The organism is Streptomyces sp. NBC_00258 (assembly GCF_036182465.1).
Classification (GTDB): Bacteria; Actinomycetota; Actinomycetes; order Streptomycetales; family Streptomycetaceae; genus Streptomyces.
In genome coordinates this window covers 10,902,809-11,018,151 of record NZ_CP108081.1, presented here as the reverse complement: position 1 = coordinate 11,018,151, position 115,343 = coordinate 10,902,809, and the positions used below count along the sequence as shown (strand labels likewise).

The following is a 115,343-nucleotide window of genomic DNA, read 5'->3' as shown; positions in this document are numbered from 1 at the left end:
ACTCCGCCACGAGGCACCGCAACCCCGGTGCCGGCGTGCCGAACAGGAGAACCTCAAGCCGTTCGGCGAGGTCGGGGACGGGCGGTGCGGACTTCTCGTACGAGGCATGCTCTGCCGCCAGTTCGGCGACACGCGGCAGGTCGGCGGGGCGCGCGTGCCTCACACGTGGAGCGCCCGTCATCGGACGTCTCCCGCCATGGTGTCCGCACCCCACGCGGCCAGCCGGTCCGGGACCGGGCCGCTGCCGTCGAGGAGGTGCCGTGCGAACGCGTCGCGCTCATGGGCCAGGACGGCGGCTTCCCAGACGCAGGGTGCGAGGCCCACCCGCCCCGGCCGCAGCAGTTCGGGCTGCCCGGCCGGACCGGAGAAGACAGCCAGGTCGGACATGTACCCCTCGATCCAGTTGCAGACGAGGACGTAGTCCCCGTCGCCTCCCGCGTGCACGAGCAGAACGGCGAGTCCCAGCGACCCCCGGGCGCGCCCGAGCGCCAGATGCGCTCCGGCGATCCGCAGCGCCGCCGACTCGTCCCGCTCCGTCACGACGCGACCCGGCGCCTCGATCGCGTACACCTTCACGAGATGCCCACTGGCCTCGCGGGTACCCAACGCCCGTGTCCCCCGCGCGTGGTACGCCTCGGCCAGCGCGAGCAGCGCTTCCGCGTCCACCGCTGCCGGCAGTTCCTCACGATCACTCATCCGGCCATGATGCAGGCGGTGGGCCTCGTCCGTCTCCATCACCCGGACACCAGGTCCGCCAACGCCGTCAGCGTCCGCTCCCCCGCCGGGTCGCCCGCGGTGGCAGGCACCACCGCGATCTCGTCGAGGCCGGCCTCGGCGTACACGTCGATGCGGGTGCGGACGGTCGAAGCGTCTCCCACCAGGGCAAGCGTGTTGGCCGCCTCGGGTGGGAGTGCGGCGAGGAGGGTTTCCGGGGTGGCGTCGGAGCGGGCGAGATCGACGGCCTCGCCGAAGCCGGCCGCGGCGAACACGTCGCTGTATCCCGGGACGGTCAGGTAGCCGACGATGCTCCGCAGGATCTGCCGCAGGGACTCGGGCTCGGGGTCGACGGCCGCGGGCAGCCAGGCGGCCAGTCGCGGCGGCGTCCGGCCGGCGAGCTCGGCGGCCGCGGTCAACTTGCCGCGCAGGGCGCGTACTTGCTCTGGGGAGACGACGTCGAGCAGCATGCGGTCGGCGTGCGCGGCGGCCACGGCGATCGCGCGGTCTCCGAACGCCGCCACGGTGAGCGGGCCGCCGGGCGGTCGCTGACGTCGGCGGAAGGTGCTGCCGGGCACGATCTCCTCGCCGGGTTCGCCGTGCATGAGACCGCGTACCGCCTCGGCGGACTGTGCCAGTGCGGCGGCGGGCCGGGTGCGGGGCCGGCCGTGGACGCCTTCGACCACCCGCTTGCTGGACGTCCCCAGCGCCACCCCGACCGGGCGGCCGATCACTGCGGCGGCCGACGCCGCGCCTCTGGCGATCGTCAACGGGTCTCGTACGGAGACGGGAACCGGCCCGGCGGTCAGTGTGACGCGCTCGGTGGCGAGCCCGATCGCCGTGGCGAGTACGAAGGCGTCCCAGGTGGGCCCCTCACCGGCCCACACCTCGCGGTACCCGAGCCGGTCGGCGAGCGCGGCCACCCGCAACGGCTCGTCGACCGGGCTGTCGTCCTCTCGTGCCGCGGCAACCACACTGATGTCCATACACATCACGGTAGTTGGTGGCCGTCCCGGCCGACGGCCCCACTTGGATCACCGGACGAGGGCGTTGTTACCGTGCACCGATGTCACACTCTTCACGCGACACCGCCGAGGGCGCCGGCTGGGGCACCGCGGAACGCGGCGACTACAAGCAACTGATGCCGCGCCGGGTCGAGAAGCTCTCCTGGCTCAACCCGAAGACGCTCTGGCCCGCCCGCAACGGCGTGCTGGCCTCCTGGTTCGGCGACCCCACCGGCCGGACCCGCGGCCGCTGGGTGGAGCAGCGGACAGTCGCCGGGGCACCCGCCGACAAGGTGGTCCGGCGCGACGATCCGGACCACTTCTCGTTCATGGTCATCGGGGACACGGGAGAGGGCGACGACCCGCAATACGCTGTTGTCCCCGGCTTTCTGAAGGTCAGTCAGGACACACGGTTCGCGGTTCTCGCCAGTGACGTGGTCTATCCGGTCGGCACCGCCGACGACTACGGCACGAAGTTCCATCGCCCGTACAAGGACTACCAGGCGCCCATCTACGCGATACCCGGCAACCACGACTGGTACGAGGACCTGCAGGGCTTCATGCGGGTCTTCTGCGAGGCCCCGCCTCTCGCGCCGGAGTCCGCGCCCCGCCCGCTGACGCCCGCCTGGCTGCGGTCGCTGCTGTGGCACAAGCCACGCACCACCGACGAGCAACGCCTCGCCGAGGCACGGCAGTTGCGCTCGGCGCCCGCCCAACAGGCCGTCCAGCCCGGCCCGTACTGGGCCGTCGACGCCGGGCCGGTGCGCATCATAGGCATCGACACCGGTCTGCTGGGGACCGTCGACGCCGAGCAGGGCCGCTGGCTTCGGGAGGTGTCCAAGGGAGACACCCCGAAGATCCTCATCACCGGCTCCCCGTTGTACGTGGACGCCGAGCGCCACCCCTGCCCGATCGACGGCGGCGGAACCGTCGATGACATCGTGCGCGATCCGGACCATCACTACGTGGCCGCGATAGGCGGTGACATCCACAACTACCAGCGCTATCCGGTGACGGTGGACGGCCGCACCATCCAGTACGTGGTCGCCGGTGGCGGCGGGGCCTTCATGCACGCCACCCACACCGTCCCGCGCGTCTCCGTCGCCGGTGTCACCGAGGACGACTTCCGCTGCTACCCGCTGCGCGGCGACTCGCTCGCCTTCTACAGCAGGCTCTACGGGCGTCGGCTGCGCATGCGGCGCTTCTTCACTCTCACCGAGGGTGAAGCCACCGCCGTCATCGCGAAGCGGCTCGGTATCCGCCCGACCCGCGCTCAGGCCTCGCCGGCTCGTGTCACCCTGCGTACCCGCCTGATCGCGAGCCTGCTGGGCGCCGGCGGCCGCCCGGACCGCACCTCCCGCTTCCGCCTCCCCGTACGCAAGGCGTACACGCAGCTGCTGTCCCCGGGCTCGGCGACGTACAGCCCGCCGTTCTTCAAGTGTTTCCTGCGGCTGGACGTCACTCCGGACTCGGTCCGGTTGCGCTGCTTCTCGGCGACGGGCAATCGAGAGCAGGAACTCGACCCGCCGGTCGAGGACGAGGTGACCATCTCCCTGTAGGGGGGGCCGTCCCCCGAATGGCGGAGCCGGGCGGACGGGCAGACGATGGAGGGGAGGGGTTCGGCCGGGGTCGTCGAGCGGCGACGACCGGACCCCCGGTCATGCTGGGCAAGGCCAGACGGAAGGAGCCGTCATGATCGAGGTCAAGGCCGTCGAAAAGCCGGACGAGCGGCGCGATTTCCCTCGCGGTCACCTCGAAGCGGTCCACCTCACCGGGCTCGACTTCGCCGTGGCGACGTTCGAACCGGGCTGGCGCTGGTCCGAGTCCGTGGCACCGATCGCGGGCACCGAGAGCTGCCAGGTCCATCACAACGGTTACGTCGTCCAGGGCCGTATGCGGATCCGTATGGACGACGGCGCGGAGTCCGAGGTCGGCGCCGGCGACGTCTTCGTCTGCCCTCCCGGTCACGACGCCTGGGTCGTGGGGGACGAACCCACCGTGGTGTACGACTTCGCCGGAGGCATGGCACAGGAGTACGCGAAGGCCAAGGAGGGCTGATCCAACGGGCCGGTCCGCGCCCGGCGACTCGTACGGACGGCCGGCCCGGGACAAAGCACGGAGTCCCCGACCCGAGACGGCGGGACGCGCCTCATCGGGATCCGAGACGGCAGGAAGCCTCATCGGGTCACTTCCGCACATCATCTTCGCCTCGGCCCGCAGCCATTCAGGTCCCCCGCGTCTATTCTGAGGACGCATGGACGGGGCTGCGGGCAGAGGTGCGCTTGGTGAACTGCCGGAATCCAGCGAGCCGTTCTTCATCGCGCCACAGCAACCGGTGATTCTGCGGGCCGCGCGTGTCGAATTGCCCGAGGAGAGTCCCGACCCCGTCCTGCTGCCGTCGATCACACTGCTGGAGCGCGCCGCTTCCCGCGGGAGCGACCCGGATGGACTTCCGCTGCCGCCGCCGCACATGCTCGCGGGGCAGTACCGGATGATCCGCCCCCTCGGCTACGGCGGTATGGGCGAGGTGTACCTCGCGCTCGACACCAAGGTCGACAACCGCGAGGTGGCGATCAAGGTCCTGCGCGGGGAGCAGGGGGCAGCCGCGGCGGAGGCCCTGGCCCAGGAACGGCGGGCGCTGGTCGACCTCAGCCACGACGACATCATCCGCGTCTTCAACTACGGGCACCATCCCGAGATCGGGGACTTCCTCGTCCTCCAGTACGTGGACGGGCTCACCCTGGAGGAGGTGCGGGCGCGGGCACAGGTGAACCCGGGGGAATTCGGCGACGGCCGCTTCCACGAGTTCGTACTCGCCTACGGGATACGGCTCCTGGCCGCGCTCGGCTACCTGCACGGCGACTGGCCCGGGAAGGTCTACGGCGACCTCAAACCGGACAACGTCATGCACGACGGCACCACCACGAAGATCATCGACGTGGGAAGCGTCCGCATGGCCGGCCTGCCCGGCCACACAACGGAGGGGTACCGCGCCCCGACCGTCGGCCGCAGCGGTGAGTCCACCGGCCAGGACGACCTGTTCAGCCTGGGCGAGACGCTCCGGCGGCTGAGCGGGCTCGGTGGTTCGCCGGACGATCTGGCGGGGCTCGGCCACCTGGACGTGATCGGCGGACTCGGCGCACCGGGCGGCGAACCCGAGACCGCGCAGACCCACCCCATGACGGCGCCCCCTCCCGTGGGGCTCGGTCTGGTGTCGCTCGCCCGGGTGCTGCACCGCGCGACCCGGAGCGAGCGGGCCGAGCGGTTCGCCACCGCACGGGAGATGGAGGAGCAACTACGCGGAGTCTTCCGGGAGTTACGGTCGCTGCGGACCGGCCTTGAGACCTTCGAGCCGTCGCCGCTCTTCCTCCAGTCGTCGTACGCGCTGGACGCGGCGCTCGGGTCGGCGCCGCCCCTCGCCCGGTGGGCCACTCCGAACGCTCCCGCCCCGTACGCGCCGCCGTCGCCCTCCGAGGCCGCGCAGCGGCTGCCCGTGCCGCGGCCCGACCGGCACGACTACCACCACGCGCAGCTGAGCAGGCTGGCCGACGCCGCGCCTGAGGCGCTGCTGCAGCACACCGGGGACTGGCGCGACTCGCCGGAGGTGCATCTGCTGCGCTGCCGGCTGCGGTTGCGCGGTGCCGGTGGCGGGACGGCGGCCGCCGAGAGTGAACTGCGGTCGGCCGAGACGCTGATCGGGGCCGAGCGTGTTCCTCACGACTGGCGGCTCGGCTGGCACCGCGGTCTGCTCGCGCTCGGCCGGGACCAAGTGGCCGTAGCACGGCGGCACTTCGACGAGGTGTTCGCGGCGATCCCGGGCGAGTACGCGCCGAAACTCGCACTCGGCTACTGCGCCGAGCGGCTCGGCCGGTGGCAGGAGGCGTCGACGTTCTACGAGGCGGTGCGACTGCGCAATCCGTCGCTGGGCAGTGCGGCGTTCGGCGCGGTACGGGCGCGCCTGGCCCTGGGCGGTGAGCGGGCGTGGGACGACGCCGTGCGGGCCCTGGACGCGGTGCCGCAGCATTCCCGGCACCGAACCGCCGCGCGTACGGCCGCCGTTCGCGTCGGTGTCGAGCACGTGCGCACCGCCGAGCGCCCCGACGAGGTGACCGAGGGGCTCCGCGAGGTGCTGGAGCGGCTGGCCCGGCTCTTCCACGCGCACGGGCTGACGGACGAGCAGGCCCGGGTCCGTATGACGGCGGAGGTGTGGGAGGCCGTGCAGGGCGCGCTCGCCCGGGGTGCCGTCGACGCGGAGGGCCTCGCCACACTGGCCGCGGGCGCCGACGAACGGCTCGGTCTCCCGTCCGACGGGCCCGGCCTGCGCAAGGCCCTCTCCCGCCTCTACCTCACCCTGGCCCACCAGGCCGCCCGTTCCGCCTCGCCCGAGGACGCGGCCGTCGCCGAAACCCTGCTTGACCGCGCCTACGAGGTTCGCCCGCTCGCCTTCCGACACCACAGGGACAGCCCATGGCTCGGAAAGAGAGTCACGACCTGGCTCCGGACGATCGCCCGTACGCCGACACCGCCACCACCATCACCCCCGGTGTCGGCACCGGGGAAGAACGCGCCGATGGCCCGCGAGTGAATGCGGCCGCGCGTCCACAGCCCGCGGAGACCGATGCCGCACCGCCCCCACGGGTCCTGCGTGCCGCGCGGGCGGCACGCCTCGTCGTGGCCGAACTCGCCCGCCGGGTCTGGCTCTACGTGTGGCCGTCGGCGGCCGGCCGTCGCAACCGCGCGTATCTGCGGGAGCGGCTCGTCGCCCTGCCGCTGCTCGCCGTGGTGGCCTTCGGGGCGCTCGGGTGGGCATACTCGGGTGTGCGGGACGACTCCGCGTATGTGCGGGACCGGCTGGCGCCCGCGCTGGTCGGTCTCGCCAACGCGAAGGCGTCACTGTTCATCGCGCAGGGCGAGGCCGAGGAGAACCTCGCCGAAGGGCGGGCCGCCGAGCTCAGCGGACTCAGCGAGCGGTACCGGACGCGCGTGGCGCGGGCCACTCAGAGCCTGAACCAGGTCACGCGCAGCGGGGCCCTGACCGTGGCCGAGGAACAGGAACTGCGCGTGGTGTCCGCGCTGGTGGTGGACTACACGGGCTGGATCGGCCGGGCGCAGAACCACGTGGCCGACCCCGTGCTGCGGGACGCGGAGCTGACGTACGCGCGCAGCATGCTCTGTTCGACGCCGGTCGCCGTCTCGGACCGTCAGGACCGTTATCCGCCGTGCAACCCCACGGTCGGCTCCGCCGCGACCTCCATCGTGGACCGGGTCGTCGGGCTCGAACGGCAGCTGCGCGAGCGGCTCGCGGACCGGGCCGCCTGGAGCGGGACCGTGATCGTCGCCACTGTGGTCTGCGGAGTCGCCCTCGTGCTGCTCGCCGCCGGGCTCTGGCGCACGGTGTCGTTCCTGCGGCGCCGTTTCCGGATCCGGCTCAGTGTTCCGCTGGCGGTCGCCGCGCTGCCGCTGCTCGCCGTACCGCTCCTGACGACCGACGCACTGCTCGCGCGGCACGCGCAGAAGGAGGCGGTCCCCGTGGCGGACGCGCTCGCGCAACGGACCTCGCCCCGGACGGAGACGATCGCGGAGGAGCGCCCGTTCGACGGCCCGGACCCACGGGCCATCGAGGTGCTGGAGGCGAGGATCGACGACGGGCTGTCCGACGGGCGGCTCGCCTTCCTGGACGGGGTCGCGCCCTTCGTGTTCCCCGCGGGCCTGGTCAGCGCCGCCCTCGCCGGCGGTGTCCTGCACTCGTACCGCCGCGAGTACCTCGTGGTCGCCCGCCCAGGAGCCGTGTCATGAGCCGTGGCAAGAGCCCTGTCATGTCTGCCGTCGGCGGCCGTGGCCTGCGCATCCTCCTCGCGGTCTGTCTGCTCGTCCTCGTCCCCGGCTGTACGTCGGACACGCCCGACCCGCTCGTCGTGCTGGGCCCGTGGACCGGCAAGGAGGGCAGGGCCTTCGAAGCGGCCCTGAACCGGCTCGACGACGGGACCGGCAGGACGTACACGTACGAGGGCACCCGCTCGCTGCGCGAGACGCTCGTCTCACAGTTGGAGGCGGACGCCCCACCGGACGTGGCGATCCTCAACAGCATCGGCGAACTCACCGAGTACGCCCGCCGCGACAAGCTCAAGCCTCTCGTCGCGGAAGCCGCCGAGCGCGCGTACGCGCCATGGGCCCCGATGCTCCTCGTGGACGGTAGGAACCGCGCGTACTGGGTGCCGCTGAAGGTCGATCTGAAGAGCCTGGTGTGGAGCAAGGAGGGTACGTCCAGCGACGATCCGACCTGGTGCGTCGGGCTCGCCTCGCAGGCCACCTCGGGCTGGCCCGGCACCGACTGGATCGAGGACATCCTGCTCCACCAGGCGGGCCCGGACATCTACGAGGAGTGGGCCACCAGCCGGCTCAGCTGGCTCGATCCGGCCGTGCGACGGGCCTGGACGACCTGGGCGGGGCTGCTCGGTGATCGCTCACCGGAGTCGATCGAGCGATCCCTGACCACGTCGTACGACGGCGCGCCCGGGCCCGACGAACCCCGTGGACTGCTGGCCTCCCCCGGCTTCGACTGCACGCACGAGCACCAGAGTGCCTTCATCCGGTACGTGTACGCGGGCGACGACGTCCGGGTGGAGCCGTCGGCCCGGTTCCTGGGCGGGTCGGCCAAGTACCGCGACGCGTACGAGGTCGCGGGCGACATGGCCGCCGTATTCAGTGACGACCCGGCGGCCCAGGAACTGGTGGAGCGGCTGTCCAGCCCGGCCGGCCGGAAACGCTGGCAGGAGGAGGCGGGCCCGGGGGTGCGCCCGCTGTTTCCGAACACCACCGGTCTGCCGCCCACGGAGCCCGCGAACGCCGTCGAGCAGGAGATCGACGGCCTGCTCAACTCGCGCGCCCGTACCCTCTGTTTCGACGCGTCGGACGTGATGCCGCCGGAGCTCCGGGACGCCTTCCACCGCGCGGTCCTGGAGTTCTTCCGGGACCCCGCGGAGAAGCATCTCGCCTCGCTGCTGCAGCAGTTGGAGACCGTGCGTGCCCAGGTGGAGGAGGAGTCGGCGGACGACCGCTCGTTCCAGCCGCCCGAGGACATCTGCGCGTGACGCGACGGCCTCGGGGGCACCGGCCCGTCGCGCCACGCGCTTCACAGCCCTGGGACCACGCTCCGGGTTTTCAGCCCCGGGCCCCTGCCGCGATGTCCCGTGCAGCGATGTAGCCGAAGGTCATCGCCGGTCCGATCGTCGAGCCCGCGCCGGCGTAGCTGTGGCCCATGACCGCCGCGCTGGCGTTTCCGGCTGCGTACAGGCCGGGGATGACGGATCCGTCCGGGCGCAGTACCCGGGCCCGGGCGTCGGTGCGCAGACCACCCTTGGTGCCCAGGTCACCCGGGACGATCTTGAAGGCGTAGTAGGGGGCCAGCCACAGAGGTGCCAGGCAGGAGTTCGGGAGGATCGCGGGGTCGGTGTAGTAGTGGTCGTAGGTGCTGTCGCCGCGGTGGAAGTCGGTGTCCGTGCCGTTGCGGGCCAGGCCGTTGAAGCGGTTGACCGTGGCCCTGAGGGCGGCCGCGGGCACTCCGATCCGTGCGGCGAGGGCGTCGAGGGTCCAGGCCTTGTGGGCGGCGCCGGACGTGTACCAGGTGTCGGGGAACGTGAACGTCGGTGCGATGTCCCTGAAGAGGTAGCGGTTTCGGTAGTTCTGGTCGACGATCAGCCAGGCCGGGATGTCCGGGTCGGTCTCGTTGCGTTCGTACATGGTGTGTACGACGTCGCTGTAGGGGGCCGCCTCGTTGACGAAGCGGGCTCCGGCGGCGTTGACGAGGAGCCCGCCGGGCAAAGTGCGTTCGGCTAGGCAGAAGTAGGGCTCGTCGGGCAGTGGGATCGCGGGGCCCCACCAGGCGTCGTCCATCAGGTCGAGCGCGGCACCGGCCCGGCGGCCGGCCCGGATTCCGTCGCCGGTGTTCTCCTTGGCTCCTACGGTCCACTCGGTGCCGATGGGCTGTTGCTGGTACTGGGCGCGCATGGCCGCGTTGTGCTCGAAGCCGCCGGAGCCGACGATCACACCGTGCCGGGCCCTGATCAGGCCCGGCGTGCCGTTCTTCGTGACGACCGCTCCCGCGGTGGTTCCGTTCTCCGTGTACAGGTCGGTGAGCGGGGTGTTCAGCCAGACCGGCACCTGGGCCGCGAGCAGTCCCGCGCGCAGGCCGGCCGCCAGTGACTGGCCCATGGTGAGGGGCTTCTGGCCGAGAAGGGCCGCTCTGGTGCCGCGGGCCAGGCATTCGGTGGCGACGGCGGCGCCCTTCACACTGACCGCGGAGAGCGCGAGCCACTTGTAGTCGGCGCTGAAGACGACCATGCCGCTGGGAACCGTGAGGTACGGCGGGTTCAGCCGGGCGAGTTCGGCGCCGAGGATGTTCCCGTCGAGCTGGGCGGGTTCGATGGAACGGCCGCCTGGCAGTCCGCCGGGCAGCTCCGGGTAGTAGTCGCTGTACCCCTCCATCCAGCGGAAGCGCAGCGGGCTGTTGGCCAGCACGAAGGAGATCATGGCGGGCCCCTGGCCGAGGAAGGCCTGCCGGCGTTCCGCGGAGACGTCCGGGCCGACCACCGCGGCCAGGTAGGCGGCGGCCTTCGCCGGGGTGTCGGGAACTCCGGCGGCGAGGATCACCGGGTTGTTGGGGATCCAGATCCCCGCGCCGGAGCGGGCGGCCGAACCGCCGAAGGTGGCCGCCTTCTCCACGACGACGCAGCTCAGTCCTTGTTTCGCGGCCGTCAGCGCGGCGGTCATCCCGGCGGCTCCGGATCCGATCACGACGACGTCGTACGTGCCGAGCAGGGGCAGTTCGGCCGCGTCGGCGGCGCTCGGGAGGCCGGCCGCGAGGGCGAGTCCGCCCGCCGTCGCGGCGCCGAGCACCCGACGCCGCGACGGGCCGGGCTGTGAGGGGGCTTCGGTACGTCTCGCAGGATCCGCGTTTGCCGACATGGCAGCACTCCAACAGGGCGAAGGAAGATGAGGACGTGCTGTGCCCCGGGAGGCAACTGGCCTGTGGGGACCCGGTTCTGATGCGGAGTCAGGAATCTGGCGCGAGGGTCTTGTGAAGTCAAGGGGTACGCCGGTCCCGCGACCGGCCCGACCGCTGACGGGCCACCGCGGCGAGAGCGGGCGGGTCGGCATCCTGACAGATGACAGGGACCGGCAGGCGAGTGGAATCCGTACGTTCGCGGGAGACCACCGAGACCAGGGGGAGTGCGTGCCGTGATCAACAGAGTCCGCAGAATCCGAGGAACCGGAAGAGCAGGGTCCAGAAGAGCGAGGCCCGGAAGAACGGGGTCCGGAAGACCAGGGTGGGGAGAGCGGTCATGGGGCCGCCGGGTGCGGCTCCTCGTGGCCGCGCTCGTGACGGTGGTGAGCCTCGGTCTGCCGACCGTCTCGGCCACTCCGGCCGCCGCCGCGGGGTGCGCGCCGCTCCAGTCCGGTGCGAGCGCGGCGGCAGAGGCGGCCGTCGAGGTCGCGTGCCGGTACGTCGGTAAGCAGTACGCCTGGGGTGGCGGCCACGCACAGGGCCTGCCCGGTCCGAGTCAGGGCCAGATCGACCGGACGGACCCCGCGTCGTACGCGGACCCGGAGCTGTGGAGCTTCGACTGCATCGGTCTGGTGCGCTGGGCCTGGTACAAGGCGACCGGCCGGGACCTCATCACCGAGCGCACGACGCAGGCGACCTTCGCGGCGCCCGGGTACGCGCACACGAAGTTCCTGAAGTCGCAGGGGTCGGGCGTCCTGCTGCCGGGCGACATCATGTACTTCGGCCCTGCGGGCCTCGGTCCGACGCACGTCGCGATCTATCTCGGCAACGGCAGGATGGTCGAGGCGCCGCAGTCGGGCGCGCAGATCCAGGTCAACAACATCAGCGCCCGCTGGGAGCGCTACCAGGGCGCGTTCCGCCCGCATGCCGATGTCACGCCGATGGTCTGGTCCTGGGACGGCCGCGGCTCGTACCAGAAGACCTGGGGTCAGCCCAACCTGCGGCAGGACTCGAACATGAACAGCCGCATCAACTTCACCAACGGCAACGGCATCTCCGTACAGACGCGGGTGCTGTGCCAGCGGGTGGGCGAGCGGGCCACGGTCGACGGCATGGTGAACAACGTCTGGTCGTTCCTGCCGGATTACCACAGCTGGATCAGCAATCTGTTCGTACAGGGTCCGGCCGTGCTCAAGGATGTGCCGTCCTGTGGTGACTTCCCGGAGATCGGCGGCACACTGGCCGGCGCGGAGAACAACACGTCCTGCGGCGACGGTACGGAGCCGAACTCCACGGGCGCCTGGACGGCCAAGTCGACCACCGTCTTCGGCCGCACCGTGGAGCTGCGCTACAACGGCACCACCGAGTGCGCCTGGGGCCGCATCATCGGCGGCGCGCCCGGCGACGAGATCTGGGTCGACCGCAGCGCCGACGGGGGCGCGACCTGGTCCCCGATGCTCGGCTTCACCACCATCACCTCGGGCAACGACGCGTACACCACCCAGTGGAACGACGCCGGCCTCGTCATGCGGGCCTGCGGCACCAACGGCCCGGGCGGCGCCATCGCGTGCACCGGCTGGTTCTGACCCACCGACAGTCGGGCCGGCCGGCTCCAGGGCCCCTTCCACCCCTGTAACCGGCCGGCCGCTCCGCGCGGGCGGTCGCAGGCGTCGCATTCCAAGACCGTCGATATGACGCGTACCACTCTCCCGGCGCTTCGGGCCGGGCATACGCGATCATGATCGGAATGGACCCTCGTTTTCTTGGCATCGCCGATCTGGTCGAAACCCCGTCCGTGGCGGTCGTGGTCGACGTCATGCGTGCATACACCGTGGCTGCCTGGGCCTTTGCCCAGGGGGCCGAGAAGATCGTTCTTGCCGAGTCGCTGGACGAAGCCCTGGCACTCAAGGCCCGCCACCCGGACTGGATGGCGCTGAAGGACGGTCCGCCCGCGCCCGGATTCGACATGGTCAACTCCCCGGGCCTGCTGCGGTCGATCGACCTTGGCGGACGGACCGTTGTGCAGAAGACCACAGCAGGCACGGTCGGTGCCCTGGCGGTCAAGGAGGCGTCGCTGGTGCTCTGCGCCGGCTTCGTGGTGGCGGAGGCAACGGCCCAGCTCTTGCGTGCGAGCGGGAGTGACGGTGTCACGTTCGTGGTCACCGGCGAGGATGGGCAGGCCGATGAAGATCTGGCGTGTGCTCAGTACATCGCCCGGAGGGCCACCGAGGCCGGGACGGATGCCGCTGAGTTCCTCCGCCGCGCTGCCGGGTCACGCGCCGCCGCCGAACTGGCGGAGGGGGTGCGCCAAGGAGTCCATCCCGACGACGTCGCGCTCTGTCTCGAAGTCGACCGGTTCCCCTTCGCCATGGTCGCGACCTTGGAAGACTCACTCATGGTCCTGCGTGCGCGGTCCGTCCCGGCCGTGGGGTCGCGCGTCCGTCAGCCTTCGTAGTCGTCCGCATCTACCGGGCCGAGGAACTCCCCGGCGCCGTAGTGCAGACTGCGCGCGGTTCTGACCAGCGGCGCCAACGGGTCTCTGCGGGGAAGCCCGATGCGCAAAAGCCCTGAGCGAGGAAACCGTAAACGTCGAAGGAGACTTCGGCGGCAGGTCCGCACCAGCAGGGCCAGCGAGGAGACTGCGGCCATCGCGAGGACGCTGCCATCCACACATACGGATCGCACTCTCGTCCGAAGTTCGGGTGTTCTACGGACAAACGCCACGGCGCGCCACCCCTTCCACTGGATAGATATATCTACGAATATGACTCTGGGCATCGCCTCGGGAATTGCACACGGAGCCGCGCCCGCGGAGGGGGTATCACTGTCCGCTCACACGGACCAGCGGTCGAAGAGGAGAGACATGAGAAGCGCTCCCCACCAACAAGCCGTGGAGTGGCTCGCAGCAGCCGCGGTGGACCCCCGGGCCTGCAAGCGCGAATGGGAACACGGGGCGAGCGGCGCCGCGCTGCTGCCGGCCGGCCGGTTCTGGGACGTCCTCAGCGTGCCGGAGGAGATCGGCCTGTTCGCCCTGGACGCCCTCCTGCGCCTCCCGCTGCCGATGCCCGGCCCCACGCTCGCCGATTTCGGCGCCCACCGGGTCGGGTTCTTCCTTCCCCCGGACCCGGAGAGCTACTGGGTGGGGCAGGACATCCGCTACTCCGGGAAGGGATCCTGGATCGCGGTGCCCTCGCCCCGCCGGACGACCGGCACGCTGCGCTGGCTGGTTCCGCCCGACGGCCAAGGCGCCCTGCACCTCCCGACCGCCCTGGAAGTGGCGCTCCATCAGGCCGCCGAGATGCTCTCCGCCCTGGTGAACGGGGAACGGGCGCGCCCCGTGGGCAACTCGGTGCGTCCCGGGCCCGCGAGCGATCGCCTCGGCTGAGCAGGCAGGGGGTCGGCCGAGCCGACGCCCGGGCAGAGCCCTTCAGGAGCCGCTCGGCTCCGGACCATCGCTTCGACGCCGTCCGGGACCGGGGAGGCGAACGACGGTGGGGCGAACGGCGGTGAAGGCCGGCCGACGCGTCTCGCGCCGCCGCGGCACCACGCGTCCGCGGGCCCGCCAGTCGGCGACCAGCGCCGCGTAGATCGGCGGGTCCGTCCAGTGGGCGCCGGCGAGTTCGACGGACGGCCGGTCCTGACCCTCGCGGCCCAGGAAGGGCCCCGTTGTGGCGAATGTGCTGTCCATGTCCGTGCAACGGGGCGCGTGCGCCGGTGGTACGCCCTCGCCCGCCAAGGACACCGGATCGAGCGAGCACACACCCCTCGTTCGGGGCCATGTTTTCATCGGACCAGACGATGTATCCGGTCGGCGGCCACGAAGGCCGGCAGGATCATACGCACGGATGCGGTGCCTTGGCCGACTCCGGTGCGGTGGAGCCGGCCAAGGCGGTCGGGTCAGGAGCTGGGGCACTCCTTCCAGGCCAGGTGATAGATCGTGCTGATGTCACCGTCGGTCGAGTCCATGGTCATGAAGCTGGAGCTGCCGGGAGTGGATGTGCCCGCGTTCACGCGGAGTTCGGTGTTGATGTTGAAGTTCCGCTGCACACCGCAGGGCGCCCAGACCAGCTGCGCCCACTCCGTCGTGTCCGTGGCCTGCCAGTTGTCGTCGTAGGGACCTCTGAAGGGATGGGTGATGGAAGCCGTGTTCGGCGAACCCTGGAAGTAGTACGAGGCCTTCTCGGTGCTGGTCGCCCCCGCCTTGAGCGAGGCGAAGCCGCGGTAGTCCGCACTGGCGATGGCGTAGGTGAAGCCACCCGGCACGGCGACGGTCAGGTTGAGCTGGCAGTTCTTGCGGAACGCGGTGGGATCCGCGTTGCCTCCCACCTGGGCGAGATAGTCGCTGTAGGTCACCGTGAACGCGGTGTTGTCCGGGGACACGGCGATGGCGGCGGTGCCCTGGGGACAGCCGGAGCCGTTCACCGTGGCGACCTTGATGACGATCTTGTCCGGGGGCGGGTCGACGATCCCGGTGGACGGGTCGTGCGCGGGGAGTGCGGTGGCGAAGAGAGCGGCGATCGCGCCGCTCAGAAGCATCGCACCAGCCATGGTGCTCCAATCCGTTGCGTCGGTGTTCCTGCGGCGGGCGAACGTGCCCCGCCGCGAACTGGGGGGTGCGGCCTTCACGTACGCGAAGGGCCGTCGCGGACCAGGTGCGTTGGATCAGACATGGATCAGGCATGGATCAGACGTCGAGCGCAGTAGTTCAATGGTCATGCACATGCCAAACACACGACCGCACGAGCCCGGCCCTGTGAAGGAGCTGTGAAGACCGGAGCGGTCGCATCGTATGTACGTCCGGCGGGGGCAGCCAGGGCGAACTCCGGCCATTCCTCGTTGTCTTCCAAGCCACGGGACCTTCTCGTCCGATCCACGGGCCCGTGACGTCGCGCCCATCCGGCCGCGCGCCTTCGACGAACCGGGCAGGCGGGCCGCGCGCGCCGGACCGGACCGGTGGGCTCTCGGCGTACCTCGGCCGTTACGCCGCCCGCGCTCGGGAGGCCGCGCCTGCCGGGTTCGTGATCTTCATCTGATTAGCATTCACAAGCCCCGCGACATCCGTTGCCGGGGCTGCCCTGTGCCATCACCGTGAGGGGATACAGCCATGCCCCCGGGCCGCCAGAGACCGTCGTCACGGCATGCTCCCGAACTGCGTGCGGCCGCGCGCCATCTTGCACGCCGCCGCTTCCTGACCGTCTCCGCGGCGGCCGCCGCGCTCGCCTTCGGCACACATCTGCCCGCCACGGGCGCGGCGAGCTCCGCCGAGCTCGACGCGGCGAGGATCACCGACGACCCCTTCACGCTCGGCATCGCCTCCGGTGACCCGTGGCCCGGCTCCGTACTGCTGTGGACGCGACTCGCGCCCGAGCCGTACCAGGCCGACGGCGGCCTGGCCCAGCAGCGTCTCGTCGTCGAATGGGAGGTGGCCGACGACGAGCGGTTCGGCGCGATCGTCCGGCGCGGCACCGCCATCGCCCACCCCGAGGTCCACCACACCCTGCACGTCGAGGTGGACGGTCTCGACGCCGGTCGCATGTACTACTACCGCTTCAGGGCAGGCACCTGGATCAGCCCGACGGGCCGCACGCGCACCGCTCCCGCCGCCACCGGCCCGGCCTCCGCGCTCACCTTCGCCGCCGTGTCCTGCCAGGCTTACCACGAGGGGTACTTCACCGCTCACCGGCATCTCGCGGACGACGACGTCGACGTGGTCCTCCACCTCGGCGACTACCTCTACGAGTACGCGGTCGACGCCGCCGGGGGCGCCCGGAAGTACACCGACCGTGTCCTGCCCGCCCTCTTCAACCGGGAGACCGTGACGCTGGAGGACTACCGGCTGCGTTACGCCCTCTACCGCAGCGACCCGGACCTGCGGGCCGTCCATGCCATGCACCCGTTCATCGTCACCTGGGACGACCACGAGACCGAGAACAACTACGCGGCCGACAGGGACGAGAACGGCACCCCGCCGGCCACGTTCCTGCTGCGGCGCGCCGCCGCCTACCGGGCCCACTGGGAGAACCAGCCGTTGCGCGCCTCCCAGCTGCCCAACGGGCCCGACGCCCGCGCCCAGCTCTACCGGCGTCTGCGCTGGGGCACCCTGGCGCAGTTCGACGTCCTGGACACCCGCCAGTACCGCTCCGACCAGGCCTACGGCGACCGGCCGCACATCCCCGGCCCGGAGTCGGACGACCCGGCACGCACCATCACCGGCGCCGCCCAGGAACGCTGGCTGATCGACGGATGGCGTACCTCCGACGCGGTGTGGAACGTGATGCCGCAACAGGTCTGCTTCTCCCAGCGGAAGCTGGACCTCAGCCCTGTCGCCAAGGTGTCCATGGACGCCTGGGACGGCTACCGGGCCTCGCGCGAGCGGGTCCTGGCCGGGGCGAAGGCGGCGGGCATCGACAACCTCATGGTGCTCACCGGGGACGTCCACGTCGGGTACGCCTTCGACATCAAGGACGACTTCGGCAACCCCTCGTCCAGGACCCTGGGCACGGAGATCGTCACCCCGTCCATCGCCAGCGGCGGGGACGGCATCGCGAGACCCACGAACTGGGCCACCTACCTGTCCGCCAACCCCCACCTGAAGTTCTACAACGGGCAACGCGGCTACGTCAGGGTGCGACTGACACCACAGGCTGCGCGGACGGACTTCAAGACCGTGTCCGCCGTCACCACGCCCGGGGCTCCGATCACGACCGCCGCTTCCTTCGTCACCGAAGCGGGCGACCAGGGGCTCAAGCCCGCCTGAGCCCGTGCGCGTACGTGCCTGCGCCCGTGACCGCCGGCCCTCATGACTCGGCCCGGCGGCGGACCGCCGCGAGCAGGCGCCGCACGCCCACCGCGTGCCCTCCCGTCCCGAGGACGAGCAACCGGTAGAGGCCGCCTGCCGGGCCGGGGAAGGTGGCCCGGGTCTCGGCGGTCAGCCGGGACCGGCCCGGACCCGCCGGCTCCAGGCGAAAGATCAGCGCGTAGGACGAGAAGCGATGGCGCCCGCCGAGGACCAGCTCGCGCCCCGGGACCGCGGAAGCCACCCGGAACCCGGGGAACGTCGAGCCCTCGGCAAGTGGCCGCGGACCCGACGCCGTGCGGTCCGCGCATCCGACCAGCCGCGCGTAGCGGTTCGCGCCGGGACGCGAGAAGGACCGGTCAAGGGTGTCGCCCAGACTGCGCCACACGTCATCGGCTCCCGCCGCGACGACGGTGGTGTGCTCATCGCGATACGGCAGCGAAGGGATCTGCATCTTGGCCTCCATGGCGTTCCGGACACGGTCGGCCGCCCGGTCGTTCGGCCCACCGACGAGCCGGTCAGCCCTCGAACTCCGTCAGGTCGATCCCGTACATCCGCACGTCGTGCCCGTAGGCCGGGTCCACAGTCGCGCCCTCCGCCTGCATTCCGAGCTTGTCCAGCACGTTCGACGATGCGGTGTCGGCCGTTCGGCACACGGCGACGATCCGGTCGATACCGCGGTCCTGCAGAGCGAACTCGAGTGTGGCGTGGGCCGCCTCCGAGGCATAGCCCTGGCCCCAGAAGACGCGCGCCATCCGCCAGGTGATGGCCACCTGCCCCTCGACCTCGGGCGGGGAATGAGGAACGTAGAGTCCGACCGCCCCGGCCAGCTCCCCCGATCCGAGGAGTTCGACGGCGAAGACCCCGAAGCCCTCCTCGTCCCACTCCTCCTCCCAGGCCTCGATGTCCTCGGCGGTCTGTTCCAGGGAGCGGGGCGTGCCATCGCCGATCCATCGCATCACCGTCGGGTCGGCGTGGATCTCGGAGAGGGGTACGAGGTCGTCGTCCTGCCAGCGGCGCAGCAGAAGACGGGGGGTACGGATGTCGTTCATGCCCCCATCATCGCGTGAGCCAGACGACAAGAACGACCACGACCACGGCAAGGACGATCGCCGCCGGAAGAGCACGCTTGAGTACGGCACCGCGTGCGACGCTCATCAGGTCCAGGGGCTGCGGTGCGGCCGCGGCCGGCGTACGGGAAACAGCGGGTGCTTCCGCGGGGCGGACGCCGTTCGAGGCGGGGGCGGCCTGGGCGGCTGACGCGGCCGGCGCGGGTGGAGAGGCCGGCGCGGGTGGAGAGGCCGGCGCGGGTGGAGCGGTCTCCCTCGCCGGTTCGGGGGGAGGGGCGCTGTCCACCGTGGCACCTGCGGTCGGTGGGACCGGTTTCTGCGCCCGCTCCTGCTCCTTCTCCGTCGCGAGTTGCCCTTCAAGGTTGTCGACGAACTGGGCCAGCAGTTTCCCGCTGACCTCCTCGATCACTCCTCGGCCGAACTGCGCGATCCTGCCGGTGATGGTGAGGTGGGTGTCCACCGTCACCCGCGTTCCGTCGCCGTCCGGAACGAGCCGGGCGGTGACGCGGGCGTCGGCGTTTCCCTGGCCGCGGGTGTCGCGGCCCCGCGCGTGGAGTACGGCCGTACGCGCTTCGTCGTCCTTCTCCTCGAAGGAGACGACGCCCTTGTACTGGACGGTCATGGGGCCGACCTTCACCTTGACGATGCCGTTGTAGGTGTCGCCGTCCGCGCCGGTGAGCTGGGCCCCGGGCATGCAGGGGGCGATCCGCTCCACGTCGGTCAGCAGGGACCAGGCCTGGTCGGGAGGCAGGTTCACTCGGAACTCGTTCGTGAAGTCCATGACGGACACACGATGCGCGCGGGCGGCCGGGCCGTCAATGAGCTCTTCAGGGTTTGCTTAAGACGCCGCGCCCAGGACACCGGAACCCGTGATCCACCGGCGCCCCGAGTCCCGTCAGCTCCAGATCGTGACGTGGACCGGTGGTCGGAACTCGTTCATCGGAACGCCCTTGGACCGGGTCAGCACCGCCTGTGTCGCGGCCGGTGTCGTGACGAAGCGGCACAGCGCGGCGGCGGTCGTCGAGCGGCGTTCACCGGTGAGCGCGCTCGCGTACAGCATGCCGCCGAGCCGGGCGCCGGAGACGTCGAGCACGGCCAGTGACCCGCGGCGCAGTTCGTCGCGTACGACATGGAGGAAGGCGATGGACAGCCCTGCCCCGCCGGCCACCGCGTTGAGAGAGGCCGTGACGCTGGGGAAGGCCTTGGCCTCGGCGGCTTCGACCCCGATGTGGGAGAGGAAGGTCCCGGACAGGGTGTCCGGGTCCAGTCCGGCAGGGCCCAGCAGCCATGGCTCGTGGGCGAGTTGGGCGGGTGCCAGCCGCTTCCGGTGCCCGAGCGGGTGGTCCGGCGCCGCGACGACGACCAGTTGGAAGCGCAGGAAGGGGATCGACTCGATGCCCGGTTCAGGGCGCGACGCCGGGCCGATCGTGACATCGGCACGGCGGTCGCGGAGCAGGTCGCCGAAGACCGCCACCGGCACGGCGAGGGTGTCGACGTCCAGGTCGGGCTGTCGCCGCCCGAAGGCCGCGAGCAGCGCGGGGAGTACCTGTTCGGCGCCGGCCTCGGTGGACGCCACCCGCAGTTGGGCGGTTCCCGAGCCGGCCTGGCGGACCCGGTGGCGGGTCTCCTCGGCGAGGCCGACGATCTCTGCGGCTCCCGCGGCGAGGCGTCTGCCGCCCGGGGTGAGGCTGATCCCGCCGGCGGCCCGGATGAAGAGCAGGTCACCGAGTTCACGGCGGAGCGCGGCGACCGCGCCGGAGACCGCCGCCTCGGTGACGCCGAGCGACTCCGCGGCGCCCTTGACCGAGCCCAGACGGGCCACCGTGACGAATGCGCGGAGCTGAGTCAGCGTCATGTCCGCCATTACAACGGCTGTTCGACCGGTAGGACCCCTTCCGTTGCCCAGGTCTCTTAAGCATTCGCTTGAGTCGCCGTTGACCACCTCATCCCTTCGCGCAATTGTTCCCCCCGGACCGCCGGAAACCGGCCAGGTCCTCAATCGACGGACGGCTACCCCGCGCGCTGCCTCGCCCGGGCGTGCCGGGCGGGTCCGGTCCGGGAGGGAGCGTGCCGTGCAGGTACCCGCTTCGTTCGACTACCAGCGAGCCGAGAGCGTGGACGAGGCGCTGGAACTGCTGCGGCGCTACGGCGAGGAGGCCCGGGTCGTGGCCGGCGGACACAGTCTGCTGCCGATGATGAAGCTGCGGCTGGCCGCCCCCGAGGTCCTCGTCGACATCAACGACCTCCACGAACTCGACCACATCGCCCTGGTCGGCGACGAACTGCGCGTCGGCGCCCTCACCCGGCACCGCACGCTGCTGGAGTCGGAGCTGGTCGGCCGGTACTTTCCCATCGTCCACGACGCGGAGAAGGTGATCGCCGACCCGCCGGTCCGCAACCGGGGCACGATCGGCGGCTCCCTCTGCCAGGCCGATCCGTCGGAGGACCTCTCAGCGGTGTGCGGCGCGCTGCACGCCCGTGCCGTCATCCGCGGGACGGGCGGCGAACGGATCGTCTCCATGGCCGACTTCCACCAGGGCCCGTACGAAACGGCCGTGGGCGTCGGCGAGATGCTGACCGAGGTGCGGCTGCCGGTCCTGCCGGGCGCGGGCAGCGCGTACGAGAAGGTCGAGCGCAAGGCCGGGGACTGGGCCGTCGCGGCGGCCGGGGTCGCCCTGACGCTGCGCGCCGGGCGGATCGCCGACGCGGGCGTGGGTCTGGCGGCGGTCGGCGCCGGGGCGCTGAACCTCCACGCGGTCCAGACGCTGCTGAACGGCAGCGAACCGTCCGAGGCGCTGTACGAGGAGGCGGGCCGGGTGGCGTCCGAGAGCTGTTCGCCGGTCACCGACGGCCGGGGCAGCGCCGAGTACAAACGGCATCTGGCCGGCGAACTCACCCGGCGGGCGCTGCGACGGGCGGTCGCCCGGGCCGGGCGGCCCAACGGGTCCACGGCAAGGGAGGCGTGAGGCGCATGCGGATCACCGTCAACGTCAACGGCGACGACCACACCCGGGAGGTCGAGCCCCGGCATCTGCTCGTGCGCTTCCTCCGCGACGACCTGGAACTGACCGGCACCCACTGGGGCTGCGACACCAGCAACTGCGGAACGTGCGTGGTGCTGATGGACGGGGAGCCCGTCAAGAGCTGTACGGTCCTGGCGGTCATGGCGGCCGGTCACGAGATCCGTACGGTCGAGGACCTGGCGGACGGAGACCAACTGGACCCCGTTCAGCAGGGGTTCATCGAGCAGCACGGTCTGCAGTGCGGGTTCTGCACCCCGGGGATGATGCTCACCGGCCGGGCGCTCCTCGACCGCAACCCGGATCCGTCCGAGCAGGAGATCCGCGAGGCCATCTCCGGCCAGCTGTGCCGGTGCACCGGCTATCTGAACATCGTCAAGTCCATCCAGTGGGCGGCGAGGAACCGGGCCGAGGCCGACGGAGTCACGGAGACCGCGGGGAGCCAGACATGACCGCCATCGACGAACCCCCAGTCGCCCCCGTCGCCCCCGCGCCGGACGAACGGCCCATCGGCTTCGGCCGGATGAAACGCAAGGAGGACCCCCGCTTCGTACGCGGCAAGGGCCGCTACGTCGACGACATCCACCTGCCCGGCATGCTGCACGGCGCTGTGCTCCGCAGCCCGTTCGCGCACGCGCGCATCGTCTCCATCGACACCTCGGCCGCCGAGGCCCACCCCAAGGTCAAGGCGGTCATCACCGGCGAGACGCTCGCGGGCCTCGGCCTCGCATGGATGCCGACGCTGTCGATGGACACACAGGCCGTGCTCGCCACCGACAAGGTGCGCTTCCAGGGGCAGGAGGTCGCGTTCGTCGTCGCCGAGGACCACTACGCGGCGCGTGACGCCATCGAGTTGATCGACGTCGAGTACGAACCGCTGGACCCGGTGGTCAACGCCCGGCATGCCCTCGACCTCGACGCGCCCGTCATCCGGGACGACCTGGAAGGGCGCACGGACAACCACATCTTCGACTGGGAGGCCGGTGACAGCGCGGCCACCGACGAGGTGTTCGCGCGGGCCGACGTCGTGGTCGAGCAGACCATGCTCTACCCACGGGTCCACCCCGCCCCGCTTGAGACCTGCGGGGCGGTCGCCGCCATGGACCCGGTCGACGGAAAGCTCACCCTCTACTGCACCACTCAGGCCCCGCACGCACACCGCACCCTGTACGCGATGGTGGCCGGTATCCCCGAACACAAGATCCGGGTCGTCTCCCCCGACATCGGGGGCGGTTTCGGCAACAAGGTCGGCATCTACCCGGGCTACGTGTGCGCGGTCGTCGGCTCGATCGTCACCGGGCGGCCCGTGAAGTGGATGGAGGACCGCTCCGAGAACCTCATGAGCACCTCCTTCGCCCGCGACTACCACATGACCGGCGAGATCGCCGCGACGCGGGACGGGAGGATCCTGGGCGTGCGGGTCAAGGTCCTCGCCGATCACGGCGCGTTCAACTCCACCGCGCAGCCCACCAAGTACCCGGCCGGCTTCTTCCACATCTTCACCGGCTCGTACGACATCGAGGCCGCGCACTGCTCGGTCACCGGCGTCTACACCAACAAGGCGCCGGGCGGGGTCGCGTACGCCTGCTCCTTCCGGGTCACCGAGGCGGTGTATCTGATCGAGCGGATGGTGGACTGCCTGGCGGCCGAACTCCACGCCGATCCGGCCGAGTTGAGGATGCGCAACCTGCTGCGGCCCGAGCAGTTCCCCTACGAGAACAAGACGGGCTGGACGTACGACTCCGGCGACTACCCCGCCTGTCTGCGCAAGGCACTGGACCTGGCCGGGTACGAGGAACTGCGCAAGGAGCAGAGCGAGAAGCGGGCCCGGGGCGAACTCATGGGCATCGGGCTGTCGTTCTTCACCGAGACGGTCGGCGCCGGGCCGCGCAAGCACATGGACATCCTCGGCCTCGGCATGGCCGACGGCTGCGAGCTGCGCGTGCATCCGACCGGCAAGGCGGTCGTCCGGCTGAGCGTACAGACGCAGGGGCAGGGCCACGAGACGACGTTCGCGCAGATCGTCGCCGAGGAACTGGGCATCCCGCCCGAGGACATCGACGTCGTGCACGGCGACACCGACCAGACACCGTTCGGGCTCGGCACGTACGGCAGTCGCTCAACTCCCGTGTCAGGAGCGGCTGCTGCCGTGGTCGCGCGCAAAGTGCGCGACAAGGCGCGGATCGTCGCCGGCGCCATGCTGGAGGTCTCTCCGGACGACCTCGAATGGACCAAGGGCCGCTGGTCGGTCGCGGGCGACCCCGCGATGACAAAGACGATCCAGGAGATCGCGCTCGCCGCGCACGGCTCACTGGAGCTGCCGGAGGGGGTGGAGGGGCACTTGGAGGCGACGACCGTCTACAACCCGCCCAACCTCACCTACCCGTTCGGCGCGTACGTCTGCGTGGTCGACGTCGATTCCGGCACGGGCACGGTGAAGGTGCGGCGCTTCATCGCGGTGGACGACTGCGGGACCCGTATCAACCCGATGATCATCGAGGGGCAGGTGCACGGCGGGCTGGCCGACGGCGTCGGCATGGCGCTGATGGAGTTGATCAGCTTCGACGAGGACGGCAACTGTCTGTCCGGGTCCTTCATGGACTACCTGTTGCCGACCGCGCTGGAGGTCCCGGCCTGGGAGCTGGACCACACCGTCACGCCCTCCCCGCACCACCCGATCGGCGCGAAGGGCATCGGCGAGTCCGCGACGGTCGGTTCACCGCCGGCCGTCGTCAACGCGGTCCTCGACGCGATCGGCGTCCGCCACGCCGACATGCCGCTGACCCCGAGCCGGGTGTGGCAGGCGCTGCAGCGGGGCGAGGTGGAGGCACCGCAATGAGCCCCACCGCACCCCCACTTGAGGCGCGCATGGCCGAACTGACGGGACGCCACGTGCCGTTCGTGAAGGCCACCGTGGTGCGCGCCCGCCGTCCCGCGAGTGCGCGGCCGGGCGACACCGCGCTGGTCCTCGCGGACGGCCGGGTCGAGGGCTTCGTCGGAGGCGCCTGCGCGGAGGCCACCGTACGGGTGCAGGCGCTGCGGACATTGCGCAGCGGGGAGTCGCTCCTGCTGCGGATCTCGCCGGAGGAGACGGCGGACGGCACCGGGGAACCCATCGTGGAGGAGGGCGCGGTGAGCGTCGCCAATCCCTGCCTGTCCGGCGGTGAGTTGGAGATCTTCCTGGAACCGCTGCGGCCCGCGCCGCGTGTGGTGGTCCTGGGCGAGTCCCCCATCGCCCGCGCGTTGCTCGCCTTCGGAGCGGTGCTCGGTTACGAGATCACGGAGGCGTCGGGCGTCGACGGGATCACGCCGGAGGACCTGGCCGGCACCCAGGCTCTCGTCGTCGCCTCACATGGCCGGGACGAGGAACCGGTGCTCGTCTCGGCCGCTCGCGCGGGGGTGCCGTACATCGGGCTCGTGGCCAGCCCCAGGCGTGGGGCGGCGGTGCTGGACGGGCTGGCACTCGACGACGATCAGCGCGCGCGGATCCACACACCGGCGGGTCTGTGGATCGGTGCCCGCACACCGGGCGAGATCGCGGTGTCGATCCTCGCGGAGGTGATTCGGACGGTGAGAGGGCTCTCCGTGGAAGCGGAGGTGAGGGTGGAGGCGGCTCCGGAGATCGGCTCGGTGACCGCCGTCGACCCTGTCTGCGGGATGACGGTCTCCGTCGCAGACAGCATCCCGTACTCCGACGAGGGCGACGACGAGCGCCGCTGGTTCTGCTGCGCCGGTTGTCGTGCCGCGTACGAGAAGGAACCCGCCCGCTACGCGAAGGCCGACGCCTCGTGAGCGAGTACGTCGAGCGCTGTCTGCCGGGCGTGGAGAGTCTGCGCGCCGCGCTGGACTCGCTGGGCTATCTCGCCGACGACGGTCTGGCCACCGCGCTCTTCCTCGCCCTGCGCCTGCCCCAGCCGCTGCTCCTGGAGGGCGAGGCGGGCGTCGGAAAGACCGAGGCGGCCAAGGCGGTGGCCGCGATCCTGGGCAGCCCGCTGATCCGGCTGCAGTGCTACGACGGCCTGGACGCGGCCGAGGCACTGTACGAGTGGAACTATCCGCGCCAACTGCTCGGCATCCGCCTGGCCGAGTCCCGGTACGAACAGCTCAGTGAGGCCGATCTGTTCAGCGAGGAGTACCTGCTGCGGCGGCCCGTGCTCGCGGCGCTCACCCACCCCGGCCCCGCCCCCGCCGTGCTGCTCATCGACGAGATCGACCGCGCCGACGACGACTTCGAGGCGTTCCTGCTCGAAGTGCTGGCGGAGGCCGCGGTGACCATCCCGGAGATCGGCACCATCCGGGCCGCCGTGCCGCCGGTCGTGCTGCTCACCTCCAACCGCACCCGCGATCTCCATGACGCACTCAAACGCCGGTGCCTCTACCACTGGATCGACTATCCGGACACGGAGCGGATCGTCGAGATCGTGCGCCGCCGGGTTCCCGGGACGTCGAGGGAACTGGCGGTCGCGGTGTCTGCGGCCGTACGGCGGCTGCGTGCGCTGGAGGTCCAGAAGGCGCCGGGCGTGGCCGAGACCATCGACTGGATCGCCGCGCTGAACCTGCTCGGCGTGCCCCGTCTCGACGCCGGTGTCGCCGGGCGCACGCTCGGCTCCCTGCTGAAGTACCGCGAGGACCAGGAGCTGGTGCGGGAGCGAGGTCTGGACTGGCTGGTCGCGGACCGACAGCCGTGACCGCGACGGCGGTTCCGCTGTTCGACCGGGCCGAGTTCGCGGGCCGGCTCGGCGCGGAACTGCGGCACGCAGGGGTGGCGGTGACTCCGGAGCGGTCGGTGCGGTTCCTCCAGGCGCTGGGGCTGCTGCCGCCGGTGGACCGTACGGCGCTGTACTGGGCGGCGCGGCTTTCGTTCGTGACGGATCGCGAGCAGATCGAGCCGTTCGAGAGGGTCTTCGACGCGGTGTTCGCGGGCGGTCCCCGCTCGGCGACAGTCCGCAGAACCGGTGGCGTATCCGGGCCTGCGCCCGGCACCGAACACGCCCCCGGGCGGCTCCCCCAGCTCTCCGGAACCGGCCCGGACCCCACCCGCACTCCCCTGCCGAGCGGCGCCTTCGGCGAGGCATCGGACCGCGACCGTACGCAGACCCCGGACACGGACCGGCGGACCATGGAAGCTCCGACGGCGGGCAGTGCGGCCGAAGTCGTCGCCCACAAGGACTTCGCCGCCCTCGACCCCGGCGAACTGGCCGAACTCAACCGGCTCCTCGCCCTGTTGACGCTCAAGGCACCGCTGCGCCGCGGCCGCCGTCAGGAGACCCACCGTCGGGGCCGCCGCATCGACCTGCGCCGAACCTTGCGCACCGGGCAGCGAACCGGCGGCGAGGCTGTACTGCTGGCCCGCAGCCGCCACCGTCTGCGGCGGCGACGGCTGGTGCTGCTGTGCGACATCTCCCGCTCGATGGAGCCGTACACACGTGCGTACCTCCGTCTCTTCCCGCGAGCGGCGTCCGGTGCGGCGGCCGAGGCGTTCGTCTTCGCCACCCACCTCACCCGGCTGACCCCCGTCCTGCGGCACACCGGCCCGTCCGGCGTGGACGCCGCCCTGCGCCGAGCGGGCGCCGCCGCGTCCGACTGGTCGGGCGGCACCCGCATCGGCCACGCACTGGCCGAGTTCAACAACCGCTTCGGCCGCCGGGGCATGGCACGCGGCGCCGTAGTGGTGATCTTCTCCGACGGCTGGGAGGGCGAGGACCCCGACGCCGTCGGCCGCGAGATGGCCCGCCTCGCACGCCTCGCCCACCGCATCGTCTGGGTCAACCCCCGCAGAGCGGCCCCCGGCTACGCCCCACGCACCGCCGGCATGACCGCCGCACTCCCCCACTGCGACGCGTTCGTGAGCGGCCACAGCCTGGCGGCTCTCATGGAGGTGGTGGAGGCGATCGCGGGCGACGGAGAGGCCGTGCGGCAGCGCGGCGACCACGGCCAAAAGTGAGCGGAAAGTCGGCAGATTACGCCTGGTGATGGTGTGTAGTGTTCCGTCGCGTGCTGGCTGAACAACGACACCAACTCATCCTGCGGGCCCTGCGTTCCGGCGGCCCCGCCTCCGTGACCGACCTCTCCGAACAGCTGGACGTGAGTGCGGCGACCGTCCGCCGTGACCTCCTCAAGCTGGCAGGGGACGGGCTGCTCAGCCGCGTGCACGGCGGAGCGGTCATCGAGGAGGACCGTCCGCCGTTCGACGAGGCCGCCGAGGTCCAGGTGGCCGAGAAGGACGCGATAGCCGCCCGCGCGGCCGAACTGATCGAGGACGGCCAGTCGGTCATCCTCGACAGCGGCACGACCGTCCACCGGCTGGCACGCCGACTGCACGGGCGCCGGCTCACCGTGATCACCAACAGTCTCGCCGTGTACGAAGAACTCACCGCGGACGAGAACATCGCCCTGATGCTGCTCGGCGGCATGGTCATACGTGAGTCACGCATGCTGGACGGCTTCATGGCCGAGGACAACCTCCGCCAGGTGCACGCCGACTGGGCCTTCATGGGCGCCTGCGGCGTACGCTCCGGCGGCCAGGTCATGGACACCACCGTCGCCGAGGTGCCTGCCAGGCGCGCCATGATCGCCGCCGGTGACAAGGTGGCGCTGCTGGCTGACCGGAGCAAGTTCCCCGGCACCGGCATGGTGAAGATCTGTGGGCCGGAGGACCTGGACCTGCTCATCACCACCGCCTCGGCGGACGATGCGACCTGCACGGCTCTGCACGAGGACGGCGTGAGAGTGATCACGACACCTCCGACGACGGTCGACGGCTGGGCCGAGGTCGGCGTCTAGGCTGACGTCCGAGGCACTGTGTGCCCGGCCCGAGCCCCGCGTTCGACGCCCCGTGTTCGGCAAGGAGGCAGTCATGAACTCCCCCGGCAACAGTTCACAGAACGTCCCGGTACTGCGTCACCCGCCTGCCCCCGCCGACAGCCTCCTGTGGGAACCCGGCGAGCGTTGGGTGCGCGGGATGAAGGGTGATGTCACCGTTGTCGACAGTCGGCGGCCGGTCCTGGTGTGGGAGCCCGGTCGGCCGGTGCCGTTGTACGCGTTTCCGCGTGAGGACGTGCGTACGGATCTGTTGCGGGAGACGGAGAAGTCCGCCGGGCGGCCGCACGCCGGGACGACGCGCTTCTACGACCTCGACATCGGCGGTGAGACCATTGCCGGCGCGGCCTGGACGTATCCCGGCGAGGAGTTGGGCTCGTACATCTCGTTCGAGTGGTTCGGGCGGGAGGTGCTCGACCACTGGTACGAGGAGGACGAGGAGATCTTCGTCCATCCGCGTGACCCGCACAAACGGGTGGACGCGCTGCCCAGTTCGCGGCATGTCCAGGTCGAGATCGACGGCACGTTCGTCGCGGACACCCGCGCGCCGGTCCTCCTCTTCGAGACCGGTCTGCCCGTGCGGTACTACATCCCGCGCGAGGACGTACGCCTCGATCTGTTCACGCCCAGCGACCTCACGACCCGGTGCCCCTACAAGGGCGTGGCGACCGAATACTGGTCGTGGCCCGGTGGAGACGTACCGCCGAACATCGCGTGGAGCTATCCCGACCCCCTCTCGGCCGTGGGTGTGGTCAAGGACCGTGTGGCCTTCTTCAACGAGGCCGTCGACATCACGGTCGACGGGGAGCGGCTGGAGCGCCCGGTCACCGAGTTCATCAAGTCTCGGAATTGATCGAACCTCGGCAGTGATGAGGACGGCCGGAGGCCGGGTCGTCGTCAGCCCGTATCGGGTGTCGGGTCTCCTGGGGCGATCAGGCCGGTCTCGTAGGCGAGCACGACCGCCTGGACGCGGTCGCGGAGGTCCAGCTTCGACAGGATGCGGCCTATGTGCGTCTTGACCGTGGTGGGGCTGAGGAACAGGCGGTCCGCGAGTTCGGCGTTGCTGAGGCCCGTCGCGAGCAGCCGGAGTACCTCGAGTTCGCGTGGGGTGAGGCCGGACAGGTCGCGGTGGAGGGCCGGCGGCCGGGGCTCCTCGCGGTGGGCGAAGCGTTCGATCAGCCGGCGGGTGATGGTGGGCGCGAGGAGCGCGTCACCGGACCGCACCAGGCGGACGGCGGCCACGAGGTGCTCGGGGGTGACGTCCTTGAGCAGGAAGCCGCTGGCGCCGGCGGTGAGTGCGGCGTAGACGTAGTGGTCGAGGTCGTACGTGGTGAGGATGATGACCCGGGTGTCGCCCGGGCCTTCGTCCCCGAGGATCCGCCGGGTCGCCTCGATCCCGTCCATCCGCGGCATCCGGATGTCCATGAGCACGACGTCGGGCCGGGTGCGCCGGACGGCGGCGACCGCCTCGGCCCCGTCTGCCGCTTCCGCGGTCACCTCGATGCCGTCGGCGGCGAGGATCATTCCGAACCCCGTACGGACCAGGGCCTGGTCGTCCGCGATGACGGCACGCAGGGACGGCCCGTTCACGCGGTCCGCCACGGGACGCGGGCTCTGATCCGGTACCCGCCGGCGAGGGTCGGTCCGGCCGTCAGTTCACCGCCGTAGACCGACAGCCGCTCACGCAGCCCGATCAGTCCGCGGCCGTTGCCACTGCCGGTGCCAACTCCTGCGCCTGTGCCGTTGGGGCCCGTCGACAGGGCGTCGTGGGCGGCTCCGGTGTCCGTGACCTCGATCTCCAGACAGTCGTCGGTGTGGCCGACCGTGACGGAGGCATCGGCGCCGGGCGCGTGCTTGATCGTGTTGGTCAGTGCCTCCTGCACCACGCGGTACGCCGCGAGGTCCACCCCGGGCGGCAGCGGCTCCGGCGGCAGGGACACCGCGATGGCGACCGGTGTCCCTGCGGCACGTACCCGGTCGATCAGGGCGTCGAGGTGCCCCAGACCGGGCTGTGGTTCAAGCCCGTCGGCAGGGCTGTCGGGGCGGCCGGTGTCCGGGGCGGCGAGCAGCCCCATCACATGCCGGAGTTCGGACATCGCGGCCCGGCCCCCGGCCTCGACCGCCAGCAGCGCCTCTTTCGACCGCTCGGGCGCCGTGTCCATCACTTTGCGGGCCGCGCCCGCCTGGATCACCATCACGCTGACATTGTGGGTCACGACGTCGTGCAACTCCGCTGCTATGCGGGCGCGTTCCTCCTCGACGGCCCGGCGCATGGCCTCCTCCTGGGCCCGTTGCAGTTGGGTGAACCGGTCCCGGCTGGCGCTGAGCCGCCGGCCGCCGACGCGGACGAGCCCGGCCAGTACCCCGGCGACCAGCAGGACGACCGCGGGGCTCGACCAGCCCGGGAGCACGGGGTCCGTCTCCCGGAACGCGAATCCGGCGAGCACGGCCGCCGCCACCATTCCAGCCAGCGCCCGCACTTGGTAGCGGCTGTACATGACGGCGCTGTAGGCGCCGATGACGCACGTCAGTACGTTGATCCAGGAGGCATCGTCGCCGATGGGCAGCGCCGCGCCCATCACGATCCCGAACGTGACCAGCGGATACCGCCGCCTGGCCACGAGAGGCAGCGCCGACAGGATGACCAACGGCCACGGCACGGTGCGGGGCTCCGGCACCACAACTCCCACGCCGGGTACGGGCGGTCGTGGTGGGAGCAGCGGGACCGGGGGCACCTCGGTCCGGTGGTCGATACGCTGCTCGCTCCGTTGCTCGCTTTTGGCCGAGACGCGGGCCGGCCCGTCGCCGGGAAACTGCGCCGCCACGATCAACGCGACGACGGTCAGCACGATCGCCAGCACCACGTCGGCGCGTACCGCCCACCGCGACAGCGGGGCGGGCTTCTCCTCCGGCCGTAGCGCGTCACGCAGTTGCCGGAGCCTGTCGCGGCGGTCCTCCGTCTCCATCGGCTCATTGTGTGGCTCCCAGCCCAGGTCCGCGTCCGTCTGCGCGACCAGAGTCCTGTCCCGCAGGTGCACGTCGCAGGGATGACCTCGCGGCCGGGTCCTTCGCGGGGAGGTCCTGATGTCGGTGCCGCGGCCGACGCGCCACAACACCCCGCGCTCCTAGGTTCGCTGAGCCCGGCAACGTCCCTCGTGAACCGGCCCCGACCCGACCGAGCCAGACCCAGTACGACCAACCCGGCCCGACAGTCCGACCCGCTCAACGCAACCCGGCCCGACCACCCCAACCGAAGCGAACCGATGCCACCCGAAGGACGGTCGACTCCCATGACTCAGGTGATCCAACTGGAGGGCGTGGCCAAGCGCTATGACAGCGTCGGCACGCCCGCGCTGGGACCTCTCACGCTCTCCGTCGAGAAGGGCGAGGCCCTTGCCGTGACGGGCCCCTCGGGCAGCGGCAAGTCCACGCTGCTGAACCTCGTCGCAGGCCTGGACAAGCCGACCGAGGGCACCGTCTCCGTGGGCGGCCGGCAGCTGAACGCTCTCAACGAGCACGCGCTGGCCCGGTTCCGCCGCGAGCAGATCGGCATGGTGTTCCAGTTCTTCAATCTGCTCGACGACCTCACCGTCGCCGACAACATCCAGCTCCCCGCCCAACTCACCGGCACCGCACGGCGCAAGACGGCGGCCCGTGCCGACGAACTCATGGAGGTGCTCGGCATCCAGAAGCACGCCCGCGCCTACCCGGGCCGGCTCTCGGGCGGCGAACGCCAACGTGTCGCGGTCGCCCGGGCCCTGGTCAACCGGCCCGCGCTGCTGCTCGCCGACGAGCCGACCGGCGCCCTCGACACCGCCTCGGGCCAGGACGTACGGGAGCTGCTCGTCGATCTGCACCGCGGCGGGCAGACCATCGTGCTGGTCACGCACGACCTCGCGCTCGCCGAGGCGTGCGCGAGCCGGACGATCCATCTGGTCGACGGTCACCTCGCCCTCGACACGCGGGCGGAGGCGGTCCGATGACCCGCTTCGGGGGCGGTGCGCTCGGCCGGGTCATACGTTCCGGTGTGGGGCGGCGCCGGGTGCAGACCGTGGTGATCGCGGTGGCCACGATGATGGCCGTGGCCTCGGCGGTGGTCGCCGGGTCGCTCATCGTCGCCGCGAACGCGCCCTTCGACCACGCCTTCGCGAAGCAGCAAGGCGCTCATCTGACGGCCCAGTTCGATCCGGACAAGGCGAGCGCGGCGCAGCTCACAGCCACCCGAGAGCAGACGAGTGTCACCGCGAGCGCGGGGCCGTATCCCTCCACGACGATCCAGCCGGAGGACTCGGCGGGCCGGCGTATGCCGACGCTGACGCTCGTCGGACGGTCCGGTCCGAAGGCAGACGTGGACGATCTGGATCTCAAGTCCGGTCGGTGGGCGGCGAAAACGGGGGAGATCGTGCTCAACGCGTCGTTCTCCGGCCCCGCCCTGGAGCTCGGCTCCACTCTCAAGACCTCGGCCGGGGAAGGCAGTTCGACCCTGACGGTCGTCGGTTTCGCCCTGTCGGTGAGCAAGACCGCCGACGCCTGGGCGACCCCCGCGCAGACCAAGGCTCTTACGTCGGCGGACCACCCGCTCACCAGCCAGATGCTCTACCGCTTCGACTCGGCCGGGACGGACAAACAGATCACCGACGGCCGGAAGAAGCTCGCCGCGGCCGTGCCGTCCGGTGCCCTGCTGGGCAGCCAGTCCTATCTGGAGACCAAGCGCGCCGCCGACCAGGGCGCCGCCCCGACCATCCCCTTCCTCATCGCCTTCGGCGTCCTCGGCATCGTGATGTCGGTGATCATCGTCGGCAGTGTGACCAGCGGGGCGGTCGGCTCCAGTCTGCGCAGGATCGGCATCCTCAAGGCCATCGGCTTCACACCACGTGAGGTCGTACGCGCCTATGTGGCCCAGGCTCTGATCCCCGCCGCCGTCGGTATCGCGCTGGGCGTCGTGCTGGGAAACCTGCTGGCCGTGCCGCTCCTCGACGACACCGAGCAGGCGTACGGCACCGCCTCGCTGACGGTGGCCTGGTGGGTGGACGTCGTGGTGCCGGTCGCCGCGCTGGCGGTCGTCGGGATCGCCGCGCTGGTTCCCGCGCTGCGGGCCGGGCGGCTGCGTACGGTCGAGGCCATCGCGGTGGGCCGGGCACCGCGGACCGGTCGCGGCCAGTGGGCGCACCGGATGGCGGGGCGATTGCCGTTGCCGAGGGCGGTGACGTACGGCCTCGCGAGCCCCTTCGCGCACCCGGTCCGCACGGTCGCGATGCTGCTCGCGGTGGCCTTCGGTACGGTCGCGGCGACCTTCGCGGTGGGACTGACCGCGTCCCTCACGGCGGTCGGCGAGGCGCAGGATCCCGAGGACCGTGCCGCGGTCACCGTGTTCGCCGACGGACCGTCCAGCGGACCGGTGCCCCCGTCGGCCGAGGGCAATCCCGGAACCCCGGCCGAGGGCAACTCCGAGGCCCCGCCCGCCGATCCGGCACGGATACGCGCCGCAGTCGAGGCGCAGGAAGGCACCGCTTCGTACTACGCCACGACCCAGGAGGACGTCACCGTGGCCGGGGTCACCGGTTCGGTCACGATCAGCCTCTATCAGGGAGATTCCCGCTCCGGCAGTTACGAGATGATCTCCGGGCACTGGATCGACGGTGCGGGGCAGGTCGTGGTGGCCACGGGCTTCCTGGAACGGACCGGGAGCAAGATCGGTGACACGGTCCGGGTGACCCACCAGGGAGAGATCCGGACCCTGCGGATCGTCGGCGAGGCCTTCGACACGGAGGACGACGGCATGCAACTCCACGCGGGCATCGCCGACTTCCCCGCCGCCGAACCCCGTACGTTCCTCGTCGAGGTGGGACCGGGCGTCTCTCCCGCCGCCTACGCCGAGAAGCTCGCCGAGGTGGTGCGGCCGCTGGGCGGTGACGCCATGGCCAACTCCCCTTCGGAACAGGACAACTTCGTCCTCATACTGCAGTCGATGGCGGCCCTGCTCACCCTCATGCTGGTCTCCGTCGCCGGCCTCGGTGTGCTCAACTCCGTTGTCATCGACACCCGGGAGCGTGTCCACGACCTCGGCGTCTGCAAGGCGCTGGGCATGTCGCCGCGGCAGACCGTGGGCCTCGTACTCGCCTCGGTGGCCGGGATCGGGATGCTCGGCGGTCTGGTCGGCGTGCCCGCCGGGTTCGCGCTGCACGGCATCGTGCTGCCGGTGATGGGGCATGCCGCGGGCACCGATCTGCCGCCCTCGGTCCTCGATGTGTACGGGCCTTGGCAGTTGGTGTTGCTGGGCCTGGGCGGGATCGCGATCGCGATGCTGGGCGCCCTGCTCCCGGCGGGCTGGGCGGCCAAGGCCCGTACGGCTGTGGCTCTGCGTACGGAGTAGCGGTCGTCGGCGTCCTGGGAGTGCGGCCACGAAGCGGAGGGGTGACCCGGCGTCTTCGGCACGCCGGGCCACCTCAGCCCTCCTCCGAACTCCGAGTCAGCAGCAACGGCTCTGCGGATGGTCCTCCCGGTGCCGGGCTCGCAGTGCCTGGTACTCGCGTGGTGTCGGCACCGGGGCGAGCGGGTGATGACGCAGATGGCGCTCGCGGTAGCGGTCGTACTCCGCCTCCCCCGTCAGCTCGCGCAGGTACCAGCGCACGGCCCGTGCCCACCGCCGGACGCTCATGTCCGGGCTCCCGCCAGCGGTTCGGCGGACTGCTCCGGAAGGTCGATGCGGGATTCGACGTACGGCGTCTCGGTCGTCGGAAGCGGAACGGGGGACCGTACGGCGTGCACGCACACGACGGCCGCGTTGACGATCACCACGGCGACCAGGAGCAGGAACAGGGCGATCAGGACGCCGTCGACCGTGGAGTTGGTGACCACGGTGTGCATGTCGTCGAGGGTCTTGGCGGGCGGCAGTACCTGACCGGCGTCGATGCCGTCGGCGTACCGCTCGCGCTGGGCGAAGAAGCCGACGCGCGGGTCGGCGGAGAAGATCTTCTGCCAGCCGGCGGTGAAGGTGATCGCGACCACCCAGGCCAACGGGACCCCGGTGACCCAGGCCCAGCGCAGCCGCCCGGACTTGACGAGGACGGTCGTGCAGACGGTGAGGGCGATGGCGGCGAGGAGCTGGTTGGCGATGCCGAAGAGCGGGAAGAGCTGGTTGATTCCGCCGAGGGGGTCGGTGGCGCCGGAGTGGAGGAAGTAGCCCCAGGCCGCCACGACGAGTGCGCTGCACAGCCAGATGCCCGGCTTCCAGTTGACCCGTCCGATCGGCTTCCAGACGTTGCCGAGCATGTCCTGGAGCATGAAGCGTCCGACGCGGGTGCCGGCGTCGACCGTGGTCAGGATGAACAGCGCCTCGAACATGATCGCGAAGTGGTACCAGAAGGCCTTCATCGCGCTGCCGCCGAAGACTCCGGAGAAGATCTCCGACATGCCGACCGCGAGGGTCGGTGCCCCGCCCGAGCGGGCGATGAGGGTCTGTTCCTCCACCGCCTTGGCCGCCTGCGTCAGTTGGTCGGGGGTGATGGTGAAGCCGAGGCCCGCCACCGCCTGGGAGGCGGACTCGGCAGTGGTGCCGAGCAGCCCGGCGGGCGCGTTCATCGCGTAGTACAGGCCGGGTTCCAGCGTGGCCGCGGCGATCAGCGCCATGATCGCGACGAACGACTCCATGAGCATGGCGCCGTAGCCGATCATGCGGACCTGGGACTCCTTCTGGATCAGCTTCGGGGTGGTCCCGGAGGCGACCAGTGCGTGGAAGCCGGAGAGCGCGCCGCACGCGATCGTGATGAACAGGAACGGGAAGAGGGCGCCGGCGAAGACCGGTCCCGAGCCCGAGGAGGCGAAGTCGCTGACCGCGTCGGTCCGCAGCACGGGCGCGGCCACGATCACGCCGACCGCGAGCAGTGCGATGGTGCCGATCTTCATGAAGGTGGAGAGGTAGTCGCGCGGCGCGAGCAGCATCCACACGGGCAGCACGGAGGCGACGAAGCCGTAGCCGACGAGACAGAAGACCAGGGTCGTCGGGCTGAGGGTGAAGGTGTCGGCGAGCGAGGACTCCTGGACCCAGCTGCCGCCGACGATGGCGAGGAGCAGCAGCGCCACACCGATCAGGCTGGTCTCGACGACCCGGCCCGGCCGGATGCGGTGCAGCCAGAAGCCCATGAACAGGGCGATGGGGATGGTCATGGCGACCGAGAAGGTGCCCCACGGGGAGTGGGCGAGCGCGTTGACCACGACCAGGGCCAGCACCCCGAGCAGGATGATCATGATGGCGAAGACGGCGATCAGGGCCGCGGCCCCGCCCGCCCTGCCGATCTCCTCCCGCGCCATCTGCCCGAGCGACTTGCCGTCCCGCCGCATGGACAGGAACAGCACCACCATGTCCTGCACCGCTCCGGCGAAGATCACTCCGGCGACGATCCAGAGGGTGCCCGGCAGATACCCCATCTGGGCGGCGAGCACCGGCCCCACCAGCGGCCCGGCGCCGGCGATCGCCGCGAAGTGATGGCCGAGCAGCACCCGGCGGTCGGTCGGCTGGAAGTCGACACCGTCCTCCAGACGTTCGGCGGGGGTGGCCCGCCGGTCGTCGGGCTCCAGCACGCGCCGCGCGATGAAGCGGGAGTAGAAGCGGTAGGCGATGGCGTACGAGCCGAGGGCGGCCACCACCAGCCAGACCGCGGAGATCTCCTCGCCGCGGGCCAGCGCGAGGACGCCCCAGCCGATCGCGCCGAGCAGGGCGACCGCGGCCCACAGCAGCATCGACCGCGGTGTCGTCCGGGAACGTGCGGGCGGCGGCCCTTCTGGCGCCGGGACACCGGATTCGGGCATGACTGACGTGGGCATGGCGGCTCCTCACCTCTACGGTGATGTGGTGGTACGGATGCGTACGTATCGGCGGTGCGGGCGTACGAACTAGGGGTCGTGGCGGTCGTGCCTGGTCAGCGCGTACGCGGCCAGGAGACACAGGCCGCAGCCCGGCACCCAGGCGAGCTGGTACCAGTAGAAGAACGGCGTCCCGGCGAGCCGTGGGCTCTCGCCGGCGTACCAGGGGACCCACAGCAGTCCCGCGGCGGGCGCGAGGAGCAGTACGGCGATCGCGACGCGCCGTAGCCGGTGATGACCCGTGGGTGCCATGACCTGCGCTCCTCTCCCCGTGCTTGTCGGTCTGTGCAAGAGTTGCCCACCGGCCGGAACTGGTTGACAGCGAATTTCCAGAAGATTTCCCGCCGGTTCCCTGTCCTCCGAGTGGGGTGCCCGCGCAACTCTCCGGCAAGGGCACAGGCACACCAAGGACGGTGACCCATGGCGGATGTCGCCATGACCGCGACGTTTCTCGCCGTGATCGGCGGAGCGTCGCTGCTCGCCGTCACGGCGCGCCGGCTGCGCCCCACCGACCGGCTGCCGTCCCTGGAGGGCTGGGCGCTGGCCGACCGGAGCCTGGGCCCGGTGTGGACCTGGCTGCTGCTGGGCGGCACGATCTTCACCGCCTACACCTTCACGGCCGTCCCCGGCCTGGCGTACGGCAATGGGGCACCCGCCTTCTTCGCGGTCCCGTACACGGTGATCGTCTGTCCGCTCGCCTTCGTCCTGCTCACACGTCTGTGGGCGGTGGCCCGCCGCCACGGCTACGTGACCGTCGGCGACTTCGTCCGTGGGCGGTACGGTTCGCCGCCGCTGGCCCTGGTCGTCGCGCTCACCGGGATCCTCGCGACGATGCCGTATCTGGCGTTGCAGTTGCTGGGCATCCGCGCGGTGCTCACCGCCGGGGGCGTCTATCCGCGCGGCGCGGCCGGCGACCTGGTGATGGTGGCGCTCTTCGCGGGGCTCGCGGTGGCGACGTACCGGCACGGGCTGCGCGCGCCCGCGGTCATCTCCGCTCTCAAGGCGGTGGCCGTCTTCGTCTCGCTCACCGCGGTCTGCTGGCTGGTCCTCGACCGGCTCGGCGGCCCCGGCCCGCTCTTCGACCGGGCCGCGCAAAGGCTCGGCGGCACGGACACGGCGCACTCCGCCCTGCTCCTCTCCCCCGAGCAGCAGCCCGCCTACGCCACCCTTGCCCTGGGCTCCGCGCTGGCCCTGCTCATGTACCCGCACGTGCTCACCGCCGGATTCGCCGCCGACAGCCCGCGCACCCTGCGCAAGGTCGCCGTGGCCCTTCCTGCCTGGACGTGCCTGCTCGCACTCTTCGGCTTCCTCGGCGTCGCGGCCCTCGCGGCGGGCGTTCAGGCCCCGGAGGGAGGCGCCGAGGCGGCCGTACCCATGCTGGTCGACCGGTTGATGCCGGGGCCGCTGGCCGGGCTGGTGTTCGGCGCGATCGTCGTGGGGGCACTCGTCCCGGCCGCGGTGATGTCGATCGCCGCCGCGACCTGCTTCGTACGCAACGTGTACGTCGAGTACGTGCAGCCGACCGCCACGCCCAAACGCCAGGTCCGTATCGCCAAGGCGGTCTCCCTCACCGCGAAGGTGGGGGCGGTGGCCTTTGTGTTCGGGCTGCGCGACCAGGACGCGATCAACCTCCAACTGCTCGGCGGCGTATGGATTCTGCAGATCTTCCCCGCCGTGGCCGTCGGACTGTTCACCGGCCGGCTGCATCCGCGGGCGCTGCTCGCCGGGTGGGCCGTGGGCATGGCGGCCGGCACGTTCCTGGTGGTCCGCGAGGGGTTCTCGTCGATCGTGGCCCTCGGTTCCGCCGACCGGCCGCTGGAGATCTACGCCGGGCTCGCGGCCCTTGTCCTCAACCTGGCCGTCGCCCTGGTCGGCACCGCGATCCTCGAACGCCTCCGCGTCCCGCGCGGCGCCGATGTCACCGACCTACCGCCACGCCTGACCGTCAGGCGCCGCCCCGAGACGGGAGCCACCAACCCGTGAGACGCAGACACCACACCCATGCGACGGTGGCGCAGGCCGCATCGGCCGCCCTCCCCGAGCCACGCGTCCCACGCGCGGCGACGGCCCGGCCGCCGGTCACGAACCGTCCCGGCCCCGACGAAGAGACCCGCCCCGACGGCGTACGCGAAGAGGCGCCCGAGGAAACGACGGCCCTCTCCCCCACGGTCGGCGACCCTGTCGACCTGGAACGGGAAGCCGCCCTGGCCCGGCTCTTCGAGGTGCACTACTCCTCGATGCTGCGCCTGGCCGTACTGCTCGGCGCCGACGATCCGGAGAACGTCGTGGCCGAGGCGTACTACCAGATCTACCGGAAGTGGCGCCGGCTGCGGGACGCAGAGGCCGCGGAGGCCTATCTGCGCTCCACGGTGTGCAATCTGACCCGGATGCGGATACGCCACCTCCAGGTCGCGCGCAAGCACGTCGAGAAACCGCCGAGCGACGTCGTGGCCTCCGCCGAAAGCACCGCACTGCTCCACGACGACCAGCGCGTACTGATCGACGCGCTTCAGCAACTGCCCGCGCGGCAGCGCGAAGCGCTCGTGCTGCGCCACTGGCTCGGGCTGAAGGAGAGCGAGATAGCCGCCGCGATGGGAATCTCCTGCGGATCGGTCAAGACACACACCGCACGCGGCATCGCCGCCCTGACCCAGGCGATGGAGGCCCGGCGATGAACGACACCTCTCCGGACCGTACGGAGCACGAGCCGGACCGTACGGAACAAGACCTGCGCGAGGCCCTGGAGGCGCTGGCCGGCGGGGTGCACCCGGCCCCCGACGCCTACCGCACGGCCCGCGGCGACTGGGTGCGCCGCGAGCGGCGTCGACGGCTCGTGCTCGCGGTCCTGATAGCGGTCGTCTTCACGCTCGCCACCCTGATCGGTCTGTGGGTCCTGAACCAGGCGCCCTCCGAACCCGGGGTCATCTTCTCCGGCACGGGGAGCCACTTCACTTCCAACGGGGTGGCCGGCGCACCCGGCTGACGGATGGTCGCGGGACCGTGGCCGCCGCGGCGGTCCCGCCCCGCCTCCCCGACCGTGCCTCCCCGACCGTCCCGCCGTGCCCGGCCCGCCCGGACCCGGCCCGCTCCCGTCGAGAACCTGCAACTCGTCCGTCACCACTCGTCGGGGCGGATCCGGGGGATACTGGCCGTATGCGCTTTCGGAGCATGGCCTGCGGTGCCGCCGGGCTGGTGCTGGTGGCCGCTGTCGGCTGCACCGGGGACGGTGACACCGAGCCCACGAGCCCGCCGGCCTCGGCCCGGGCTTCCGCCAAGACTCCCAGCGCGACGCCCACCCCGACTCCGGCCAACCCCGTCTCGATCCCGGGACTGATCCAGCGCGAGCACCGCGGCTCCGACCTCAAGCTCGGCAACGTACGGGTGCGGACCGGCACCTACACCCAGTACGCGGTCACGTACGAGGCCAACGGACTGACGATCTCGGGAATCATGAACATTCCCAGGGGCAAGGGGCCCTTCCCTGCCCTGGTCCTGGCGCACGGGTACATCGACCCGGCCGTCTACACCAGCGGCCGAGGACTGGCCCGGGAGCAGGAGCTGCTCGCCCGCAACGGCTATGTCGTCCTGCACACCGACTACCGCAACCACGCGGGCTCCGACGACGACCCGGACAACGACGTCAACCTGCGCCTCGGCTACACCGAGGACACCATCGGCGCCGTCATGGCTCTGCGCTCCTCGGGGCGTCCGGAGATCGACGGCGACCGGATCGGCCTGCTGGGGCGGTCGATGGGCGGCGGCGTCGTGTACAACACGCTGGTGGTCGCGCCCGGTCTGGTCGACGCCGCCGTGGTGTTCGCCCCCGTGAGCTCACGTCCGAACGAGAACATCGACCACTTCCAGCGCCGCGAAGGCGACCCGCTCGTCGCCGAGATCGACGAGACGCACGGCACCCCTGAGGAGAACCCCAAGTTCTGGAGGGAAGCCTCCCCGATCACCTACGTCGACCGGGTGACCGAACCGCTGCTCATCCACCACGGCACCGCCGACGAGAGCTGCCCCATCGTCTGGTCGGAGCGGACCACCGCCGCGTTCGAGAAGGCGGGCAAGGACGTCGAGCTGGTGAAGTACAAGGGCGAGCGTCACACGTTCGCCCCGCAGTGGCCGGCCTCAATGGAGACGACGATGGACTTCTTCGAGAAGCATCTGCGCTGACCCACCTCGGTCGGCTGCCGGCACCCACCGGATGCCGAGCGGCTGCTCGAACCTTCCTCTACCGTTTCTCGTACGATCCCTCCCGAATCGGGAGTGATCGGTATGCCGAGCGACGGACCTAGACGGAAAGGCCGTGTCATGAAGTTCGCAGTGATCGGCGGTACCGGACTGATCGGTTCCCAGGTCGTCACGAAGCTGAACGAGGCCGGGCACGACGCGGTGCCCCACTCCCAGTCCACCGGAGTCGACGTCATCACGGGCAAGGGCCTGGAGCAGGCCGTGGAGGGCGCCGACACCGTCATCAACCTGACGAACTCCCCGACCTTCGACGAGGCGTCCCCGGCGTTCTTCCAGACCTCGATGGACAACCTCCTCGCGGTCGCCGCGAAGAGCGACGTCCAGCACTTCGTCATCCTCTCGATCGTCGGCGTGGACCAGGTGCCCGAGCTGGACTACTACCGGGCCAAGGCCCTGCAGGAGGACGTCCTCAGGGCCGGGCCGGTCCCCTACTCGATCGTCCGGGCCACCCAGTTCATGGAGTTCGTCGACGCGGTCCTGTCCTGGACCACGGACGGGGACACCGTCCGCCTGCCCAGCACACCGATCCAGCCGATCGCGGCCAAGGACGTCGCCGCCGAGGTCGCCGAGGTCGCCGCGGGCTCGCCCCTGCGGGGCATCCACAACATCGGCGGCCCCGACGTCTTCCCGCTCGACGAGCTCGGCCGGATCACGCTGGCCGCCCACCCGGACGGCCGCACGGTCACGACCGACGACAGCGCGGGCATGTTCGCGGCCGTCCGCGGTGACGTCCTCGTCGCCCCGAAGGACGCGCACATCGCGCCCACCCGCTACACCGACTGGCTCTCCTGAACCCATCGGGCGGTCCCGACCGCAGGAATGCCCAGGGCTGCCCGGCGAGCCTGCGGTCATCGCCGGATGAACACTATGAACGCAATGATCAAGCCATGGGTTTTCGCCCGGCCTCTCCTTAGCATCGGCCCCGCCGCGCAACGGTGCGCCGATGAGGAGAAGGAGTACGCCCATGGACCGGCCGAGACTCGGAACGTCGGGTATCCGTGACATCCGCAATGGGGCCAAAGGACTTCGACGCCACCGCGCCGCGTTGGCCGCGGGCCTTGCGGGAATTCTCGTCGGCACACTCGCCGGACCGACGTCGGCCGCCTCCTCCGCCTCCCCGACCGCGGGCGGACCGGCTTCCGTGGAGTGCCCGACCACGCTGACCGGAAAGGCCACTTGTTACACGGGGCAGGATTCCAACGGCGCCTATTACGCGATCGCCGTCCCTAAGAACTGGAACGGCTCGCTCGTGATGCACGCGCACGGAGGCCCCGACCTCGGTGCGGGCTCCGACCCGGCCCGCAGCATCGGCGATCTGGAACGCTGGTCGGTGATGGTGGACGAAGGCTATGCGTGGGCCGGTTCGTCGTACCGCCGCGGTGGTTACGGAACACGGATGGCCGCCGCCGACACGGAGAATCTGCGCCGCCTGTTCGTCGAGGAGTTCGACAGGCCGAGGCGGACATATGTGCACGGTCAGTCCTGGGGCGGCAATGTCGCCGCGAAGGTCGTGGAGACGTACGGCGCGAAGAAGCACGGCCCCTACGACGGCGCCCTGCTCACCAACGGCGTGCTCGGCGGCGGCTCCCGCGGCTACGACTACCGCGTGGACCTGCGGGTGGTCTACCAGTACTACTGCCAGAACCACCCTCGCCCCACCGAGCCCCGGTACCCGCTGTGGGAGGGGCTGCGCGCGACCTCGACCATGACGAGCGCGGGGCTGCGCGCCCGCCTTGAGGAATGCACGGGATTCGCCTCCCCCGCCGAGGAGCGGACCGCTCTGCAGCAGCGCAATCTGGACGACATCCTCGCGGTCACGGGAATTCCGGAGCGCACCCTGGAATCCCATCTGCGGTTTGCGACGTTCACCTTCCGCGACATCGTGCACAACCGGCTCGGCGGGCGCAATCCGTTCAGCAACAAGGGCGTTCGCTATTCCGGGTCCCACGACGACAAGGCGCTCAACGAGGGTGTCGAACGGTTCTCCGCGGATCCGACCGCCGTTCGCGACCTGTCGTACGACAGTGACCTCACGGGCAAGGTCGGGATTCCCGTGCTCACGCTCCACGCCATCGACGATCCGACGGCGTTCGTCGAGCACGAGGCGGCCTACCGCGACAGCCTTCGGGGCGCGCACCGGGACAAGAAGCTGGTGCAGACCTTCACCCGGGAAAGCGAACACAGCGGGCTGAGCAATTCCGAGTACGCCAACTCGATCTCCGCTCTGGCCACTTGGGTACGCACCGGAAAGAAGCCGACGCCGAAGTCGCTCGCGGCGTCCTGCGGTGCGTTCGACAAGAAGTACGGCACGGGCTGTTTCTACGACCCGGGCTTCTACCCCCGTTCGTACGCCACACGGGTCAACCCCCGCCCGGGCGGGCTGCGTTGGCCTGCCATGACCTCCGCCCAGGAGAAGTCCTGGAGCCGGATCAACGGCGTGGGAATCACCCCCTGAACGTGACGTGACCCCTCGGGGCAACAACTCCGCCTCCCGGCCGGCACGGATGGTGTCGGCCGGGAGGCGGAGCCGTAGGTGTGCGCTACGGCACGAGGACGATCCCGTGCGCGTCCGTCATGAGCGACGCGAGCGGGCTGCCGCGTACACCACACCGGCGCCCAGGGCGATCACTACAGCGGCGCCACCGGCGATCAGGCCGACCGGCGCGCCGGCACCCGTCTCCGCCAGCGGCGGCGAGCTGTCGCTGGGCGACGGGTTCGGGGTGGTGGGCGGCTTCGACGACAGCGGCGGCACGTCCGGTGTCGTGGGAGGCGTCGCGGAGGGCTTGGGGGTGGTCGGCGGGGTCGTCTCCTCCGCGGGCGGTGTGCTGCCCGCGGGGGTCGACGGGGTCGGCTCCGAAGGTGTCGGAGTCGGGGTGGGCGAGTCCGACGGGCCGTTGGCACACGCCTTCTCGCCTCCGTTCCACGCCGCTATGAGGTGGTACGGAGTGGTGACACCGTCGGGCTGGTAGGGGGCGGGGCCGTGCCCCTCGCCCGTCTTGCCGTCGTAGGCGATGTCGTCGCCGTACAGGTCGATCTGGCCAAAGCAGTCGGGCAGCTTCACGGCCAGCTTCTGCCAGGTCCGCTTCTCCTCGTCGCTACCGGCCACGTCCGCGGCGGTGAGGTAGACGGTGGCCTTGTCCACCATGGTCTGGCGACCGGAAGTCGCCCAGTTCGGCCCCTCGGTGGTGTATTCGGCGAGGGAGACCGGGTACTTGCAGCCGTCCGCGACCTTCTGTCCGGGAGCCAGCCGGACCTCGACGGGCCCGGGGACGGTGTCCCAGGAACGGAAACCGCCCTGAGAGGTCCAGTCCGCGCCCACGACACCTCCGTCGGCGCCGACGAGGCGGTACTGGACGGTGGCCGACTGGCACGCGCCGCCGGGCGTGGCGTGTGCGACGCCTGCCCCGAACACGGGGACGGCGGCGACTGCGAGGAAAGCGGACGCTGCGAGGGCAGCCGGAATCCTGGGTTGTTGCGAACGCGACAAAGTGAGCCTCTGTGGATCGAAATGTGTGGGAGGTGGCTGTGCGCGCGTGACCGACGCGGGCGGACGCAACGAAGCGTGCGAGACCGAGTCACTCGCGCCACTTCACTCGCTTGAGACACAGCGGAGTGAAGTGATCCGAATTCTTGTCACCTTTCACAACTCCCGTCAATCCTTCACGAGTTCGCCATGTTTCGAGTTGATCACGACCCCCGCTCTCCGGCCGAGAGGGATGGGGCACGGGGTGGACCCCGAGGTGGGAGCGGACTCCGGGAGGCCCGCGGGACGGGACCGAAAGATGCGAGGTAGGAACCGAATGATGCGAGAGGTATTGACGCTCCTGGTGAGGCTCCTATCATCCAAGACGTCCAACTGGCCGGTCGATGTTCGACTGCACGAACAAAGGCACGGCCGCAGTGGTTCGTGCGCCCCAGGCACGAACCGGGCACGACAGCACCCGCATCACCCGTACCGGCAAGGCTCTCCCCACACGCCACTGTTCCGGACGAAGAGCGCACCTGGTGTTCGTGCGGCGAGCCCCGACCTCCCCCGGGAGCCCGTATGCCCGCACTCGTTCACGGTTTACGCCCGCTGGGCCTGGCGATGTCGCTGCTCGCCGTTCCCACGCGGTCGTACTCCGCTCCGCCCCCGAAGGAATCGGCGGCCGCTGCGCAACTTCCGAGCAGCTTCCGGTGGTCGTCCAGCGGGAAGCTGATCTCTCCGAAGCCAGACGCGAGCCACTCCGTCGTCTCGGTCAAGGATCCGACGGCGGTTCGGGCGAACGGCAAGTGGCACGTCTTCATGACGACCGCGAACACCGCCGGGTCCTGGAGCCTGGCCTACACGAGCTTCACCCCGCAGAGCTGGTCGGCGCCCAGGACGTTCCAGAACGCCGCCCCGTCGGGCACGCTCGACTACTGGACCATTTGCGACAGCGCCATGTGCTACCTGTTCTCCGCGGACGACAACGGCCATGTGTACCGCTCCGAGACCACCGTCGGCGAGTTCCCGGGCGGCTTCCGCAACACCCGACTCGTGCTCCAGGACTCCAAGTTCGCCCTGTTCGAGGGCGGCGCCGTCTATCGCGTACAGGGCACGAACACCTATCTGCTGCTGTGGGAGTCCATCGGCGGCGACGGCAGGCGGTACTACCGCTCCTTCACGGCCCAGGGACTCACCGGCCAGTGGCAGCCGCTGGCGGCCACCGAGGCCAATCCGTTCGCCCGCGCCACCAACGTGACGTTCCCCTCCGGCGCGTGGACCAGGGACATCAGCCACGGCGAACTCGTCCGCGCCGGCAACGACCAGACCATGACGATCAACCCCTGCCGTCTGCAGTTCCTCTACCAGGGCCTGAACCCCTCGGCCGGCGGCGACTACGCGCAACTCCCCTACCGGCTCGGTCTGTTGACCCAGACGAACAGCTCCTGATGATCCGCCGCACCTCCTCGTCCCCCACGCAAGGAGAGCGTTCGACATGTCATGGCTCGATCAACCTCATAGTCGCCGCAAGGCACTGGGCACGGCGAGCGGCCTGGCCGTGGGAGCCGCTCTGCCCGGCACCGCGGCCACGCAGGCAACGGCCCACGCGGCGACGCCGAAGTCCTCGGCCGCGTCGTACACCAACCCCGTGCTCTGGCAGGACTTCGCGGACATCGACATCATCCGCGTCGGCAACGCCTACTACTACTCGGCCTCGACGATGCACTACTCGCCGGGGGCGCCCATCCTCCGCTCGTACGACCTGGTCAACTGGGAGTTCGCCGGCCACTCGGTGCCGGTGCTGGACTTCGGGTCCAAGTACGACCTGAACGGCGCCCGCGGCTACGTCCGGGGCATCTGGGCGTCCTCACTCGCCTATCGCCCGAGCAACCGGACGTTCTACTGGCTCGGCCAGATCGACTTCGCCAGGACGTACATCTACACCGCGACCGCCGTCGAGGGCCCCTGGAACAGACTGACCACGATCAGTACCGCGTACTACGACGCGGGGCTCCTCGTCGACACCGACGACACCCTGTACGTGGCGTACGGCAACACCACCATCAGCGTGGCCCAGCTCTCCGCGGACGGACGCACCCAGGTCCGCGCCCAGCAGGTCTTCAGTACGCCGTCGAGCGTCGGCACCCTGGAGGGCGCACGCTTCTACAGGATCAACGGGAACTACTACATCTTCCTGACCCGTCCGGCCAACGGCCAGTACATCCTCAAGTCGACGAGCGGTCCCTTCGGGCCCTACACGATGCGGCAGGTGCTCCTCGACCTGCGCGGACCGGTCACCGGCGGCGGGGTCCCGCACCAGGGCGGACTCGTCCAGACGCAGAGCGGGGCCTGGTACTACCTGGCGTTCGTGGACGCGTACCCCGGTGGCCGGATCCCCGTCCTGGCGCCGGTCGCGTGGACCTCGGACGGCTGGCCCGTCGTGCAACTCGTCAACGGCGCCTGGGGTACGTCGTATCCCAGCCCCGTCGTCCCGAACCCGCCCCGGCAGGTCACCCCGATGACCGGCGTCGACACGTTCGACGGAACGGCGCTCAAGCCGAAGTGGGAGTGGAACCACAACCCGGACAACAGCCGATGGGCCGTCGGCAACGGTCTGACCCTCAGGACCGCGACCGTCACCAACGACCTGTACTGGGCCCGGAACACGCTCACCCACCGCGTCCAGGGGCCCACGTCCACCGCCACGATCCAGCTCGACCACTCCACGATGCGCGACGGCGACCGGGCGGGGCTCGCGCTGCTGCGTGACTCGTCGGCGTGGGTCGGCGTCAAGCGGGACGGCGGTGCGACGAGGGTCGTCATGGTCAACGGGCTGACCATGGACAGCAGTTGGAACACCACCGGCACCGGTACGGAGATGGCGGGCGCCAACATCTCCGGGGGCCGCGTCTGGCTGCGCGCGAACGCCGACATCCGCCCCGGGGCAGCCCGGCCGGGGACCTTCTCCTACAGCACCGACGGCACCAACTTCGTCCGCCTGGGGCCCGCTTTCACCATGGGCAACAGCTGGCAGTTCTTCATGGGCCATCGATTCGCCCTCTTCAACCACGCCACTCAGGCGCTCGGCGGTTCTGTCCGCGTCGAGCGCTTCGAGCTGTCCGTGCCCTGACGGCACCCACCCGCATCCGCATCCGCATCCGACGACCGTACTGAGGAGAACCGTGAACCTTCTCAACCGGCTCGGCCGACGCCGAGCCTTGGCATTGGGCCTGCTGGCCGCCGCCGTAATGGTGATGCCCGGTACCGCGACCGCTGCGCCCGAATCGCCCGAATCTCCCGAGGTCAAGGCCTCCACGCTGGGTGCCCAAGCCGCCCAGTCGGGGCGGTACTTCGGGACCGCCGTGGCCGCCGGAAAGCTCGGCGACGGGACGTACTCGACGATCCTCGACCGGGAGTTCAACTCGGTCACGCCCGAGAACGAGATGAAGTGGGACGCCACCGAGCGGTCCCGCGGCTCGTTCACGTTCGGCCCCGCCGACCAGATCGTCAACCGCGCCACGTCACGCGGACAACGCGTACGCGGCCACACCCTCGTCTGGCACTCCCAACTGCCCAGCTGGGTCAGCGGCATCACGGACGCGAACACGCTGCGCGGCGTGATGAACAACCACATCACCACGGTGATGAACCACTACAAGGGCAGGATCCACTCCTGGGACGTGGTGAACGAGGCGTTCGCCGACGGCACCGGCGGCCAGCACCGGCCCTCGGTGTTCCAGAACCTGCTGGGCGACGGCTTCATCGAGCAGGCCTTCCGCACCGCGCGGTCGGCGGACCAGGCGGCCAAGCTCTGCTACAACGACTACAACATCGAGAACTGGACCGCCGCGAAGACCCAGGGCGTCTACCGCATGGTGCGCGACTTCAAGGCACGCGGCGTACCCATCGACTGCGTCGGCTTCCAGGCCCACTTCGGTACTGGCGGGCCGCCGTCCAACTTCCAGACGACGCTGGCGAACTTCGCCGCGCTGGGCGTGGACGTGCAGATCACCGAGCTGGACATCGCGCAGGCCCCGACGGCCGCGTACGCGAACACGGTGCGGGCCTGCATGAACGTTTCACGCTGTACGGGCATCACCGTGTGGGGCATCAGGGACAGCGACTCCTGGCGGGCCGGGGAGAACCCGCTGCTGTTCGACCGGAACGGCAACAAGAAGCCCGCCTTCCAGTCGACGCTGACCGCGCTGGGCGGCACCGCCGCCACACGGACCGTGTCCGCCTCGCCCGCACGGGCGGCGTCCACCGCCGCCACGCGAAGTGCGTCCGGTACCGCCACGCGCAGTACGTCCGATGCCGCCGCTCTGCCCGGCAGCTACAGCTGGAGCTCCAGCGGCGTGCTGATGTCCCCGAAGTCGGACTCGACGCACGACATCGCCGGGCTCAAGGACCCGTCGGTCGTCCACCACAACGGCAGGTGGCACGTGTTCGCCAGTGTCGCGAACGCGTCCGGATACAACCTGGTGTATCTGAACTTCACCGACTGGTCCCAGGCCTCCTCGGCCACGCACCACTATCTGGACCGCAGCGCCATAGGCACCGGATACCGGGCCGCACCGCAGGTGTTCTACTTCGCTCCGCAGCGCACGTGGTACCTCGTCTACCAGACCGGCAACGCGTCGTACTCCACGAACACCGACATCAGCAATCCGAACGGCTGGAGCGCGCCGCGCCACTTCTACTCGTCGATGCCGGACATCATCCGCCAGAACATCGGCAACGGCTACTGGGTGGACATGTGGGTGATCTGCGACAGCGCCAACTGCTACCTGTTCTCCTCCGACGACAACGGGCATCTGTACCGGTCGCAGACGACCCTGGGCCAGTTCCCCAACGGGTTCACCAACACCGTCATCGCGGCCCAGGAATCCGACAAGTACGCCCTGTTCGAAGCGAGCAACGTCTACAAGGTGCAGGGCAGCAACCAGTACCTGTTGCTCGTCGAGGCGATCGGGTCGGACGGGCGGCGCTACTTCCGCTCCTGGACCGCCGGCAGCCTCGCCGGTTCGTGGACTCCACTGGCCGCGTCCGAGAGCACCCCGTTCGCCCGGGCCAACAACGTCGCTTTCCCCTCGGGCAGTTGGACCAGGGACATCAGCCACGGCGAACTCGTCCGTGCGGGGAACGACCAGACCCTGACCATCAACTCCTGTCGGCTTCAGTACCTCTATCAGGGCAAGGACCCCAACGCGGGCGGCGACTACAACAGTCTGCCGTGGCGGCTCGGCCTGCTCACCCAGACCAACTCGGCCTGCTGACCGACCGCGGGCCCCGCGAAGGCGGGGCCCGCACCCCCCGCGCGGATCGCGACGACACCCCGCCGGTTCAGTGGTCCCCTTCCGGATCCACGTGCGGCATGATCCGGTCGAGCCAGCCCGGCGTCCACCAGGCGTGGCGGCCGAGCAGGGTCATCACGGCCGGAACGAGGAGCAGGCGTACGACAGTTGCGTCGATCAGCACGCTCACGGCCAGGCCGAGCCCGAGCATCTTGACGACGATGTTGTCGCTCACGATGAACGCGGCGAAGACGCTCACCATGATCAGGGCGGCGCAGGTGATGACCCGCGCGGTGATCTCCAGGGCGTGCGCCACGCTGGCCTTCGCGTCCCCGGTGCGCAGCCAGGCCTCGTGGACGCGCGACAGCAGGAAGATCTCGTAGTCCATGCTGAGGCCGAAGATGATGGCGAACATCATCATGGGTACGTAGCTCTCGATGGGCACCTTGCCCGACACGCCCAACGCCGGCCCGCCCCAGCCCCATTGGAAGACGGCGACGACCACGCCGTACGAGGCGGCGATGGACAGGACGTTGAGGACCGCCGCCTTGAGGGCGACGAGCAGGCCCCGGAAGACCATCAGGATGATGAGGAAGGCCAGGGCGACCACCACCGCGATGATCAGCGGGAGGCGTTCCGCGACGATGTCACGGAAGTCGACCTGGGCGGCCGTGGTGCCCGTGACATAGCCCTTGGCGTCGGTGCCCGAGACGGCCTGGGGCAGGGTCTCGTCGACCAGGCGGTTCGTCAGGTCGGTGGTGTCCGCGCTCTGCGGAGCCTCCTTGGAGTAGACCGTGCCCACCAGCACGTCGCCGTCCTGGGTGGGCGTGAGCTGTGTGCTCGTGGCCGCGCCCTGCACATCGGTGAGGGACTTCTCCGCCTGTGTCGCCAGCGACGAACGCTGGTCGGACGGTACGGAGGTCTGGTCGATGACCACGGTCAACGGGCCGTTGGAGCCGGGTCCGAAGGCGTCCGACATGATGTCGTAGGCCCGTCGGTCCGTGAACGACTTCGGGTCGGCGCCGTCGCCGATGTGGCCGAGCTGGATCGAGAGCAGCGGGATCGCCAGGACGAGGACCGTGGCGGCTCCGCCGGCCAGGAACCACCAGGGGCGGCGCTGCACGCGCTGGGCGTAGCGGTGCCAGGTGCCCTGGACGGGTTCGCCCGGTGCGGCGTTCGTCTCCGCGACGGGGCGGCGCACCCGGTAGCGGTCGATGCGGTGGCCGATGAGCCCGAGCAGGGCGGGAACGAGGGTCAGCGCCCCGGCGACGGCCGAGACGACCGTCACGGCCGCGGCCACGCCGAGCAGACCGATGAAGCTGACTCCGGAGACCGAGAGACCGGCCAGGGCGACGATCACCGTGCAGCCGGAGACGAGTACGGCCCGGCCGCTGGTGGCGGTGGCCCGGCCCGCCGCGCGGACCGGGTCGTCGCCGTTCATGAGGTTCTGCCGGTGGCGGGTGATGAGGAACAGGGCGTAGTCGATGCCCACACCGAGGCCGATCATGGTGGCCAGCGTCGGGGACACCGTGGCGAAGGTGAAGGCCGTGGCGAGCAGCCCCAGGCAGGCCAGCCCTCCCACGGCGCTGATCAGGGCGGTCAGCAGCGGGATGCCTGCCGCGAGCACGCTGCCGAAGCCGACGAGCAGGACGACGATCGCCACCGCGAACCCGATCAGTTCGCTGATCCGGTCGTCGGCCGCCGGCCTGGCGAGCTCACCCAGCGGGCCGCCGTACTCGACGTCCACACCCGCCGACCTCAGGGACTGCACCGAGCTGTCCACTCCGTCGAGGTACGAGTCACCGAGCGTCGACGGCTGTACGTCGAAGCGGACGGTGATGTAGCCGGTCTTCCCGTCGCTGGACAGCGGGCCCACGTTCGGCTGCTGGGACTGTCCCGACGACTGCTGGGAGGACGAGGCCGTCAACGGATTCTGGGCCGAGAGCACATGGGGAAGTTTCTGCAGGTCGGTGATCGTCTGGCTCATCTGCGAGCTCACCGACGTCAGCGACTGCTTGTCGTCGCGCAGCACGATCTGGCTGCTGTAGCCGCCCGCCGCCGGGTCGTGCTTCTTCAGTACGTCCAGGCCCTGCTCCGACTGGACACCGGGGAGCTGGAAGTCGTCCGAGTAGTCTCCGCCGAACGAGCGGTCCAGCACCTGCAGGGCGGCCAGCACGACGAGCCAGGCCACGATGACGATCACGAAGTGCCGGGCACACCACTCCCCCAGCCTGCGCAGCCGCCCGGGTGCGCCCGGCCCGTCCCCTGCGCTGGACCGCGTTGGCGACATGGGCTGCTCCCACAGTGAATGGACCCGATTTTCCCCATTAAACGATGCTTTGATCACACCGTCATTTGGACGCGGGAGGCCCGTCGAGCGGTCCGGGAGTCAGGAGCCGCCGGCGACTTCGGCGGCCAGCCACTCGTCGAGGGCGTCGAAGTCCGCGTCGGTGAGGCCCCGGCAGGGATCGACCCGGTAGAGCAGGGCATGCCCGCGATGGTGTGCGGAGACCCAGGACCGATCGGTGTCGGTGATCTCGTCGTCGACCCAGACGAACGTGCGGCCGGCCGCCCGGTCGACCAGGGCGCGGGTCTTCCAGTGCAGTCCGCGCCGCGCGTCCTGTCCGGCCTCCCCGCCGGCCCCCTCGTCGTCCGGCTCCGGCCAGCTCACGACGGCCAGTTCGGGGAGACCGAGCCGCGGCGCGACGGTCTCGTTCGCCTCGGCCATCCAGGTGGTGGCCCAGACCAGCTCGCACGGCAGAGCCATCAAGCGGGGCCCGTGCTCGGGGTTGATCCTGGCCAGGAGTGGATTCTCGTCGGGGACTGCCGGGTCCCCATGGGTCGGATACCCGCCCGAGTGCTGCCCCGATGCCGCCCCGAAGGGAATGAGCGGGCCGTCGACATCGAGGAAGAGCAGTGGACGCCCCTCGGATCCGGTCATGGCCGCACGATAGCCGTCCTTCCGCCAAATCGTCACACGACTATTCGCACTGTTTCCGTTTCGTGGAGTGCATAAGGCGGATAGAGTCGGCCCATGCCCAAGATTGAATCCACACCCCGCGTGGCCCTCAAGAAAATAACCCCCGATGTGTCCGGAGCAATGGGCGCGCTGCACGGCGCGGCCGTTCTGGCGGCGCAGGACGCCAAGGTCGAGCCGGAGCTCCTTGAGCTCATTCGGATTCGCGCTTCACAGATCAACGGCTGCGCGTTCTGCATCGACATGCACACGAAGGACGCCCGTGCGCAGGGCGAGAGCGAGCAGCGTGTGTACGCGCTCAACGCCTGGCAGGAGACGCCCTTCTTCAGCGAACGGGAGCGTGCCGCGCTGGCGTTGGCCGAGGCGGTGACGCTGGTGCACGACGGGCACGTCCCGGACGAGGTCTACGCGGAGGCGTCCGAGGTCTTCGACGAGGCACAGATCGCGGCACTGATCTGGGCGGCCACCGTCATCAACGCGTACAACCGCATCGCCATCGCGACACGGATGGTTCCGGGCGCTTATCAGCCGGCCCAGAAGAAGGCCTGAGCCACCCCCGAGAAGTGATCTCCGAAATTTACTGAATCCGGATATGGATAATCGCGCCGGGCCGAATACAGTCGGTCCGGCGCGAACCTATTCCCCCAGCTTTCTTTATCGGATCAGGATCGGATCAGGCAGCCGGCAGGGGCTCCATCAGGCCGTCGAGCCATTCCCGCCATTCCTTGGCGAAGAGGTCCTGACCCACTTCCATCGGCCGGCCTTCCCAGCCGATCACGGGCCGGATTCCGTGCAGGGCGTTCACCAGCCACACCTCCCGCCCGGCGAGCTGCTCCAGGGTCCGCTCGCGGTGGGCCATCCGGATCCCGCCGTGGACGGCCCGCTCCTGGATGAGGGCCGTGGTGACACCGGCGAGGATCGGCAGTTGCTGCGGGGGCAGGCACAGGGTGTCGTCCTCCCACCACAGCAAGCTGGAGGTCGCCCCCTCCAGCACCAGGCCCGAGGGGGCGATCAGTACGGCCTCCTCCGCGCCCTGTCCCCTCGCCCGCTGCCGAACCCGGGCCAGCACGTCCAGGTCCGGTCCCTTGCGGCGCGGCACGGTTCTCGGGTCCGGCTGGCCGGCCGCCCACACCCGTACCTCCGGAGCGATCGGCGGTGCGTACCTCAGGAGCAGCCGCAACTGGAGGGAGCCGGCCACGAGTTCGACGCGCGGGAACCATGATCCCGTACGGGGCAGCGCGGCGATCATGTCCCGCCAGAACTCGTCGAGTTGATCGGGGGACGGACCTCCGCAGTCGCCGCAGGCCCGCAGGAACCGCTCGCGGTGCCGGTCGAGTCCGCGCACCTGGCCGTCCCTGACCAGCCAGGAGTCCGCGACCAGCAGCTGGGTGTCGGCCGCCAGGCCGGCGATCAGCCCACGGCCGGGCATCCACGCCAACAGTCCCTCTGCGGTTGCCGGTTGTGTCATCAAGAAACTTTCTCCTCTCAGTACGTCCGTCGGTACGTCCGGTGCTTCAGGTGCTCCGGTCAGTACTTCCGGCCGGCGCTCGCCGGTGATCCGTGCCTGGGGCCGTACGGTGCGTGTTCCAACCAGGCCCCGCACCAGGGCAGTACGGGTGCCAGGGCCGCCGCGGCCCACTGTTTCGCCCGTACGGTCCGACGGCTGGGCCGCAGATGGTCCAGTGCAGTGCCGGCCGCCGCGCTGTTGAAATGGGCCGCCGTCCGCCGGGCCGCCGCGAACTCCGCGACCGCCTCCGTGGTGCCGGCGGCCACGGCCGCCGCTGCCGCCGCCGCGTCCGCGATGCCGCTGTTCATGCCGCGGGCACCGAAGGGCGGAAAGAGGTGGGCCGCCTCGCCGACGAGGAGCACCCGGTGCTCATCGTCGGTGAAGGTCGCCGCGACCTTGCGGAGAAAGTGGTATGTCGACACCCACAGGATCCGGTCGGCGTACCCCTCCCCCACGACCGCGGGCAGCCATCGCCGTACCGCCTCCTCGGTGCCGTAGGACTCCTGCGCGTCGTCGTCATGGCACTGCAGGTCGACCTGGAAGCCGCCGGTGAACGGCACGCGCATGACGCTGCGGCCGCCGACACCCGGGTGCTCGTAGTGGAAGACCCGCTCCAGCGGCAGGTCGGCGCCAGGGATGTCGGACACGTCCACCACGACGTGGAAGCCCTCCGAACGGGTGCCCTCCATGGGGATGTCCAGCTCCCGCCGGACCGCCGAGCGGGCACCGTCGGCGGCGATGACATGGGTGCCCGTCCAGCCGCGTCCGTCCTCGCTGCTCACCGCGACCCCGGAGTCGGTGACCTTGACGCCCGTCACGCGCGCGTCCCACGCGAAGTCCACCCCGGCCGACTCGCAGGCCGCGAGCAGGAACCGCTCGGTGTCCACCTGCCGCAGACTCGTGAAGGGGGGCGGGAAGGACGGCGGCGGGAACGTCCTGGCGTACACCTCGCGGCCCCGGTACAGGGTGCGTTTGGTCTGCCAGGTCCGTCCGTACGACGTGATGTGGGCGGCAAGACCGGGGCGCATCCCTTCGAGCAGTTGCAGGGTCTCCTTGTGGACGAACAGGGCGCGGCTGCCCGGCCGTTCGCGTCCCTGCGGGTCCGCTTCCACGAGGGTGACCGGGAGTCCGTGGGCGCGCAGGCCGAGTGCGGCCGACATTCCCACGGGCCCGGCGCCCACGACGATGACAGGGTTCACGTCAGGCGCCGCCGGGATGCTCGGTGGTGGCGGTCGCGCTCTCGGCGAGCATGCGGGTGATCTCCACCCGCTTGACCTTCCAGGTGGAGGTCATCGGCAGTTCGTCGAACCGCCACTGCCGTGGGCCGGCCATCCTGGGCAGGTCGACGGTGGCCTCGTGCCAGCGCCTGAGGTCGAGGGGCTGTTCGCCCCGGACGCACACCACCGGGACCGGCTCCCGGTCGACGCCGGGCACGATGACGACCTCGCGCAGTTCGTCGAGGCGGGACATCAGCGTGTCCTCGATCTCCAGGTTGCTGTGCACGGAGTCGATCTGGTCGATCTCACGGTCGATCAGATAGAGGGCGCCCCATCGGTTCCGATAGCCCATGTCGCCCATCTGCCACCAGCCGTCGCCCAGTTGACGGTCGTACTGGTCCTGGGCGCCGAGGTAGGTGAGGATCCGGCCCCTGGTGCGCGCCTCGATGCGGCCCGCTGTCCCGGGCTGGGTGCGCCGTCCCTCGCTGTCCGCGATCCGGACCCGGGTGAAGCCGGGGATGCCGATGCCAACGCGGCGGCCGTCCGCCCTGGCCGCGCTGCGGCGCGTGTACCACTGGAAGGCGACCGGGCCCGTCTCGCTCTGCCCGTACAGCTGCATCAGCCAGGGCGAGCGCCGGTTCGACGCGCCGAGCAGCCGCTGCACGGTGCGCGGGTGGATCGCGTCGAACGTGCTGCCGTACGAGCGGACGCGGGCCAGCGGTGCGCCGGGGGCGTCGGCCAACTCCTCCCAGAGTACGAAGGTGTTGGGGTGGGTCTCGACGATCCCGGGACGGTGCCGGGCGAGCAGCGGACCCGCGGCGGCGGGCTCGGGGTCGGTGATGAACAGCAGCGGGCTGCCGAAGTGCAGCAGTACGCCGAGCAGGTGGTAGAAGCGCGAGTGCACGAAGGACATGTGCAGGGCGGCCGTCTCGCCGCGGGTGGGCCAGCCCATGGCCTTCTGCGGTACGAGCCGGTTCCACATGGTGTTCGGGCAGTGCACGGCGAGCTTGGGGATGCCCGTCGTGCCCGAACTGTGGGTGATGAGCGCGGGTTCGCGCGGGTGCAGCCGGACGGGTCCGTGGGGCGGGGCTCCGGCGTACTTGTCCAGCGGGACCGCTCCGGGAGCGTCGTCCACGCTGAGGGTCTGCCGGACGAGCCGGGCGACCTCGATGTCCTTGAGCGGTCCGGTGAGCTTCGCCCGGTCGGTGAGCAGCCAGGGGTCGCGGAGCCGCTTCAGGAGCTGGCCGACGACAGGGCCCTGCAGGCCCGGTGAGAGCAGGACGGGGACGGCGCCGATCCGGGAGACGGCACAGGTCAGCAGGACGATGTCGACGTTGTCCGTCTTGTGGACGACGACCTGCTCGGAGGGCCGGACGCCGGCCTCCCACAGCCGCCCGGACAGGTCCTCGACGAGGGCGGCCAGGACCGGGTAGCTGAGGTCGAGACCGAGGTCGGGGTTGACGTCCAGCGGCCGGTCCAGGGTGACCGGGACGGCTCCGTGCCGGGCGGTGGCCTGCTGGAACATCGGGCCGAGGTAGAACCCACGATCGGAGAGCAGGGACTGCGGCTGTGGCATGGGCCCTTTCCTTTCTGGGGTGTTCGCGGTCACGGCCACGGTCACCACGCGCCCTGGCGTACGAGGTGGCGGCGGAGCTTGCCGGTCGGGGTGCGGGGCAGTGACGGCACGACGTGGACCGTTCTGGGGGCCTTGAAGGCGGCGAGGTGTTCGCGGGCCAGGCCGATGAGTTCGGACTCCAGGCCGGACCTGGTCGCTGCGAAGGTGGGGGCGGTCGAGGACGACACGCCGATGACGACGTAGGCCCGCAGAGCGGTCGCGCCGCGCTCGTCGGTGACGGCCGCCACGGCGACCTCGCGTACCGCCGGATGCTTGCGCAGCACGGCCTCCACCTCCAGTGGGGAGACGGTGATGCCGCCGACCAGCTCCATGTCGTCGGCCCGGCCCAAGTGACGGTAGGTACCGTCCGGTTCGCGCCGCGCGCGGTCCCGGGTGTTGAGCCAGCCGTCGACGAGGACGCGGTCCGTCTCCCCCGGCAGGTTCAGGTAGCCGGGGGTCAACGTCGGCCCCTTGACCCAGAGTTCGCCCTCCGAGCCGTCCGGCACCGGGTGTCCTGCGCGGTCGCGCAGTTCCACGTCGAAGCCGGGGACCGGGCGGCCGACCGTGCCGGGGGTGTTGGCGTCGAGGCTGTTGGCGCAGAAGGCGTGCCCTGCCTCTGTGGAGCCGATCTGTTCCAGGACGGGTGCGCCGAGCAGTTCGGTGACGCGCTCGCCGAGTCCGGCGGGCATGCCCTCACCGGCCGACACCGCCACGCGTACGGAGGCGAAGCAGGCGGCGTGTCCGTCGGCCCGGTCGGCGACCAGGGCCGCGTACGCGGAGGGGACGGAGTAGAGCAGGGTCACCCGGTGGCGGGCGACGAGTTCGTCCACCGCGGCGGGTGAGGGGCGCCGGTCGACCAGTACGGCGGAGGATCCCGAGAAGAGCGGGAAGACGAAGGCGTTGCCGAAGCCGTACGCGAAGAACATTTTCGACACCGAGAGGGTGACGTCGTCCGGGGTGATCCGCAGCAGCCGGTCGCCGATGAGTTCGTGGTACGTCCCGGGGTCGCCGTGGCAGTGCACAACTCCCTTGGGGGTGCCGGTCGTTCCGGAGGTGTACTGGATGTAGAGGGGGGTGCGTGGTCCGGCCGGGTGGGCGCCGGTGGTCGGCGGCGTGCTGCGGGTGAGTGCGACGAGCTGGTCGGCGCCCAGCCGGGTCCGCCCGGCGAACCGCTCCTCCAGTCCCGGCCCGGTCACGCACAGGGCGGCTCCGGCGTCCTCGGCCATGAACTCGTGGTCGGCCGAGGGCAGTTCGGGATTGACGAGGACCGCGACCGCGCCGAGCCGGGCGGTGGCCAGGAACGCCGTCACCCAGGCGAGGGAGTCGGGCAGCGCGAGCAGCACCCGGTCGCCGGGGCAGACACCGTGGTCGGCCAGCACGCCGGCCGCGCGGGCGGCGAGGTCGTGCACCTCGCCGTGGGTCCAGGCCCGGTGACCCTGGTGGAAGGCGGGCCGGTCGGTCCAGCCCTGGGCTTCGGCCAGCGCGGCCAGCCCGGAGGCCAGGTTCCCGGCCTCGGTCTCGGTGACACCGGCCGTGTCGGTGGGGCTCGGGGCGGAGGTCGTGGGCGTCATCGGATCTGCTCCTGCAGGGAGACCGGCTCGGCGGTCGTGGACTCGCGGTGGGCGCGTAACTGCGCGGCGGTCTTCAGCAGCATCTCGTCGTACTCCGCTTCGGGATCGGAGCCGAGGACGATGGCGCCGCCCGCTCCGAGGTGCATCCGTCCGCCGGTGAAGACGGCGGTGCGGATGACGATGTTGAGGTCGGCTCCGCCGCTGCAGCCGAGGTAGCCGACGGCGCCGGAGTAGACCCCGCGGGCGGCGGTCTCCAGTGAGTCGATGATCTCCATCGTGCGCAGCTTCGGCGCTCCGGTCATCGAGCCGCCGGGGAAGCAGGCGCGTACGCAGTCCACGGCTTCCGTGCCTTCGCGGAGGCGGCCCTCGACGGTGGAGACCAGCTGGTGCACGGTGGCGTAGGTCTCGGTGGCCATGAGGCGCGGCACCCGGACCGTTCCGGTCTCGCAGACCCGGCCCAGGTCGTTGCGGAGCAGGTCGACGATCATCAGGTTCTCGGCGCGGGTCTTGGCGTCCGCGGCGAGCGAGTCCCTCAGCCGGGCGTCCTCCTCCGGCCGGTCGCCGCGGGGCGCGGTGCCCTTGATGGGCTTGGCCTCGGCGACGCCGTCCCGGGTGATCCGCAGGAAGCGTTCGGGGGACGCGCCGGCCACCGCCAGATCACCGAACTGCAGGAAGGCCGCGTAGGGCGCCGGGTTGATGCGCCGGAGCACCCGGTAGTAGGCCAACGGGTCGGGCGGCGCGGGTAATTCGGCGGCGTTGGTCAGACAGATCTCGTAGCTGGTGCCGGCGTTCAACTCGCGCTTGCACGCCTCGATGTCGGCGAGGTAGGTCGCGCGGTCGCGCACCAGCCAGGGTTCGGCGGCGTGCAGATCGGGCTCGGACGCGGTCGGCGGGGTCACGGTGGGCCCTGCGGCCGACACGAAGCTCAGCTGCGCCACCGCGCTGTCGAGCCAGTCGGCGGCGTCCCGCGTGCCCTGCGGGGTGTTCTCCGCCAGACAGACCGCGTAGGTGAAGCCGTTCTGGTGGTCGACCGCGATCAGCCGGTCGGCGAAGAGCCAGGAGGCGTCCGGGGTCTCTGCCCGGTGCCGGTTCGGCGAGCCGCAGTCGGCCTTGAGCTCGTATCCGAAGTAGCCGACGTATCCGCCGGTGAAGTCGAAGGGCAGCTCACCGGCGTCCACCCGGCGGGTCGCCAACTGCCGCTTCAGATGGTCGAAGACGCTGGCCTGCACCTTGCGCGGGGGCCGCCCGGGCCGCTCGACCTCACAGACACCGGAATCGACGTCGTAGCGTACGAACTCGGCCAGCGGACCGGTGCCGTCGCCGAAGAACGAGAAGCGGGACTGCCCCTCCTCGACCCGCGAGCTGTCCAGCCAGAACGCCCTGGGTGCGTCGGCGCACATCCGCGTGAAGGCGGTCTCGGTGTCCACGGCGGTCGCGATCCGGCGGGTGTGCAGCCGGTAGCCGACGGGCGCGGAGCGTCGGGGGCGAGGTACGAACGCCTTGGCGGCGCCTGCGGTACGGGACTCCCGTGTACGGCACTTGGTCAGGCGGACCCCTCGGCTGCGCGCCGCCGTGAGGCTGCGGAAGTTCAGGAACAGCCGGTGGCCGTACTCGGTGAGGATCGACTCGGGGTGGAACTGCACACCCCACAGCGGCCGGGTGCGGTGCCGCAGCCCCATCAGGACGCCGTCCTCGGCCCAGGCGGTGCCCTTGAGGCTCGCCGGCAGCGGTTCCCGTACGGACAGCGAGTGGTAGCGGACCGCTGTGAAGTCCTGCGGGAGTCCGCTGAACAGGCCCTCGCCCGTGTGCCGGATTCTGGAGAGATGGCCGTGCCGGGGCTCCGGTGCGGCCATCACCCGGGCACTCTCGCCGGCCGCGATGCCCTGGTGTCCGAGGCAGACGCCGAGGACGGGGATCGAGGACTCGGCGAGCACCGTGGCGCTGATGCCGAAGTCGCGTGCCCGATCGGGGTGTCCCGGTCCCGGGGACACCACGACGTTGTCGAACCCCCGGAGGTCCGGAAGATCGTCGGCCGAGGCGTCATTGAGGATCACCACCGGCTCCTGGCCGTTGACCTCGGCAATCAGCTGGAACAGGTTGTATGTGTACGAGTCATAGTTGTCGATGAGCAGGGTCTTCACCCGCCCACCCCCCTTTGGTCGTTCTCAGCCTTGTGCAGCCCGTCGTTTGTGCCGTCCACGGATTGCCTGCAGCGGCGGGTACAGCCATTTCTTGAAGAAACGCTGCAGCCGCGGCATGAGAATCCACGTGACAATGGCCGTCACGGCCAGGCAGAGGAACAAGGTGCGGATGAGAGGGTTGAAGTCACCGAGATAAGGAAGCACAAGCAAATTGAATATGAGTACAGGAGGGAAGACCGCGCTCATATTCACGAACCATAACTTCCACTTCGGTGGCGGACGTGGTGCCGCCGCGGTCGCGGAAGGGGTTTCGGTCAGGGACTCGAACCATGCCTTCGAGCCCTGCACGGTCCGTCGGCCCGTCTCACGGGCCAGCATCTCCCCACGAGCCTGCCACTCGGCCCGCTCGACCGAGTTGTCCCAGGCCAGGGCGGAACCTTCACTGGTGAAGCGGTAGACCACATGCCACTCCGCCTCTCCGTCGACAAGTACACCACCGCCGAGAAAGCCCGGTTCCTGCGCGGTCGCACGCAGCACACCCCACCCCCAGGAGTGGAACTCGGCCTCGCGGCCCGGTACCACTCGATACGCGACGGTGACGGTAACGGGATTCCTGGTCACGCCTCCGAATACGGAAAGGCAACACCTGATGTTCAACTCTCAACGGAGTTTTTGCGTGCAGCCGGGAAAGCAGCACTTTGTCACCCTTGCATCCATCTTGATGGCTTTTGCCGTGCCGTACTTCGGGTAACATTTGCGAATTCCTGAAACCGCTTGCCGGGTTCTCGAACAAAGCGGCACCATCGGTCTCGGGGGCACCGTTCGCCGGCGACGTGAAGAGCCGAACGTCGAGCCGAATAAGCCGGATCTGAAAGAGCAAGAAGGAGACCCATGTCCAGGTACGACTGGAGCATGACCCACCAGGGAATCGACCGGGCGCGCGCCGAGATCGAACCGGCCAGAAAAGAAGTGACCGCCCATCCGATTTACCAGCGGATAAGCACCCGGGAGGACATGGCGACCTTCATGGAGCACCACGTCTTCGCCGTGTGGGACTTCATGTCGCTGCTGAAGTCCCTCCAGCGGGAGCTGACGTGTGTGGACGTCCCCTGGGTGCCGCGCGGCTCGCAGGTGAGCCGGCGGCTCATCAACGACATCGTGCTGGTGGAGGAGAGCGACGAGCTGGACGGCGGCTTCACCAGCCACTTCGAGCTCTATCGGGGCGGCATGGTCGAGGCGGGGGCGGACACCTCACGCCTGGACACGTTCCTCGCGCTGCTCGGGGAGGGCCACGACGTGCAGGCGGCGCTGCGGGCCGCCCGAGTACCCGGCCCCGCGGCCGAGTTCGTCACCACGACGTTCGGGATCATCCTCGACAGGCCCCTGCACTGCCAGGCGGCGGCCTTCGCCTTCTCCCGGGAGGACCTCATCCCGGACATGTTCGACCAGGTGATCAAGAAGGAGGGTTCCGACCGGTTCCCGATCTTCTGCGACTACCTCGCCCGGCACATCGAGGTGGACGGCGAGGAGCACACACCCATGGCGATGGCCATGGTGGCGGACCTCTGCGGCGACGACGACACCCGCTGGAAGGAAGCCGCGGAGACGGCGACCCTCGCACTGGAGGCCAGGTCCCGCCTCTGGGACGCGATCGTGGAGGCCATGGAGCAGCCGGACAACTGATCCGGCCGGCGGCTCCCCCGGGCCGCCCCAAAGGGGCGCGGGGAACTGCGCGACCGGCCACGACGCACCCGCAGGCGACGCTCAACCCGCCCCGCGGCGCGCTCAACGCCCCCGCGGAGCCGCCGTACTGTCACGCACCACGAGCCGCGTAGGCACGAGCGTGGTCCCGTGCTCCGCCGCGTCGTGGCGCATCTGCCGCAGCACCCCCTCGACACAGCGCCGCCCCACCTCGGCGAAGTCCTGGTGGACGGTGGTCAGGGGAGGCAGGAAGGAGCCCGCCTCGGGGATGTCGTCGAAGCCGATGACGCTGACGTCGTCGGGCACGTACCGGCCCTGTTCGTGCAGGGCCCGCAGCAGGCCCAGCGCCATCTGGTCGTTGGCCGCGAACACCGCCGTGCAGTCCTGCTGTGCGGCGAGTTCGAGGCCGGCCCGGTAGCCGGACTCGGCCGACCAGTCGCCGCGAACCAGCGGCGGCGCCGTGCAGCCCGCCTCGGTGAGTTCGGCACGCCAGGCGTCGGCGCGGCGCTGGGCCGCGAAGGACTCCTCCGGCCCGGCCAGGTGCCAGACGGTCTCGTGGCCGAGGTCGAGCAGATACCGCACCGCGGCGCGGGTCCCGCCGGCCTGGTCGGTGTCGACCACGGTGTAGCGGTCGCCGGCGTCCGAGTCGGCCACGACGACCTGGATGTGGGGCGGCAGGGTGATGGCCACCGCGTCGAGCAGATGCACCTCGAGGATGACGATGACGGCGTCGACGGCCAGCTCCCCCAGCCGGGAGAACGCACCGCGCACCTCGTCCTGCGTGGGAACGGCGACGGGCAGCAGCGTGACGGCGTACCCCTCGTGCGCAGCCGAGGTGGCGATCGCCTCCAGCGTGCGCACATTGCCCGTGGTGGAGAGGCCGAAGGTGATGACGCCTATGGTCCGGAACTCGCCGCGCTTGAGCGCCCTGGCGGCGCTGTTGGGCCGGTAGCCCAGTTCCTGCATGGCCGCCAGCACCTGCTGCCGGGTCTCCTCGTTCACGCCCGCGTAACCGTTCGACACTCGCGAGACTGTCTGCGAGGAGACGCCCGCCAGTCGGGCGACATCCGCCATGGACGCGCTCTGCGTCCGGCGGGCCCGTTTTCCGGCACGTGCCGACGCCTTCGGCCTGCTCACCGAGGCGCTGTCCGCTGTGTCCACCCGTCTCCCTCGCTGTCCGAGCCGCAGTTTCCTCAAATGACCCTTGACCACCGTCAACGGGGCAGTGTAGACATGCCGCCATCAGATGTTTACGTAAACATAACAGGCCACGACCTGCTTCGGGACTGGATGTTTACGCAAACATCAGCGGCGCACGACGCCGGGTTCGCGAGAGGGACGAGCGAGGAACGACATGACGACGCTACAACCGCCGGCGGCAGCCAAGCGGCGCCCGGACCGGCCTCCGGCGAAACGGGACCGCCGCTCCTGGACGGGGTGGGGTTTCATCGGTCCCTTCGTGGCCGTGTTCGCCCTCGTCTTCCTGGCACCGATCGTGTACTCGATCTACCTCAGCCTGTTCCGGGACCAGCTGATCGGCGGCACCACCTTCGTCGGCCTGGACAACTACACACAGGCCCTCAAGGACGAGCAGTTCTGGGACTCGCTCGCACGGGTCTCGCTCTTCCTGGCCGTACAGGTCCCGATCATGCTCGGCATCGCCCTGCTGATCGCCCTCGCGCTGGACAGCGGACGCCTGTACGGCAAGGACTTCTTCCGCATCGTGATCTTCCTGCCGTACGCCGTGCCCGCCGTGGTCGCCACCCTGATGTGGGGCTTCATGTACGGCACGAAGTACGGACTGGTGGGCGACATCAACTCGGCCTTCGACGTCACCCTGCCCGACCCGCTCTCGTCCGACCTGGTCCTAGCGTCGATCGGCAACATCGTCACCTGGGAGTTCATCGGCTACAACATGCTGATCTTCTACTCCGCGCTACGGGTCATCCCCAACTCGCTCTACGAGGCCGCGGAGATCGACGGCGCCGGGCAGTTCCGGGTCATCACCGCCATCAAGCTCCCCGCCATCCGCGGCGCCCTGGTCATCGCGACGATCTTCTCGATCATCGGCAGCTTCCAGCTCTTCAACGAGCCGGCCATCCTGCGGCCGCTGGCGCGCAACGCCATCACGACGGACTTCACCCCGAACTTCTACACGTACTCGCTGTCCTTCAACGGCCAGCAGCACAACTACTCCGCGGCGGTCGCCATCATCATGGGCCTGATCACCATGGTCATCGCCTATGTCGTGCAGCTCCGCGGCATGCGCAAGGGAGCGTGAACATGAGCAGCTCCGTCACCACCGCCTCCCAGCCCGCACCCGCTCAGAACTCCGGCGGATCCAAGGGCGCGCCCCGTCTGCGCACGCGCAAGGGGCATGTTCCCGGGCGCCCCAAGCGCAGTGTGCTCCTGACCGTCCTCACCGGCCTGGTCCTGCTCTACACCGTGGTGCCCCTGGTGTGGCTGGTCATCAGCGCCACCAAGACCCAGGAAGGGCTCGGCGACTCGTCCGGGCTGTGGTTCAGCAACGACTTCGCCCTCTGGGACAACATCAGTGAGACGTTCTCGTACCACGACGGCATCTTCGTCCGCTGGCTCCTGAACACCCTGTTGTACGTGGTGCTCGGTGCCGGTGGCGCCACCCTCCTGGCGATCCTGGGCGGCTACGCGCTGGCGAAGTTCACCTTCCCCGGCAAGCGCGCCGTGTTCGCCGTGGTCATCGGTGCCGTCGCCGTACCGGGCACCGCGCTGGCGGTGCCCACCTTCCTGATGTTCAGCAAGATGGGGCTCACCGACACCCCGTGGGCGGTGATCATCCCCTCGCTGGTCTCGCCGTTCGGCCTGTATCTGATGTGGGTCTTCGCCACCGAGGCGATCCCCAACGAACTGATGGAGGCCGCCCGGATCGACGGAGCGGGCGAGGTGCGCACCTTCTTCCAGGTGGCCCTGCCGCTGCTCGCCCCCGGCACCGTGACCGTGCTGCTGTTCACCACGGTCGCCACCTGGAACAACTACTTCCTGCCGTTGATCATGCTCAAGGACCCGGACTGGTATCCCCTGACCCTGGGTCTGGACTCCTGGAACAACCAGGCCCAGACGATCGGTGGTGACGTGATCTTCAACCTGGTGATCACCGGGTCGCTGCTCACCATCATCCCGCTGATCGCCGCGTTCCTGCTGCTGCAGAGGTTCTGGCAGTCCGGGCTGGCCGCCGGAAGCGTCAAGGAGTGACCCCGCTCTCAAGGCCCCCTCAGTCCCACCTCTTTCACCGTCATCTCCTCACCCTCACCCTGTCCCACCCACGAAGAAGTGGAAGCACCTCCATGCGCAGAACCACACGCCGCCTGATGCGCGGCCTCGCCGTCCTCTCCGTCCTCGCCCTGGGCGCGACCGCCTGCGGCGGCTCCGACGACGACAGCTCCGGCCAGAAGCCGGTCTCCGCCGACGACATCCAGGCGGCCCTCAAGAAGGGCGGCTCGGTCACGGTCTGGGCCTGGGAGCCCACGCTCAAGTCGGTCGCCGCCGACTTCCAGAAGAAGTACCCCAAGGTCAAGATCAACCTCGTCGGCGAGCGGTCCGGCGACAAGCACTACACGGCGCTGTCGAACGCCATCTCGGCCAAGAAGGGCGTCCCGGACGTCGCGCAGGTCGAGTACTTCGCGCTGAGCCAGTACGCCCTCACCAAGGGCCTCAGCGACCTGGCCCCGTTCGGCGCCGACAAGCTCAAGTCCAAGTACACCCCCGGCCCGTGGAACGCCGTGAGCGAGGGTGACAAGGTCTACGGCCTGCCGATGGACTCCGGCCCGATGGCGATGTTCTACAACAAGAAGGTCTTCGACAAGTACAAGATCGCCGTCCCCACCACCTGGGACGAGTACGTCGAGGCGGCGCGCAAGCTGCACAAGGCCGACCCCAAGGTCTACATCGCCAACGACGCCGGCGACGCCGGCTTCACCACCAGCATGCTGTGGCAGGCCGGTTCGCGTCCCTACAAGGTCGACGGCACCAAGGTGTCGGTCAACTTCGACGACGCGGGCGCCAAGAAGTACACGGACACCTGGCAGCAGCTGATCGACGAGAAGCTCGTCTCGCCCATCAACGGCTGGACCGACGACTGGTACAAGGGCCTGGGCGACGGCACCATCGCCACCCTGACCACCGGTGCCTGGATGCCCGCCAACTTCGTGACCGGTGTGCCGAACGCCGCCGGTGACTGGCGCGCGGCGCCGATGCCGGCCTGGACCAAGGGCGACAAGGCGACCGCTGAGAACGGCGGCAGCTCCCTGGCCCTGCCCGAGCTGGGCAAGAACAAGGAACTCGCCTACGCCTTCGTCGAGTACGCGAACTCCGGTGACGGTGTCGCGACCCGCATCAAGGAGGGCGCCTTCCCGGCGACCACCGCGGAGCTCCAGGACAGCGCGTTCCAGAACAAGGAGTTCGAGTACTTCGGCGGCCAGAAGGCCAACAAGATCTTCGCCGAGTCGGCGGCCAACGTCGCCTCCGACTGGTCGTACCTGCCCTTCCAGCAGTACGCCAACTCGATCTTCAACGACACCGTCGGCAAGGCCTACGTCGGCAACACCAAGCTCTCCGCCGGCCTGAAGTCCTGGCAGGACGCCTCCATCAAGTACGGCAAGGAACAGGGCTTCACCGTCAACTAGTTCGACCACCGTCGACCAGTTCGACACCCGACCCCATGCCGCCTCTTGTGCCACACCGGAAGGACCACGATGATCTCCACCCTCCTGTCCCAGCTGAACGGGCCGGACGGTGACTCCACCCCACGCCTCGCGTACGGCGCCGACTACAACCCCGAGCAGTGGCCTCGCGAGGTGTGGGAGGAGGACGTACGGCTGATGCGTGAGGCCGGCGTCAACCTGGTCTCCGTGGGGATCTTCTCCTGGGCCCGCATCCAGCCGGCCCGGGACCAGTGGGACTTCGGCTGGCTCGACGAGATCATGGGCCTGCTGCACGCGGGCGGCATCGGGGTCGACCTGGCCACCGCCACCGCGTCCCCGCCGCCCTGGCTCACCACGGCGCACCCGGAGATCCTTCCGGTGACCGCCTCCGGTGAGACGGTGTGGCCGGGGGCGCGGCAGCACTGGCGGCCCACCTCGCCCGTCTTCCGCGACCACGCGCTGCGTCTGGTGCGGACGATGGCCGAACGGTACGCGGACCATCCCGCGCTGGTGGCCTGGCACATATCCAACGAGCTGGGCTGCCACAACATCTACGACTACTCGGACGACGCGGCCCGTGCCTTCCGCGACTGGCTGCGCGACCGGTACACCACCCTCGACGCCCTCAACCACGCCTGGGGCACGGCCTTCTGGTCGCAGCGCTACAGCGACTGGGAGCAGATCCTGCCGCCCCGGCTGGCCGCCTCCCACCCGAACCCCACGCAGCAGCTGGACTTCAAGCGCTTCTCCTCCGACGCGCTGAAGGAGTACCTGCGCGCGGAGCGGGACGTGCTGCGGGAGATCACGCCGGACGTGCCGGTCACCACCAACTTCATGGTGATGGGCAACACCAAGGGCATGAACTACCCGGACTGGGCGGGCGAGATCGACTTCGTCTCCAACGACCACTACGTCCACCCGGGCCCGCAGGACCGCGACGAGCTGTCCTTCTCCGCGAACCTCACCAGCGGCATCGCGAGCGGCCGCCCGTGGTTCCTCATGGAGCACTCCACGAGCGCCGTCAACTGGCAGCCCGTCAACGTGGCCAAGCGGCCGGGCGACCTGGCCCGGGACTCGCTGCTGCACGTCGCGCACGGCGCCGACGCCGTGTGCTACTTCCAGTGGCGCCAGTCCGCGGCCGGCGCCGAGAAGTACCACTCCGCGATGGTGCCGCACGCCGGTGCCGACAGCGAGGTCTTCCGCGCGGTCACCGCCCTCGGCCGGACGCTCAAGGCCCTGGCCCCGGTCGCGGGCACCGAGCGCGAGCCCTCCCGCGTCGGGATCGTCTACGACTGGGATTCGTGGTGGGCGAGCGAGCAGGACTCCCACCCGACCGCCCTGCTCGACTACCGCCAGGAGGCGCTGGACTGGTACTCCGCCCTCCTCGCCCTCGGCGTCCGGGCCGACGTCGTCACCACCACGGCCGACCTCGACCGCTACGACCTGCTGATCGCACCCGTGCTGCACGTGATCCCGGCGCCGCTGGCCAAGGAGCTCACGCGGTACGTCGAGACCGGCGGCCATCTGGTCACCACGTACTTCTCCGGTGTCGTCGACGAGAACGACCACATCTGGCTCGGCGGTCATCCGGGAGCGCTGCGCGATCTCCTCGGCATCCGTATCGAGGAGTTCGGGCCGCTGCTCGACGGCGACAGCGTCGACCTGGACGGTGCCGGCACGGGCACCCTGTGGACCGACCGGATCACCGTCACCGACCCCGCGGTGGAGGTGCTGGCCCACTACCGCACCGGTACGTACGCGGGCATGCCCGCCGTCACCCGCCGCGCCGCGGGGCAGGGCTCGGCCTCGTACGTCTCCACCCGGCTCGGCGTCGACGGGCTGGCCGGTCTGCTGCCGGGGCTGCTCGGCCCGGCGGGCGTGCAGAGCGAACTGCCCGCCGACGCACGGGGATCGGTCGAGCAGACGGTACGCCGTGGACCCGACGGCCGTTTCCTGTTCCTGGTCAACCGGACCGACGACACGGTGCCGCTGACCGGCCTCGCGGGAGAGGTCCTGGTCGGCGACACCGACGCCGAGGGCGGTCTCGTCCTCGGGCCCAGGGACGTCGCCGTGGTGCGACAGCCCGCCACCTGACGCACTCACCCGCACACCGACGACTCCTCGAACGTCGCCGCACCCGTTCGAGGGCCATCCCTCCTGCCCGACGGGCGGGAGGTCGACCGCAGCTACCACCACCGCAGTTGGGAGCACACGATGGCACGCCGCACCCGCAACAGACGGCTCCTCGGAGCCGCCGGCCTCACCGCACTGGCCACCGGGGCCGCCCTGGTCTCCGCCCCGTCGTCCACCGCACAGGTCACGGCGGCGGACACCGCCGTCACCGTGCGGCCCGATCCCTCGTACGAGCAGGAGAAGTTCGAGGGCTGGGGCACCAGCCTCGTCTGGTTCGCCAACGCCACCGGCGACTACCCCAAGGAGATACGCGAGAAGCTCGCCAAGCTCCTCTTCGGCAACGACGGTCTGGCGCTGAACATCGCCCGCTACAACATCGGCGGTGGCAACGCCCCGGACGTCAAGGACTACCTGCGCGCCGGAGGTGCCGTCGAGGGCTGGTGGAAGGCTCCGGCCGGCACCACCCGCGAGGACACCGACTGGTGGAGCGCCGACGACCCGGCGGACTGGAACAAGAACGCCGACGCGACCCAGCGCTGGTGGGTCGACCACATCAAGGACGACATCGACCACTGGGAGACGTTCAGCAACTCCCCGCCGTGGTTCATGACGAAGAGCGGCTACGTCTCCGGCGGGTTCAACGCCACCGACGACCAGCTCAAGACCGAGTCGGTCGACGACTTCGCCGCCTACATGGCGGGGGCGACCAAGCGGCTGGAGAAGGCCGAGGGCATCAAGGTCGACACGATCGACCCCTTCAACGAGCCCAACACCAACTACTGGAGCACCCGCCTGGGCGCCGACGGCGAGCCCGTCGGCGGCCGCCAGGAAGGGGCGCACATCGGCCCCGAGCTCCAGCAGAAGGTCATCAAGGCCCTGGCCCCGGCGCTGAAGAAGGCGAAGACCAAGGCCGAGATCTCCGCGATGGACGAGACCAACCCGTCCATCTTCTCGACGAACTGGAACACCTACCCGCAGGAAGTGCGGGACCTCGTCGACCAGATGAACGTCCACACCTACGGCACCGGCCAGCGCACCACCGTGCGCGACCTCGCCAAGGCGGCCGACAAGCCGCTGTGGCAGAGCGAGGTCGAGGGCGACTGGGGCGACGGCCAGAGCTTCACGGACATGCGGCCGGGCCTCGGTCTCGCCCAGCGCATCGTCGACGACCTGCGTGAACTGGAGCCCAAGGCCTGGGTGTTCTGGCAGCCCGTCGAGGACTACGACAACATGAAGCCGGGCGGCGAGTCGGCCAAGGGCGGCAACTGGGGCAGCATCCAGCTCCCGTTCAGCTGCACCTCGAAGGACACCCTCAAGTCCTGCCCGATCTACACGAACACGAAGTTCGACACGGCCCGCAACTTCACGCACTACATCAAGCCCGGTGACCGGCTGATCAAGACCGACGACACCTCCAGCGCCGCCGCCGTCTCCAAGAAGGGCAACGGCGCGACGGTCGTCCACGTCAACAGCACCACCGACGCCCGCGCGGTCACCGTCGACCTGTCGAAGTTCGGCAAGGTCAGCCGCAGCGCCACCGTCACCCCGGTCGTGACCAGCGCCGACGGCAAGCTCGAACGCCACAGGGCCGTCAAGGTCAGTGACCGCAAGGCCACCTTCACGGTGCCCGCGCAGTCCGTGACCTCCTTCGTCGTCAAGGGCGTCTCGGGTGTCGCGAAGGACGCGGCCGAACTACGCAAGGGCCACTCCTACGAGCTGACCGGCGTCCAGAGCGGCAAGGCGCTCACCGTCGCCGACAACGGCACGGGCCTCGTCATCAGGACCTCCGCGGGAGACGCGGCCGGCCAGGAGTGGAAGCTGCGGCAGATCTCCGGTGACACCGGCAACCGGCAGCGGTACGTCTTCACCAACCCGGTGGAGGGCAAGCGCCTGGCGGTCCGTGACGGCGCCCCGGTCCTGGAGGCCGACTCCGGCCCCCGCGACAAGGCCACCCAGTGGATCATGTCGTCCACCGGCGACGGCACCTGGACCCTCGTCAACGCGGCCACCGGACGGCTTCTGGAGGTCGGCGGCCAGGCCACGAACGACGGGGCCGCCGTCACGCTGTGGACGCCGAACTCCGGCTCCAACCAGCGCTGGAAGGTCACGGACGTGACCGACTAGGACCGGCCGCCGCCCCCGGCGGGCGTCCGGACGCACCCTCTGTCGCACACCTCTGTGCCCGCCGTCGCGAACGGCGGGCACAGAGGTGCGTTCGCGGACGTTCCTCCATTGACCACGCCATCGAGGGTGGCCTCATGCTGTGATGGCCGATGAAGAGACCCATCTCTGAAGAAGATGAACCACGCCCCGGGAGAGCCAGTGGATCTGCGGCAGATGGAGGTCGTCATCGCGGTGGCCGAGGAGGGCGGCTTCACCGCGGCGGCGCAGCGGCTGCACGTCGTCCAGTCCGCCGTGTCGAGCACGGTGCGCGCGCTGGAACGCGAGCTGGGCACCCCGCTGTTCGACCGCACCACGCACCGGGTCTCCCTGACCCCGGCCGGTGAGGCGTTCGTACCGGCCGCGCGGGCGGCGTTACGGGCCGCGGACCAGGCACGGGCCGCCGTCGACGTCGTACAGGGGCACCTGCGGGGCCGCATCACGGTGGGCACGATGCAGGGGGTCTGGGCCGACCTGCACCGCCCGCTGGCCGCCCTGCGGGCCGAGCATCCGGGGGTGGTGGTGCGGCTGCGGCAGGCGGCCGTGGTCGACATCCGCCAGGCGCTGCGCGAGGGAACGGTGGATCTGGCCGTGGTCGCCCTCGACCGCCAGCAGCAACGGGGGCTGGTCACCCGGCTGCTGTCCCGCGAGGAGATGGTGCTGGTGAGCGCTCCGGGGCGGACGTTTCCCGTGGCGGACGGGAAGGTCGCCCTCGCCGACGCGGCCCGGCTGCCGCTGGTGGACTTCACGCCCGGCTGGGCGATCCGGCTCGCCGTGGACAAGGCGTTCCGTGCGGCCTCCGTCGACCGCGAGCCGACGTTCGAGGTCAACGACATCGTCGCGGCGTCCGAACTCGTCCGCAACGACCTGGGTGTGTGCGTCATGCCCGTCTCGATCGCCGACCGGTTCCCCGATCTGACGACCCACCGCTTCGACCGTCACGCGCCGAACTGGAAGGTCATGGTGGTCCGGCCCCGGGGCGAGGCACCCCCGGCGGTCGCCGCGCTGCTGCGGCACATGACCTGACGGAAGCCGGGTCGTCATCTCTTTCAGAGATGACTGAAATCTCGAACCATCGACCCAACGAGGGAAGCACAGGCGCGCCCCCGGACGCTGACGAAACCATGAACGTCCTCCAGAGCTCGCGCGACGACCACACCTCGGGCCGGTCCACCGGCGCGGCCGCACCCGGTGTACCGGGATGGCTGGTCGTGCTCCTGGCCGCCGCCACCGGCATGACGGTCGCCAACCTGTACTACGCCCAGCCCCTGTTGTCCTCGCTGCGCGACGTCTTCCACGTCGGCGAGGCGGCCGCCGGCGGGCTGATCACCCTCACTCAGGTCGGCTACGTCCTGGGCATGCTCCTGCTCGTCCCGCTCGGCGACCGCCTGGAGAAGCGCCGCCTGATCACCGTGTTGCTGGCGGTCACCACGCTCGCTCTCCTCGCAGCCGGTCTCGCGACGAGCTTCCCCATGCTGCTGATCGCGTCCCTGATCAGCGGCGGCACGTCGGTCGTCGCCCAGATCCTGGTGCCCTTCGCCGCGAGTCTCGCCCCGGACCACGCCCGCGGCCGGATCGTGGGCCGGGTGATGAGCGGTCTGCTCACCGGCATCCTGCTGTCCCGCACCCTCAGCAGCCTGGTCTCCGACGTGGCCGGCTGGCGCGTCGTCTATCTGGGCTCCGCCGTCCTCATGGCCCTGCTGGCACTGGCCCTGCACGCCGCCCTGCCCCGTCAGGCCGCCACCACGGCGATCCCGTACACCCAGGTGCTGCGTTCCACGGTCCGACTGGTGCGCGTCCACCCGGTGTTGCTCCGCCGCGGGCTCTACCAGGCGGCGATGTTCGGTGCGTTCAGCGCGTTCTGGACCACCGTCTCGTACGTCCTCACGGGCCCGCGATTCCACTACTCCCCCGTCGGAGTCGGTGTCTTCGCCCTCGTCGGAGCTGCCGGGGCGGCCGTGGCTCCCTTCGCGGGCCGTTGGGCCGACCGCAAGCTGGTGCGACCGATGACCGGCGCCGGGCTCGCCGCCGCGGCCGTCGCCTTCGCGGTCGCCGGATTCGGCCAGCGGCACATCCTCCTGCTGGCCCTGGCCGCCGTACTGCTCGACATGGCCGTACAGACCACGCTGATCCTCGGTCAGCACACCGTGTACCAGCTCGACGCGAACGCGCGGGCGCGGCTCAACAGCGCCTTCATCGCCCTCTTCTTCGTCGGCGGCGCCCTCGGTTCACAGTTCGGCTCGCTCGCCTTCCACGCCGGCGGCTGGACGGCGGTGGCCCTCCTCGGCACCGCACTCCCCGTCCTGGCCCTCCTCTACTGGGCCACGGAGTTCCGCGACCGGACAGGGGTGGCCGAAAACGCATGAGATGAACATCCGTTCCCTACGATGACCCGGTGACCAGTGACATCGCGGCGCAGGTGGGCGTCGACGCCGACGCCCACCCGAAGACGGATTCCCCTCCCTGGGCGAGGCGCCTGCGCCGGTTCGGCTACACGGGGCGCCCACGGACCGATACCCGTGACCTTCTGGTCCCGCCCTTCCCGGAGCCAGGCACGCGCGTCGGCGAGGCCCTGGGCCTCGGCCCGGCACTGGCCTACCGCGTCGCGAAGGCGATGGGCTGGATCGGTCCGGTCCTCGTCGCCGTTCTCGCCGGAGCGATCCGGTTCTGGAACCTCGGCCGGCCGCGGTCCGTCGCCTTCGACGAGACGTACTACGCCAAGGACGCCTGGGCGTTGCTGAAGCTCGGCTACGAGGGGACGTGGCCGGACCGCAAGATCGCCGACCCGCAGATCCTGGCGGACCCCCAGGTGATCCCGCTGTCCGACACCGGGACCTTCGTGGCGCACCCGCCGATGGGCAAGTGGGTGATCGCCCTCGGTGAGTGGATGTTCGGCCTGAACCCCTTCGGCTGGCGTTTCATGACCGCGGTGCTCGGCACGCTCTCGGTGCTGATGCTGTGCCGAATAGGCCGCCGCCTTTTCCGTTCGACGGCACTGGGCTGTCTGGCCGGACTGCTGATGGCGGTGGACGGCCTGCACTTCGTGATGAGCCGCATCGCTCTGCTCGACCTCGTCGTCATGTTCTTCGTCCTGGCCGCGTTCGGGTGCCTGCTGGTCGACCGGGGCCGGGCGCGGGCCCTCCTCGCGGAAGCCCTGCCGGTGGACGCGAGCGGCTTCGCGGGTCCGCATCAACACACCGGCGAGCATGCGGGGATGGGGGTACGGCCGTGGCGGATCGCGGCCGGCGCACTTCTGGGGCTGGCGGCCGCGAGCAAGTGGAACGGCCTCTACGTCCTGGCGTTCTTCATGGTCATGACCGTGCTGTGGGACGTCGGCTCCCGCCGGATCGCCGGGGCACACCGCCCGTATCTGTCGGTGCTGCGCAAGGATCTCGGCTGGTCCGCGCTGTCCCTCGCGCCGGTCGCTCTGGTCACGTATCTGATGACCTGGACCGGCTGGTTCCTGTCCGACAACGGCTACGGACGGCACTGGGCGCACGGCCGGGGCGGCCCGTGGTCGTGGATCCCGGCCTCCCTGCGCAGCCTGTGGCACTACGAGCACGGCGTCTACGAGTTCAACGTGGGGCTGGACTCCTGGCACCGCTACGAGTCCAACCCGTGGAGCTGGCTGGTCCTCGGACGGCCGGTGGCGTACTCGTACGAGACGGACTTCGCACAGGACGGCTGCCGCACCGCGTCCGGCTGTTCCCAGGCGGTCCTCGCGCTGGGCACGCCGCTGCTGTGGTGGTCGGCGTGCTTCGCGCTCCTCTATCTGCTCTACCGGTGGGCGCTGCGCCGCGACTGGCGTGCGGGCGCCGTCCTGTGCGCGGTGGGTGCCGGCTATCTGCCCTGGTTCCTGTACCAGGACCGTACGACCTTCTCCTTCTACGCGGTGGCCTTCGTGCCGTATCTGTGCCTGGCCGTCGCGATGTTGGTGGGCGCGATGCTGGGGCCGCCGGGGTCGAGCGAGAGACGCCGGGCGGTGGGGGCGATGAGCGCGGGTGTCCTCGTACTGCTCATCGTCTGGAACTTCATCTACTTCTTCCCGATCTACACGGGTGCGACGATCCCGTATCCCGACTGGCATTCGAGAATGTGGCTCGACACCTGGATCTGAGGGATACGGGACCGTGCTCCGTATGTCACCTTCGGCGGCCCCTGGTCGCCAATCCACTGCCGACCCCGGCGAGGTGCAGGGCCAGCACGATCAGACCTATCAGCATCACGTTGGTCGAGGTGAAGACGTCGTTGGTCGAGATCTCCGCTGCGTTGATCAGGAACGCGACGAGGAACAGGACGGCTGCTGCCATGCCGAGCATGGATTCCCCTCTCTGCGGTTGTGGAGTGGGTCCAGATCCCACCGCCATTCAACGAGTGCCCCGGCCCCGCCGGATCAGACACCCATGACCCGGGCCGATCGTGGTACTCGCCCACCACAGCGGAATCCCCGCAGACCGCCGCATTCCGGAGTCCCTGCCATCGTCACCGGAACCGGACGAGTAAGCCCTTTGCCGTCGGGAAGCAGCAACGGTGGAAGCAAAGCAAGCGCCACAGCCCCACCGGGAGTGGGCTGCGGGAAGCCGTGATGGCGATCGAGCCGTGTTGGGACGACAAACTGCCTTCTGAGGAGACTTACACCCAGACCACCGAATTCGCCGGCGAACCGTCCGATGTGACGGGCTCACGACTCGCCGCGGAGGCGTTCCTCCTTGCGCTCACGCGTGTGTCGCCGCCGGCGGAGCCCGAACGCTGGGACGACATCCTGCTGGTCGTCACGGAGCTGGCCGCGAACGCGGTGCAGTACGCGCCGGGCCCGTTCACGCTGCACATGCGGCGCACGTTCGACGGTGTGCACGTGACGATGCACGACACCAGTGCCACACCACCGGCACCTCGCCCCTTCCGTCCCGGCAGGAACGACGGGGGCGTGGGATGGCATCTGATCCATACGCTGTGTGACCAGGTGAGTGTGGTGACGACCGAGAAGGCCAAGGACATTCACGTGTTCATGCCGTGGTGAGCTTCCCGGTGTTCCCTACGGCATGGCCTGGAGCGGCACCAGGACGCGAATCGTCTTGCCGCCTCCCGGACGCCTTTCGACGGCGATGTCGCGCGCCAGCCGGATGATCAGCGGCCAGCCGTAACCGTTGCCGTGGTGCACCGAAGGAAGGTCCCCCGAGCCGAAGGCGGCGGCGGGGATGACGTCACTGTTGTCGTGCACGGCCAGCCGCACGCCCTCACGCGTGGGCGTCACCTCGACCCCGACCAGCCCGCCCCCGTGCCGGACGGCGTTCGCCGCCAGCTCCGAGACGACCAGCAGGAGATCGATGACAGCGGTCTCCGTCGCCCTGCGGGACGGGGTGTTCCACTGCTCCTGCACCACGGCGCGGACGTGGTCACGAGCCATCGCCGCGGTGGTGATCGGAGCCGCCGTCATCGACGTCCCACCGCACATGCGGTCGGGTGACGCGAAGGCAGTCGTGTCGAATCGGTCCATATCCGCCGTGCCCCTGAGATCTGCTTGCTCGATGCCGGGTCCCAGAACGGGTCCGTCCACATCCGTCTTCCCGCTGAGCGCACGACCATGGGTGCGAATCCCTCGACCGTCGTGCCGGGTCAGGGCGCGGTCGCCCGTCGTGGGGGCAGACTCCGGTAGTAGTCGCCGACACCGGCGAGGTACTCGGGGTCCAGCGTCTCGCGATCGGTCTTGAACCGCGGCGCGGCCTTGATCTCCTCCTCGGTGCACGCCACCCTGACCTCCTCGGCCTCGGCGTCGACGGCGGTGACGACGCCCACGGGTATCAGCACGCTGCTGCCGAACAGCCAGACTCCGGTGTCGACGATCAGATGCCGCAGGCCCGAGTCGTCGGCCTGCCGGTCCACATGCCCGATCGTGCCGTCGGACGCCACCACCGTGAAGCCCGTGAGCCGCTGCCCCTCCGTGTGCCCGCTGTCCCCTGCGTACGACCAGATTCTGTCGGTGACCACGCCGCTCCTTCCGTCCCGTGTGCATTCCGTCTCGTGTGAGCCCGGGTGGAGCACCGCGGCCGGACATCCGCCGCCCGTCATGCTCCACGGGCAGCAAATACCCTGCCGACGGACTGGCATTCGCAACGATTTCGCCGAAAGGGCCTTCCCGCGTGCTTTATGCGCGCGCCACGTAGCTGCGGATCGTCGTGCCGCGCTCATCGGTGTGCACGCGCACCAGATCCGACAGGTGGTGAACGAGGAGAAGGCCTCGGCCGCCGAGCTGGTCGGGAGGTGCCGGGCGGCGGCCCACGAGGGGGTCGGTCAGCCGGCCGGTGTCCTGGACCTCACAGACGATCTGCTCGCTCTCCGCCCACAGACGCAGCGTTCCCCTGCCACCGGCGTGCACCACGCTGTTCGTGGTCAGCTCCGCCACGACCAGCGCCAGATCCTGCAGGCGGACCGCGCCCATCCCCCGCTCCCGTGCCTCCTGGAGCGCGAAGTCCCGCGTGACCGGCAGGGCTTCGGCGTCGAACCCGAACGTCGCCGCCCCGGGCGGACAGCGCAGCGGTTCGTTGTAGCGCGCGAGCACCTTGACCGGGTCGTAGGCGCCGCTGACCGACTGGTGGCCCGCGGTGATGAGCACAGGGTGCGTGGCGTGGGCGTCGGCGAGCACGTCGTCCGGCAGCGACCGTGCGTCGTACGGACAGAGGATGGTCACGTCCCGCCCGCGGAACGCCGCGTTGATCAGAGCCTCGTGCTGGACGCAGGCCGGATACTCCGTGGCCGTGCGGCCGGACCAGATCGGCTCCCCGATGATGCGCACACGGCGGCCGCGCCGGGCGTCGGCGAAGGCGCGCAGGACCGACGGGATGATACGGCCGGGATTCCGCCCGGCCCTCGTCATGTCGACGAAGTACACGGCCTCGGCCGCTGTTCCCAGCGCCGCCGCGATCAGTTCCAGCCGCGGAACGGGGGCGGCGACCGCGACGGGCTCCGAGGCCGCCAGCCCCTCCAGGAGGAAGGGCACCGTCCCGGCCACGTACTCCTGGTCACCGCGGTAGAAGAGCGCGGGATGCACGAAGGGGGCGTCCTCGGTCGCCGTCGTCGTCATTCCGCCCCACCAGTCGTCGGGGGTAGGGGCCAGGAGGTCTGGGCAATCCGCCACCGCCCGGCCCGGGTCGCGTGGGCTCCGGGCACGAAGTCGGCCGTCGGCCGACTCGGCCGGGGCGGCCCACCGCTGCAGGACCTCGACACCGACAACGATGTGTCCGTGCTGCCCATCAGGTCCACCCGTGCCACCCCGGGGGCCACAATACGCCGTCGCACTGGCGTTCCATGAACGTGTCCGAGTCGCAGCCGCGCACCCCGCGGGCCGGTCGCACGTCTCCGCGACCGGCCCGCGGGGTTCACCTGGTGACGGCCTCTCCGCCGTCACGCACCTCGGTGCCGCCCGTACCGGAAGGCCGCGAAGGCACCGGCGCCACGGGCTGCCGGGGGGCCGCGAGAAGGCGGCGCGCCCTCTCCAGGGCACGCATCACATCGCGCGTGCCGGTCGACACGCAGAGCGTGTAGGCGAGGTCCTGCGCTCGCTGGTCCGGTTTCGCCACGGCACCTCCCTCGCCCTCGGGGGCGGTCAGCGCCTCGTACTCGTCCACGAGCCTGCGCAGGGTCGCGGGATGGGGCATCAGCATCGGGCTCACTCCTCGGCCTCCTCGGCTTTCTGCGTCACGCCGCCCTGGTGCGTTCGTCGGTGTCGGTCCGTCCGTCGGCATCGGAGCGGCCGGCTCGCGGCTGCTGTCCGCCCATCGCCTCGTCCCTGACACGCGCGCAGCTGCGGCTGATGAGACGTGAGACGTGCATCTGGGAGATGCCGAGCACATCGGCGATGCGCGTCTGCGTCATGTCCTCGAAGAAGCGCATGTACAGAATGGCCCGCTCGCGTTCGGGCAGCCGACGCAGCCCTTCCCTGGCCGCTTCCCGGTCGACGACCAGCTCGTACGAGGAATCGACGGCGCCCAGGGTGTCCGCGAGGCTGTAGTTGTCGTCCGCGGAAGCGAGTTCGGCGTCCAGGGACAGCGTGCTGAAGCTCTCCATCGCCTCCATCCCCGCGCTGACCTCGTCCTCGGTCAGCCCCGTGTGCGCCGCGATCTGGGCCGCCGTCGGCTCCGGGGATCCGGGATTCAACGTGAGATCCCGACGGGCCAGCCGCACCTTGTTGCGCAGTTCCTGGACCCGGCGGGGCACTCTCAGGGCCCACATCCGGTCCCGGAAGTGCCGCTTCACCTCACCGGTGATGGTGGGCACGGCGTAGCTCTCGAACGCCCCGCGAGAGGGGTCGTACCGGTCGACCGCCTTCACCAGCCCCATGGCCGCGACCTGCCGCAGGTCCTCGACCGACTCGCCCCGGTCGCGGAAGCGGCCGGCGATCCGGTGGGCCATGGGCAGCCATACCGTCACCAGTTCGTCGCGGACGGCGTCCCGCTCGGGCCCGTCCTCCAACTCGGCCAGCCGGGCGAACGCGGCCGCGGCGTCGGGGGCGTCGTCGTGCGAGTGCTTCGCGTGGGTGGACGGGTGCTTCGCATCGGCGGACGGCCGGGCGGATGAGTCCGGCCGGACGGCCGTCTCCGTGCTCACGGGCTTGTCAGGTCGATTTGTAGACAAATCGCTAGGCATGTGGATTCGCTCCTGAACATTGGCTTGCGGGGGAATGCCGCAGGAGGAGTGGCGCCGCCCGAACCGCCCGGAGGCCCCCGGAGCTCACACCTACTCGCTCCCACGGACGTGCCTCCGGTCCGAAGCACGAAATTCCGCTTGCCCGGGCTTCCCGAGGAAAAACACCGCTTCTCGAAATCGACCACCCGACGTGGCGGCCGGATTCCCGCCCCGCCACGGCTCCGGCCAGGCCTCGCTCATGGTCGGCGCCCGCCCGAAACTCCCTCAGAAGAGGGAAGAAAGGGGCGACTTCCGGCCAGATCCTCCCGGCGCCCGCTTTCTGTTGCCTCCAGGAAGGAGTGAGCTGCCTGAAGCAGGGCATGCGGGCTTTGACACATCAGCGGCGACGAGTGGGGTGGACGGCATGACAGCCGTGACGGCAGGCGAGGCGACGGCCACGGCACAGCGGACGCAGACGGTCGACGAGACGGCACTCCCTCTCATCGACGAACCGTCACTGATCAAGCCGAAAGACGCTCGCGATCTGTCCCGACAGTTCTTCGACCGCCTGGCCGTGCTGGAGGAAGGCACGCACGAATACCAGTACGCGCGCAACACCCTGATCGAGATGAACCTGTCCCTCGTCCGGTACGCGGCCTCCCGGTTCCGCGGCCGGGGAGACTCGATGGAGGACATCGTCCAGGTCGGCACCATAGGGCTCATCAAGGCCATCGACCGGTTCGAGCTGACCCGTGAGGTGGAGTTCACCTCCTTCGCCGTCCCCTACATCGTCGGCGAGATCAAGAGGTTCTTCCGCGACACGAGCTGGGCCGTCCATGTGCCGCGCCGTCTGCAGGAGGCCCGGGTCGAGCTGGCCAAGGCCACGGAGGAACTGCGGACGCGTCTGGGGCGTACGCCCACGACCGCCGAGCTGTCGCAGCTCATGTCGCTGCCCGAGGCCGAGGTCATCGAGGCCCGCAAGGCGGCGAACTGCTACAACTCCTCATCGCTCGACGCGGCCCTCACCTCCGACGGCGACTCGCAGGGCGAGACGGTCCTGGCGGACTTCATCGGCGACGACGACCGGGCGCTGGAGCTCGTCGACGACCTCCACTCCCTGACCCCCCTCATCGCCGAACTCGACGAGCGGGAGCGCCTCATCATCCATCTGCGGTTCGTCGAGGAGCGGACCCAGGCGGAGATCGGTGAGGTCATCGGCATCTCGCAGATGCACGTGTCGCGACTGATCAGCCGCATCATCAAGCGGCTGCGCGCCGGTCTGCTCGATCCCTCGGTGGCCTGAAGCACCGTCCCGTCGGCCGCCTGATCCCGCACTGAAGCGTCGAGCCCGCCGTCCCGACTCTCGCGAGCGTTTCCACCGCGCGAGAGCCGGACGGCGGGCTCCGTCGTGAGCGGCTCCGGTGGCACATCGCAGGGAAGATCACACTCTCCGGCACCAATCTGGCTCGACCTTTGTTCACGACCTGACCTTCGGGTTAGCCTGCGGCGTACTTCCTCGACGGACGGCCCCGGACTCACGGGTCCGCGCCGTCGAGGAGGGGTCCGGCAGTGGGCCTGAAGTTCCGAGTCCCCCCTTTCACGGGACTCTCGTCTTGAACGGAACGAGGGTGCGCATGACCAGCCAGACGACCGACCCTGTCGGCCGCACACCGGGCGAGCCGGAGCTGCGCCGGCTGCTGGCGGGGCTGACCGCGGTACGGGACGGGGACTTCGGCACACGTCTGCCGGACGACGGCGGGGGCCTCCTGGGCGACATCGCCACCGTCTTCAACGGCATGGTCGACCAGTTGTCCGTGTTCACCTCCGAAGTCACCCGTGTAGCACGCGAGGTGGGCACCGAGGGGACGCTCGGCGGACAGGCGGAAGTGCCGGGCGTCTCCGGGACCTGGGCCGATCTCACCGACTCGGTCAACGCGATGGCGGGCAACCTCACCACCCAGGTCCGCGACATCGCCCAGGTGGCGACGGCGGTCGCCAAGGGTGACCTCTCCCAGAAGATCGACGTGCCGGCCCGCGGCGAGATCCTGGAGCTCAAGAACACCATCAACACGATGGTCGACCAGCTCTCCGCCTTCGCCGACGAGGTCACCCGCGTCGCGCGCGAAGTCGGCACCGAGGGACGGCTCGGCGGCCAGGCGGACGTCAAGGGAGTCAAGGGCACCTGGCGCGACCTGACCGACTCCGTGAACTTCATGGCGAGCAACCTCACCGCCCAGGTCCGCAACGTGGCCCAGGTGGCGACCGCGGTGGCCAGGGGCGATCTCTCGCAGAAGATCACCGTCGACGCCCGGGGCGAGATCCTCGCGCTCAAGGAGACCATCAACACGATGGTCGACCAGTTGTCCGCGTTCGCCGACGAAGTGACGCGCGTGGCCCGCGAGGTCGGCACGGCCGGCAACCTCGGCGGGCAGGCCACTGTCCGCGGTGTCTCGGGCACCTGGAAGGACCTCACCGACAACGTCAACGTGATGGCGTCCAACCTGACGGGCCAGGTCCGCTCGATCGCCCAGGTCGCCACCGCCGTGGCCCGCGGCGACCTGTCCCAGAAGATCACGGTCGAGGCCAAGGGCGAGGTCGCGGCCCTGGCGGACGTCATCAACACGATGGTCGACACGCTGTCCGCCTTCGCGGACGAGGTCACGCGGGTGGCCCGCGAGGTCGGCACCGAGGGCCGCCTGGGCGGCCAGGCCCAGGTGCCGAACGTGGCGGGCACGTGGAAGGACCTCACCGAGAACGTCAACTCGATGGCGAACAACCTGACCGGCCAGGTCCGCAACATCGCGCTGGTGACGACGGCGGTGGCCAAGGGCGACCTGTCCAAGAAGATCGACGTGGACGCCCGGGGCGAGATCCTGGAACTCAAGACGACGATCAACACGATGGTCGACCAGCTCTCCGCGTTCGCGGCCGAAGTCACCCGCGTGGCCCGCGAGGTCGGGAGCGAGGGACGGCTCGGCGGACAGGCCGAGGTGGAGGGTGTCTCCGGCACCTGGAAGCGGCTGACGGAGAACGTCAACGAGCTCGCAGGCAACCTGACGCGGCAGGTACGCGCGATCGCCGAGGTCACCAGCGCCGTCGCCGAGGGCGACCTGACCCGCTCGATCACCGTCGAGGCCTCCGGCGAGGTCGCCGAGCTCAAGGACAACATCAACTCCATGGTCGAGTCCCTGCGCGAGACGACCCGGGCCAACCAGGAGCAGGACTGGCTCAAGACCAACCTCGCGCGGATCTCCGGCCTGATGCAGGGCCACCGGGACCTGTCCGTGGTGGCCGAGCTGATCATGGACGAACTCGCGCCCCTGGCGTCGGCCCAGTACGGCGCGTTCTACCTCGCGGAGGAGGCCGGACGCGGCCATGAGCTGCGGCTTGTCGGCTCCTACGGATGGCCCGACGACGACGGGCGGCCTGTCCGGATCCCCTTCGGCCGCTCGCTGGTCGGTCAGGCCGCGCGCAGCCGCCGCCCCATCTCGGTGGACGAGCTGCCGCCGGGATACGTGACCATCTCCTCGGGGCTCGGCCGGACGGTGCCGACCGCCCTGGTGGTGCTGCCCATCACGGTCGAGGACCAGGTGCTCGGAGTCATCGAGCTGGCCTCGGTCACCCGCTTCACCCAGATCCACCAGGACTTCCTGGGCCAGCTGATGGAGACCATCGGCGTCAACGTCAACACCATCGTGGCCAACGCGCGGACCGACGAGCTGCTGGACGAGTCCCAGCGTCTGACCACCGAACTGCAGGCCCGTTCGGAGGAGTTGCAGGTCCAGCAGGACGAACTGCAGCGCTCCAACGAGGAGCTGGAGGAGAAGGCCTCGCTGCTGGTCGCGCAGAACCGCGACATCGAGGCGAAGAACCTGCAGATCGAACAGGCCCGACAGGAACTGGAGACCCGCGCCCAGCAGTTGTCGCTGGCCTCCAAGTACAAGTCGGAGTTCCTGGCGAACATGAGCCACGAGCTGCGGACCCCGCTGAACAGCCTGCTCATCCTCGCCCAGCTCCTTGCGCAGAACCCCTCACGCAACCTCACTCCGAAGCAGGTCGAGTACGCGGGCATCATCCACTCCGCGGGATCCGACCTGCTGCAGTTGATCAACGACATCCTCGACCTGTCGAAGGTCGAGGCCGGGAAGATGGAACTCGCTCCCGAGCGCGTCCCGCTGCGGCAGCTTCTCGAGTACGTCGAGGCGACCTTCCGGCCGATGACGACGCAGAAGAGCCTGAACTTCACCGTGCGCACCGCGCCCGGCGCACCCGGCGACCTCCTCACCGACGACTCCCGGTTGCGTCAGGTGCTGCGCAACCTGCTGTCGAACGCGGTCAAGTTCACCGAGCACGGCGGCGTCGAGCTGCGTATCGAACCGGCGGCCGACAACGAAGTGCCCGACGGTGTGCTCCGGGGCGGCACGATCGTGGCGTTCCGCGTGCGGGACACGGGGGTCGGGATCCCGGAACAGCATCTGGAGACGATCTTCGGGGCCTTCCAGCAGGCTGACGGGACGACGAGCCGCAAGTACGGCGGCACCGGCCTCGGTCTGTCCATCACGCGGGAGATCGCGCACCTGCTCGGCGGGGCCGTCACCGTCGCCAGCACGCCCGGACAGGGCAGTACGTTCACGCTGTTCCTGCCCGTGGCACGCACCGACTTCGAGGACCTCCTCAATGGCGACCGGTCGCCGGAGAAGGCCCTGGCCGCGGCTCCCGCGGAGGAGTCGGCGACGCACGCGTCGCCCTCGGGTCCGGCCGCCCCGCCCCGGAGCCGCAGGCGTCGTCTGCTGGTCGTCGAGGAACGGCAGCGCGGCCTGTTGACCCTGGTCGCCGAGAGCACGGTCGCGGACGTCGCCCATGGCCCGGACACCGGTGATCCACGCGGCACGGTCGACGTCATCACCGCCGTCGGAGCACACGAGGCGGCCAGCGCGCTGGCCTCGGGACCGTGCCACTGCGTCGTTCTGGAACTCGGTATGCCGGACGGCGAGGCGACCCGGTTCCTGGACGCGATGCACGGCGACTCAGGGCTCGCGAACGTTCCGGTCCTCGTCCACAGCGGTCACCGCGCGGATCTGGCCCAGGAACAGGCGCTGCAGGCCCGTTCGGGCACACGTGCCCTGGAGTTCCTGTCGAGCCTCGACGAACTGCGCGAGCGCATCGCCCTGCACCTCTCCGCCGAGGAGTTGGGAGATGTGCCCTCCCTTGCCCGCGCCGAGGAACCGCAGCCCGAGACACCGCACCCCGTCGAGGACGCCTTCCTCGGCCGTACGGTCCTGGTGGTCGACGACGACGCCCGCAATCTCTTCGCGCTCAGCGGGATCCTGGAGCTCCAGGGGTTCCACGTCCTGCACGCGGACAACGGCCGCAAAGGCATCGAGACGCTGGTCCACCACCCCGACATCTCGCTCGTCCTGATGGACGTGATGATGCCGGAGATGGACGGCTACACGGCCACGGCGGAGATCCGGAAGATGCCTCAGTACGCGGGTCTTCCCATCATCGCCGTCACCGCGAAGGCGATGCCGGGCGACCGCGAGAAGAGCCTCGCCTCCGGGGCGAGCGACTACGTCACCAAACCGGTCGACACCAACGACCTCATCGCCTGCGTCCGCCGGTGGCTGCCCGCGTGACCCGGACCGAGCAGTGTCCTGATCCGGCCGACGAACGGTCGCCGGACGAGTCCGTGGAGGAGTCCGCGGACGAGACGGCTGAAGACTCCGCCGAGGATTCGGCCGCTCTCCTCGCGACCTACCCGGTGGGCAGGCTCGCCGCCACGGTGGAACGCCTGCGCCGCGAGGTGCGAGCCGCCCAGGCCGAGGCCGACGGACGTGCCCTGATCGAACTCGCCAAGGGCATCCTGGTGGAGCGACTGGGGTGCGGGCCCGCGCAGGCCGCCCGCCAGCTCGCCGAACTCACCGCGCAGGCCGGGGTGAGCACACTCGAACTCGCCGTCGAGGTCATCAACCAGGCGGCCCGCGACCGGCTTTCGGAGGTGGCCGACGCCTTCCTGACCGCCGCGAAGTCCACCGACGCTCCCACGGATGATTCGTCGTCGAGGGGACACTCCCCCGCCGTACGGATGCGGGAGGCCGAGAGCGGCGCGCTGTCCGCCCCGGACACCCAGGCCGTCGCCGACTCCCTGCTGCAGCACGCGCTGACCCCGCTCGGCGCGGTGGCCGTGGCCATCTGGACCGTGCGCTCCGACGGTTCCCTGACGCTGGCCGGCAGTGCCGGGTTCTCCCCGGCGGAAGCCGGGCGCTGGCACCATGTGCCCCCTGGAGTGGTGACGGTGGCGCGCACCAGCCTCTCCGAGCGCGCCGGGCAATGGATCGGATCACTGGCCGAGACCGGACTTCCCTCCATCGGTCAGCACCAGTTCCCCGATGGTGGAAGGGCCGCCGTTCCCGCCGGCACCGGAGGCCGCATCCACGGAGCGCTCGAGATCGTCTGGCCCTCCCGTCTGGAACCGCAACCGCCCCAGGTGGTCCGGCAGGTCGAGGCCCTGGCGGAACTGTGCGCCCGCACGCTGGAGACGTACGCCTTCGTACACGGCGACGAAGCCCTCCGCGAACCGCGTGCCGTCCCCGACGCCACCGAACTGGTGGACCTGGCCGACGGGCTGCACGACCCCGCCCTGGTCCTCGTCCCCTACCTCGACGGCGGGCAGCTCGTCGACTTCCACATCCATCACGTCAACAGCCGTTTCCTCGATCCCGCCGGCCGGCCGCGCGGGCTCGTCAACGGCGCGATGCTGCTGGAGGCCTACCCGATGGCCGCCGGGGAGAGCGAGCTCTTCCAGCGGATCGAGCGTGTCTACGCCACGGGTGAGCCGTTCCGCGCGCAGCGCATGAACCTCACGGCTCTCGTCGACCAGGTGCCGCTGTCGGCCGTGGCGGACATCAGCATCAGCCGGCATGCCCACAGCGTGCTGCTCATCTGGCGCATCGAGGACGAGACGGCACGGCTCGCGAGCATCCTCCAGCACGCACAGCGCCTGGGCCGCATCGGCGGCTTCGAGGAGAATCTGCTCACGGGCGACATCACCTGGAACGGCCAGCTCTTCACCCTGTACGGCAGGCCTCCGACGAGCGACCCCGTGCCGCTGGAGGAACTGCCCGTCCACGCGCACCCGGACGACGCCGTCGTCATCGGGCGCTTCCTGCGCACCCTGCTCCATCACCGGCGACCGGCGTCCGCGTCGTTCCGGCTGCGGCGTCCCGACGAGGTGACGCGCCACATCCGTGTGGTGGCCGAGCCGGTGCTCGACGCCGACGGCCGGCTGTTCGTCGTACGCGGGGCCTACCAGGACATCTCGGCCCAGCACTGGACGGAGGTCGCACTCGCCGCCACCCGTGTCCAGCTCGCCCACACCGAGCAGCAGGCGACCGAACGCAGCCGCCTCACGCTGCAGCTTCAGCACGCCATCATGCCCCCGACCCAGGATCCCTTGCGGGCCCCCGGTATCGACGTGGCGGTCCGCTACCGGCCGGCCGAGACGGAGCATCTGGTGGGCGGCGACTGGTACGACGCGGTCGTCCTGCCGTCCGGTCTCGTGCTCCTGTGCGTGGGTGACGTTGCCGGTCACGGCATGGAGGCTGCGACCAGCATGGTCGTCCTGCGGAACGCTCTGCGGGGGCTGGCCGTGACGGGCGCGGGCCCGGGCCAGCTGCTGACCTGGCTCAACAGCGTGGCGCACCATCTGACGGGCACGGTCACCGCCACCGCGGTGTGCGGCCTCTACGACACGGAGCGCCGTACGTTGCGGTGGGCCAGGGCCGGTCATCTGCCGCCCGTGCTGGTACGCGACACGGGGGCGGTGTCCCTGCCCCTGGTCAAGGGATTGCTGCTGGGCGCGGCGCCCCAGGTGACGTACGAGGAGGACGAGATCCAACTGGCCGTCGACGACACCCTGTTGATGTACACGGACGGCCTGATCGAGCGCCGGGACCGGTCGATGGAGGAGTCCATGACCCAGCTGCTGACCACGGTCCGTGCGGCCCCGTCCACGCTCGACCAACAGTTGGACCGGCTGCTCACCTACAGCAGGTCGGACACCGACGACGACACCTGCATCATCGGCATCCGCGTGTCGTAGCCGCGGCACCGACGAGAGCCTGATCACGTCGCACGGCCGCCCACCGGGGGCATCGAATCCGCACAGGGGGGTAACCGGCCCAAGCCGTCAATTCTTCAGGAGGTACTTGTGTCCATTGCCCAGAACCCGCTGTCCGTCGAGGTCGCGCTGCCTCGCGAGGGCATCGCCCTGCTCACGGTCGAGGGCCATCTGGACATCGACACCGCGACAGGGCTGCAGCATCATCTGGCGAACCAGTTCCAGCACGGCCGCCGGCACTTCCTGCTCGATCTCTCGGCCGTGCCCTTCATGGACTCGTCCGGGATGAACATCATCATCAGGGCGTACCAGCAGACCCGGGAGTCCTCGGGGAGCGTGCACATCATCGGGCCACCGCCGGCCGTGCGGCGGATCCTGGACCTCACAGGGGTCAGCATCACCGTGCCGGTGTCGGACACCGTCGACGACGCACTCGCTCTCGTGGACGAGCCGCGGAACGAGCCCGAACTCTGAACGGGAGCGCGAGCAGAACGGCGGCATGGGGAGGGGGTCCGGGATGGGGCGGTGGATGACAACGAACAATCACGCGGAGCGAGTTCCGCGTACAGACGCACGCGTTCCGTGCACGGGCGCACGGGTCCCGGTGTCGCGAGACGGTCGGTCGCGTGGCGGTCAGGCCGTTTTGGCGTCGGCGACGTCGTCCTCGTGGATCTCCTGCGCCGCGGCGGCACAGAAAGCGACCAGGCCCTCCATCAGTGCGGTCCGTTGCGCGGCCGGCATGTGCTCCAGCACGGACTGCAGGGCCCGCTCTCGGCGGGTGCGCAGATCGACCAGGAAGGCGCTCCCTCGGCGGCTGAGGTACAGCCGCAGTTCACGGCGGCTCGTGGCACCGGGCCTGCGTTCGACGAATCCCACGGCCTGGAGGCGGTCGCAGAGCCGGCTGGTCGAGGGAGGCGTGGAGGCCAGGGCGTCGGCGAGCGTGCGCAGGTTGATGCCCTCGTGGTGTTCCAGGATGAACAGCACACGCAGCTGGGACGCCGATACCGGAGCCGTCGAGGCACGCCCCCACAGGACTTCCAGCAGTTCCGCAGCCTCTGAGGTCACGCGCGCCACTTCCTGGGGCCGCGGGCGCGCGTAGGAGGAAGTCACGGTGACACTCTCCCAGGCTTCCCGAACGCTGTCAGCCCGCCGCCTCGGGCGACCGGCCCCCGATCACCGACTCACACAACAGACCGTCGGCGTCGTGTACCCGACGAAACGGACCCGACACCGACGCGGAGAGAATGGCATATCCACCATCGTGAACAGATTCGTGGCAGCCGAGCGCGCACTGCGCTCCGCGGCACCGCACCAGTTGCTGGACGCGGTCCGCGAGGTGCTGTGCAACCAGTACGAGGCGCAGGATGCCGAACTATTCCTCGCCGACTACGGACTGACCCTGCTGCAGCCCGTGTCCGCGGTGCAGCACGCCCTGGACCCGCTGCCGGTGCACGACAGCCCGGCCGGCCGGGCCTTCGGGGCGCAGGAGCCGTACGCGGAGGAGCGCGGCGGCGGGAGCGTGCGTCTTCATCTGCCGGTCACCGTGCGCGGCGACCGGCTCGGGGTGCTGTCCGTCACCCTGCCATCGGCCGAGGTGGCCGGGGAGTGCCGGACCGAACTGGCCGAGGTGGCCGAGATCCTGGGCCACGAGGTGGTCGTCGCCGATCGCGACACCGACCTGTATCTGCTGGCGCGGCGCAGGGACCGGCTCACCCTGGCGGCGGAGATGCAGTGGCAGTTGCTGCCCGCACGCTCCTGCGCCCGGCCCGAGTTCACGCTCGGCGCCCAACTGGAGCCCGCCTACGCCGTGTTCGGCGACAACTTCGACTGGTGCGTCACCGCCGACCGGCTGACGCTGTACATCACCAACGGCATGGGCGAGGGCATCGACGCCTCGCTGCTGACCAGTCTCGGCATCAACGCACTGCGCAACGCCCGGCGTGCGGGCATCCCCATCGCGGACCAGGCGGCTCTCGCCGACCAGGCGGTGTACGCCCACTACCGCGGAGCCGCGCATCTTTCGGTGCTGCTGCTGGACCTCGAACTGTCCACCGGCCGCCTGCGGGTCGTCGACGCCGGCTCACCCCGGATGCTGCGTCTGCGCGACAGGTCCGTCACGACCGTGGACATGGAGGCACAGCTCCCGCTGGGCATGTTCGAGGAAACCGACTATGTGGCGCAGGAGTTCACCGTCGAGCCGGGCGACCGGCTCGTCCTCGTCAGCGACGGGGTCCACGCGGTCGTGGCACCGGGCGGGGAGCGGTACGGCGACAGGGCTCTGGCCCGGGCCGTCACGTCCACGAGTCTGGTGCCGGCCCCGGAGGTACCGGGGGCGGTCCTGCGGGAACTGACGGGGCATCGCGGCGGACCCGAGCCGGACGACGACGCGTTGGTGGTCTGTCTCGACTGGCACGGGAAGCAGCCCGCCCCTTAGGCGGGCGCCCCCACCGTAGGAGGTGTCGTGCCGGACGGCGCCACGGCTACAGTTGTCATCCGGCAAGATTTACATCGCTTTCTCGTTGCCTTCGGCAAGTTCGGAGCGATGCGACGCACGTGAGGAGTGGAACAGGTGCCGGAGCACGAAACGGCAGGACAGCACGGATCGCCGGCGCGGGAGGTCGGGGACTTCCTGCGGCGCCGCCGCGAGCAGATCGCCCAGCGGTGGGCCGACACCCCCTTGTTCCGTACGGTCTTCACCGTGTCCAGGGACGAAGCGGTGGAAGCCGGCAAGGCGGTCGTCGAGGCCCTTGCCGCGGTGGCCGCGGCCGGACGCGTCGAGGACGCCGAGGCGGACGGATTCACCGTGGTGCGCGAGCAGTTGACGCGCACGGCGGCCGCCCGGTCTCGCGCCGGTGCCGGCTCGGCACAGGTGTCGCACGAGGTGGACGCCCTGCGGCCGCCCGTCGTGGATCTCCTCGTGGCCGACCTGTCGCAGGCGTCCGCCGAGCACGTACGGGAGTGCGCGACCGCGGCGACCGTACTGATGGGCACGCTGCGGCTGGTCGTCATGGAGTCGGCGCTGAACGAGGGCCGGGCACTCATCGACCGGCAGCGGATGGAACTGCTGGAGATGGCCACGCCCGTGATCAAGCTCTGGGACGGCATCGTCGCCGTACCGCTGATCGGCACGCTCGACAGCGCCCGCAGCCAGGTGGTGATGGAGACGCTCCTGGAGTCCGTCGTCGACCAGCACGCGCGCTTCGCGATCCTGGACATCACCGGTGTGCCGACCGTCGACTCCCTCGTGGCGCAGCACCTGATGAAGACGGTCGCGGCCGCGCGGCTGATGGGAGCGGAGTGCGTCGTCTCCGGCATCCGGCCGGCCATCGCGCAGACCATCGTCCACCTCGGCCTCGACCTGGGCACGGTGGTCACCCGCGCCAGCCTCGCCGACGCCCTGGCGTACGCGCTCGACCAGCAGGGCTCCGGCATCGTGGACCCGGCGCCCCGTGGGGCGGTCGCGCGGTGACCCACGCGCACACGGGGCCTCCGTGGGGGTCCGTCCCGGTGCTGCGGCTCGGCGACGTCCTTCTCGTGACCCTCCAGGGCGATCTGCACGACAGTACGGCGGAACAGCTCCAGCAGGACATCAGCGAGACCATCGCGAGCAGTTCGACCACCGGTGTGGTCATCGACCTCTCCGGTGTCGAGATGGTCGACTCGTTCCTGGGGCGTGTGCTGGCCGAGATCGCGGCCAAGGCCGGGCTCCTCGCCGCGCAGACCGTGGTGGCCGGCATGCGGCCCGCGGTCGCGATCACGTTGGTGGAACTGGGTCTGACGCTGCCGGGTCTGCGTACCGCTCTCACCACGGAGGACGCCCTGGGCCTCCTGGCCGGGGATGCCTCGCCGTACCGTCCCCGCGGCACACGGCAGGAGAGTCCGTGATGCAGACAGCCGGCTGTGTCGACGCCCGCCTGCCGATCCACTCGGACATGGATCTGGTGTGGGTACGGCAGCATGTGCGCCAGACGGCCGCTCAGCTGGGCTTCGGTCTGGTGGAGCAGACCAAGCTCGTCACCGCGGCGAGCGAGCTGGCCCGCAACACGCTGGTGCACGGCGGAGGCGGCGAGGTCGAGGCCACGGTCCTGAAGAACGGTCACGCACCGGGGCTGCGGCTGGCGTTCATCGACGAGGGACCGGGCATCGCGGACCTGGAGCGGGCTCTGAGCGACGGCTACACCTCGGGGGACGGCCTCGGAATGGGCCTGGGCGGCGCCCGGCGGCTGGTCCACGAGTTCGCGATCGACAGCAGCCCCGGGAACGGCACCACGGTCACGGTGACCTCCTGGACCGTCCGTCCGCCGCGCTACCGGGAGGAGACCTGATGCCCCGGGTCTGGGACGTCCCGGTCCACGACTCGACACGCGTGCGTGACGCCAGGGTCGCGGCGGAGGGCGCGGCCGCCCTGGCCGGGCTCGACAGGAACCGCACCGCCGCGGCCGCGCTCGTGGCCACCGAACTCGCCACCAACCTGCTCAAGCACGCCAAGGGAGGCCAGTTGCTCATAGAGACCGTGCCCCCTCCCGTGCTGCCGGCCGGGCAGGAAGCGGTCTCCGTGGTGCAGATCGCCGCGATCGACCACGGCCCCGGCATGGCCGACGTCCCGGCCGCCTTGCGTGACGGTTTCTCCACGGCGTCCACACTCGGCACCGGCCTCGGCGCCTGCCGACGCATCGCCGACGACTTCGACCTGCACAGCGCGCCGGGCCGGGGCACGATCGCCCTGGCGCGGATCGGTACCACCCGGCCCGGTGGTGCCCGCGGTCGCGGCCACGGGGCCGCTCCCGCACCGGCCGCCGCCATGGCACGGGCGGGAGGGGTCAACATCCCTTTCGGCGGCGCGGAGTTCTCCGGTGATGCCTGGGCGTGCGTCCGGGCGGGCCACCGTACGACCCTGATGCTGGCCGATGGGCTGGGCCACGGGCCCGAGGCTGCTCGGGCCTCGTCCGCTGCGGTGGAGGCGCTGCGGCGCTCGGGCCATCTGCCGCCGGCGGAAGTGCTCCGGTACCTGGACGCGGAGCTCCGCCCCACCAGGGGCGCCGCGATCGCGGTCGCCCAACTCGACGCGGAGACCGGGCGGCTGGCCTTCTCCGGGATCGGTAACATCGGTGCCCGGCTGCGCACGGGTGAGGGCTGGCGGCCTCTGCTCTCCCGTCCCGGCATAGTCGGAGCCCACCGGCCCACGACCATCCCCGAACACCACGCGACGTGGGGAGCGGACTGTCTGCTCGTCCTGCACAGCGACGGGCTGCCCAGCCGCTGGACCCCGCCCGCGGACGCCTGCCTCGCGTCCTTCGACCCGGCTGTGATCGCCTCCGTGACGGTGCGCGACGCGAGCAGCTCCGCCCGGCCGGTACGGGACGACACCGCCGTCGCCGTACTGAGCCCCGTTCCGCCGGACGGCACACCATGATGCGTACCTGGCACATCACCACGGTCACCGACGCCGCGCGGGCCCGTATCGACACGGCACGTCTGACGGCCGCGTACGGGGTGCCCGGTCTGGAGCGGACCCGGCTGACCACCGCGCTCAGCGCGCATCTGCGGCAGTGCCTCACGAAGGGCGGCACGTGGCGGCTCTCTGTGGAAGCGACCGCGGCGCCGTCCGGGGACGGTCTCCTGCGAGCTGTCGTGACCTCGTGCGACGAAGCCGGCGCCGACGGCCGGCCACCGTGGCACATGACGGTCACCTGCCCGGAGGGTGCGGACCTGTCGGACGTCGGCCCCGTGGCGGACGATCCCGCGATCCTGGCCGAGGCACTGTTGGGCGCCGACGAGGACACGGCCCTGGTCCTGGAGAGACTCGGCGAGCAGGAAGGGCTGGTGGACTTCCACCGGGAGGAGCTGCACCAGACCAATCAGGGCGTGCTGGCACTGCACGCCGAACTGGACGCGGCGGGACGGGCCCAGCGCGAGCTGTTCGCCGCCGAGCGGAAGGCGCGTACGGAGGCGGAGAGTGCCCGCCGCAGGCTGACGTTCCTGGCCGACGCCAGTGCCGTACTCACGGCTTCGCTCAACCACGACGAGATCGTGCGCCGTTTGCCCAGTCTCCTGGTGCCGGAGTACGCCCGCAGTGTCGATGTGTGGCTGTTCGACGGCGAGGACGACGAACTGCGGCAGAGTCCGCGTCCGGCGGCCGCCGTGGTCGCGGCCCGTAGCGGCCGCCCTCAGTACGCCGCCGACCACCCGGGCGGCCTGCCCGGCGTCGACGACCAGCCGCCCTCGGCACTGCATCCCACGCGGCCCCTGCTGTGCGTTCCGCTGCCGACGCGGCGGGCACCGCTGGGGGTGCTGATCCTTACCCCGCCCGGCGAACGCTGGGACGCCGACGACGCGGTCATGCTGATCGAACTCACGCGCCGCGCCAGCATTGCCATAGACAACGCCCGGCGCTTCGAGCACAACCGCGACATCGCCGAGACACTGCAGCGGGCCCTGCTCACGGACCTGCCCACCACTCCGGAACTGCGCCTGGCGGCCCGCTATCTGCCGGCCACCCACGGTCTGAACATCGGCGGGGACTGGTACGACGCCTTCCGTCAGCCCGACGGCAGCCTGATCACCGTCATCGGCGACGTGACGGGGCACGGACTGCACGCCGCCGTCATGATGAGCCAGTTGCGGACGGCACTGCGCGCGTACGCCGTCGACGGAGGCACCCCCGGCCAACTCCTCACCCGGCTGCACATCCTCCTCCACCACCTACAGCCCGACCTGTACGCGACGGCCGTCATCGCGCGCTTCCACCCCGACGATCCGACGCTCACCTGGGCCGCCGCGGGCCACCCGCCGCCGGTACTGCGGACCCCCGACGGGCAGGTGCACACGCTCGACGCCAAGCCCGGTGCCATGCTCGGCATCCCGCTGCGCCAGGAGATCGGCGACCACACCGTGCGCCTCGCCCCCGGTTCGACGCTGGCTCTCTACACCGACGGGCTGGTCGAGCGCCGCGCCCACGGCATAGACCCCGGTATCGAGCGTCTCGCCGCGGCGCTCGGGGCCTTCCGTTCCGAGGACCTCGACACGGACCTGGACGGCTCGGCCGACCGTCTCCTGCATCCGTTGCTGAGCGACTCCGAGCGGGACGACGACGTGTGTCTGCTGCTGTGTCACCTCCCGAACCGGGCGGCGGAGACGGTACGGCCCTCCCCCGCCGGGCTGCCCGTCTGACGGGTTTCAGCCGCCGGTCACCGCGTCGCCCCCGCTTTGCCCCTCGCCTCTCGGCTGCGGACGTGTGCGCGCGTGGGCCTGCTGGAAGGCACCCAGTCCGCGTTGCAGAGAGGCACGTTCGCCGGGTGTCATCGCCTCGAAGACGGTGGCGAGACAGAGGGATCGCCGCTCGGTGACGTCCGCCAGGAACCGCCGTCCGTCGGCGGTGACCACCAACCGCACCTCACGGCGGTTGTGGGGCTGGACGGTCCGCTGGAGCAGCCCGGCGGAGACGAGCCGACCGCAGAGCCGACTGGCGGTGGGCAGGCCTATCTCCAAGTGCTCGGCCAGCGCGGTGAGATTGAGTTCGGGCCGGCGGCGGACCGTCTGCAGGGCGGACAGCTGACGCGCGGAAAGGTGCGGGACGACGTCCTCGACCGCCGTGAACCAGAGCGTCACCAGACTTTCCACAGTGTCGACGACGTGGTGGGCAAGCGTGTCCGGCTCATGGCCGGGGTCCTGGTCGCGGCCCGTGGGCCGGTGGATCTCCACAAGCGCTCTCTCAGTGAACTCCGGACAGGGCAGCTGTCATGTAGGTCGGCCCTACCCGAAGAACCCGGCCGTACACGGCCCGTCTCCCGCTCGTTGCACGCCTGTCCGGACCGCTCGGAGTCGAACGCCGCCCGGCCTCCCGTCCCCGCACGCGGTGTGCGGGGACGGGAGGCCGGGTCGGTGGCCGGCTGACCGGTCAGCCGGTGGCGAGAGCGCTCCTCAGCACGGTCACTGCCTGGCTGATGGCGGCGCGGGCCGCGTGGGTGTCGGCGAGGGCGTTGAGCATCACGAAGTCGTGGATGATGCCCTGGTAACGGGCCGCCGTGACCGGGACGCCCGCTTCGCGCAGCTTGTTGGCGTAGGCCTCGCCCTCGTCGCGCAGGACGTCGGCCTCGGCGGTGATGACCAGGGCCGGCGGCAGGCCGGTGAGCTGCTCGGTGGTGGCGCGCAGCGGGGACGCGGTGATCTCGGCGCGCTGCTTCTCGTCGGTCGTGTACTGGTCCCAGAACCACTGCATGGCGTCGCGGCGCAGGAAGTAGCCCTCGGCGAACTGGTGATACGAGCCGGTGTCGAAGGCCGCGTCGGTGACCGGGTAGAAGAGGACCTGCTGGACGAGGGGCACATCGCCTCGCTCCTTGGCCATCAGGGTCAGGGCCGCGCTCATGTTGCCGCCGACGGAGTCGCCGGCGACCGCGATGCGGGAAGCGTCCAGATAGTGGCCGGCGCCGTCGGTGACGACCCACTGCGCGACGGTGTAGTTCTGCTCGATCGCGACGGGATAGCGGGCTTCGGGCGAGAGGTCGTACTCGGGGAAGACCACGGCCGCGTTCGCGCCGACGGCGAGTTCGCGGACCAGGCGGTCGTGGGTGTGGGCGTTGCCGAAGACCCAGCCGGCGCCGTGGATGTAGATGATCACCGGAAGGACACCGGAAGCACCCGCCGGGCGGACGATACGTGCCCGGACCTGTCCGGTGGGACCGCCGGGGACCGTGACCCATTCCTCGTCGACGTCGGGCTTGGTGATGTCGCCCGACTGCACCTCGTCAACCGTCTTGCGACCCTCTGCCGGGCCGAGGTCGAACAGGTAGGGCGGGTTCGCGGTCGCCTCGGCGAAGGCCGCGGCGGCGGGCTCCAGGACGGGGCGGGGGCCGGTGGTGTCGGTCATGGCGATCTCCTCGGATCCGGTGCCGTGGGCGGGCTCCGTCGACGGTCTTTCGCCGGAGCGGCGGCACAGCACGAAAGTAGCGCGCAATTCAGTCGTGCGCAACTTATTAGGGTCCGATAGAATCGAGGAGACTCGAACGGTAGAGTGGAGATCGCCGTGCGGCGCACCGGAGCAGGCACTGAATCAGGGAGCGACACCGTGGGCACAGCCGGGACCGAACCGACCCAAGAGGGTTCCCTGCTCCTGGACGACCAGCTCTGCTTCGCCCTCTACGCGGCTTCACGCGCGGTCACCGCCCGCTACCGGCCCCTGCTGGACGAACTCGGACTGACTTATCCGCAGTACCTGGTCATGCTCGTGCTGTGGGAGCAGGACCAGATCTCCGTACGGGACCTGGGCAACGCGCTCCAGCTGGAGTCCAGTACCCTCTCCCCGCTCCTCAAGCGCCTGGAGGCGAACGGCCTGCTGCGGCGCGAGCGCCGGGCGGAGGACGAGCGTTCCGTCGCCCTCCGCCTCACCGACGCCGGAGCCCGGCTCAGGGAACGGGCGGGCACCGTCCCCCTCGCCATCGGCGACGCCATGGGCCTGACCCCCGAACAGGACGCCACGGCCAAGCAGTTGCTACGCCTACTGACGACAAACGTAACCCGGTAAGGACACGGCCCCACAGACCCGCCCCTCAAGGGGCGCGGGGAACTGCGCGACCGGCCCCCACCGGGCCGCGGACGAATAACCACCCTTCCAGCGGGGCGCTACCGCACTACTGGCGCGTCCACTTCTGATTCGCGCCCCCACCACACGCCCAAAGGACAACCTTCGTACCGTTGGCAGTGGCCGCGTTGTACGCATCGAGGCACAGCCCGGCATTCACATTGGTCACCGTCCCGTCGGCGTTCACGTTCCACTTCTGGTTGTTGCCGCCGTTGCAGTCCCAGATGACGACCTTCGTGCCGTTGGTGGTCCCCGCCTGGTAGGCGTCGAGGCACTTGTTGCCGTAGACCACGAGTTCCTTGCGCGCGGTGTACGTCCAGGACTGGTTGACGCCGCCCGCGCAGTCCCACAGCTGCGCCTGGGTGCCGTTGGTGATGGTGTTGCTGTCGACGTCGAGGCAGCGACTGGACTGCTGCCCCGTGAACTGCGTGCCGTTGGTGCCGGGCAGCGGCCGTACCTCGATCGCGTCCAGATCGGGCGTCCAGGCGGAGGCGTTGGAGAACGTCAGGGTGTTCGCCGAGCCCTTGGCCAGGGACGCCTCGACCGAGACGGTGCCGGGCGTGGTCCAGGAGCCGGTCGGCGGAAAGGAGACCTTGGTGGCCGTCTGCCCGTTGACCTGGAGGACCGCCGTACGGGCCGCGCTGTCGCCGTTGGTGTAGGCGATGTCGACGACCTTGGTGCCCGTGTCGGCCGCCGAAACGGCGTTGAACCGCAGGGTGTTGGCCGCGCCGTTGCCGACGCCGCCCACCTTGGTGCCGCCGGAGCAGTTGACGCAGGTGGCGTCGGCCGCGGAGCCGCCCTTGGTGTTGCCGGAGGCCTCGGCCTCGTACGTGGTGCTCGCCGCCTCCGTGGCACCGGTGACCGTGAGCATCACCGAGTCCTTGGCGGGGACGTTGACCGTGTAACTCGTGCCGAAACTGCCCACGTTCGCGCGCGTCCAGAGATTGCGGACCGTCGCGGACACGTTGGTCAGGCCCAGGTCCGACCAGCGGACGGTCATGTTCTGCGCGCTGGAGGTGCGGTTGAGCAGGACGACGGCCCGCTTGCCGGTGCCGGACAGGACCTTGCCGTACACCTGCAGCCCTGAGGTGTCCTCGGCGACCTTGACGCCCTGGAGGCCGCGCGGGTCCTGGTCGACCGCGATGACCTCGGGGTTCTTCAGGATGTTCGCCGATTCGGTGCTCATCGTCGCCAGGTTGTTGCCGGCGAGGAGCGGCGCCCCGGAGACGGCCCAGAGGTTCATGTGGCTGCGGTTCTGGGCGGCGGTGAAGCCGTCCATGCCGACCATCAGCATGTCGGGGTCGTTGTAGTACCCGGTGTGCTGGGCAGCGGGGTGCACGTTGGTGTCGAAGTTGGTCAGCATGCTGTCCCACGACGGCGAGTTGCCGTGGAAGATGATGTCCGTGTTGGTCCGCCACAGGGCGGCCATGCCGGCGCCCCAGTTCCACGGGTTCTGCTTGCCCCAGTTGCAGACCGACAGGGTCAGCGGGCGTCCGGTGGCGGCCGTCGCCTTCGCGGCAGCGTCGCTGATGGCCTGGTACGTGGTCCTGGCGTCGAGGCCCTCGACGTCGCCGCCGCACCAGTCGACCTTGACGTAGTCGAAGCCCCACTTCGAGAACTGGAGCATGTCCTGCTCGTAGTGGCCCTCGCTGCCACTGCCCGGGGCGGCGGGACGGCCGGTCGGGAAGTAGTAGCCGCAGCCGTCCCTGCCCGCGTCGGTGTAGATGCCGGCCTTGAGGCCCTTGCTGTGGATGTAGTCGGCGATGGCGGTCATGCCGCCGGGCCACTCGGACTCGTCGATCGTGATGTTGCCCGCGCTGTCGCGGGTGCCCTGCCACCAGCCCTCGTCGAGGTTGATGTACTTGTAGCCGGCCGCCGGCAGGCCTGCCGCGACGAACGCGTCGACCTGCGTCTTGATGACGTTGTAGTCGATCCTGGCGGCGAAGGTGTTCCAGGAGGCCCAGCCCATCGGCGCCGTCGGCACCGGAATCTGATTCGACGTCACCGCGACCGGCTGCGCCCGATCGAGGTCGACGGCTCCCTGCTCCTGGAGACCGACCAGGGCACCGGCGGCCAGGGCGAGAACGGCGGCACGGACAACGACAGCTCTGCACAGACGTCTTGCACGGGGGGCGAACCGGTGAAGAGGCATGGGGGGTTCCTTCCGGGGGCGCGGCAACCCAGCACACACGAACGGTCGACATATCGAACATTGCACGGGTTGTCGAACCGATGGGACGCCGAAGCTAGGCCCGCACCACACGGAAGTCAACGGATCGTCACCACTGGATTTCCACCAGCCGCACACGACTCGGGGGGCTACAGCCGCGACAGGCACCCTCGCGTGAAATTAACCGGAGCCGAACGCGCCGGAAGCGTTGACGTGCACCCACCCCAAATCTATGTTTTGGTCGAACTTCCGCACACCGTACGGTATTTCGAACATCTCGGACCTCCGCACACCCGTCGCCCGGTCCCGACCCCCGCGCAGAGACGAGGAACGAATGGCCCCCGCCATCCCCAGACGGAGACTCCTCCAGGCCGCACTGTTCGCCACGGCGACCCCGGCGTTCTCGTATGCCGCAGGAGGCGGTTCGGCCGCGGCGGCCACGCTGCCCGCGCCCTCCTCCTGGACGCTCCGGCCGTTCGAGCTCAAGGACGTGAAGATCGGCCAGGGCGTCTTCGCCGCCAAGCGCCAGCTGATGCTCGACCACGGCCGCGGTTACGACGTGAACCGGCTGCTCCAGGTGTTCCGCGCCAACGCCGGGCTCTCCACCGGCGGCGCGGTCGCCCCCGGTGGCTGGGAGGGCCTGGACGGTGAGGCCAACGGCAATCTCCGCGGCCACTACACCGGGCACTTCCTGACCATGCTGTCCCAGGCGTACGCGAGCACCGGCGACCAGGCCTACGCCGAGAAGATCCGCACCATGATCGGCGCTCTCACCGACGTGCGCGCGGCCCTGCGCAAGGACCCGGCGGTGCTCAGCGTCACCGGGAAGTTCGGCACCGCCGCCGAGAACGTGCGCGGCTCCTACCAGTACGTCAACCTGCCGGCCGCCGTGCTCGACAGCTCCGCGACGATCACCCTGTCGGCGTGGGTGAAGCCCACCCACGACGCCAACTGGACCCGGGTCTTCGACTTCGGCAACAACAACACCCGGTACATGTATCTGGCCGCCCGCAACGCGAGCGGCGTACCGCGCTTCGCCATCACGACCAACGGGCCCGGCGGCGAACAGGCACTCAACGGCACCGCCGCGCTGCCGCTGAACCAGTGGAGCCACCTGGCCGTGACGATCTCCGGCTCCACCGGCACCCTCTACGTCAACGGCACCTCCGTCGCCCAGAACACGTCGATGACGCTCAACCCGTCGTCCCTGGGCGCCCTCACGAACAACTGGCTCGGCCGCTCGAACTTCGACGACCCGGTGTTCGCGGGCGTCTACGACGAGTTCAACGTCTGGTCACGGGCGCTGACCGCGGCCGAGATCACGTCGCTGCAGAGCAATCGCGCCGCCGCCTCCTCTGCGGGCCGCGGCACCCTGGCCTCGTACACCTTCGACGAGACCACGGGCGGCACCTTCGCCGACGCCTCGGGCCGTGGGCTGACCGCCGCCCTGCGCCGGACCTGGGGCGGGCCGAGCCACGCCGGGTTCCTCGCCGCCTATCCGGAGACGCAGTTCATCGACCTGGAGTCGCGGACCAGCCCGGACTACACCAAGGTGTGGGCGCCCTACTACACCGCGCACAAGATCCTCAAGGGCCTGCTGGACGCGTACCTCGCCACGGACGACGCGCGGGCGCTCGACCTCGCGTCCGGGATGTGCGACTGGATGTACTCCCGGCTGTCCAAGCTGCCCGAAGCCACCCTGCAGCGGATGTGGGGCATCTTCTCCAGCGGGGAGTTCGGCGGCATCGTCGAGACGATCGTCGACCTGTACACGATCACCGGCAAGGCCGACCATCTCGCGCTGGCCAGGCTGTTCGACCTCGACCAGCTCATCGACGCCTGCGCCGCGAACACCGACACGCTCGACGGACTGCACGCCAACCAGCACATCCCCATCTTCACCGGCCTGATCCGGCTGTACGACGCGACGGGCGAGACCCGGTACCTCACCGCGGCGAAGAACTTCTGGGGCATGGTCGTGCCCCACCGCATGTACGGCATCGGCGGGACCAGCACGGCCGAGTTCTGGAAGGCGCGCGGTGTCATCGCGGGGACGATCAGCGACACCACCGCCGAGTCGTGCTGTGCGTACAACCTGCTCAAGCTCAGCCGGATGCTGTTCTTCCACGAGCAGGACCCGAAGTACATGGACTACTACGAGCGGGCCCTCTACAACCAGGTCCTCGGCTCCAAGCAGGACAAGGCCGACGCCGAGAAGCCGCTCGTCACCTACTTCATAGGCCTGACGCCCGGTCATGTCCGGGACTACACCCCCAAGCAGGGCACCACCTGCTGCGAGGGCACGGGCATGGAGAGCGCCACCAAGTACCAGGACTCGGTGTACTTCAAGAAGGCCGACGGGAGCGCGCTGTACGTCAACCTCTACAGCCCGACCACCCTGACCTGGTCCGAGAAGGGCGTCACGGTCACGCAGACCACGGACTACCCGAGGGAGCAGGGTTCCACCCTCACCTTCGGCGGCAGCAGCGCGGCTTTCGAGCTGCGGCTGCGCGTGCCGTCCTGGGCGACGAGCGGCTTCCGGGTGACGGTCAACGGCAGCGCGGTGAGCGGGACTCCGGTCGCCGGTAGCTACTTCGCCGTCTCACGGACCTGGCGCAGCGGTGACGTCGTGAAGGTCGCCATCCCCTTCCGGGCCCGGGCCGAGAAGGCCCTCGACGACTCGGGGCTGCAGACCCTGTTCTACGGCCCGGTCAACCTGGTCGCCCACAACGCCGGTACGAGCTACCTGCAGTTCGGGCTCTACCGCAACGCCGCGCTCTCCGGCGACCTGCTGCCGAGCCTCTCCCCCGTGTCCGGCAAGCCGCTCCACTACACGCTGAACGGCACGGAGTTCGCCCCGTTCTCCGAGGGCACCGAGGACCCGACCCACGCCTATTTCAGGCGCTCCGAGCCCAAGGTGGTCTTCGGCACGACCGACTCCGGTGTCACCAACCCGGCCAGGGCCGACGGCACCACGTTCCTGGACGAGATCTGGGCAGGCGCCCCCTTCGGCACCAAGGCCGCCCTGGTCTCGCGCGTGCAGAGCACGGTGAACTCCTGGGTGTCGGCGGGCCTTCTCGGCCAGGCCGACGGCCAGAAGGTGGTGACCACGGCGCAGAACGCCTCGTACGTGTCCTGATTCCCCGGCCGTTCACGGCCCGACGTCCCGGGCGCCGCGGAACCGAGTGCGTATCGCGGTCGTGGGACGATCGGGCCATGCTGCTGGAGACCCCCAGGCTCGTACTGCGCCGGTTCCGTGCCGAGGACGCGGCGCCGCTGGCCGCGTACCGGTCCGATCCGCTGGTGGCCCGTTACCAGGGCTGGACGGCACCGGTTCCGCTGGACTCGGCGGTCAGGATGGTGCGAGGGCTGGCCACGGGGTCTCCCGAGGAACCGGGATGGTTCCAGTACGCGATCGAGCTCAAGGCCGACCGCTGTCTGGTGGGGGACATCGGGGTCTGCCTGCACGAGAACCGCATGCAGGCGGAGCTCGGCTTCACCCTGGCCGGCGACCGGCAGGGGCACGGCTACGCCACGGAGGCCGTACGAGCTGTCCTCGGCGATCTCTTCGAACGCCGAGGGCTGCACCGGGTCTCCGCCGAGTGCGACGCGCGCAACGACCGCTCGGCCCGGCTGCTGCGACGGGTCGGCTTTCTCCAGGAGGGCCTTCTCCGCCAGGCCAGTTGGATCAAGGACGAGTGGACGGACGACCTGCTGTTCGGCCTGCTGGCCTCGGACTGGCAGTCGTCCGAGGGGCTCTAGTCCGGTCTGTCATGCGTCGGTTGCCGCGTACACCCGTTGGCCGTCGACGAACGTCTGGAGCACCCGCGTGGCGGCGATCTCCTCCGGCGGTCCGGCGAAGGGGTCGCGGTCCAGGATCACGAGGTCGGCGAGTCTGCCGACGGTGATACTGCCGGTGGTGTCGTCGAGGTGGTTGGCGTGGGCGCTGCCCGCGGTGTAGGCGGCGACGGCGGCGCCGAGGTCGATCTTCTGGTCCGGCAGGAAGGCAGGGGTGCCCTCGGGCGCGTCGGGGGCGACACGGTTGACGGCGACGTGGAGGGCCGCCAGGGGGTCGGGGCTGCTGACCGGCCAGTCGCTACCGGCGGCGAGGGTGGTTCCGGCACGCAGGAGGTCGCCGAACGGGTACTGCCAGGCGGCCCGTTCGGGGCCGAGGAACGGGATGGTGAGCTCGTCCATCTGCGGTTCGTGGGCGGCCCACAACGCCTGGAGGTTGGCGGTCGCGCCCAGTGCGCGGAAGCGGGGTATGTCCTCCGGGTGGACCACCTGGAGGTGGGCGAGGTGGTGGCGGGTGTCGCGCCATCCGTTGGCCGCGCGGGCCGCCTCCACGGCGTCCAGCGCCTCACGCACCGCGCGGTCGCCGAGCGCGTGGAAGTGGACCTGGAAGCCGAGCGCGTCGAGTTCGGTGACGTACTTCGTCAGCTCGTCCGGTTCGACGAAGCTGATGCCGGAGTTGTCGGAGGCACAGCCGCAGCCGGTGAGATACGGGCCCAGCAGGGCGGCCGTGTGGTTCTCGGCGATGCCGTCCTGCATGACCTTCACGCTGGTGGCCCGGAACCGGCCCCGGCTCGACTCCTCCCTGCGGGCTGCGAGTTCGGGAATCTGTTCTCCGCCCCGGCTCCGGTCCCACCACAGCGCGCCGACGACCCGTGCGGTGAGCAGGCCGCGGTCGACTGCCTCGTGATAGGCGGGCGTGGGATCGGTCATGTTGGCGAACTCTCCGACGATGGCGTCCTGCCAGGCGGTGACCCCGTACGAGTGCAGCACCGACTGGGCCCGCAGCAGCGCGGCGAGTTGCTCCTCGGGCGTGCGGTCGGGCATCAGGCGGGACACCAGGTGGGCCGCGCCTTCCTGGAGCATGCCGGTGGGGTTGCCGTCGGCGTCCCGCTCGATGCGACCGTCGGCCGGGTCGGGGGTGCGGGCGTCGATGCCGGCCCGTTCCAGGGCACGGGAGTTGACCCAGGCGCCGTGGTGGTCGCGGTTGGGCAGGAACACCGGCCGGTCGGGGACGACCGTGTCGAGCAGGGCGGCGGTGGGCGTGCCGCCGGGGAAGGCCTCCATGGACCAGCCGCCCCCGGTGATCCACTCGGCGTCCGGATGCTCGTCGGCGTAGGCCTTCACCCGGCGCAGATACTCCTGCGGGTCGACGGTGTCGTTCAGGTGGCACAGGCCCAGTTCGGTGCCCGCGCCCTGGGGGTGGACGTGGGCGTCCTGGAAGCCGGGCAGCAGCAGCCGTCCGGCGAGGTCGACGACCTCGGTACCGGTGCCGATCAGCTCGTGGACCTCGTCGTGGCCGACGGCGACGATCCGCCCGCCGCGCACGGCCACGGCGGTGGCCCGGCTGCGCGCGGCGTCGACGGTGTGGACGGGTCCGCCGGTGAGGACGAGGTCGGCGGCCTGGGGGTGGGACATGGGTTCAACGCTCCAGAGGAGAGGGGGTCAGACGGCGGTGCGGTCCATCGGGAGGGCGAGCGCGTCGGCGTCGGTGCCGCGCCCGGTGGTGAAGTACGGCGAGCGGCGGGCGTACTTGGCGACGGCCGCCATGACGAGGCCGCTCAGCACGATGGTGACGGGCAGCGAGAGCATGAACCAGCCGTTGTCGGGGCTGAGTTCGATGTGGTCCGTCATGGTCAGGTACGAGTATCCGAGGTAGCCGCCGAGGCCGAGCAGGACCAGTCCGGAGGCGGCCGGGACGCCGACGGCCAGCAATGCCTCACGGGGCCCGTCGTGGCGGGCGGCGCGGAAGCGGACGGCACAGGCGAGCGCGGTGAGGCCGTAGTAGAGGGCGACGACGAGGCCGATGGCGTTGACGGCGGCCAGCAGCATGTCGCTCAGCTTGGGGATGGCCATGGCGAGCAGGGCGATGGCGGCGGCGATCGACATGACGACGACGGTTCCGGCGGCGGGCGTGCCGTACTTGGGGTGGATACGGGTCCACACCGGTCCCATCGTGCGGTCGCGGCCCATCGCGAGCAGTCCGCGGGCGGTGGGGATGACGGAGGACTGGACGGAGGCGACCGCCGAGAACATCAGGGCGAGCAGCGGGAGGCTGGCCCAGGGTTCGGCGGCGAGCTTGGCGCCGAGGTACGGCAGGGCCTGCGGGCCGTTCTCGATGAGTTCGGGCAGGCTCATCTCCCGCTGGAAGGCGACCGAGGCGAAGATGAAGAGCCCGAGCATGGCGAACAGGGCGATGAACCCGCCGCGTGCCGAGTCGCCGGGGCTCCTGGTCTCCTCGGTGACGCTGAACGCCGCGTCCCAGCCCCAGAAGAAGAACACCGCGAGGACCATGCCCTGCGCGAAGGCCGTACCGCTGGAGATCTCGAAGGGGTTGAACCACGCCCAGGAGAAGTCCTGGTGGCCGGTGACCAGGGCCCAGGTGCAGAAGACCAGCAGGACGGCGTACTCGAAGACCAGAAGGCCGAACTGGAGCCGGGTGGCGCTGCGCACCCCGGTGATCGCGAGGACGGTGACGGCGGCGAGGACCACGAGGCCGACGACGGTGCTCACGGCGGTGGACGTCGGGTCGAGGGCGATCCCGGCGAGGGAGTCCAGGCCGGCCTTGTTGGCGAAGATCAGCACGACCGAGCCGGTCACCGCGCTGGTGTAGGCGAGGAAGATGATCGAGCCGACGAGGGTGACCCAGCCGGCCAGGAAGCCGGGCCAGGGGCCGAGGGACTTGCCGACCCAGGTGTAGCCGTTGCCGCAGTTGGGTTCCGAGCGGTTGAGGCGGGCGAAGGCCGTGGCGATGCCGAGGACGGGCAGGAACGCCAGGAGCAGCAGGGCCGGGGCCTGGAGCCCGACGATCGTGCCGATGGCGCCCATGCCGATGGCGATGCTGGTGGTGGCCGCCGTGCTGGAGGCGGCGATGGCGACACCGTCGACGACGCCGAGTGAGCGGCGCAGTTCGGCGGGCGGGCGGTCCGGGGCGGACTTGCCGGGAGCGAGGGAGGACATCAGGGCTCCTCACGAGGAGGGAGAGGGACGGGGAGGAAGAGCCGTGTGGGGATGCGAAGGATGGAACAACGGCCGCACACCTTGCGTCAATGCTGTTGACATAAGGCGGGGGTGAGCCGTTCACTGAGCCCGCAGAGACCCGTCGACCGTGCGAAGGGATCCGCCCTCATGCCCACCCGCGCCCCGCAGGAACGCCGACGCCGTCGCCCCACCGCCTCGGGCGTCGTGCTGTCCAAGGAACTCATCACCGAGACCGCGCTGCGGCTGATCGGCGAGCACGGTCCGGAGGCACTGAGCGTGCGCCGCCTCGGCGCGGCCCTCGGCTGCGACCCGAGCGCGCTCTACCGCTACTTCCGCAACACCGACGACCTGCTGCTGGCCGTCTCCGACCGGATCATCGGGGATGCCATGACCGGCTTCGCCCCGGGTCCCGACTGGGTCGCCTCGCTGCGCGAGATGGCGATGCGGGTACGTGCCGGATACCTCGCCCATCCGCGGGCGGCCGCCATGGCCTCGTACCGCATCACTCGTCGTGAGCACGAGTTCCGTGCCGTGGAGACCGGCGTGGGTCTGCTTCTGTCAGCGGGATTCCCGCCCGCCCAGGCCGTCCGTCTCTACCTGGCCTTCATCGACACCGTGCTCGGTCACGCGGCACTGGACGCCGCGTGTCTTGCACTCCCCCGGGAGCAACGAGAGGCCGACGAGAGGGCGTGGACGGAGGCCTACCAGTCGGTCGACCCGGAGTCCTATCCCGCGCTGAGCACGGTGCGGGGCGAACTGCACTCCATGGCCGAGAGCTCTTTCGAACCGGCCGTGGACCTGCTGCTCGACGCGCTGGCGGCCCGGGCCCCGGCCCTTCGCGCGCGGACGTGAGCCGCGCCCCCGAGGCGCACTGTCGCACTCCGGACGGAGGGGTCATGCTTGCCGCGACGAGTCGGAACGAGCGATCGACGGAGCCCGTATGACGACGGACAGGGACACACAGATCGAGGTGAAGCCGGTCGCGGGACACATCGGCGCCGAGATCACGGGCGTCGACCTGGCCGGAGAACTGGACGACGCGGTGGTCGCCGGGATCCGGGCGGCGGTGCTGCGCTGGAAGGTGGTGTTCTTCCGGGAGCAGCGCCTGGACCACACCTCGCATGTCGCCTTCGCCCGGCGGTTCGGCACACCGGTCCGCCTCGGGAAACGCGGCAGCGCGTCACCCCCGGACTTCCCGGAGGTCGAGACGACGGCCGACCGGCTGGAACTCGGCGGACGCTACGGCATGGACCACGACGAGTGGCTGCGCAGGCGCCGACACTCGCTGCTGCGCGGCTGGCACTGCGACCACGGCGCCCGCGTCGATCCGCCGGCCGCGACCATCCTGCGCGCGGAGGACGTGCCCCCGTACGGCGGCGACACCACCTGGTCCAACCTGGCGGCCGCGTACGCCGGGCTCTCGGCGCCCCTGCGCGACTTCGTCGACGGGCTGCGCGCGGAGCACCGGCTCGGGGTCGGTTATCAGCCACGACCCGGTGACGACGCGTACGTACGGCATCTGCTGGACCGGCAGATCGCCTCCGACCATCCGCTGGTGCGGGTGCACCCGGAGACGGGTGAGCGTGTGCTGTTCGTCAACGGCTACTACGTCGAGCAGATCCTGGGTCTTTCCCGCATGGAGAGCGCCCCGCTGCTGGAGATGCTCCTCGGCCAGGCGACCCGGCCCGAGTACACCGTGCGGTTCCGCTGGGAGCCGGGGAGTGTGGCCTTCTGGGACAACAGGGCCACCATCCACCTGGCTCCCAGCGACACGGCCCACCTCGATCACCCCCGGGTCATGCACCGGGTGATGCTCGCGGGCGAGGTCCCGGTCGGCGTGGACGGCAAACCGTCGGCGCCGATCGCGGGAAGCGAACCTCAGCGCTGGTGATTACGGCGAGGCGGGCCGGGCAGATCCGTGGGGCTCAGCCGGCCTTGGCCTGTGCCGAGATACCGCCGTCCACCGGCATCGCCACACCGGTGACGAACGACGAGCGGCCACTGCACAGCCACGCCGCCGCCTCCGCGATCTCCCGGGGCGACGCCATGCGCTTCTGGATCTGCGGGGCGATGAACGCCTGCTCCAGGTCCGGGAACTGCCGCACCGCCTCGTCGATCATCTCGCTGCGCGTCGTACCGACGACAAGCGCGTTGACGCGGATGCCCTGGTCCCCGTACTCGGACGCCGCCGCGCGGGTGATCCCCAGGATGGCGTGCTTGGACGCGACGTACGGGACGGACGCTCCGGTCGCGTAACGGCCCGCCGTACTGCTGGTGTTGACGATGGAACCGCCCTTGCCCGACGCGAGCATCACGGGCAGCTGATGCTTCATGCAGTTCCACACGCCCCGGACGTTGACGTCCATCGTGCGGTCGTACACCTCGTCGTCGGTCTCGTGCAGGAGGGTTCCGACCGTGGCGTAACCCGCGTTGTTGAAGGCGGAGTCGAGACCGCCGAAGTGTTCCACCGCCGCCTCGACCGCGCGGCGGACGTCGGCCGCGACGGCGACATCGCCCGGAACCGCGAGCGCCCGCCCGCCGATCGCGCCGATCTCCTCCACGAGCTTGTTCAACCGCTCCGCGCGGCGTGCCGTCAGGACGACCGCCGCGCCCTCCTCCGCGAACAGACGTGCCGCGGCCTCGCCGATACCGCTGGACGCACCCGTGATCATGACCACCTGGCCTGCGAGCAGGCCCTGGTGGCTCCCCTGTGTGATCTCTTGTCCGGTCATCGGGCGAGCATACGCATCACGGCGTCGGCCGCAGCAGGGGCGAATCGGCCCCTCCGGTCAGCCCTTCCGGCTGCTGAGCCGCCGCCAGACGATGTCGATGAGCCACGCGTTGGCCATGGCGGAAGCGCCGAGTACGGCGTACAGCCAGGCCGTCGATCCATCCGGTACCGCCAGGATCAACAGGCTGGTCGGGGCCGTGAAGAGGATCGGGATCACCGCGGCGAAGGAGGCGTCCTCCTGAGGCTGTGACGACACCACGGCCAGCCAGACGATCAGCGCGGCGGACACCGCGAGATACAGACGAGCGGGCCAGGTGCCGAAAGGAGCGCCCAACGTCTGGCCCCCGGTGACTGAACTCATCGTCTTGCTCCCTCGTACGGGAGGCTCCGGCCGCTCCGGCGCCCCACTGCGTCCAGTCTCTTCGGGTGGGTTCGCTGGGGCATGAGTTCACCTACTCAGGACGGCGGGACACGTACTCACCCGCGCGACCGGGGCGGGCGCGGGTGTCCCTGTTGCGCCATGTCCCACCTGTGCCACCGGAATCGAGTGATGCTCTGGTTCCGCGAGGCCCAGTACGTGGCGACGCCGTCGGGCAGCAACAGTTCGGCGGCGGCTACCCAACTGGGCCTGAGCCGCCGCCCGGTGCAGCGTGACGTCCAGCGCATGATGGAGCTCCCGGCGTGGGCGACCCGAATGCAACCGGCCTGGCAGGCCGCGCACCGAGGATGGCTGTGACCGGGACGGCTGCTCGGGCTGTGGGGCGAGACCGCCCCTCCTGCCGGTGATCCGCCGGACAGGGACCTACGCGCCGGAGTCGAAGGTCCCGTACTGGGGCAGGCCCGTCGTCTCGTAGATCTGGGACGTCACTCCGCTCGGTGTCGTCTCGCTGTGCAGGAGCCGCAGCCCGGACGGCGCGCCGTTCTCCGGGAACAGCCGGCGGCCGCCGCCCACGACCACCGGCGCGATCATCAGACGCACCTCGTCGACCAGCCCGGCGGCCAGCAGGGACGCGCCCAGACGAGCGCTGCCGTGGATCTGCAGCTCGCGGCCGGGCTGCCGCTTCAACTCGGCGACCTGGGCCGGCACATCTCCCGAGAGGATGGTGGTCGGATCCCAGTCGGCCGTGGTCAGGCTGTGCGAGGCCACGTACTTCGGCAGGCCGTTGAGCTTGGTGCCGATCGGATCGTCCGGGTCGTTCATCTTCGGCCAGTCCCGCGCGAAGTTGACGTAGGTACGGCGCCCGAACAGGAACGCGTCCGCCTCGTCGAGCCAGCCCGTGACGATCCGCATGAACGCGTCGTCCAGGTGCGGTACGAGCCAGCCTCCCCTCGTGAAGCCCTCGCTGGTGTCCTCCTCCGGGGACCCGGGGCCCTGCGCCACGCCGTCCAGCGACAGGAACTCCTGCAGAATCAGTCTCACGATGCACTGCCCTTCCTCGGTTCGAGGCGCTCACCGCCTCCAGCCAGTACCGACCGCGCGCCGCGCCGAAACTCATCGGTTCATGACAAGCCGCTGCCACGGGTCGCCGTCACCGTTCGGCCGACACACGGGGAACGCCCGGTGACGCGGACCGCCCGCGCACCCAGCCGTACATCACCACCGAGCACACCGCCGCGAACGCGCACCACGTCGAGACGAACTCCAGCTCCCACAGCGCCCAGCAGACCACCGCGCCGACGGCGACCAGGACGCCCAGCAGCACAAGCATCCGGTCGCCGGAGAGCAGCAGGGAGCCGACCGTGGCCAACAGATAGCCGGCCACGAGGAGTTCGGCCTGCGGCAGATCGATGACGTATCCGACGGTGTGGCCACGGATATCGGCGGTCACGGAGTGGGTGGCGAGGTTGTACGAGAGGGTCGCCGCGGTGGCGAGCCCGGCGGCGAGCGGGATCACCAGCCGGTGGCGGGCACCCGGCGGCGTCGCGCACAGCACGGCCACCGGTACCCACAGCGCCAGCAGCGGAAGTGCCATCGCCGCCCAGGCCACGGTGGCGGGCCCCGTGCCTCCCCCGGAGCGCCAGACCAGGGACTCGACCACCTGGTGGGCCCCGAGCAGCAACGGCAGCCCGGCCAGCGGAAGGTCACCGACCCTGCTGGTCCGCGCCACGCAGGCGACTCCGACGGCGGCGATGCCGCAGCCCGCCACGAGATCGGCCGTCGCGCTCCAGCACATCACGCCACCAGGTGTTTCGTCTCACGGGTCCGGCCTTGCGGTGGCCACCGTACGGCCCGGCCCGCCGACGCCCGCGCTGACACGACCGTCATGCCCCTGACCGGCAGCAGGACCGGTGGCAGTGGGATTGCCGGTACAGCAAGCGCTCTCTAGACTCGCGTGCGATGAACTCGGAAAGCTCGGTGGACGACTCCTACTTCGACTACTGCCCCTGGGACTTCGTCCGTCGCGCGTCCGACGAGCAGCGCGCCGCACAGGCAGCGCTTCAGAGGCGACTGGCCGCCGGCGGGGCGAGCTTCGGCCCGTCCTGCTACGTCTCCTCCGCCGCCGGGGTGTTCACCGACGTCCTGCGTCTGGGCGAGAACTCCTACATCGCCGGGCACGCGTACGTCACCGGCGAAGTGACGGCCGGCGCCGACTGCACGGTCAATCCGTACGCCACCGTGCGGGGCCGCATCACCCTCGGGGACGGTGTGCGGATCGGTGCCCACAGCTCCCTGCTCGGCTTCAACCACGGATTCGCGCCCGACCGGCCCGTGCACCGGCAGCCCCTCACCAGCAAGGGCATCACGGTCGGCGACGACGTGTGGATCGGTTCGAACGTCGTCGTCCTCGACGGTGTGACGATCGGCGACCACTGTGTGGTGGGTGCGGGCGCCGTCGTGACCAAGGATCTGCCGCCGTGGACGGTCGCCGCCGGGAACCCGGCCCGCCCGCTGCGCGACCGCCGCGGTCACGGGTCCACCTCCGCCGGAAGCCCGGTGACGGCAGGCGGCCCGGGGGACGCCGTCGCCCGGTTCGCGGACCGGGCCCGGGGTCAGGCCGCCGACCTCCTCGCCCGCGGCTGGAACGCGGACACCGGCCGCTACAGCGACCGGCCCGGAGCGCCCGAGACCGTCCGCGCGCACTGCGACGCCGTCGAGATCGCCGATCTCCTCCTGCGCTCACATCCGCCGCAACTGGCCGCCGCCGAACACGCCGAGCGGCTGCGCGCCCTGCAGGACCCCGGCAGCGGACTCGTGCCCGAACTCGCCCCGGACGGCAGTCCTGGTGTGCTGCCCGGCCCGGCGTCGGACGGCTGGATCGACGACGGAACCGCGGAGTACCACGTGCTGTCCGTGGGCTACGCGCTCGACCTGCTGGGCTCCCGATTCGCCCACCCGGTCCACGTCGTACGGCGCATGACGGCCGATCGGCTCGTCGCGCGCCTGGACTCGCTGCCGTGGCGGACCCGGGCGTGGTCGGCCGGTGCGTGGGTGGACTGCTGGGCGACCGGCGCACACCGGAACCTGGAACTGGGTGCCGAAGCGGGCGCGCCCGGCGCGTTGGAGGCACTGTTCGGCTGGCTGGGCACCCGGGGGGATCCCTGGACGGGGATGTGGGGCGAGGCGGTCTCGCCCGCCGCGGGCCGGCTGCAACTGGTCAATGGCTACTACCGGCTGACGCGGGGCTCGTTCGCGCAGTTCGGGCTGCAAGTGCCGTATCCGGAACGCGTGGTGGACACCGTGCTGGACCACGGTGTCGATCCGCGCTGGTTCGCCGCGGGCCGTCAGAACGCGTGCAACGTGCTGGACGTGGCGCACCCGTTGTGGCTCGCCGGGCAGCAGACCCGCCACCGCGCGGCAGAGGCCCGGGCCTGGGCAGAGGAACAGCTGACCCAGGCGCTGGAACGGTGGCGGGACGGGGCCGGTTTCGGGTTCGGCCCGCCCGGCGAGGGCGGTTCGGGTCCCGGCCGGGACCCGGGTCTCCAGGGCACCGAGATGTGGCTGGCGATCATCTGGCTGCTGGCCGATCTGGCGGGTGTGGCGGACCGGCTGGGCTACCGGCCGCGCGGCGTCCACCGCCCGGAAGCCGCGCACTCGCCCGCGCCGCGGATCCCCGCTCAGCCGATTCCCATCGACAACTCGCTGTAGTAGAAGTCGTGGTCCGAGTGGGCGGTCGGGCGGGTGCCGGTGTCGGCCCAGCGGGCGGCGCCCCGATCTCCCCACACGAACAGGTAGTCGAGCTTGCGGCCGTCCTCGTAGGTCGGAAAGGCGTACGGCGGCCCGGACTCGCGAGGGCCGCCCGCCTCGACGCCGTCGTACATGCCGTCCAACTCCGGTGCGTCGGGCGGGGCGTTCAGGTCACCGGCAATGACGACCGGCCCGTCCTCACCCAGCGTTCGCGTGCCGTCCGGTTTCCAGCCGTTGCGGATGAACGCGGTCTGGGCGTCCCGTTCACCGTCCTTCGTGACGCCGACGCTCAAGTGTGTGCTGCACGCGGTGACTTGGCGCGCCGAGGAACCCTGGTGTCCGGCAGCGCGCACGACGGCGCAGATGATGCCCCGCTCCCCGCCCCTGTTGTCCGGGTTCGGCAGCAGGGCCGGTGGCAGGATCTTCGTGGCCGAGTGGAACAGGATGGCGTTGCCGTACGGCTGGCCGTCGGCGCAGTCCGTACCGGTGTCGATGAAGGCGCTGCGCAGGCCCAACTCCCGGGCGAACCGCTCGCCTTGAGCCTTGCAGACTTCCTGGAGGCCGATGAAGAGCCAGCGGTCCATGCCGCCGCGCCTGAGGTTCCTGATGGCGTCGGCTTCTTCCTCTATCCATTCGCCGGCGTCGCCTCGATGGCCGATGTTTCCGTAGATGTTGAAGGTGCCGACATAGTGGCCCGGGGTGACGTTCGGTCGGGCGGCCACTTCGGGTGCGGCGGCCGCGTCGGGGGCGGCACCGCTCCCCGCGGGCAGTGCCACCAGAACGCACAACAGGGCCAGCACAATTGCCCTGGCCCCGCCGCGTCTCCTCGTACGACGCGTTGTCATGACATCGAAGATACCGTCGTAACCTGTGACCCGGTTGGACCACCGTGCCAGATGTGAATGGCGCAGTCCCCCATGGCAGTTGGGTGCTCAGCGCCGCCGGTAGAGCGTGATCGAGTGGCCGACCTCGTCGAACGGTGTGCTGGTGTCGAGCAGTGC

The 115,343-nt window shown here is 70.3% G+C and carries 99 protein-coding genes (2 of these 99 running past the window's edge); 56 read left to right on the top strand and 43 right to left on the bottom strand.

Going from position 1 to position 115,343, the window contains the following annotated elements; translation table 11 throughout:
• The 3 genes in view from OG718_RS48885 to OG718_RS48875 are tightly spaced (at most 38 nt apart) and all read right to left on the bottom strand, a layout consistent with a single transcriptional unit that may run on beyond the window.
• Positions 1-181 carry the 5' end (the start) of a GNAT family N-acetyltransferase gene (locus OG718_RS48885; RefSeq protein ID WP_328847241.1) on the bottom strand. The gene continues 287 nt to the left of window position 1, outside the view, so the window shows 181 of its 468 coding nt (coding positions 1-181); the start codon lies at positions 179-181; its stop codon lies beyond the left edge, outside the window.
• Complete coding sequence (locus OG718_RS48880) at positions 178-696, bottom strand: hypothetical protein (protein WP_143642469.1); 519 nt, start codon at positions 694-696, stop codon at positions 178-180. Before OG718_RS48880 ends, OG718_RS48885 begins: the two co-directional genes overlap by 4 nt.
• Before the next feature lie 38 nt (positions 697-734).
• Positions 735-1,700: an LLM class F420-dependent oxidoreductase gene (locus OG718_RS48875; RefSeq protein ID WP_143642471.1), complete on the bottom strand. Its 966-nt coding sequence runs from the start codon at positions 1,698-1,700 to the stop codon at positions 735-737.
• A gap of 80 nt (positions 1,701-1,780) precedes the next feature.
• Here OG718_RS48875 and OG718_RS48870 point away from each other — a divergent pair, with 80 nt between their 5' ends.
• The 5 genes from OG718_RS48870 (at position 1,781) to OG718_RS48850 (ending at position 8,809) form a co-directional block, all read left to right on the top strand.
• Entirely contained in the window at positions 1,781-3,277 is a 1,497-nt protein-coding gene (locus tag OG718_RS48870; protein ID WP_328847240.1) for a metallophosphoesterase family protein, read from the top strand.
• A 133-nt stretch (positions 3,278-3,410) separates the two neighbouring features.
• Complete coding sequence (locus tag OG718_RS48865) at positions 3,411-3,776, top strand: cupin domain-containing protein (protein ID WP_143642475.1); 366 nt, start codon at positions 3,411-3,413, stop codon at positions 3,774-3,776.
• 196 nt (positions 3,777-3,972) lie between these two features.
• Positions 3,973-6,303 (top strand): serine/threonine protein kinase, encoded by a 2,331-nt coding sequence (locus OG718_RS48860; protein ID WP_328847239.1) that lies wholly within the window; start codon positions 3,973-3,975, stop codon positions 6,301-6,303.
• Positions 6,186-7,514 carry a hypothetical protein gene (locus tag OG718_RS48855; RefSeq protein ID WP_328847238.1) on the top strand — a complete coding sequence of 443 codons (1,329 nt, stop codon included), beginning with the start codon at positions 6,186-6,188 and terminating at the stop codon, positions 7,512-7,514. The genes OG718_RS48860 and OG718_RS48855 overlap by 118 nt, the downstream gene beginning before the upstream one ends.
• Positions 7,511-8,809, top strand: a complete 1,299-nt coding sequence (locus OG718_RS48850) for an alpha-glucoside ABC transporter substrate-binding protein (RefSeq protein WP_328847237.1) — start codon at positions 7,511-7,513, stop codon at positions 8,807-8,809. The genes OG718_RS48855 and OG718_RS48850 overlap by 4 nt, the downstream gene beginning before the upstream one ends.
• A gap of 70 nt (positions 8,810-8,879) precedes the next feature.
• On the opposite strand, the gene kstD is transcribed toward OG718_RS48850, so the two are convergent.
• Positions 8,880-10,682, bottom strand: a complete 1,803-nt coding sequence (gene kstD / locus OG718_RS48845; protein ID WP_328847236.1) for a 3-oxosteroid 1-dehydrogenase — start codon at positions 10,680-10,682, stop codon at positions 8,880-8,882.
• Between the two features lie 390 nt (positions 10,683-11,072).
• On the opposite strand from kstD, the gene OG718_RS48840 reads away from it, so the two are divergent.
• The 3 genes from OG718_RS48840 (at position 11,073) to OG718_RS48830 (ending at position 14,107) form a co-directional block, all read left to right on the top strand.
• Positions 11,073-12,308, top strand: coding sequence for an NlpC/P60 family protein (locus tag OG718_RS48840; protein ID WP_328847235.1), 1,236 nt, complete (start codon positions 11,073-11,075; stop codon positions 12,306-12,308).
• A gap of 161 nt (positions 12,309-12,469) precedes the next feature.
• Positions 12,470-13,177 (top strand): 2-phosphosulfolactate phosphatase, encoded by a 708-nt coding sequence (locus tag OG718_RS48835; RefSeq protein ID WP_306942052.1) that lies wholly within the window; start codon positions 12,470-12,472, stop codon positions 13,175-13,177.
• Positions 13,178-13,585: 408 nt separating this feature from the next.
• On the top strand, positions 13,586-14,107 hold the full coding sequence (locus OG718_RS48830) for a hypothetical protein (protein WP_143642484.1): 522 nt from the start codon (positions 13,586-13,588) through the stop codon (positions 14,105-14,107).
• A gap of 42 nt (positions 14,108-14,149) precedes the next feature.
• On the opposite strand, the gene OG718_RS48825 is transcribed toward OG718_RS48830, so the two are convergent.
• A complete protein-coding gene (locus OG718_RS48825; RefSeq protein WP_143642486.1) occupies positions 14,150-14,410 on the bottom strand; it encodes a hypothetical protein in 261 nt (86 codons plus the stop codon).
• Positions 14,411-14,619: 209 nt separating this feature from the next.
• Positions 14,620-15,270 (bottom strand): DUF4360 domain-containing protein, encoded by a 651-nt coding sequence (locus tag OG718_RS48820; RefSeq protein ID WP_306942049.1) that lies wholly within the window; start codon positions 15,268-15,270, stop codon positions 14,620-14,622.
• A 556-nt stretch (positions 15,271-15,826) separates the two neighbouring features.
• On the opposite strand from OG718_RS48820, the gene OG718_RS48815 reads away from it, so the two are divergent.
• On the top strand, positions 15,827-17,479 hold the full coding sequence (locus OG718_RS48815) for an alkaline phosphatase D family protein (protein ID WP_328847234.1): 1,653 nt from the start codon (positions 15,827-15,829) through the stop codon (positions 17,477-17,479).
• A 40-nt stretch (positions 17,480-17,519) separates the two neighbouring features.
• On the opposite strand, the gene OG718_RS48810 is transcribed toward OG718_RS48815, so the two are convergent.
• The 4 genes from OG718_RS48810 to OG718_RS48795 all read right to left on the bottom strand — a co-directional run bounded on the left by OG718_RS48810 (position 17,520) and on the right by OG718_RS48795 (position 20,443).
• Positions 17,520-17,972, bottom strand: coding sequence for a hypothetical protein (locus OG718_RS48810; protein ID WP_306942044.1), 453 nt, complete (start codon positions 17,970-17,972; stop codon positions 17,520-17,522).
• Between the two features lie 64 nt (positions 17,973-18,036).
• Positions 18,037-18,570 carry a GNAT family N-acetyltransferase gene (locus OG718_RS48805; protein ID WP_143642492.1) on the bottom strand — a complete coding sequence of 178 codons (534 nt, stop codon included), beginning with the start codon at positions 18,568-18,570 and terminating at the stop codon, positions 18,037-18,039.
• Between the two features lie 7 nt (positions 18,571-18,577).
• Positions 18,578-19,369, bottom strand: coding sequence for an SRPBCC family protein (locus tag OG718_RS48800; protein ID WP_328847233.1), 792 nt, complete (start codon positions 19,367-19,369; stop codon positions 18,578-18,580).
• A 114-nt stretch (positions 19,370-19,483) separates the two neighbouring features.
• The gene (locus OG718_RS48795; RefSeq protein ID WP_328847232.1) at positions 19,484-20,443 is read right to left on the bottom strand and encodes a LysR family transcriptional regulator; all 960 of its coding nucleotides are present in this window, start codon (positions 20,441-20,443) and stop codon (positions 19,484-19,486) included.
• 217 nt (positions 20,444-20,660) lie between these two features.
• Here OG718_RS48795 and OG718_RS48790 point away from each other — a divergent pair, with 217 nt between their 5' ends.
• From OG718_RS48790 to OG718_RS48755, 8 genes are all read left to right on the top strand, one after another.
• Complete coding sequence (locus OG718_RS48790) at positions 20,661-21,554, top strand: FAD binding domain-containing protein (protein WP_143642497.1); 894 nt, start codon at positions 20,661-20,663, stop codon at positions 21,552-21,554.
• Positions 21,555-21,559: 5 nt separating this feature from the next.
• A complete protein-coding gene (locus OG718_RS48785; RefSeq protein WP_055610330.1) occupies positions 21,560-22,060 on the top strand; it encodes a (2Fe-2S)-binding protein in 501 nt (166 codons plus the stop codon).
• Positions 22,057-24,447 (top strand): aerobic carbon-monoxide dehydrogenase large subunit, encoded by a 2,391-nt coding sequence (locus tag OG718_RS48780; protein WP_328847231.1) that lies wholly within the window; start codon positions 22,057-22,059, stop codon positions 24,445-24,447. The genes OG718_RS48785 and OG718_RS48780 overlap by 4 nt, the downstream gene beginning before the upstream one ends.
• Positions 24,444-25,400 (top strand): XdhC family protein, encoded by a 957-nt coding sequence (locus tag OG718_RS48775; protein WP_328847230.1) that lies wholly within the window; start codon positions 24,444-24,446, stop codon positions 25,398-25,400. Before OG718_RS48780 ends, OG718_RS48775 begins: the two co-directional genes overlap by 4 nt.
• A complete protein-coding gene (locus OG718_RS48770; RefSeq protein WP_306942031.1) occupies positions 25,397-26,296 on the top strand; it encodes an AAA family ATPase in 900 nt (299 codons plus the stop codon). The genes OG718_RS48775 and OG718_RS48770 overlap by 4 nt, the downstream gene beginning before the upstream one ends.
• Positions 26,293-27,552, top strand: coding sequence for a vWA domain-containing protein (locus OG718_RS48765; RefSeq protein WP_328847229.1), 1,260 nt, complete (start codon positions 26,293-26,295; stop codon positions 27,550-27,552). The genes OG718_RS48770 and OG718_RS48765 overlap by 4 nt, the downstream gene beginning before the upstream one ends.
• Positions 27,553-27,602: 50 nt before the next feature.
• Entirely contained in the window at positions 27,603-28,391 is a 789-nt protein-coding gene (locus tag OG718_RS48760) for a DeoR/GlpR family DNA-binding transcription regulator (RefSeq protein ID WP_143642505.1), read from the top strand.
• Between the two features lie 73 nt (positions 28,392-28,464).
• A complete protein-coding gene (locus OG718_RS48755) occupies positions 28,465-29,280 on the top strand; it encodes a DUF427 domain-containing protein (protein WP_328847228.1) in 816 nt (271 codons plus the stop codon).
• A 44-nt stretch (positions 29,281-29,324) separates the two neighbouring features.
• On the opposite strand, the gene OG718_RS48750 is transcribed toward OG718_RS48755, so the two are convergent.
• Positions 29,325-30,017, bottom strand: a complete 693-nt coding sequence (locus tag OG718_RS48750) for a response regulator (RefSeq protein WP_398939461.1) — start codon at positions 30,015-30,017, stop codon at positions 29,325-29,327.
• Positions 30,014-31,393: a sensor histidine kinase gene (locus tag OG718_RS48745; RefSeq protein WP_328847227.1), complete on the bottom strand. Its 1,380-nt coding sequence runs from the start codon at positions 31,391-31,393 to the stop codon at positions 30,014-30,016. Before OG718_RS48745 ends, OG718_RS48750 begins: the two co-directional genes overlap by 4 nt.
• 324 nt (positions 31,394-31,717) lie before the next feature.
• On the opposite strand from OG718_RS48745, the gene OG718_RS48740 reads away from it, so the two are divergent.
• A complete protein-coding gene (locus OG718_RS48740) occupies positions 31,718-32,410 on the top strand; it encodes an ABC transporter ATP-binding protein (protein ID WP_328847226.1) in 693 nt (230 codons plus the stop codon).
• Positions 32,407-34,800 carry an ABC transporter permease gene (locus tag OG718_RS48735; protein WP_328847225.1) on the top strand — a complete coding sequence of 798 codons (2,394 nt, stop codon included), beginning with the start codon at positions 32,407-32,409 and terminating at the stop codon, positions 34,798-34,800. The genes OG718_RS48740 and OG718_RS48735 overlap by 4 nt, the downstream gene beginning before the upstream one ends.
• Positions 34,801-34,896: 96 nt before the next feature.
• On the opposite strand, the gene OG718_RS48730 is transcribed toward OG718_RS48735, so the two are convergent.
• The 3 genes from OG718_RS48730 to OG718_RS48720 all read right to left on the bottom strand — a co-directional run bounded on the left by OG718_RS48730 (position 34,897) and on the right by OG718_RS48720 (position 37,541).
• A complete protein-coding gene (locus OG718_RS48730) occupies positions 34,897-35,085 on the bottom strand; it encodes a YbdD/YjiX family protein (RefSeq protein WP_143642511.1) in 189 nt (62 codons plus the stop codon).
• Complete coding sequence (locus OG718_RS48725) at positions 35,082-37,235, bottom strand: carbon starvation CstA family protein (RefSeq protein WP_443055384.1); 2,154 nt, start codon at positions 37,233-37,235, stop codon at positions 35,082-35,084. The genes OG718_RS48730 and OG718_RS48725 overlap by 4 nt, the downstream gene beginning before the upstream one ends.
• Before the next feature lie 84 nt (positions 37,236-37,319).
• The gene (locus OG718_RS48720) at positions 37,320-37,541 is read right to left on the bottom strand and encodes a DUF3311 domain-containing protein (protein ID WP_143642513.1); all 222 of its coding nucleotides are present in this window, start codon (positions 37,539-37,541) and stop codon (positions 37,320-37,322) included.
• Between the two features lie 168 nt (positions 37,542-37,709).
• Between OG718_RS48720 and OG718_RS48715 the strand changes: the two genes are divergently transcribed.
• The 6 genes from OG718_RS48715 to OG718_RS48690 all read left to right on the top strand — a co-directional run bounded on the left by OG718_RS48715 (position 37,710) and on the right by OG718_RS48690 (position 43,998).
• Positions 37,710-39,272, top strand: a complete 1,563-nt coding sequence (locus OG718_RS48715) for a sodium:solute symporter family protein (RefSeq protein WP_306942011.1) — start codon at positions 37,710-37,712, stop codon at positions 39,270-39,272.
• A complete protein-coding gene (locus OG718_RS48710) occupies positions 39,269-39,964 on the top strand; it encodes a sigma-70 family RNA polymerase sigma factor (RefSeq protein WP_328847223.1) in 696 nt (231 codons plus the stop codon). Before OG718_RS48715 ends, OG718_RS48710 begins: the two co-directional genes overlap by 4 nt.
• Positions 39,961-40,272, top strand: coding sequence for a hypothetical protein (locus tag OG718_RS48705; protein ID WP_143642515.1), 312 nt, complete (start codon positions 39,961-39,963; stop codon positions 40,270-40,272). The genes OG718_RS48710 and OG718_RS48705 overlap by 4 nt, the downstream gene beginning before the upstream one ends.
• A 170-nt stretch (positions 40,273-40,442) precedes the next feature.
• Positions 40,443-41,465 carry an alpha/beta hydrolase family protein gene (locus tag OG718_RS48700; protein WP_328847222.1) on the top strand — a complete coding sequence of 341 codons (1,023 nt, stop codon included), beginning with the start codon at positions 40,443-40,445 and terminating at the stop codon, positions 41,463-41,465.
• A 138-nt stretch (positions 41,466-41,603) separates the two neighbouring features.
• On the top strand, positions 41,604-42,335 hold the full coding sequence (locus OG718_RS48695) for an SDR family oxidoreductase (protein WP_328847221.1): 732 nt from the start codon (positions 41,604-41,606) through the stop codon (positions 42,333-42,335).
• Positions 42,336-42,507: 172 nt separating this feature from the next.
• Positions 42,508-43,998, top strand: coding sequence for a hypothetical protein (locus OG718_RS48690; protein WP_328847220.1), 1,491 nt, complete (start codon positions 42,508-42,510; stop codon positions 43,996-43,998).
• Positions 43,999-44,115: 117 nt separating this feature from the next.
• On the opposite strand, the gene OG718_RS48685 is transcribed toward OG718_RS48690, so the two are convergent.
• Positions 44,116-44,955, bottom strand: a complete 840-nt coding sequence (locus OG718_RS48685; RefSeq protein ID WP_260695665.1) for a hypothetical protein — start codon at positions 44,953-44,955, stop codon at positions 44,116-44,118.
• Between the two features lie 633 nt (positions 44,956-45,588).
• Here OG718_RS48685 and OG718_RS48680 point away from each other — a divergent pair.
• From OG718_RS48680 to OG718_RS48670, 3 genes are read left to right on the top strand one after another with little or no spacing between them, the layout of a single operon-like run.
• Positions 45,589-46,458 (top strand): non-reducing end alpha-L-arabinofuranosidase family hydrolase, encoded by an 870-nt coding sequence (locus OG718_RS48680; protein ID WP_328847219.1) that lies wholly within the window; start codon positions 45,589-45,591, stop codon positions 46,456-46,458.
• 46 nt (positions 46,459-46,504) lie between these two features.
• On the top strand, positions 46,505-48,139 hold the full coding sequence (locus tag OG718_RS48675) for a glycoside hydrolase family 43 protein (protein ID WP_328847218.1): 1,635 nt from the start codon (positions 46,505-46,507) through the stop codon (positions 48,137-48,139).
• A gap of 52 nt (positions 48,140-48,191) precedes the next feature.
• On the top strand, positions 48,192-50,285 hold the full coding sequence (locus OG718_RS48670; RefSeq protein ID WP_328847217.1) for a non-reducing end alpha-L-arabinofuranosidase family hydrolase: 2,094 nt from the start codon (positions 48,192-48,194) through the stop codon (positions 50,283-50,285).
• A 67-nt stretch (positions 50,286-50,352) separates the two neighbouring features.
• On the opposite strand, the gene OG718_RS48665 is transcribed toward OG718_RS48670, so the two are convergent.
• Positions 50,353-52,593 (bottom strand): MMPL family transporter, encoded by a 2,241-nt coding sequence (locus tag OG718_RS48665; protein ID WP_328847216.1) that lies wholly within the window; start codon positions 52,591-52,593, stop codon positions 50,353-50,355.
• Between the two features lie 99 nt (positions 52,594-52,692).
• Positions 52,693-53,244 (bottom strand): HAD domain-containing protein, encoded by a 552-nt coding sequence (locus tag OG718_RS48660; RefSeq protein WP_328847215.1) that lies wholly within the window; start codon positions 53,242-53,244, stop codon positions 52,693-52,695.
• 93 nt (positions 53,245-53,337) lie between these two features.
• Here OG718_RS48660 and OG718_RS48655 point away from each other — a divergent pair, with 93 nt between their 5' ends.
• Positions 53,338-53,829 (top strand): carboxymuconolactone decarboxylase family protein, encoded by a 492-nt coding sequence (locus OG718_RS48655; RefSeq protein WP_328847214.1) that lies wholly within the window; start codon positions 53,338-53,340, stop codon positions 53,827-53,829.
• 124 nt (positions 53,830-53,953) lie between these two features.
• On the opposite strand, the gene OG718_RS48650 is transcribed toward OG718_RS48655, so the two are convergent.
• From OG718_RS48650 to OG718_RS48625, 6 genes are read right to left on the bottom strand one after another with little or no spacing between them, the layout of a single operon-like run.
• Positions 53,954-54,748, bottom strand: coding sequence for an aminotransferase class IV (locus OG718_RS48650; RefSeq protein ID WP_328847213.1), 795 nt, complete (start codon positions 54,746-54,748; stop codon positions 53,954-53,956).
• A gap of 59 nt (positions 54,749-54,807) precedes the next feature.
• Positions 54,808-55,986, bottom strand: a complete 1,179-nt coding sequence (locus tag OG718_RS48645) for an FAD-dependent monooxygenase (RefSeq protein ID WP_328847212.1) — start codon at positions 55,984-55,986, stop codon at positions 54,808-54,810.
• A 1-nt stretch (position 55,987) separates the two neighbouring features.
• Entirely contained in the window at positions 55,988-57,580 is a 1,593-nt protein-coding gene (locus OG718_RS48640; protein WP_328847211.1) for a class I adenylate-forming enzyme family protein, read from the bottom strand.
• A 41-nt stretch (positions 57,581-57,621) separates the two neighbouring features.
• Positions 57,622-59,190, bottom strand: a complete 1,569-nt coding sequence (locus tag OG718_RS48635) for an AMP-binding protein (protein ID WP_143642526.1) — start codon at positions 59,188-59,190, stop codon at positions 57,622-57,624.
• Entirely contained in the window at positions 59,187-61,331 is a 2,145-nt protein-coding gene (gene pabB, locus OG718_RS48630; RefSeq protein WP_328847210.1) for an aminodeoxychorismate synthase component I, read from the bottom strand. The genes OG718_RS48635 and pabB overlap by 4 nt, the downstream gene beginning before the upstream one ends.
• A 24-nt stretch (positions 61,332-61,355) precedes the next feature.
• Positions 61,356-61,952 carry an antibiotic biosynthesis monooxygenase gene (locus tag OG718_RS48625; RefSeq protein ID WP_143642528.1) on the bottom strand — a complete coding sequence of 199 codons (597 nt, stop codon included), beginning with the start codon at positions 61,950-61,952 and terminating at the stop codon, positions 61,356-61,358.
• Between the two features lie 270 nt (positions 61,953-62,222).
• Here OG718_RS48625 and OG718_RS48620 point away from each other — a divergent pair, with 270 nt between their 5' ends.
• On the top strand, positions 62,223-63,014 hold the full coding sequence (locus OG718_RS48620; RefSeq protein ID WP_328847209.1) for a DUF3050 domain-containing protein: 792 nt from the start codon (positions 62,223-62,225) through the stop codon (positions 63,012-63,014).
• Between the two features lie 102 nt (positions 63,015-63,116).
• Here OG718_RS48620 and OG718_RS48615 read toward each other — a convergent pair whose 3' ends face one another.
• Entirely contained in the window at positions 63,117-64,193 is a 1,077-nt protein-coding gene (locus tag OG718_RS48615; RefSeq protein ID WP_398939480.1) for a LacI family DNA-binding transcriptional regulator, read from the bottom strand.
• A gap of 193 nt (positions 64,194-64,386) precedes the next feature.
• Here OG718_RS48615 and OG718_RS48610 point away from each other — a divergent pair, with 193 nt between their 5' ends.
• The 8 genes from OG718_RS48610 (at position 64,387) to OG718_RS48575 (ending at position 76,121) form a co-directional block, all read left to right on the top strand.
• Positions 64,387-65,313, top strand: coding sequence for a carbohydrate ABC transporter permease (locus OG718_RS48610; RefSeq protein WP_143642529.1), 927 nt, complete (start codon positions 64,387-64,389; stop codon positions 65,311-65,313).
• Between the two features lie 2 nt (positions 65,314-65,315).
• On the top strand, positions 65,316-66,263 hold the full coding sequence (locus OG718_RS48605; RefSeq protein WP_143642530.1) for a carbohydrate ABC transporter permease: 948 nt from the start codon (positions 65,316-65,318) through the stop codon (positions 66,261-66,263).
• Positions 66,264-66,355: 92 nt separating this feature from the next.
• A complete protein-coding gene (locus OG718_RS48600) occupies positions 66,356-67,693 on the top strand; it encodes an ABC transporter substrate-binding protein (protein ID WP_143642531.1) in 1,338 nt (445 codons plus the stop codon).
• Between the two features lie 69 nt (positions 67,694-67,762).
• Entirely contained in the window at positions 67,763-69,805 is a 2,043-nt protein-coding gene (locus OG718_RS48595; protein ID WP_328847208.1) for a beta-galactosidase, read from the top strand.
• Positions 69,806-69,925: 120 nt separating this feature from the next.
• Positions 69,926-71,968 carry a glycoside hydrolase gene (locus OG718_RS48590; RefSeq protein WP_328847207.1) on the top strand — a complete coding sequence of 681 codons (2,043 nt, stop codon included), beginning with the start codon at positions 69,926-69,928 and terminating at the stop codon, positions 71,966-71,968.
• A gap of 198 nt (positions 71,969-72,166) precedes the next feature.
• Positions 72,167-73,030: a LysR family transcriptional regulator gene (locus OG718_RS48585; RefSeq protein ID WP_143642534.1), complete on the top strand. Its 864-nt coding sequence runs from the start codon at positions 72,167-72,169 to the stop codon at positions 73,028-73,030.
• Positions 73,031-73,128: 98 nt separating this feature from the next.
• Positions 73,129-74,370, top strand: coding sequence for an MFS transporter (locus OG718_RS48580; protein WP_143642535.1), 1,242 nt, complete (start codon positions 73,129-73,131; stop codon positions 74,368-74,370).
• Positions 74,371-74,399: 29 nt separating this feature from the next.
• Positions 74,400-76,121 (top strand): dolichyl-phosphate-mannose--protein mannosyltransferase, encoded by a 1,722-nt coding sequence (locus tag OG718_RS48575; RefSeq protein WP_443055291.1) that lies wholly within the window; start codon positions 74,400-74,402, stop codon positions 76,119-76,121.
• A gap of 25 nt (positions 76,122-76,146) precedes the next feature.
• Here the strand turns inward: OG718_RS48575 and OG718_RS48570 are convergent, their stop codons facing one another.
• Positions 76,147-76,314: a hypothetical protein gene (locus OG718_RS48570; RefSeq protein ID WP_186001415.1), complete on the bottom strand. Its 168-nt coding sequence runs from the start codon at positions 76,312-76,314 to the stop codon at positions 76,147-76,149.
• A 275-nt stretch (positions 76,315-76,589) separates the two neighbouring features.
• Here OG718_RS48570 and OG718_RS48565 point away from each other — a divergent pair, with 275 nt between their 5' ends.
• A complete protein-coding gene (locus OG718_RS48565; RefSeq protein ID WP_143642538.1) occupies positions 76,590-77,024 on the top strand; it encodes an ATP-binding protein in 435 nt (144 codons plus the stop codon).
• 15 nt (positions 77,025-77,039) lie between these two features.
• Here the strand turns inward: OG718_RS48565 and OG718_RS48560 are convergent, their stop codons facing one another.
• From OG718_RS48560 to OG718_RS48540, 5 genes are all read right to left on the bottom strand, one after another.
• Entirely contained in the window at positions 77,040-77,501 is a 462-nt protein-coding gene (locus OG718_RS48560; RefSeq protein WP_313904907.1) for an ATP-binding protein, read from the bottom strand.
• Between the two features lie 119 nt (positions 77,502-77,620).
• Positions 77,621-77,992: a PRC-barrel domain containing protein gene (locus OG718_RS48555; protein WP_143642539.1), complete on the bottom strand. Its 372-nt coding sequence runs from the start codon at positions 77,990-77,992 to the stop codon at positions 77,621-77,623.
• A gap of 157 nt (positions 77,993-78,149) precedes the next feature.
• Positions 78,150-79,085 (bottom strand): anti-sigma factor RsbA family regulatory protein, encoded by a 936-nt coding sequence (locus OG718_RS48550; protein ID WP_328847206.1) that lies wholly within the window; start codon positions 79,083-79,085, stop codon positions 78,150-78,152.
• 295 nt (positions 79,086-79,380) lie between these two features.
• Positions 79,381-79,665 carry a DUF5133 domain-containing protein gene (locus OG718_RS48545; protein WP_143642541.1) on the bottom strand — a complete coding sequence of 95 codons (285 nt, stop codon included), beginning with the start codon at positions 79,663-79,665 and terminating at the stop codon, positions 79,381-79,383.
• A gap of 34 nt (positions 79,666-79,699) precedes the next feature.
• Positions 79,700-80,647 carry a SigB/SigF/SigG family RNA polymerase sigma factor gene (locus tag OG718_RS48540; RefSeq protein ID WP_143642542.1) on the bottom strand — a complete coding sequence of 316 codons (948 nt, stop codon included), beginning with the start codon at positions 80,645-80,647 and terminating at the stop codon, positions 79,700-79,702.
• Positions 80,648-81,050: 403 nt separating this feature from the next.
• Here OG718_RS48540 and OG718_RS48535 point away from each other — a divergent pair, with 403 nt between their 5' ends.
• From OG718_RS48535 to OG718_RS48520, 4 genes are all read left to right on the top strand, one after another.
• Positions 81,051-81,929: an RNA polymerase sigma factor SigF gene (locus OG718_RS48535; RefSeq protein ID WP_328847205.1), complete on the top strand. Its 879-nt coding sequence runs from the start codon at positions 81,051-81,053 to the stop codon at positions 81,927-81,929.
• A gap of 331 nt (positions 81,930-82,260) precedes the next feature.
• Positions 82,261-86,262: a HAMP domain-containing protein gene (locus tag OG718_RS48530; RefSeq protein ID WP_328847204.1), complete on the top strand. Its 4,002-nt coding sequence runs from the start codon at positions 82,261-82,263 to the stop codon at positions 86,260-86,262.
• 53 nt (positions 86,263-86,315) lie between these two features.
• Positions 86,316-88,727: a SpoIIE family protein phosphatase gene (locus OG718_RS48525; RefSeq protein WP_443055382.1), complete on the top strand. Its 2,412-nt coding sequence runs from the start codon at positions 86,316-86,318 to the stop codon at positions 88,725-88,727.
• 108 nt (positions 88,728-88,835) lie between these two features.
• Positions 88,836-89,219: an STAS domain-containing protein gene (locus OG718_RS48520; protein ID WP_328847202.1), complete on the top strand. Its 384-nt coding sequence runs from the start codon at positions 88,836-88,838 to the stop codon at positions 89,217-89,219.
• 159 nt (positions 89,220-89,378) lie between these two features.
• On the opposite strand, the gene OG718_RS48515 is transcribed toward OG718_RS48520, so the two are convergent.
• Positions 89,379-89,810, bottom strand: coding sequence for a MarR family winged helix-turn-helix transcriptional regulator (locus OG718_RS48515; protein WP_143642546.1), 432 nt, complete (start codon positions 89,808-89,810; stop codon positions 89,379-89,381).
• Between the two features lie 196 nt (positions 89,811-90,006).
• On the opposite strand from OG718_RS48515, the gene OG718_RS48510 reads away from it, so the two are divergent.
• The 6 genes from OG718_RS48510 to OG718_RS48485 all read left to right on the top strand — a co-directional run bounded on the left by OG718_RS48510 (position 90,007) and on the right by OG718_RS48485 (position 95,915).
• On the top strand, positions 90,007-91,179 hold the full coding sequence (locus OG718_RS48510) for a PP2C family protein-serine/threonine phosphatase (protein WP_143642547.1): 1,173 nt from the start codon (positions 90,007-90,009) through the stop codon (positions 91,177-91,179).
• 135 nt (positions 91,180-91,314) lie between these two features.
• The gene (locus OG718_RS48505; protein ID WP_143642548.1) at positions 91,315-92,214 is read left to right on the top strand and encodes an STAS domain-containing protein; all 900 of its coding nucleotides are present in this window, start codon (positions 91,315-91,317) and stop codon (positions 92,212-92,214) included.
• Positions 92,211-92,630: an STAS domain-containing protein gene (locus OG718_RS48500; RefSeq protein ID WP_143642549.1), complete on the top strand. Its 420-nt coding sequence runs from the start codon at positions 92,211-92,213 to the stop codon at positions 92,628-92,630. The genes OG718_RS48505 and OG718_RS48500 overlap by 4 nt, the downstream gene beginning before the upstream one ends.
• Entirely contained in the window at positions 92,630-93,070 is a 441-nt protein-coding gene (locus OG718_RS48495; RefSeq protein WP_143642596.1) for an anti-sigma regulatory factor, read from the top strand. The genes OG718_RS48500 and OG718_RS48495 overlap by 1 nt, the downstream gene beginning before the upstream one ends.
• A complete protein-coding gene (locus tag OG718_RS48490; RefSeq protein ID WP_328847201.1) occupies positions 93,070-94,158 on the top strand; it encodes an ATP-binding SpoIIE family protein phosphatase in 1,089 nt (362 codons plus the stop codon). The genes OG718_RS48495 and OG718_RS48490 overlap by 1 nt, the downstream gene beginning before the upstream one ends.
• Entirely contained in the window at positions 94,155-95,915 is a 1,761-nt protein-coding gene (locus tag OG718_RS48485) for a PP2C family protein-serine/threonine phosphatase (RefSeq protein ID WP_328847200.1), read from the top strand. Before OG718_RS48490 ends, OG718_RS48485 begins: the two co-directional genes overlap by 4 nt.
• A 6-nt stretch (positions 95,916-95,921) precedes the next feature.
• Here the strand turns inward: OG718_RS48485 and OG718_RS48480 are convergent, their stop codons facing one another.
• Together OG718_RS48480 and OG718_RS48475 are read right to left on the bottom strand one after the other, a co-directional pair.
• Positions 95,922-96,446, bottom strand: a complete 525-nt coding sequence (locus OG718_RS48480; protein WP_260695666.1) for a MarR family winged helix-turn-helix transcriptional regulator — start codon at positions 96,444-96,446, stop codon at positions 95,922-95,924.
• Between the two features lie 196 nt (positions 96,447-96,642).
• Entirely contained in the window at positions 96,643-97,611 is a 969-nt protein-coding gene (locus OG718_RS48475; RefSeq protein WP_328847199.1) for an alpha/beta hydrolase, read from the bottom strand.
• 198 nt (positions 97,612-97,809) lie between these two features.
• On the opposite strand from OG718_RS48475, the gene OG718_RS48470 reads away from it, so the two are divergent.
• Positions 97,810-98,265 (top strand): MarR family winged helix-turn-helix transcriptional regulator, encoded by a 456-nt coding sequence (locus OG718_RS48470; RefSeq protein WP_223064977.1) that lies wholly within the window; start codon positions 97,810-97,812, stop codon positions 98,263-98,265.
• Positions 98,266-98,371: 106 nt separating this feature from the next.
• Here the strand turns inward: OG718_RS48470 and OG718_RS48465 are convergent, their stop codons facing one another.
• A complete protein-coding gene (locus tag OG718_RS48465) occupies positions 98,372-100,474 on the bottom strand; it encodes an RICIN domain-containing protein (RefSeq protein ID WP_328847198.1) in 2,103 nt (700 codons plus the stop codon).
• Between the two features lie 352 nt (positions 100,475-100,826).
• Here OG718_RS48465 and OG718_RS48460 point away from each other — a divergent pair, with 352 nt between their 5' ends.
• A complete protein-coding gene (locus OG718_RS48460; RefSeq protein ID WP_328847197.1) occupies positions 100,827-103,631 on the top strand; it encodes a beta-L-arabinofuranosidase domain-containing protein in 2,805 nt (934 codons plus the stop codon).
• A gap of 77 nt (positions 103,632-103,708) precedes the next feature.
• On the top strand, positions 103,709-104,254 hold the full coding sequence (locus OG718_RS48455; RefSeq protein WP_328847196.1) for a GNAT family N-acetyltransferase: 546 nt from the start codon (positions 103,709-103,711) through the stop codon (positions 104,252-104,254).
• A 9-nt stretch (positions 104,255-104,263) separates the two neighbouring features.
• Here the strand turns inward: OG718_RS48455 and OG718_RS48450 are convergent, their stop codons facing one another.
• Together OG718_RS48450 and OG718_RS48445 are read right to left on the bottom strand one after the other, a co-directional pair.
• Complete coding sequence (locus tag OG718_RS48450; protein WP_328847195.1) at positions 104,264-105,922, bottom strand: amidohydrolase; 1,659 nt, start codon at positions 105,920-105,922, stop codon at positions 104,264-104,266.
• 27 nt (positions 105,923-105,949) lie between these two features.
• The gene (locus tag OG718_RS48445) at positions 105,950-107,464 is read right to left on the bottom strand and encodes an APC family permease (protein ID WP_306941926.1); all 1,515 of its coding nucleotides are present in this window, start codon (positions 107,462-107,464) and stop codon (positions 105,950-105,952) included.
• A gap of 168 nt (positions 107,465-107,632) precedes the next feature.
• On the opposite strand from OG718_RS48445, the gene OG718_RS48440 reads away from it, so the two are divergent.
• Positions 107,633-108,337, top strand: coding sequence for a TetR/AcrR family transcriptional regulator (locus OG718_RS48440; protein ID WP_328847194.1), 705 nt, complete (start codon positions 107,633-107,635; stop codon positions 108,335-108,337).
• An 88-nt stretch (positions 108,338-108,425) separates the two neighbouring features.
• The gene (locus tag OG718_RS48435) at positions 108,426-109,376 is read left to right on the top strand and encodes a TauD/TfdA dioxygenase family protein (RefSeq protein ID WP_143642559.1); all 951 of its coding nucleotides are present in this window, start codon (positions 108,426-108,428) and stop codon (positions 109,374-109,376) included.
• Between the two features lie 34 nt (positions 109,377-109,410).
• Here the strand turns inward: OG718_RS48435 and OG718_RS48430 are convergent, their stop codons facing one another.
• Together OG718_RS48430 and OG718_RS48425 are read right to left on the bottom strand one after the other, a co-directional pair.
• Positions 109,411-110,217, bottom strand: coding sequence for an SDR family NAD(P)-dependent oxidoreductase (locus OG718_RS48430; RefSeq protein ID WP_143642560.1), 807 nt, complete (start codon positions 110,215-110,217; stop codon positions 109,411-109,413).
• A gap of 57 nt (positions 110,218-110,274) precedes the next feature.
• A complete protein-coding gene (locus OG718_RS48425; RefSeq protein WP_143642561.1) occupies positions 110,275-110,577 on the bottom strand; it encodes an SCO4225 family membrane protein in 303 nt (100 codons plus the stop codon).
• Between the two features lie 189 nt (positions 110,578-110,766).
• Here OG718_RS48425 and OG718_RS48420 point away from each other — a divergent pair, with 189 nt between their 5' ends.
• Positions 110,767-110,952: a hypothetical protein gene (locus tag OG718_RS48420; protein ID WP_260695667.1), complete on the top strand. Its 186-nt coding sequence runs from the start codon at positions 110,767-110,769 to the stop codon at positions 110,950-110,952.
• Between the two features lie 66 nt (positions 110,953-111,018).
• Here the strand turns inward: OG718_RS48420 and OG718_RS48415 are convergent, their stop codons facing one another.
• Complete coding sequence (locus tag OG718_RS48415; protein ID WP_328847193.1) at positions 111,019-111,636, bottom strand: dihydrofolate reductase family protein; 618 nt, start codon at positions 111,634-111,636, stop codon at positions 111,019-111,021.
• Between the two features lie 109 nt (positions 111,637-111,745).
• Positions 111,746-112,390, bottom strand: a complete 645-nt coding sequence (locus OG718_RS48410) for a DUF6629 family protein (protein WP_328847192.1) — start codon at positions 112,388-112,390, stop codon at positions 111,746-111,748.
• A gap of 164 nt (positions 112,391-112,554) precedes the next feature.
• Here OG718_RS48410 and OG718_RS48405 point away from each other — a divergent pair, with 164 nt between their 5' ends.
• Positions 112,555-114,303, top strand: a complete 1,749-nt coding sequence (locus OG718_RS48405; RefSeq protein WP_328847191.1) for an acyltransferase — start codon at positions 112,555-112,557, stop codon at positions 114,301-114,303.
• On the opposite strand, the gene OG718_RS48400 is transcribed toward OG718_RS48405, so the two are convergent.
• Positions 114,273-115,187: an endonuclease/exonuclease/phosphatase family protein gene (locus OG718_RS48400; RefSeq protein WP_328847190.1), complete on the bottom strand. Its 915-nt coding sequence runs from the start codon at positions 115,185-115,187 to the stop codon at positions 114,273-114,275. The two genes, OG718_RS48405 and OG718_RS48400, sit on opposite strands and share 31 nt — an antisense overlap.
• Before the next feature lie 87 nt (positions 115,188-115,274).
• Positions 115,275-115,343, bottom strand: the 3' end of a protein-coding gene (locus OG718_RS48395; protein ID WP_443055290.1) for a phospholipid carrier-dependent glycosyltransferase. The gene runs 1,665 nt beyond the window's last position; 69 of the gene's 1,734 nt are visible here — the last part of the coding sequence; its start codon lies off the right edge, out of view; it ends in the stop codon at positions 115,275-115,277.

Excerpts from the sequence above, each read along its gene's own strand:
- OG718_RS48830 (WP_143642484.1), top strand. The coding sequence starts at position 13,586 with ATGAGAAGCGCTCCCCACCAACAAGCCGTGGAGTGGCTCGCAGCAGCC.
- OG718_RS48475 (WP_328847199.1), bottom strand. The coding sequence starts at position 97,611 with ATGACCGACACCACCGGCCCCCGCCCCGTCCTGGAGCCCGCCGCCGCG.
- OG718_RS48850 (WP_328847237.1), top strand. The coding sequence starts at position 7,511 with ATGAGCCGTGGCAAGAGCCCTGTCATGTCTGCCGTCGGCGGCCGTGGC.
- OG718_RS48815 (WP_328847234.1), top strand. The coding sequence starts at position 15,827 with ATGCCCCCGGGCCGCCAGAGACCGTCGTCACGGCATGCTCCCGAACTG.
- OG718_RS48730 (WP_143642511.1), bottom strand. The coding sequence starts at position 35,085 with ATGAGCGTCCGGCGGTGGGCACGGGCCGTGCGCTGGTACCTGCGCGAG.
- OG718_RS48835 (WP_306942052.1), top strand. The coding sequence starts at position 12,470 with ATGGACCCTCGTTTTCTTGGCATCGCCGATCTGGTCGAAACCCCGTCC.
- OG718_RS48660 (WP_328847215.1), bottom strand. The coding sequence starts at position 53,244 with ATGACCGGATCCGAGGGGCGTCCACTGCTCTTCCTCGATGTCGACGGC.
- OG718_RS48490 (WP_328847201.1), top strand. The coding sequence starts at position 93,070 with ATGCCCCGGGTCTGGGACGTCCCGGTCCACGACTCGACACGCGTGCGT.
- OG718_RS48650 (WP_328847213.1), bottom strand. The coding sequence starts at position 54,748 with ATGACACAACCGGCAACCGCAGAGGGACTGTTGGCGTGGATGCCCGGC.
- OG718_RS48795 (WP_328847232.1), bottom strand. The coding sequence starts at position 20,443 with ATGACGCTGACTCAGCTCCGCGCATTCGTCACGGTGGCCCGTCTGGGC.
- OG718_RS48460 (WP_328847197.1), top strand. The coding sequence starts at position 100,827 with ATGGCCCCCGCCATCCCCAGACGGAGACTCCTCCAGGCCGCACTGTTC.
- OG718_RS48545 (WP_143642541.1), bottom strand. The coding sequence starts at position 79,665 with ATGCTGATGCCCCATCCCGCGACCCTGCGCAGGCTCGTGGACGAGTAC.
- OG718_RS48715 (WP_306942011.1), top strand. The coding sequence starts at position 37,710 with ATGGCGGATGTCGCCATGACCGCGACGTTTCTCGCCGTGATCGGCGGA.
- OG718_RS48495 (WP_143642596.1), top strand. The coding sequence starts at position 92,630 with ATGCAGACAGCCGGCTGTGTCGACGCCCGCCTGCCGATCCACTCGGAC.
- OG718_RS48700 (WP_328847222.1), top strand. The coding sequence starts at position 40,443 with ATGCGCTTTCGGAGCATGGCCTGCGGTGCCGCCGGGCTGGTGCTGGTG.
- OG718_RS48740 (WP_328847226.1), top strand. The coding sequence starts at position 31,718 with ATGACTCAGGTGATCCAACTGGAGGGCGTGGCCAAGCGCTATGACAGC.
- OG718_RS48530 (WP_328847204.1), top strand. The coding sequence starts at position 82,261 with ATGACCAGCCAGACGACCGACCCTGTCGGCCGCACACCGGGCGAGCCG.
- OG718_RS48605 (WP_143642530.1), top strand. The coding sequence starts at position 65,316 with ATGAGCAGCTCCGTCACCACCGCCTCCCAGCCCGCACCCGCTCAGAAC.
- OG718_RS48580 (WP_143642535.1), top strand. The coding sequence starts at position 73,129 with ATGAACGTCCTCCAGAGCTCGCGCGACGACCACACCTCGGGCCGGTCC.
- OG718_RS48735 (WP_328847225.1), top strand. The coding sequence starts at position 32,407 with ATGACCCGCTTCGGGGGCGGTGCGCTCGGCCGGGTCATACGTTCCGGT.
- OG718_RS48855 (WP_328847238.1), top strand. The coding sequence starts at position 6,186 with ATGGCTCGGAAAGAGAGTCACGACCTGGCTCCGGACGATCGCCCGTAC.
- OG718_RS48430 (WP_143642560.1), bottom strand. The coding sequence starts at position 110,217 with ATGACCGGACAAGAGATCACACAGGGGAGCCACCAGGGCCTGCTCGCA.
- OG718_RS48435 (WP_143642559.1), top strand. The coding sequence starts at position 108,426 with ATGACGACGGACAGGGACACACAGATCGAGGTGAAGCCGGTCGCGGGA.
- OG718_RS48560 (WP_313904907.1), bottom strand. The coding sequence starts at position 77,501 with ATGGACCGATTCGACACGACTGCCTTCGCGTCACCCGACCGCATGTGC.
- OG718_RS48800 (WP_328847233.1), bottom strand. The coding sequence starts at position 19,369 with ATGGACTTCACGAACGAGTTCCGAGTGAACCTGCCTCCCGACCAGGCC.
- OG718_RS48725 (WP_443055384.1), bottom strand. The coding sequence starts at position 37,235 with ATGCCCGAATCCGGTGTCCCGGCGCCAGAAGGGCCGCCGCCCGCACGT.
- OG718_RS48455 (WP_328847196.1), top strand. The coding sequence starts at position 103,709 with ATGCTGCTGGAGACCCCCAGGCTCGTACTGCGCCGGTTCCGTGCCGAG.
- OG718_RS48450 (WP_328847195.1), bottom strand. The coding sequence starts at position 105,922 with ATGTCCCACCCCCAGGCCGCCGACCTCGTCCTCACCGGCGGACCCGTC.
- OG718_RS48590 (WP_328847207.1), top strand. The coding sequence starts at position 69,926 with ATGGCACGCCGCACCCGCAACAGACGGCTCCTCGGAGCCGCCGGCCTC.
- OG718_RS48570 (WP_186001415.1), bottom strand. The coding sequence starts at position 76,314 with ATGGCAGCAGCCGTCCTGTTCCTCGTCGCGTTCCTGATCAACGCAGCG.
- OG718_RS48820 (WP_306942049.1), bottom strand. The coding sequence starts at position 15,270 with ATGGCTGGTGCGATGCTTCTGAGCGGCGCGATCGCCGCTCTCTTCGCC.
- OG718_RS48875 (WP_143642471.1), bottom strand. The coding sequence starts at position 1,700 with ATGGACATCAGTGTGGTTGCCGCGGCACGAGAGGACGACAGCCCGGTC.
- OG718_RS48595 (WP_328847208.1), top strand. The coding sequence starts at position 67,763 with ATGATCTCCACCCTCCTGTCCCAGCTGAACGGGCCGGACGGTGACTCC.
- OG718_RS48675 (WP_328847218.1), top strand. The coding sequence starts at position 46,505 with ATGTCATGGCTCGATCAACCTCATAGTCGCCGCAAGGCACTGGGCACG.
- OG718_RS48465 (WP_328847198.1), bottom strand. The coding sequence starts at position 100,474 with ATGCCTCTTCACCGGTTCGCCCCCCGTGCAAGACGTCTGTGCAGAGCT.
- OG718_RS48860 (WP_328847239.1), top strand. The coding sequence starts at position 3,973 with ATGGACGGGGCTGCGGGCAGAGGTGCGCTTGGTGAACTGCCGGAATCC.
- OG718_RS48870 (WP_328847240.1), top strand. The coding sequence starts at position 1,781 with ATGTCACACTCTTCACGCGACACCGCCGAGGGCGCCGGCTGGGGCACC.
- OG718_RS48405 (WP_328847191.1), top strand. The coding sequence starts at position 112,555 with ATGAACTCGGAAAGCTCGGTGGACGACTCCTACTTCGACTACTGCCCC.
- OG718_RS48540 (WP_143642542.1), bottom strand. The coding sequence starts at position 80,647 with ATGCCTAGCGATTTGTCTACAAATCGACCTGACAAGCCCGTGAGCACG.
- OG718_RS48780 (WP_328847231.1), top strand. The coding sequence starts at position 22,057 with ATGACCGCCATCGACGAACCCCCAGTCGCCCCCGTCGCCCCCGCGCCG.
- OG718_RS48745 (WP_328847227.1), bottom strand. The coding sequence starts at position 31,393 with ATGGAGACGGAGGACCGCCGCGACAGGCTCCGGCAACTGCGTGACGCG.
- OG718_RS48810 (WP_306942044.1), bottom strand. The coding sequence starts at position 17,972 with ATGCAGATCCCTTCGCTGCCGTATCGCGATGAGCACACCACCGTCGTC.
- OG718_RS48880 (WP_143642469.1), bottom strand. The coding sequence starts at position 696 with ATGAGTGATCGTGAGGAACTGCCGGCAGCGGTGGACGCGGAAGCGCTG.
- OG718_RS48825 (WP_143642486.1), bottom strand. The coding sequence starts at position 14,410 with ATGGACAGCACATTCGCCACAACGGGGCCCTTCCTGGGCCGCGAGGGT.
- OG718_RS48865 (WP_143642475.1), top strand. The coding sequence starts at position 3,411 with ATGATCGAGGTCAAGGCCGTCGAAAAGCCGGACGAGCGGCGCGATTTC.
- OG718_RS48440 (WP_328847194.1), top strand. The coding sequence starts at position 107,633 with ATGCCCACCCGCGCCCCGCAGGAACGCCGACGCCGTCGCCCCACCGCC.
- OG718_RS48680 (WP_328847219.1), top strand. The coding sequence starts at position 45,589 with ATGCCCGCACTCGTTCACGGTTTACGCCCGCTGGGCCTGGCGATGTCG.
- OG718_RS48565 (WP_143642538.1), top strand. The coding sequence starts at position 76,590 with ATGGCGATCGAGCCGTGTTGGGACGACAAACTGCCTTCTGAGGAGACT.
- OG718_RS48635 (WP_143642526.1), bottom strand. The coding sequence starts at position 59,190 with ATGACGCCCACGACCTCCGCCCCGAGCCCCACCGACACGGCCGGTGTC.
- OG718_RS48655 (WP_328847214.1), top strand. The coding sequence starts at position 53,338 with ATGCCCAAGATTGAATCCACACCCCGCGTGGCCCTCAAGAAAATAACC.
- OG718_RS48755 (WP_328847228.1), top strand. The coding sequence starts at position 28,465 with ATGAACTCCCCCGGCAACAGTTCACAGAACGTCCCGGTACTGCGTCAC.
- OG718_RS48665 (WP_328847216.1), bottom strand. The coding sequence starts at position 52,593 with ATGTCGCCAACGCGGTCCAGCGCAGGGGACGGGCCGGGCGCACCCGGG.
- OG718_RS48720 (WP_143642513.1), bottom strand. The coding sequence starts at position 37,541 with ATGGCACCCACGGGTCATCACCGGCTACGGCGCGTCGCGATCGCCGTA.
- OG718_RS48610 (WP_143642529.1), top strand. The coding sequence starts at position 64,387 with ATGACGACGCTACAACCGCCGGCGGCAGCCAAGCGGCGCCCGGACCGG.
- OG718_RS48400 (WP_328847190.1), bottom strand. The coding sequence starts at position 115,187 with ATGACAACGCGTCGTACGAGGAGACGCGGCGGGGCCAGGGCAATTGTG.
- OG718_RS48445 (WP_306941926.1), bottom strand. The coding sequence starts at position 107,464 with ATGTCCTCCCTCGCTCCCGGCAAGTCCGCCCCGGACCGCCCGCCCGCC.
- OG718_RS48690 (WP_328847220.1), top strand. The coding sequence starts at position 42,508 with ATGGACCGGCCGAGACTCGGAACGTCGGGTATCCGTGACATCCGCAAT.
- OG718_RS48695 (WP_328847221.1), top strand. The coding sequence starts at position 41,604 with ATGAAGTTCGCAGTGATCGGCGGTACCGGACTGATCGGTTCCCAGGTC.
- OG718_RS48420 (WP_260695667.1), top strand. The coding sequence starts at position 110,767 with ATGCTCTGGTTCCGCGAGGCCCAGTACGTGGCGACGCCGTCGGGCAGC.
- OG718_RS48410 (WP_328847192.1), bottom strand. The coding sequence starts at position 112,390 with ATGTGCTGGAGCGCGACGGCCGATCTCGTGGCGGGCTGCGGCATCGCC.
- OG718_RS48640 (WP_328847211.1), bottom strand. The coding sequence starts at position 57,580 with ATGCCACAGCCGCAGTCCCTGCTCTCCGATCGTGGGTTCTACCTCGGC.
- OG718_RS48775 (WP_328847230.1), top strand. The coding sequence starts at position 24,444 with ATGAGCCCCACCGCACCCCCACTTGAGGCGCGCATGGCCGAACTGACG.
- OG718_RS48535 (WP_328847205.1), top strand. The coding sequence starts at position 81,051 with ATGACAGCCGTGACGGCAGGCGAGGCGACGGCCACGGCACAGCGGACG.
- OG718_RS48805 (WP_143642492.1), bottom strand. The coding sequence starts at position 18,570 with ATGAACGACATCCGTACCCCCCGTCTTCTGCTGCGCCGCTGGCAGGAC.
- OG718_RS48550 (WP_328847206.1), bottom strand. The coding sequence starts at position 79,085 with ATGACGACGACGGCGACCGAGGACGCCCCCTTCGTGCATCCCGCGCTC.
- OG718_RS48785 (WP_055610330.1), top strand. The coding sequence starts at position 21,560 with ATGCGGATCACCGTCAACGTCAACGGCGACGACCACACCCGGGAGGTC.
- OG718_RS48485 (WP_328847200.1), top strand. The coding sequence starts at position 94,155 with ATGATGCGTACCTGGCACATCACCACGGTCACCGACGCCGCGCGGGCC.
- OG718_RS48425 (WP_143642561.1), bottom strand. The coding sequence starts at position 110,577 with ATGAGTTCAGTCACCGGGGGCCAGACGTTGGGCGCTCCTTTCGGCACC.
- OG718_RS48600 (WP_143642531.1), top strand. The coding sequence starts at position 66,356 with ATGCGCAGAACCACACGCCGCCTGATGCGCGGCCTCGCCGTCCTCTCC.
- OG718_RS48620 (WP_328847209.1), top strand. The coding sequence starts at position 62,223 with ATGTCCAGGTACGACTGGAGCATGACCCACCAGGGAATCGACCGGGCG.
- kstD (WP_328847236.1), bottom strand. The coding sequence starts at position 10,682 with ATGTCGGCAAACGCGGATCCTGCGAGACGTACCGAAGCCCCCTCACAG.
- OG718_RS48705 (WP_143642515.1), top strand. The coding sequence starts at position 39,961 with ATGAACGACACCTCTCCGGACCGTACGGAGCACGAGCCGGACCGTACG.